This is a genomic window from Cellulomonas sp. Leaf395, assembly GCF_001424125.1.
GTDB lineage: Bacteria > Actinomycetota > Actinomycetes > Actinomycetales > Cellulomonadaceae > Cellulomonas.
Genome location: NZ_LMQI01000003.1, coordinates 113,115 through 226,433 on the forward strand (window position 1 = coordinate 113,115; position 113,319 = coordinate 226,433).

At 72.7% G+C, this 113,319-nt stretch carries 109 protein-coding genes (2 of these 109 running past the window's edge); 78 read left to right on the forward strand and 31 right to left on the reverse strand.

Annotated features, from left to right (window positions below; genetic code table 11):
- The 5 genes in view from hutI to hutH are tightly spaced (each overlapping or abutting the next) and all read right to left on the reverse strand, a layout consistent with a single transcriptional unit that may run on beyond the window.
- A protein-coding gene (hutI, locus tag ASG23_RS08300; RefSeq protein ID WP_056023040.1) for an imidazolonepropionase crosses the window boundary here: on the reverse strand, positions 1–695 show its 5' portion. Its footprint begins 448 nt before the window's first position; 695 of the gene's 1,143 nt are visible here — the first part of the coding sequence; it begins with the start codon at positions 693–695; the stop codon falls past the left edge of the window.
- Entirely contained in the window at positions 692–2,008 is a 1,317-nt protein-coding gene (locus tag ASG23_RS08305; RefSeq protein ID WP_056023043.1) for a formimidoylglutamate deiminase, read from the reverse strand. The genes hutI and ASG23_RS08305 overlap by 4 nt, the downstream gene beginning before the upstream one ends.
- Positions 2,005–3,210, reverse strand: coding sequence for an allantoate amidohydrolase (locus ASG23_RS08310; RefSeq protein ID WP_056023046.1), 1,206 nt, complete (start codon positions 3,208–3,210; stop codon positions 2,005–2,007). Before ASG23_RS08310 ends, ASG23_RS08305 begins: the two co-directional genes overlap by 4 nt.
- A complete protein-coding gene (gene hutU, locus ASG23_RS08315) occupies positions 3,207–4,871 on the reverse strand; it encodes a urocanate hydratase (protein ID WP_056023048.1) in 1,665 nt (554 codons plus the stop codon). Before hutU ends, ASG23_RS08310 begins: the two co-directional genes overlap by 4 nt.
- Positions 4,868–6,379: a histidine ammonia-lyase gene (gene hutH, locus ASG23_RS08320; RefSeq protein WP_056023051.1), complete on the reverse strand. Its 1,512-nt coding sequence runs from the start codon at positions 6,377–6,379 to the stop codon at positions 4,868–4,870. The genes hutU and hutH overlap by 4 nt, the downstream gene beginning before the upstream one ends.
- 72 nt (positions 6,380–6,451) lie before the next feature.
- Here hutH and ASG23_RS08325 point away from each other — a divergent pair, with 72 nt between their 5' ends.
- Complete coding sequence (locus ASG23_RS08325) at positions 6,452–7,186, forward strand: IclR family transcriptional regulator (protein ID WP_056023054.1); 735 nt, start codon at positions 6,452–6,454, stop codon at positions 7,184–7,186.
- Here the strand turns inward: ASG23_RS08325 and ASG23_RS08330 are convergent.
- Entirely contained in the window at positions 7,183–8,577 is a 1,395-nt protein-coding gene (locus tag ASG23_RS08330; protein ID WP_056023057.1) for an NAD-dependent malic enzyme, read from the reverse strand. The genes ASG23_RS08325 and ASG23_RS08330 overlap by 4 nt on opposite strands.
- 34 nt (positions 8,578–8,611) lie before the next feature.
- Here ASG23_RS08330 and ASG23_RS08335 point away from each other — a divergent pair, with 34 nt between their 5' ends.
- Positions 8,612–9,439: a Fic family protein gene (locus tag ASG23_RS08335; RefSeq protein WP_056023060.1), complete on the forward strand. Its 828-nt coding sequence runs from the start codon at positions 8,612–8,614 to the stop codon at positions 9,437–9,439.
- A gap of 281 nt (positions 9,440–9,720) precedes the next feature.
- Here the strand turns inward: ASG23_RS08335 and ASG23_RS08340 are convergent, their stop codons facing one another.
- Positions 9,721–10,527, reverse strand: coding sequence for an HAD family hydrolase (locus ASG23_RS08340; RefSeq protein WP_056023063.1), 807 nt, complete (start codon positions 10,525–10,527; stop codon positions 9,721–9,723).
- Between the two features lie 279 nt (positions 10,528–10,806).
- Between ASG23_RS08340 and ssd the strand changes: the two genes are divergently transcribed.
- The 7 genes from ssd (at position 10,807) to ASG23_RS08375 (ending at position 15,417) form a co-directional block, all read left to right on the forward strand.
- The gene (gene ssd / locus ASG23_RS08345; RefSeq protein ID WP_082515998.1) at positions 10,807–11,571 is read left to right on the forward strand and encodes a septum site-determining protein Ssd; all 765 of its coding nucleotides are present in this window, start codon (positions 10,807–10,809) and stop codon (positions 11,569–11,571) included.
- A complete protein-coding gene (locus tag ASG23_RS08350) occupies positions 11,568–12,767 on the forward strand; it encodes a TadA family conjugal transfer-associated ATPase (protein WP_056023066.1) in 1,200 nt (399 codons plus the stop codon). The genes ssd and ASG23_RS08350 overlap by 4 nt, the downstream gene beginning before the upstream one ends.
- A complete protein-coding gene (locus tag ASG23_RS08355) occupies positions 12,764–13,471 on the forward strand; it encodes a type II secretion system F family protein (protein ID WP_082515999.1) in 708 nt (235 codons plus the stop codon). The genes ASG23_RS08350 and ASG23_RS08355 overlap by 4 nt, the downstream gene beginning before the upstream one ends.
- 131 nt (positions 13,472–13,602) lie before the next feature.
- A complete protein-coding gene (locus ASG23_RS08360; protein ID WP_056023069.1) occupies positions 13,603–14,019 on the forward strand; it encodes a type II secretion system F family protein in 417 nt (138 codons plus the stop codon).
- Between the two features lie 278 nt (positions 14,020–14,297).
- A complete protein-coding gene (locus ASG23_RS20265; RefSeq protein WP_056023073.1) occupies positions 14,298–14,639 on the forward strand; it encodes a DUF4244 domain-containing protein in 342 nt (113 codons plus the stop codon).
- Positions 14,636–14,986 carry a TadE family type IV pilus minor pilin gene (locus ASG23_RS08370; protein ID WP_056023076.1) on the forward strand — a complete coding sequence of 117 codons (351 nt, stop codon included), beginning with the start codon at positions 14,636–14,638 and terminating at the stop codon, positions 14,984–14,986. The genes ASG23_RS20265 and ASG23_RS08370 overlap by 4 nt, the downstream gene beginning before the upstream one ends.
- 65 nt (positions 14,987–15,051) lie before the next feature.
- Positions 15,052–15,417: an Rv3654c family TadE-like protein gene (locus ASG23_RS08375; RefSeq protein WP_056023079.1), complete on the forward strand. Its 366-nt coding sequence runs from the start codon at positions 15,052–15,054 to the stop codon at positions 15,415–15,417.
- A gap of 20 nt (positions 15,418–15,437) precedes the next feature.
- Here ASG23_RS08375 and ASG23_RS08380 read toward each other — a convergent pair whose 3' ends face one another.
- Positions 15,438–18,050 (reverse strand): DEAD/DEAH box helicase, encoded by a 2,613-nt coding sequence (locus ASG23_RS08380; protein ID WP_082516092.1) that lies wholly within the window; start codon positions 18,048–18,050, stop codon positions 15,438–15,440.
- 103 nt (positions 18,051–18,153) lie between these two features.
- Between ASG23_RS08380 and ASG23_RS08385 the strand changes: the two genes are divergently transcribed.
- From ASG23_RS08385 to ASG23_RS08400, 4 genes are all read left to right on the forward strand, one after another.
- Positions 18,154–18,924 (forward strand): LamB/YcsF family protein, encoded by a 771-nt coding sequence (locus ASG23_RS08385; protein WP_200941550.1) that lies wholly within the window; start codon positions 18,154–18,156, stop codon positions 18,922–18,924.
- Between the two features lie 79 nt (positions 18,925–19,003).
- Positions 19,004–19,645 (forward strand): 5-oxoprolinase subunit B family protein, encoded by a 642-nt coding sequence (locus ASG23_RS08390; protein WP_056023085.1) that lies wholly within the window; start codon positions 19,004–19,006, stop codon positions 19,643–19,645.
- A complete protein-coding gene (locus tag ASG23_RS08395; protein ID WP_056023088.1) occupies positions 19,642–20,505 on the forward strand; it encodes a biotin-dependent carboxyltransferase family protein in 864 nt (287 codons plus the stop codon). Before ASG23_RS08390 ends, ASG23_RS08395 begins: the two co-directional genes overlap by 4 nt.
- Before the next feature lie 66 nt (positions 20,506–20,571).
- The gene (locus ASG23_RS08400) at positions 20,572–20,895 is read left to right on the forward strand and encodes an STAS domain-containing protein (protein ID WP_442856813.1); all 324 of its coding nucleotides are present in this window, start codon (positions 20,572–20,574) and stop codon (positions 20,893–20,895) included.
- Between the two features lie 112 nt (positions 20,896–21,007).
- On the opposite strand, the gene ASG23_RS08405 is transcribed toward ASG23_RS08400, so the two are convergent.
- From ASG23_RS08405 to ASG23_RS08425, 4 genes are all read right to left on the reverse strand, one after another.
- Entirely contained in the window at positions 21,008–21,469 is a 462-nt protein-coding gene (locus tag ASG23_RS08405) for a hypothetical protein (protein ID WP_056023094.1), read from the reverse strand.
- Positions 21,470–21,727: 258 nt separating this feature from the next.
- A complete protein-coding gene (locus ASG23_RS08415; protein ID WP_082516002.1) occupies positions 21,728–21,994 on the reverse strand; it encodes a sigma factor in 267 nt (88 codons plus the stop codon).
- Between the two features lie 57 nt (positions 21,995–22,051).
- Positions 22,052–23,476 carry a hypothetical protein gene (locus tag ASG23_RS20270; RefSeq protein ID WP_056023100.1) on the reverse strand — a complete coding sequence of 475 codons (1,425 nt, stop codon included), beginning with the start codon at positions 23,474–23,476 and terminating at the stop codon, positions 22,052–22,054.
- Entirely contained in the window at positions 23,473–24,006 is a 534-nt protein-coding gene (locus ASG23_RS08425) for a sigma-70 family RNA polymerase sigma factor (protein WP_056023103.1), read from the reverse strand. The genes ASG23_RS20270 and ASG23_RS08425 overlap by 4 nt, the downstream gene beginning before the upstream one ends.
- Before the next feature lie 224 nt (positions 24,007–24,230).
- On the opposite strand from ASG23_RS08425, the gene ASG23_RS08430 reads away from it, so the two are divergent.
- A complete protein-coding gene (locus ASG23_RS08430; RefSeq protein ID WP_056023106.1) occupies positions 24,231–26,525 on the forward strand; it encodes a sodium-translocating pyrophosphatase in 2,295 nt (764 codons plus the stop codon).
- 98 nt (positions 26,526–26,623) lie between these two features.
- Positions 26,624–27,286 (forward strand): ThuA domain-containing protein, encoded by a 663-nt coding sequence (locus tag ASG23_RS08435; RefSeq protein WP_056023109.1) that lies wholly within the window; start codon positions 26,624–26,626, stop codon positions 27,284–27,286.
- Here ASG23_RS08435 and ASG23_RS08440 read toward each other — a convergent pair.
- Positions 27,223–27,768 (reverse strand): DUF3995 domain-containing protein, encoded by a 546-nt coding sequence (locus ASG23_RS08440; RefSeq protein WP_056023112.1) that lies wholly within the window; start codon positions 27,766–27,768, stop codon positions 27,223–27,225. The two genes, ASG23_RS08435 and ASG23_RS08440, sit on opposite strands and share 64 nt — an antisense overlap.
- A 53-nt stretch (positions 27,769–27,821) precedes the next feature.
- Between ASG23_RS08440 and ASG23_RS08445 the strand changes: the two genes are divergently transcribed.
- Together ASG23_RS08445 and ASG23_RS08450 are read left to right on the forward strand one after the other, a co-directional pair.
- Entirely contained in the window at positions 27,822–28,490 is a 669-nt protein-coding gene (locus ASG23_RS08445) for an endonuclease/exonuclease/phosphatase family protein (RefSeq protein WP_056023115.1), read from the forward strand.
- A gap of 172 nt (positions 28,491–28,662) precedes the next feature.
- Positions 28,663–30,210, forward strand: coding sequence for a DUF7059 domain-containing protein (locus ASG23_RS08450; protein ID WP_056023118.1), 1,548 nt, complete (start codon positions 28,663–28,665; stop codon positions 30,208–30,210).
- 73 nt (positions 30,211–30,283) lie between these two features.
- Here the strand turns inward: ASG23_RS08450 and ASG23_RS08455 are convergent, their stop codons facing one another.
- Entirely contained in the window at positions 30,284–33,229 is a 2,946-nt protein-coding gene (locus tag ASG23_RS08455; protein ID WP_056023121.1) for a glycosyl hydrolase, read from the reverse strand.
- Between the two features lie 328 nt (positions 33,230–33,557).
- Here ASG23_RS08455 and proC point away from each other — a divergent pair, with 328 nt between their 5' ends.
- From proC to yjfF, 18 genes are all read left to right on the forward strand, one after another.
- On the forward strand, positions 33,558–34,388 hold the full coding sequence (gene proC, locus ASG23_RS08460; protein WP_056023124.1) for a pyrroline-5-carboxylate reductase: 831 nt from the start codon (positions 33,558–33,560) through the stop codon (positions 34,386–34,388).
- A 37-nt stretch (positions 34,389–34,425) separates the two neighbouring features.
- Positions 34,426–35,406 (forward strand): LacI family DNA-binding transcriptional regulator, encoded by a 981-nt coding sequence (locus tag ASG23_RS08465; RefSeq protein WP_056023127.1) that lies wholly within the window; start codon positions 34,426–34,428, stop codon positions 35,404–35,406.
- Between the two features lie 59 nt (positions 35,407–35,465).
- A complete protein-coding gene (locus ASG23_RS08470) occupies positions 35,466–35,804 on the forward strand; it encodes a hypothetical protein (protein WP_056023129.1) in 339 nt (112 codons plus the stop codon).
- Positions 35,805–35,979: 175 nt separating this feature from the next.
- Positions 35,980–37,560, forward strand: a complete 1,581-nt coding sequence (locus ASG23_RS08475; RefSeq protein WP_056023132.1) for a xylulokinase — start codon at positions 35,980–35,982, stop codon at positions 37,558–37,560.
- Positions 37,557–38,300, forward strand: a complete 744-nt coding sequence (locus ASG23_RS08480) for an L-ribulose-5-phosphate 4-epimerase (RefSeq protein WP_056023135.1) — start codon at positions 37,557–37,559, stop codon at positions 38,298–38,300. The genes ASG23_RS08475 and ASG23_RS08480 overlap by 4 nt, the downstream gene beginning before the upstream one ends.
- Positions 38,297–39,799 carry an L-arabinose isomerase gene (gene araA, locus ASG23_RS08485; RefSeq protein WP_056023138.1) on the forward strand — a complete coding sequence of 501 codons (1,503 nt, stop codon included), beginning with the start codon at positions 38,297–38,299 and terminating at the stop codon, positions 39,797–39,799. The genes ASG23_RS08480 and araA overlap by 4 nt, the downstream gene beginning before the upstream one ends.
- A 95-nt stretch (positions 39,800–39,894) precedes the next feature.
- On the forward strand, positions 39,895–40,953 hold the full coding sequence (locus ASG23_RS08490) for a hypothetical protein (protein WP_157465592.1): 1,059 nt from the start codon (positions 39,895–39,897) through the stop codon (positions 40,951–40,953).
- Positions 40,954–41,026: 73 nt separating this feature from the next.
- Complete coding sequence (locus tag ASG23_RS08495) at positions 41,027–41,251, forward strand: hypothetical protein (RefSeq protein WP_056023143.1); 225 nt, start codon at positions 41,027–41,029, stop codon at positions 41,249–41,251.
- 22 nt (positions 41,252–41,273) lie between these two features.
- Positions 41,274–41,915, forward strand: coding sequence for a TetR/AcrR family transcriptional regulator (locus ASG23_RS08500; RefSeq protein WP_056023146.1), 642 nt, complete (start codon positions 41,274–41,276; stop codon positions 41,913–41,915).
- An 83-nt stretch (positions 41,916–41,998) separates the two neighbouring features.
- The gene (locus tag ASG23_RS08505) at positions 41,999–42,793 is read left to right on the forward strand and encodes a maleylpyruvate isomerase N-terminal domain-containing protein (protein ID WP_056023149.1); all 795 of its coding nucleotides are present in this window, start codon (positions 41,999–42,001) and stop codon (positions 42,791–42,793) included.
- Positions 42,794–42,871: 78 nt separating this feature from the next.
- Complete coding sequence (locus tag ASG23_RS08510) at positions 42,872–43,651, forward strand: ABC transporter ATP-binding protein (protein ID WP_056023152.1); 780 nt, start codon at positions 42,872–42,874, stop codon at positions 43,649–43,651.
- Positions 43,652–43,710: 59 nt separating this feature from the next.
- Positions 43,711–44,442, forward strand: coding sequence for an ABC transporter permease (locus tag ASG23_RS08515; RefSeq protein ID WP_056024442.1), 732 nt, complete (start codon positions 43,711–43,713; stop codon positions 44,440–44,442).
- Positions 44,443–44,549: 107 nt separating this feature from the next.
- On the forward strand, positions 44,550–45,587 hold the full coding sequence (locus ASG23_RS08520) for a LacI family DNA-binding transcriptional regulator (RefSeq protein WP_235520970.1): 1,038 nt from the start codon (positions 44,550–44,552) through the stop codon (positions 45,585–45,587).
- Between the two features lie 62 nt (positions 45,588–45,649).
- Positions 45,650–47,779: a beta-galactosidase gene (locus tag ASG23_RS08525; protein WP_056023155.1), complete on the forward strand. Its 2,130-nt coding sequence runs from the start codon at positions 45,650–45,652 to the stop codon at positions 47,777–47,779.
- 210 nt (positions 47,780–47,989) lie between these two features.
- Positions 47,990–48,994 carry an ABC transporter substrate-binding protein gene (locus ASG23_RS08530; RefSeq protein ID WP_082516095.1) on the forward strand — a complete coding sequence of 335 codons (1,005 nt, stop codon included), beginning with the start codon at positions 47,990–47,992 and terminating at the stop codon, positions 48,992–48,994.
- Positions 48,995–49,147: 153 nt separating this feature from the next.
- Positions 49,148–50,695, forward strand: coding sequence for a sugar ABC transporter ATP-binding protein (locus ASG23_RS08535; RefSeq protein ID WP_056023157.1), 1,548 nt, complete (start codon positions 49,148–49,150; stop codon positions 50,693–50,695).
- On the forward strand, positions 50,692–51,741 hold the full coding sequence (locus ASG23_RS08540) for an ABC transporter permease (RefSeq protein WP_056023160.1): 1,050 nt from the start codon (positions 50,692–50,694) through the stop codon (positions 51,739–51,741). The genes ASG23_RS08535 and ASG23_RS08540 overlap by 4 nt, the downstream gene beginning before the upstream one ends.
- Entirely contained in the window at positions 51,741–52,769 is a 1,029-nt protein-coding gene (gene yjfF, locus ASG23_RS08545; protein WP_056023163.1) for a galactofuranose ABC transporter, permease protein YjfF, read from the forward strand. Before ASG23_RS08540 ends, yjfF begins: the two co-directional genes overlap by 1 nt.
- A gap of 119 nt (positions 52,770–52,888) precedes the next feature.
- Here yjfF and ASG23_RS08550 read toward each other — a convergent pair whose 3' ends face one another.
- Positions 52,889–53,524 (reverse strand): potassium channel family protein, encoded by a 636-nt coding sequence (locus ASG23_RS08550; RefSeq protein ID WP_235520972.1) that lies wholly within the window; start codon positions 53,522–53,524, stop codon positions 52,889–52,891.
- Between the two features lie 64 nt (positions 53,525–53,588).
- Positions 53,589–54,965, reverse strand: a complete 1,377-nt coding sequence (locus ASG23_RS08555; protein ID WP_056023169.1) for a TrkH family potassium uptake protein — start codon at positions 54,963–54,965, stop codon at positions 53,589–53,591.
- A gap of 140 nt (positions 54,966–55,105) precedes the next feature.
- Between ASG23_RS08555 and ASG23_RS08560 the strand changes: the two genes are divergently transcribed.
- The 4 genes from ASG23_RS08560 to ASG23_RS08575 all read left to right on the forward strand — a co-directional run bounded on the left by ASG23_RS08560 (position 55,106) and on the right by ASG23_RS08575 (position 58,204).
- Entirely contained in the window at positions 55,106–56,293 is a 1,188-nt protein-coding gene (locus tag ASG23_RS08560; RefSeq protein ID WP_056023173.1) for an acetoin utilization protein AcuC, read from the forward strand.
- A gap of 140 nt (positions 56,294–56,433) precedes the next feature.
- The gene (locus ASG23_RS08565; RefSeq protein ID WP_056023176.1) at positions 56,434–56,694 is read left to right on the forward strand and encodes a helix-turn-helix domain-containing protein; all 261 of its coding nucleotides are present in this window, start codon (positions 56,434–56,436) and stop codon (positions 56,692–56,694) included.
- A 160-nt stretch (positions 56,695–56,854) separates the two neighbouring features.
- Positions 56,855–56,953 carry a 30S ribosomal protein bS22 gene (locus ASG23_RS19505; protein ID WP_003792170.1) on the forward strand — a complete coding sequence of 33 codons (99 nt, stop codon included), beginning with the start codon at positions 56,855–56,857 and terminating at the stop codon, positions 56,951–56,953.
- A gap of 168 nt (positions 56,954–57,121) precedes the next feature.
- Entirely contained in the window at positions 57,122–58,204 is a 1,083-nt protein-coding gene (locus ASG23_RS08575; RefSeq protein WP_056023182.1) for a LacI family DNA-binding transcriptional regulator, read from the forward strand.
- 46 nt (positions 58,205–58,250) lie between these two features.
- On the opposite strand, the gene ASG23_RS08580 is transcribed toward ASG23_RS08575, so the two are convergent.
- The 5 genes from ASG23_RS08580 to ASG23_RS08600 form a co-directional block, all read right to left on the reverse strand.
- Complete coding sequence (locus ASG23_RS08580; protein WP_056023184.1) at positions 58,251–58,898, reverse strand: YesL family protein; 648 nt, start codon at positions 58,896–58,898, stop codon at positions 58,251–58,253.
- Positions 58,895–60,160: an arabinan endo-1,5-alpha-L-arabinosidase gene (locus ASG23_RS08585; protein WP_235520974.1), complete on the reverse strand. Its 1,266-nt coding sequence runs from the start codon at positions 60,158–60,160 to the stop codon at positions 58,895–58,897. The genes ASG23_RS08580 and ASG23_RS08585 overlap by 4 nt, the downstream gene beginning before the upstream one ends.
- A 2-nt stretch (positions 60,161–60,162) precedes the next feature.
- A complete protein-coding gene (locus tag ASG23_RS08590) occupies positions 60,163–61,068 on the reverse strand; it encodes a carbohydrate ABC transporter permease (RefSeq protein ID WP_200941551.1) in 906 nt (301 codons plus the stop codon).
- Between the two features lie 15 nt (positions 61,069–61,083).
- Entirely contained in the window at positions 61,084–62,040 is a 957-nt protein-coding gene (locus ASG23_RS08595; protein ID WP_082516006.1) for a carbohydrate ABC transporter permease, read from the reverse strand.
- A gap of 72 nt (positions 62,041–62,112) precedes the next feature.
- Positions 62,113–63,468, reverse strand: a complete 1,356-nt coding sequence (locus ASG23_RS08600) for an ABC transporter substrate-binding protein (RefSeq protein WP_056023190.1) — start codon at positions 63,466–63,468, stop codon at positions 62,113–62,115.
- A gap of 418 nt (positions 63,469–63,886) precedes the next feature.
- On the opposite strand from ASG23_RS08600, the gene arfA reads away from it, so the two are divergent.
- On the forward strand, positions 63,887–65,395 hold the full coding sequence (gene arfA / locus ASG23_RS08605) for an arabinosylfuranosidase ArfA (RefSeq protein WP_056023193.1): 1,509 nt from the start codon (positions 63,887–63,889) through the stop codon (positions 65,393–65,395).
- 5 nt (positions 65,396–65,400) lie between these two features.
- A complete protein-coding gene (locus tag ASG23_RS08610; protein ID WP_235520977.1) occupies positions 65,401–66,456 on the forward strand; it encodes an arabinan endo-1,5-alpha-L-arabinosidase in 1,056 nt (351 codons plus the stop codon).
- On the opposite strand, the gene ASG23_RS08615 is transcribed toward ASG23_RS08610, so the two are convergent.
- Complete coding sequence (locus ASG23_RS08615) at positions 66,453–66,974, reverse strand: GNAT family N-acetyltransferase (RefSeq protein ID WP_056023196.1); 522 nt, start codon at positions 66,972–66,974, stop codon at positions 66,453–66,455. The genes ASG23_RS08610 and ASG23_RS08615 overlap by 4 nt on opposite strands.
- Complete coding sequence (locus ASG23_RS08620; protein WP_056024458.1) at positions 66,971–67,792, reverse strand: HAD family hydrolase; 822 nt, start codon at positions 67,790–67,792, stop codon at positions 66,971–66,973. The genes ASG23_RS08615 and ASG23_RS08620 overlap by 4 nt, the downstream gene beginning before the upstream one ends.
- A 117-nt stretch (positions 67,793–67,909) precedes the next feature.
- On the opposite strand from ASG23_RS08620, the gene ASG23_RS08625 reads away from it, so the two are divergent.
- A complete protein-coding gene (locus ASG23_RS08625) occupies positions 67,910–68,179 on the forward strand; it encodes a glutaredoxin family protein (protein WP_056023201.1) in 270 nt (89 codons plus the stop codon).
- Positions 68,180–68,229: 50 nt separating this feature from the next.
- Positions 68,230–68,937, forward strand: coding sequence for a redox-sensing transcriptional repressor Rex (locus ASG23_RS08630; protein WP_056023204.1), 708 nt, complete (start codon positions 68,230–68,232; stop codon positions 68,935–68,937).
- Positions 68,938–68,992: 55 nt separating this feature from the next.
- Here ASG23_RS08630 and ASG23_RS08635 read toward each other — a convergent pair whose 3' ends face one another.
- On the reverse strand, positions 68,993–69,550 hold the full coding sequence (locus tag ASG23_RS08635) for a YceI family protein (RefSeq protein ID WP_056023207.1): 558 nt from the start codon (positions 69,548–69,550) through the stop codon (positions 68,993–68,995).
- A gap of 104 nt (positions 69,551–69,654) precedes the next feature.
- Here ASG23_RS08635 and ASG23_RS08640 point away from each other — a divergent pair, with 104 nt between their 5' ends.
- The 6 genes from ASG23_RS08640 to ccsB are packed head-to-tail and all read left to right on the forward strand — an operon-like array spanning position 69,655 to position 75,007.
- A complete protein-coding gene (locus ASG23_RS08640; protein ID WP_056023210.1) occupies positions 69,655–70,143 on the forward strand; it encodes a MarR family winged helix-turn-helix transcriptional regulator in 489 nt (162 codons plus the stop codon).
- A 48-nt stretch (positions 70,144–70,191) separates the two neighbouring features.
- Entirely contained in the window at positions 70,192–70,848 is a 657-nt protein-coding gene (locus tag ASG23_RS08645) for a histidine phosphatase family protein (protein WP_056023213.1), read from the forward strand.
- 1 nt (position 70,849) lies between these two features.
- Positions 70,850–71,446 (forward strand): TlpA family protein disulfide reductase, encoded by a 597-nt coding sequence (locus tag ASG23_RS08650; RefSeq protein ID WP_056023216.1) that lies wholly within the window; start codon positions 70,850–70,852, stop codon positions 71,444–71,446.
- Entirely contained in the window at positions 71,443–72,255 is an 813-nt protein-coding gene (locus tag ASG23_RS08655; protein ID WP_056023218.1) for a cytochrome c biogenesis CcdA family protein, read from the forward strand. The genes ASG23_RS08650 and ASG23_RS08655 overlap by 4 nt, the downstream gene beginning before the upstream one ends.
- Positions 72,252–73,973, forward strand: coding sequence for a cytochrome c biogenesis protein ResB (gene resB, locus ASG23_RS08660; protein ID WP_056023221.1), 1,722 nt, complete (start codon positions 72,252–72,254; stop codon positions 73,971–73,973). Before ASG23_RS08655 ends, resB begins: the two co-directional genes overlap by 4 nt.
- Positions 73,970–75,007, forward strand: coding sequence for a c-type cytochrome biogenesis protein CcsB (gene ccsB / locus ASG23_RS08665; RefSeq protein WP_056023224.1), 1,038 nt, complete (start codon positions 73,970–73,972; stop codon positions 75,005–75,007). Before resB ends, ccsB begins: the two co-directional genes overlap by 4 nt.
- 39 nt (positions 75,008–75,046) lie before the next feature.
- Here ccsB and ASG23_RS08670 read toward each other — a convergent pair whose 3' ends face one another.
- A complete protein-coding gene (locus ASG23_RS08670) occupies positions 75,047–75,364 on the reverse strand; it encodes a PLD nuclease N-terminal domain-containing protein (RefSeq protein WP_056023227.1) in 318 nt (105 codons plus the stop codon).
- A gap of 57 nt (positions 75,365–75,421) precedes the next feature.
- Between ASG23_RS08670 and ASG23_RS08675 the strand changes: the two genes are divergently transcribed.
- Positions 75,422–75,709 carry a DUF4229 domain-containing protein gene (locus ASG23_RS08675; protein ID WP_056023230.1) on the forward strand — a complete coding sequence of 96 codons (288 nt, stop codon included), beginning with the start codon at positions 75,422–75,424 and terminating at the stop codon, positions 75,707–75,709.
- Here ASG23_RS08675 and ASG23_RS08680 read toward each other — a convergent pair.
- Both ASG23_RS08680 and menE read right to left on the reverse strand, forming a co-directional pair.
- Complete coding sequence (locus tag ASG23_RS08680) at positions 75,706–76,578, reverse strand: 1,4-dihydroxy-2-naphthoate polyprenyltransferase (RefSeq protein ID WP_056023233.1); 873 nt, start codon at positions 76,576–76,578, stop codon at positions 75,706–75,708. The genes ASG23_RS08675 and ASG23_RS08680 overlap by 4 nt on opposite strands.
- Positions 76,575–77,717, reverse strand: a complete 1,143-nt coding sequence (gene menE, locus ASG23_RS08685; RefSeq protein WP_157465593.1) for an o-succinylbenzoate--CoA ligase — start codon at positions 77,715–77,717, stop codon at positions 76,575–76,577. Before menE ends, ASG23_RS08680 begins: the two co-directional genes overlap by 4 nt.
- A gap of 93 nt (positions 77,718–77,810) precedes the next feature.
- On the opposite strand from menE, the gene ASG23_RS08690 reads away from it, so the two are divergent.
- From ASG23_RS08690 to ASG23_RS20275, 3 genes are all read left to right on the forward strand, one after another.
- Positions 77,811–78,905 carry a DUF3048 domain-containing protein gene (locus ASG23_RS08690; protein WP_082516009.1) on the forward strand — a complete coding sequence of 365 codons (1,095 nt, stop codon included), beginning with the start codon at positions 77,811–77,813 and terminating at the stop codon, positions 78,903–78,905.
- Between the two features lie 76 nt (positions 78,906–78,981).
- On the forward strand, positions 78,982–80,061 hold the full coding sequence (locus ASG23_RS08695) for a DUF3048 domain-containing protein (protein WP_056023236.1): 1,080 nt from the start codon (positions 78,982–78,984) through the stop codon (positions 80,059–80,061).
- 119 nt (positions 80,062–80,180) lie between these two features.
- On the forward strand, positions 80,181–80,339 hold the full coding sequence (locus ASG23_RS20275) for a hypothetical protein (RefSeq protein WP_200941553.1): 159 nt from the start codon (positions 80,181–80,183) through the stop codon (positions 80,337–80,339).
- Here ASG23_RS20275 and ASG23_RS08700 read toward each other — a convergent pair.
- Complete coding sequence (locus tag ASG23_RS08700) at positions 80,336–81,310, reverse strand: 1,4-dihydroxy-2-naphthoyl-CoA synthase (protein ID WP_056024467.1); 975 nt, start codon at positions 81,308–81,310, stop codon at positions 80,336–80,338. The two genes, ASG23_RS20275 and ASG23_RS08700, sit on opposite strands and share 4 nt — an antisense overlap.
- 117 nt (positions 81,311–81,427) lie before the next feature.
- Here ASG23_RS08700 and ASG23_RS08705 point away from each other — a divergent pair, with 117 nt between their 5' ends.
- The 5 genes from ASG23_RS08705 (at position 81,428) to ASG23_RS08725 (ending at position 86,968) form a co-directional block, all read left to right on the forward strand.
- Positions 81,428–81,751, forward strand: a complete 324-nt coding sequence (locus tag ASG23_RS08705; RefSeq protein WP_056023239.1) for a DMT family transporter — start codon at positions 81,428–81,430, stop codon at positions 81,749–81,751.
- Entirely contained in the window at positions 81,748–82,362 is a 615-nt protein-coding gene (locus ASG23_RS08710; protein WP_056023242.1) for a TetR/AcrR family transcriptional regulator, read from the forward strand. Before ASG23_RS08705 ends, ASG23_RS08710 begins: the two co-directional genes overlap by 4 nt.
- A gap of 4 nt (positions 82,363–82,366) precedes the next feature.
- Positions 82,367–83,326: an o-succinylbenzoate synthase gene (locus tag ASG23_RS08715; protein ID WP_056023245.1), complete on the forward strand. Its 960-nt coding sequence runs from the start codon at positions 82,367–82,369 to the stop codon at positions 83,324–83,326.
- A complete protein-coding gene (menD, locus tag ASG23_RS08720; RefSeq protein ID WP_056024470.1) occupies positions 83,323–85,164 on the forward strand; it encodes a 2-succinyl-5-enolpyruvyl-6-hydroxy-3-cyclohexene-1-carboxylic-acid synthase in 1,842 nt (613 codons plus the stop codon). The genes ASG23_RS08715 and menD overlap by 4 nt, the downstream gene beginning before the upstream one ends.
- 130 nt (positions 85,165–85,294) lie before the next feature.
- The gene (locus tag ASG23_RS08725; protein ID WP_056023248.1) at positions 85,295–86,968 is read left to right on the forward strand and encodes a S1C family serine protease; all 1,674 of its coding nucleotides are present in this window, start codon (positions 85,295–85,297) and stop codon (positions 86,966–86,968) included.
- Positions 86,969–87,129: 161 nt separating this feature from the next.
- Here ASG23_RS08725 and ASG23_RS08730 read toward each other — a convergent pair whose 3' ends face one another.
- Positions 87,130–88,500, reverse strand: a complete 1,371-nt coding sequence (locus ASG23_RS08730) for an isochorismate synthase (protein WP_056024472.1) — start codon at positions 88,498–88,500, stop codon at positions 87,130–87,132.
- A gap of 72 nt (positions 88,501–88,572) precedes the next feature.
- Between ASG23_RS08730 and ASG23_RS08735 the strand changes: the two genes are divergently transcribed.
- The 19 genes from ASG23_RS08735 (at position 88,573) to ASG23_RS08825 (ending at position 110,710) form a co-directional block, all read left to right on the forward strand.
- The gene (locus tag ASG23_RS08735; protein ID WP_056023251.1) at positions 88,573–89,271 is read left to right on the forward strand and encodes a demethylmenaquinone methyltransferase; all 699 of its coding nucleotides are present in this window, start codon (positions 88,573–88,575) and stop codon (positions 89,269–89,271) included.
- A 268-nt stretch (positions 89,272–89,539) separates the two neighbouring features.
- Positions 89,540–90,805, forward strand: a complete 1,266-nt coding sequence (locus tag ASG23_RS08740) for a geranylgeranyl reductase family protein (RefSeq protein ID WP_056024475.1) — start codon at positions 89,540–89,542, stop codon at positions 90,803–90,805.
- A 32-nt stretch (positions 90,806–90,837) separates the two neighbouring features.
- Positions 90,838–91,200, forward strand: coding sequence for an NADH-quinone oxidoreductase subunit A (locus ASG23_RS08745; protein WP_056023254.1), 363 nt, complete (start codon positions 90,838–90,840; stop codon positions 91,198–91,200).
- 36 nt (positions 91,201–91,236) lie between these two features.
- Complete coding sequence (locus ASG23_RS08750) at positions 91,237–91,788, forward strand: NuoB/complex I 20 kDa subunit family protein (RefSeq protein WP_056023257.1); 552 nt, start codon at positions 91,237–91,239, stop codon at positions 91,786–91,788.
- On the forward strand, positions 91,785–92,573 hold the full coding sequence (locus ASG23_RS08755; protein WP_056023259.1) for an NADH-quinone oxidoreductase subunit C: 789 nt from the start codon (positions 91,785–91,787) through the stop codon (positions 92,571–92,573). The genes ASG23_RS08750 and ASG23_RS08755 overlap by 4 nt, the downstream gene beginning before the upstream one ends.
- Entirely contained in the window at positions 92,570–93,919 is a 1,350-nt protein-coding gene (locus ASG23_RS08760) for an NADH-quinone oxidoreductase subunit D (RefSeq protein WP_056023262.1), read from the forward strand. Before ASG23_RS08755 ends, ASG23_RS08760 begins: the two co-directional genes overlap by 4 nt.
- Positions 93,919–94,758 carry an NADH-quinone oxidoreductase subunit NuoE gene (gene nuoE, locus ASG23_RS08765; protein ID WP_056023264.1) on the forward strand — a complete coding sequence of 280 codons (840 nt, stop codon included), beginning with the start codon at positions 93,919–93,921 and terminating at the stop codon, positions 94,756–94,758. Before ASG23_RS08760 ends, nuoE begins: the two co-directional genes overlap by 1 nt.
- Positions 94,758–96,089: an NADH-quinone oxidoreductase subunit NuoF gene (nuoF, locus tag ASG23_RS08770; protein ID WP_056023266.1), complete on the forward strand. Its 1,332-nt coding sequence runs from the start codon at positions 94,758–94,760 to the stop codon at positions 96,087–96,089. Before nuoE ends, nuoF begins: the two co-directional genes overlap by 1 nt.
- A complete protein-coding gene (locus ASG23_RS08775; RefSeq protein WP_056023269.1) occupies positions 96,086–98,686 on the forward strand; it encodes an NADH-quinone oxidoreductase subunit G in 2,601 nt (866 codons plus the stop codon). Before nuoF ends, ASG23_RS08775 begins: the two co-directional genes overlap by 4 nt.
- Positions 98,683–100,041, forward strand: coding sequence for an NADH-quinone oxidoreductase subunit NuoH (nuoH, locus tag ASG23_RS08780; RefSeq protein WP_056023272.1), 1,359 nt, complete (start codon positions 98,683–98,685; stop codon positions 100,039–100,041). Before ASG23_RS08775 ends, nuoH begins: the two co-directional genes overlap by 4 nt.
- Entirely contained in the window at positions 100,034–100,852 is an 819-nt protein-coding gene (gene nuoI / locus ASG23_RS08785) for an NADH-quinone oxidoreductase subunit NuoI (protein WP_082516011.1), read from the forward strand. The genes nuoH and nuoI overlap by 8 nt, the downstream gene beginning before the upstream one ends.
- Positions 100,849–101,790 carry an NADH-quinone oxidoreductase subunit J gene (locus tag ASG23_RS08790; RefSeq protein WP_056023275.1) on the forward strand — a complete coding sequence of 314 codons (942 nt, stop codon included), beginning with the start codon at positions 100,849–100,851 and terminating at the stop codon, positions 101,788–101,790. Before nuoI ends, ASG23_RS08790 begins: the two co-directional genes overlap by 4 nt.
- Positions 101,787–102,086 carry an NADH-quinone oxidoreductase subunit NuoK gene (nuoK, locus tag ASG23_RS08795; protein WP_055912062.1) on the forward strand — a complete coding sequence of 100 codons (300 nt, stop codon included), beginning with the start codon at positions 101,787–101,789 and terminating at the stop codon, positions 102,084–102,086. The genes ASG23_RS08790 and nuoK overlap by 4 nt, the downstream gene beginning before the upstream one ends.
- Before the next feature lie 10 nt (positions 102,087–102,096).
- Complete coding sequence (gene nuoL / locus ASG23_RS08800) at positions 102,097–104,082, forward strand: NADH-quinone oxidoreductase subunit L (RefSeq protein ID WP_082516013.1); 1,986 nt, start codon at positions 102,097–102,099, stop codon at positions 104,080–104,082.
- Between the two features lie 14 nt (positions 104,083–104,096).
- Entirely contained in the window at positions 104,097–105,632 is a 1,536-nt protein-coding gene (locus ASG23_RS08805) for an NADH-quinone oxidoreductase subunit M (protein WP_056023278.1), read from the forward strand.
- The gene (gene nuoN, locus ASG23_RS08810) at positions 105,629–107,356 is read left to right on the forward strand and encodes an NADH-quinone oxidoreductase subunit NuoN (RefSeq protein ID WP_056023281.1); all 1,728 of its coding nucleotides are present in this window, start codon (positions 105,629–105,631) and stop codon (positions 107,354–107,356) included. Before ASG23_RS08805 ends, nuoN begins: the two co-directional genes overlap by 4 nt.
- Before the next feature lie 43 nt (positions 107,357–107,399).
- Entirely contained in the window at positions 107,400–108,407 is a 1,008-nt protein-coding gene (locus ASG23_RS08815) for a polyprenyl synthetase family protein (protein WP_056023285.1), read from the forward strand.
- 90 nt (positions 108,408–108,497) lie between these two features.
- Entirely contained in the window at positions 108,498–109,853 is a 1,356-nt protein-coding gene (locus ASG23_RS20685; RefSeq protein ID WP_056023288.1) for an RDD family protein, read from the forward strand.
- A gap of 122 nt (positions 109,854–109,975) precedes the next feature.
- Positions 109,976–110,710, forward strand: coding sequence for a PP2C family protein-serine/threonine phosphatase (locus ASG23_RS08825; RefSeq protein WP_056023291.1), 735 nt, complete (start codon positions 109,976–109,978; stop codon positions 110,708–110,710).
- On the opposite strand, the gene rarD is transcribed toward ASG23_RS08825, so the two are convergent.
- Positions 110,697–111,653 carry an EamA family transporter RarD gene (gene rarD / locus ASG23_RS08830; RefSeq protein ID WP_056023293.1) on the reverse strand — a complete coding sequence of 319 codons (957 nt, stop codon included), beginning with the start codon at positions 111,651–111,653 and terminating at the stop codon, positions 110,697–110,699. The two genes, ASG23_RS08825 and rarD, sit on opposite strands and share 14 nt — an antisense overlap.
- Positions 111,654–111,870: 217 nt before the next feature.
- On the opposite strand from rarD, the gene ASG23_RS08835 reads away from it, so the two are divergent.
- Positions 111,871–113,244, forward strand: a complete 1,374-nt coding sequence (locus ASG23_RS08835; protein ID WP_056023298.1) for an FAD-dependent oxidoreductase — start codon at positions 111,871–111,873, stop codon at positions 113,242–113,244.
- Positions 113,245–113,301: 57 nt separating this feature from the next.
- Here ASG23_RS08835 and ASG23_RS08840 read toward each other — a convergent pair whose 3' ends face one another.
- Positions 113,302–113,319 carry the 3' portion of an amino acid ABC transporter ATP-binding protein gene (locus ASG23_RS08840; protein ID WP_056023301.1) on the reverse strand. Its footprint extends 750 nt past the window's final position, so only the last 18 of its 768 coding nucleotides appear in the window; its start codon lies beyond the right edge, outside the window — the gene reads right to left on this strand; its stop codon occupies positions 113,302–113,304.

Here is a 113,319-nt window from a genome sequence, read left to right on the forward strand (position 1 = left end):
GGTCCGGGGCCGAGCTGGTTGCCGTGCACGCGCAGGCCCAGGCCTGCCGCCTGTGCCGCGACGAGCACCTCGCGTGCCTCGTCGCCGTCGAACGCGACCGGGCTGGCGGGCTCGCAGAAGACGTCGGCCCAGCGGGCGTGGGGCGCGCAGGCTGCGAGCATCGGACCGGTCACCAGCGCGAGGTAGGCGGCGCGGTCGATCCCGGGTGGGACGACGTGCGCGCCGAGGAACGTGGTCTCCGTCGTGACCTCGCGGGCCAGGCGGAGCAGGCGTTCCTCGGTGTCGACGTCGAGGCCGTAGCCGCTCTTGATCTCGATCGTCGTCGTGCCCTGGGCGCGCGCCTCGGCCACCAGGGCAGCGAGGCGTCGTCGGAGGTCGTCGTCGGAGGCCGCCCGCGTCGCCGCGACCGTCGTCGCGATGCCACCGCCCGTGTAGAGGGTGCCGGCCATCCGAGCCTCGAACTCGGCGGACCGGTCACCGGCGAAGACCAGGTGCGTGTGGGAGTCCACGAAGCCGGGGACCACCGCGGCGCCGGCGAGGTCGGTGCGGGTGTCGGCGGCGGGCTGCTCCGACGACGGCCCCACCCAGACGACGACGCCGTCCTGCGCGACCAGTGCCGCATCGAGGAGCGGCCCGTCGAACCGCGGGTCGTGGGTGACCAGCTCGCCGATGCCGGTGACCAGGCGCGACGTCATCGGCCCTCCTCCCAGGCGGCGCGGATCGCGGTCTCCAGCATCGCGCCCACGTCGCCCAGCACGTGCCGGCCGCCCTCGACCCGCACGACTCCGCCGACCACGACGGTGTCGACGTCGCCGCTGCCCGCGACCAGCACCAGCTGCGCGGGGTCGGCGCCGGCGGTTCGCGGGGTGTCGGCACGGACGGCGACCAGGTCGGCGCGGGCGCCCACCGCGAGACGGCCACCCGTCGGGTCGCCCAGGCTGGCGTGACCGCCGGAGGTGAGGAGATCGACCAGCTGGGCCGGGGTGAACGCGCCCCGGGACTCGCCCGCCAGCCGCTCGTGCATCTCGACCGAGCAGGCCTCCGCGAGCAGGTCGGTGCGGACGTGCTGGTCGCTGCCGACGCTCAGGCGGGCACCCGCCGCGTGCAGGAGGCCGCCGGGTGCGATCCCGTCGCCGAGGTCCTGCTCGGTGGACGGGCACAGGCACACGCCGGTCCGCGTCGAGCCGAGGATCGCCACGTCCTCCGGGGTGAGGTGGACCGCGTGCACGGCCGTGGTGTCGGGACCGAGCGCGCCCGCGTCCTCCAGGACCCGCGTCGGGGTGACACCGAACGTGGCCAGCGACTGCTCGTTCTCCACGCGCTGCTCGGACAGGTGGACGTGCAGCGGTCGGCCGGTGGCGTGCGCGGTGACGACCGGGATCGCGTCGAGCGGCACCGCGCGGACCGAGTGGATAGCGGCGCCGACCGTCAAGGTCTCGTCGGGGCGGATCGCGGCGACCCGGGAGGCCCAGGCGTCGACGTCGTGGTCGCCGAACCGGCGCTGGGCACCCTCGAGCGGGGCGTCGATGCCACCCGTGAGGTACGCGGTGTCCAGCAACGTCAGACGCAGGCCCGCGTCGTGCGCGGCGGTGCGCAGGGCCTCGGCCATGACGTTCGGGTCGTCGTAGGGGCTGCCGCCCGGGGCGTGGTGCAGGTAGTGGAACTCGCCGACCACCGTGACGCCCGCCAGCACCATCTCGGCGTAGGTGGCACGCGCCAGGTCCAGATAGGTGTCCGGGGTCAGGGTCTCGGCCAGCGCGTACATGCGCTCCCGCCACGTCCAGAACGTCCCGCCGCCGTCGTGCGTGCGTCCGCGCAGCGCCCGGTGGAAGGCGTGGGAGTGCGTGTTGGCGAAGCCGGGCAGGACGACGCCGGGCAGGCGGTGGTCTGTTCCGGCGGCGGGCACCGCCGTCGTGATGCTCGCGATGCGGCCGTCGGCGGTGGCGATGCGGACGTCCTGCACCAGCCCGTCCGGCAGCCAGGCGTGCGCGGCCCAGTACGTCGTCATGCCAGCAGCCGTTCCAGCACCGCGGCCAGCGCGTCGATGCCCGCCAGGCAGTCCGCCTCGTCGGCGTCCTCCGCGGGAGCGTGCGAGATGCCGGACGGGTTGCGGACGAACAGCATCGCCGTCGGGATGCCCGCGGCGGCGAGGATCCCGGCGTCGTGCCCGGCGCCCGTGCCGAGGCGGGGCGGGTCGTGCAGGGCACCGGCGACGACGTCCGCCAGGTCGGCGTCGAGGACGGTGACCGGGGTCCAGGACTCCTCGGTCGGGGCGTACTCCTGGAGAGCAGCGAGCACCGCGCGGACCGCCGACTCGTCCTCCGCGCGGACGTCCAGCCAGGCCGTGACCTGCGACGGGATCGCGTTGACGCCGTTCGGGTGCACGTGCAGCTTGCCGACCGTTGCCAGTGCCCCGGCCTCGTCGGCCGCTCGCCGGACGTGCGCGATGAACGCCGCGAGGTCGAGCATCGGGTCGCGGCGGTCGGCCAACGGGGTGGTGCCCGCGTGGTTGGCCTGGCCGCGCAGCTCGACGCGCCAGCGGCCGTGCGGCCAGATCATCCGGCCGACGCCCACCCGGTCGCCCGTGTGCACCAGGCCGCGGCCCTGCTCGACGTGCATCTCGACGAAGGACGCGATGCGGCGGAGGGTTTCGGGGTCCTTGCCCAAAGACCGGGGGTCGCGGCCCGCTGTGCTCAGGGCGTCAGCCATGGTGATCCCGTCGGCGTCGCGGAGGCGCCGTGCCTTGTCGGCGTCGAGTGCGCCGGTGATCAGGCGGGAACCGGCGCACGCCACCCCGAACCGGGCGCCCTCCTCGTCGACGAAGTTCGCGATGCCGAGCGGCCTTCTCGGAGAGACGCCCTTCGCGCGGAGCGCGTCCAGCGCCGCGAACCCGCTGACCACGCCGAGCGGCCCGTCGAACGCGCCGCCGCCCGGCACCGAGTCCAGGTGGCTCCCCGTGACGACGCCGGGGGTGTCGTCCGGGTCGCCCCACCAGGCCCACTGGTTGCCCGCGCGGTCCGTCGTCAGAGCGAGCCCGCGCGCCGTTGCCTCACCGGCGAACCACTCGCGCAGCACGTGGTCCTCGCGCGTCCACGCGAACCGGCGGTAGCCGCCGTCGGTGGCACGGCCGACGGGTGCGAGGTCGTCCCACGCTCGTCGGAACGTGCCCGCGGTCCGGGCCGCGACGTCGGTGCGCTCGGAGGAGGTCACGCGCGGTCCTCGCGCATCGGAACCCGGAGCCCGTGGGCCGCCGCGACCTCGTCGGCCCGCGAGTAGCCGGCGTCCACGTGCCGCAGCACGCCCATGCCCGGGTCGTTGGACAGCACGCGCGCGAGCTTGCGGGCCGCGAGCTCGGTGCCGTCGGCGACGGACACCTGCCCGGCGTGGATCGAGCGGCCCATGCCGACACCCCCGCCATGGTGGATCGACACCCACGTGGCCCCCGACGACGCCGCGACCAGCGCGTTCAGCAGTGGCCAGTCGGCGATCGCGTCGGACCCGTCGGCCATGCCCTCCGTCTCCCGGTACGGCGACGCGACCGAGCCGGCGTCGAGGTGGTCGCGCCCGATGACGAGCGGGGCGGTCACCTCGCCGGACCCGACGAGCTCGTTGAACCGCAGCCCCGCGCGGTCGCGGTCGCCGTGCCCGAGCCAGCAGATGCGCGCGGGCAGCCCCTGGAACGCGACCCGGTCCTGGGCCGCGCGGATCCAGCGGTGCAGGTGGTCGTCGTCGGGGAACAGGTCGAGGACGGCCTGGTCGGTGACGGCGATGTCGCGCGGGTCTCCCGACAGGGCGGCCCACCGGAACGGGCCCTTGCCCTCGGCGAACAGCGGGCGGATGTAGGCGGGGACGAAGCCGGGGAAGTCGAACGCCCGCTCGTAGCCGCCCTGACGGGCCTCGTCGCGGATCGAGTTGCCGTAGTCGAACACCTCGGCGCCCGCGTCGAGGAACCCGACCATCGCCTCGACGTGCCGGGCCATGGACTCGCGCGCGCGGTCGGTGAACTCCTCGGGCTTCGCGGCGGCGTACGACGCCCAGTCGGCCACGTCGACGCCGACCGGCAGGTAGGACAGCGGGTCGTGCGCGGAGGTCTGGTCGGTGACGACGTCGACCTCGACGCCCCGGCGCAGGAGTTCGGGCAGCACGGTCGCGCAGTTGCCGACCACGCCGACGGAGAGCGCGCGCTGGTCCCCGCGGGCCTCGGTGACCAGGGCGATCGCCTCGTCCAGGCTCGTCGCCACCCGGTCGAGGTAGCGCTCGCGGACGCGGCGGTGCAGGCGGTCGCCGTCGACGTCGACGATCAGGCACGCGCCCCCGTTGAGCGTGACCGCGAGCGGCTGAGCCCCACCCATGCCGCCGCAGCCGCCAGTCACGGTCAGGGTGCCCGCGAGCGTCCCGCCGAACCGCTTCGCGGCCACCGCGGCCAGCGTCTCGTACGTGCCCTGCAGGATCCCCTGGGTGCCGATGTAGATCCACGAGCCGGCCGTCATCTGCCCGTACATGGTCAGCCCGAGCTGCTCGAGGCGACGGAACTCGGGCCAGGTCGCCCAGTCACCGACGAGGTTCGAGTTCGCGATGAGCACGCGCGGCGCCCACTCGTGCGTCGTGAGCACCCCCACCGGCTTGCCAGACTGGACCAGCAGCGTCTCGTCGTCGCCGAGCGTGGTCAGCGTGCGGACGATCGCGTCGTACGCGTCCCACGACCGCGCCGCCTTGCCGGTGCCGCCGTAGACGACCAGGTCGTCGGGGCGCTCGGCGACCTCGGGGTCGAGGTTGTTCATGAGCATGCGCAGGGGCGCCTCGGTCTGCCAGCTGCGGGCCGTGAGCGTGGTGCCGCGCGCGGCGCGGACGGGGCGGGGACCGGCGGTCATGGGCGGGCTCCTAGGTGTGCGGCGACGTCTCCGTCACGGACGGCCTCGGCGGCGGTCTCGAGGTGGGGCGAGAGGTAGGTGTCCGGACCTGGGCCGGGGATGCCGCGCGCACGCAGCAGGTCACGCACGGCGCCGGTGACCGGGGACGGCTGCAGGGGTGCGCGCAGGTCCATCGCGCGGGCGGCGGTCAGCACCTCGATGCCGAGCACCCGGGTCAGGCCGTCGATGGCGCGACGCAGCTTGCGGGCCGCGTGCCAGCCCATCGACACGTGGTCCTCCTGCATGGCCGACGACGGGATCGAGTCGACGCTCGCCGGGACCGCCAGCCGCTTGAGCTCCGAGACCAGCCCGGCGGCCGTGTACTGCGCAATCATCAGGCCGGAGTCGACGCCGGGGTCGTGCGCGAGGAACGGGGGCAGCCCGTTGCTGCGCGCGACGTCGAGGAACCGGTCGGTGCGGCGCTCGGACATGCTCGCGACGTCCGCGACGGCGATGGCCAGGAAGTCGAGCACGTAGCCGACGGGCGCGCCGTGGAAGTTGCCGTTGGACTCCACGCGACCGTCGTCGGTGATCACGGGGTTGTCGATCGCGGAGGCCAGCTCGCGCTCGGCGACGTCCCTCGCGTGCGCCACGGTGTCGCGCGCCGCGCCGTGCACCTGTGGGGCGCACCGCAGGGAGTACGCGTCCTGCACGCGGGTGCACTCCGGCGTCTGGTGGCTCGCCATGATCCCCGAGCCGTGCAGGACGGCGCGGATGTTCGCCGCGGACACCGCCTGGCCCGGGTGCGGGCGCAGCCCCTGGAGGTCCGCGGCGAACACGGCGTCGGTGCCGAGCAGCGACTCGACGCTCATCGCGGCGGCGACGTCGGCCGTGTCCAGGAGGTTCGCCAGGTCGTGCAGCGCCAGCGCGAGCATGCCGAGCATGCCGTCGGTGCCGTTGATGAGGGCGAGGCCCTCCTTCTCGGTCAGTGTGTATACCCCCCGGGGCTGCGTCACCAGCGCACCCGTGGCGTCGCGGACCTCACCCTCGCCCATGAGCACCAGCGCGCAGTGGGCCAGCGGCGCCAGGTCGCCCGAGCAGCCGAGCGAGCCGTACTCGCGGACCACCGGCGTCAGGCCGGCGTCGAGCATCGCGGCGTACGCGCTCGCGGTCTCCGGGCGCACGCCGGTGTGGCCGGTGGCGAGCGTCGACAGGCGCAGGAGCATCAGGGCGCGGACCACCTCGCGCTCGACCTCGGGGCCGGTGCTCGCGGCGTGCGAGCGGACCAGGCTGCGCTGCAGGTCGCGGCGCCTCTCTGCCGGGATCGACAACGTGGCGAGCGCCCCGAAGCCGGTGGAGATGCCATAGTGCGGCGCCGTGTCGGCGGCGAGCTCGTCGACGACCGCGCGGCCCTTCGAGATCGCCGCGAGAGCGTCCGCCGACAGCCGGACGCCCGCTCCGTGGCGGGCCACGGCCACGACGTCCGCGATCGAGACGGGACCGGTGCCGACGACGACGGTGGCGCTCATGGTTCATGACACCGCGCGGGAACCTGCCGCGGGAGTGCCGTCGGGAGACTTCCGTCTGGTATCCCAGACACCATGAGTGCCGTCCCCGCCGCCGACGCGACCCTCCGGCTGCTGCAGCACCTCTCCCGGACCGGCCCGCTGCCCGCCGCCGCACTCGCCCTCGCGCTCGATCTGCCCCGGTCGACCACCTACCACCTGCTCACCGTGCTGACCGAGCACGGCTTCGTGGTCCACCTGCCCGAGGAGCACCGCTACGGGCTCGGCCTCAGCGCGTTCGAGCTGGGCTCCGCCTACTCCCGGCAGGCACCGCTGGCCCGGGCCGCGCGCCCGGTGCTGGCCCGGCTCGTCGACCACGTCGGGGAGAGCGCGCACCTGGCCGTCCTGCACGGGCGGGACGTCCTCTACGTCGTCGAGGAACGCGCCGCCGGTCGCCCGTCGCTGGTGACCGACGTCGGCGTCCGGCTGCCCGCGCACCTCACGGCGAGCGGGCGCGCGATCCTCGCGCACCTGCCGCCGGCGCAGGTGCGGGCGCTGTTCCCCGGCCGGGAGGCGTTCGTCGACCGCACCGGCGTGGGCCCACGACGGCTGTCCGAGCTGCGCGCGATCCTCACCGATGTCCGCCGCGTGGGCTGGGCGTCCGAGCACGGAGACGTCACCCCCGGGTTCGCGTCGGTCGCGTCGGTGGTGCGCGACCACACCGGGCACCCGATCGCCGGGCTCGCCGTCACCTTCGCCGACGGGGACGTGCCCGACGGGTTGGTCCGCGCGACCCAGCGGGCCGCGGCCGAGCTGTCCCGGCGGGTCTAGACCTCGATCGGGGTCTGCGCGGCCTTGGTCACGGCCGCCGCGACGACCGTCGTGACCTCGGGGTTGAACACGCTGGGCACGATGTAGGTCGGGTTGAGCTCGTCGTCCGTGACCACCGACGCCAGCGCGTACGCCGCCGCCAGCAGCATCGCGCTGGTGATCCGGTGCGACTGCGCGTCGAGCAGCCCGCGGAAGACGCCCGGGAACGCCAGCACGTTGTTGATCTGGTTGGCGAAGTCCGAGCGGCCCGTGCCGACGACGGCCGCGTACTGCGCCGCGTCGTCCGGGTCGACCTCGGGACGGGGGTTGGCGAGCGCGAACACGATCGCGTCCTTCGCCATCGTCGAGACGTCGTGCCCCGTGATCACGTCCGGCGCCGAGACCCCGATGAACACGTCGGCGCCCCGGATCGCGTCCGGGATGCTGCCCGAGATGCCGCGCGGGTTCGTCATCGACGCGGTCCAGAACAGGGACTCGTCGAGCCCCGGCCGGTCCGCGCGCACGACGCCCTCGATGTCCGCGACGACGACGTCCTTCGCGCCCGCCGCGAGCAGCAGCTTGAGCACCGCGGTGCCCGCCGCGCCCGCGCCCGAGAGCAGGATCCGCACCGTGGCCAGGTCCTTGCCGACGACCTTCAGCGCGTTGGTCAGCGCCGCCACCACCACGATCGCGGTGCCGTGCTGGTCGTCGTGGAACACGGGGATGTCGAGCCGTTCGCGCAGCCGACGCTCGATCTCGAAGCAGCGCGGCGCGGAGATGTCCTCCAGGTTGATCCCCGCGAACACCGGCGCGATCGCGCAGATCGTCTCCACGATCTGGTCCACGTCGGTAGTGTCCAGCGCGATGGGGAACGCGTCGATCCCCGCGAACCTCTTGAACAGCACCGCCTTGCCCTCCATGACCGGCAGGCTGGCCAGCGGACCGATGTTGCCGAGCCCGAGGACCGCGGTGCCGTCCGTGACCACCGCGATCGTGTTGCGCTTGATCGTGAGGCGACGGGCGTCCTCCGGGTGGGCCGCGATGGCCTCGCAGACCCGCGCGACGCCCGGGGTGTACGCCATCGACAGGTCGTCGCGGTTGCGCAGCGGCACCTTCGACTCGATCGACAGCTTGCCGCCGATGTGCATGAGGAACGTGCGGTCGCTGACGCGCTCGACGACCACGCCGTGCAGGCCCTTGAGGGCCTCGACGATGTCCGCGGCGTGCTGCTCGCCCCGCGTCGCGCACGTGACGTCGACCGTCATCTGCTCGTGCCCCGACGCCGTGACGTCCAGGGCGGTCACGATGCCCCCGGCCTTCTCGATCGCCGTGGTGAGCTCGCTGACGGCGGTCGGGCGGGCCTGCACCTCCAGCCGAGCCGTGATGGACGAGGAGACGCTCGGGGACACCATCCGGTCATTGTGCCGCGCTCACTAGGGTGACGGCGTGACCGACCCCCTGGCCCCGCTGCTCGATCTGCCCGGCGTCGCCGCCGCCGTCGACCGCGCCCGCGTCGCGTGCGAGGAGCTGCGCTGGCACGAGGCCTACCGACGTCGGTGGCGCGAGGTCCGGGCCGAGGCAGGTCTGCGGGCCACCAGGGCGTCGTGCGAGATCGAGGGGGCGCGCGTGCCGCTGTCGCTGGTGCGGTCTCTGGCCACGCAAGGGGGCGCCGAGCCTGTCGTCGGCGGGGCGCTGCGGGCGACCGCGCTGGTCGAGCGCTGGATGCCGGCGCTCGGCGACCGGGGTTCCGTGGCGCTCCCGCCGCTGGGACAGCTGCTCGCGCAGGTGCATGCGGCCGCGACCGGGGGCTGGCTGCCCGACGCGTCCGTCGGACGGTTGCGGTCGACCGAGCAGCCCGGTGACCTGCGGGGTCTCGGTCCGGCGGTGGTGGGCGACGAGCTGGCCGCCCGGGTCGACATGCTGGGCCGGACCGTGCGCGAGTCCGGCGCGCCGGCGCTCGTGGTCGCGGCCGTCGTGCACGGCGAGCTGCTGACCCTGCGACCCTTCGCCGCCGCGAACGGGGTGGTCGCCCGTGCGGTGGCACGGTTGCTGCTGACCGCGCGCGGGCTCGACCCGACCGGGTCGGTGGTCGCCGAGGCCGCCTGGGCCGTGGCGCTCAACCCGTACCTCGGCGCGGCTGCCGGGTTCGCGACGGGTTCGCCCGAGGGGGTCGCCGCATGGGTGCGCGCGTGCGGGCAGGCGGTCGCGGCGGGCGCGTCCGAGGCCCGCGCGATCGCGGACGGGGTGCTGGCGGGCTCGCTGGGCTCGACGTGACGCCGGCCCCTGACGAACGACGGCGCCCCAGGGGGCGCCGTCGCCAACGGCTGACCGGAAGGTGATCAGGCGTGCACCGGTGTCGGTCGCGACGGGACCAGCCCGGTCGACCTGCCCATAGGTGGGCTCTCCTGCGCGTGGGTACCTTCACGGTCATGCAGTTGTGACCCTGTCGTACCGCACATCGCGGAGCAGCGAAAGCCAGGAGCACGACGACGCAGGCCAAGTCCGGTGGGCGCCACGACGCATGCTGGGACAGCTGTCCGTGATGCGGGACGTGCTCAGCGGCTCTGACGGCGCCGGCGCACTGCGATCCACGTGATCACCACGGCCACGACGGCGACCGTGACGACGCCCGCCGTGGCGATACGGGCTCGGCGCGGGAACAACGGCACGGGACGGACGAACGACAGCGTCCCCCAGCCACGCTCGACCGCGAGCCTGCGCAGCGCACGGTCCGGGTTCACGGCGAACGCGTGGCCGACCGCGCCCAGCATCGGCGCGTCGGTGATCGAGTCCGAGTACGCGTAGCTGGCCGCCAGGTCGTAGCCCTCGACCTGCGCGACGTCCCGGATGGCGGATGCCTTGTTCTCCCCGTACGCGTAGAAGTCGATCTCGCCCGTGTACCGGCCGTCGACCACGGTCATGCGGGTCGCGATGACGTGGTCCGCGCCGAGGATCGCGGCGATCGGCTCGACCACCTCGGCCCCTGACGCGGACACCACCACGACGTCCCGGCCTGCGGCGTGGTGCTCCGCGATCAGCGCGACGGCCTCCGCGTACACGGTCGGGTCGATGGACTCGTGCAGCGTCTCGGCGACGATCGAGGACACCAGCGAGACGTCCCAGCCGGCGACCATGCGGGACAGCTCCGCGCGCAGGCGCTCCGTCTGGTCCTCGTCCCCGCCGCCGACCAGGTAGAGCAGCTGCGCGTACGCCGTGCGGATGACCGAGCGCCGCGTGAGCAGGCCCTGGGCCAGGAACGGGCGGGAGAAGGCCGTGGCCGACGACGTCGCGATGATCGTCTTGTCGAGGTCGAAGAAGGCGGCCTCACGCAGCGTGTCGGGCTGCGTCGGGTCCTCGTCCATGCTGCTCCGGGTCGTCGTCGATGGAGGCGGGCCGGCGTCTGCGTGCCTGGCGGTCCGCGGCGAGCCTAGTGGGAGGGGCCGACAGGGCGGGCGCGCTTCGGGCACGGCGCTGAACGGGCGGTGCCGGGCCTCGCGGGGCGGGTGCTGAGCCGCCCACAGCCCGCCGAGCCCGGTTGATGTCCACACAAGGATCCGGTGGCCGACGTCGGAGCGGCGGCGCGCGGCAGGGTTGGTCGTGCGCCGGCGGTCAGGCCGGGCCGACGACCAGAGACGGAACTGATGACCCCCCTCGCCGGTGCCCGTCCCGTCCACCCGACCTGGCCGTCGGTCGCCTCAGCCCCGCATCGCGCGCTCGTCGTCGGCGTCGTGGGCGGGCGCGGCGGTGCGGGCGCCTCGACCCTGGCCGCAGCCGTCGCGCGGCACCTCGCCCGTCGGACGGCGACCGTCCTGGTCGACCTCGACCGGGCGTCCGCGGGGATCGACGTGCTGATCGGTCTCGAGGCCGCCGACGGCGTGCGGTGGCCGGACCTGGCGGACGCGCGGGGCGAGGTGTCCGGTGCGGACGTGCTCGCGCTGCTGCCGCGGTGGGGTGCGTGCGCCGTGCTGAGCGCCGACCGCTCCCGACCGGGGGCGCCTGAGCCGGCAGTCGTCGCCGACGTCCTGCACGCCCTGACCACCGAGGCGGGGGCTCTCGTGCTCGACCTGGACCGTGCCGCGGTCGTGGCGGGTGAGTCGCTGGTGGGCGCGTGCGACGCGGTGCTCGTGGTCGCGCCGCGTGACCTGCGGACGGTCGCCGGCGTCCTCGCGATGCGTCCCCACCTCGGCCCCCCGAACGTCGCGACGTGGCTGGTCGTGCGTGGCCCCGCACCCGGAGGGCTCGGAGCGACCGAGCTCTCCGCGGCGGTCGACCTGCCGGTCCTGGTCACGCTCACGACGGACCGCGGGGTTGTCGCGGCCCTCGAGCGCGGTGGTGTGCCCGACTCCGGGCGGATGGCCCGCTCTGCGGCGCGCGTCGTCGCCGCACTGCAGCGGACCCTGCCGTGAGCGCCTTGGCGCGGAGCGTCGGACCGGACTTCCTCGACGCCGTCCGGGCCCGGCTCGGCGTGAACCCCGCACCCGACGGCTCCCTCGGTGTCGCCGTCGAGGCGGCCGTGCGGGACACCGGTGCGGTGCTCGGCTCCAGCGCGCTGCGCTCCATCACCCGGACGGTCCGCGACGAGCTCTTCGGAGCCGGTCGGCTGCAGGTCCTCCTCGACGACCCCGACGTCACCGACGTGCTGGTCAACGGCCCGCGCGACGTCTGGGTGGAGCGGTCGGGACGCCTGAGGCGCGCGGACGTGGACCTCGGCGGTGCCGACGACGTCCGGGCGCTCGCGGTCCGGCTCGCGGCCGCGGGCGGGCAGCGCCTCGACGATGCCTCTCCCGCGGTCGACGCCCGGCTGCCGGACGGCACCAGGCTGCACGCCGTGCTGCCGCCGGTGGCGGGCGCCTGCGCGCTGATCAGCCTGCGGGTGGTCCGGTCCCGCGCGTTCACCGTGGAACAGCTCGTCGCCTCGGGGACGCTCGCGCCCACGCTGGTGCCCGTGGTCCGCTCGCTCGTGGCGACGCGGGCGAACCTGCTGATCTCCGGGGCCACCGGGTCCGGGAAGACGACCCTGCTCGCAGCGCTGCTGTCGCTGGTCCCGCACGACGAACGGCTCGTGGTCGTCGAGGAGGCCGGCGAGCTGGCCCCGGCGCACCCGCACGTCGTCCGCCTGGTCGCGCGGCACGCGAACATCGACGGCGCCGGGCGGGTGGACCTGACCGACCTGGTCCGGCACGCGCTGCGCATGCGGCCCGACCGGATCGTCCTCGGGGAGTGTCGAGGCGCCGAGGTCCGGGAGGTGCTCGCCGCCCTGAACACCGGTCACGACGGCGGGTGCGCCACCGTGCACGCCAATGCCGCCGCCGACGTGCCCGCGCGGCTCGAGGCGCTCGCGGCACTGGCCGGGATGTCCCGCGAGGCCGTCGCCGCGCAGGCTGCGAGTGCGTTCGACGCGGTGCTGCACCTGCGGCGCTCGGACCGTCGGTACGTCGCCGAGGTCGGGGTCGTGCGACGAGGCGAGGCGGGCGAGCTCGAGGTGGCGTGCGCGCTCCGTGTCGACCCGTCCGGTTCCACCATGCCCGGACCCGCGTGGTCCGCGCTCGCGGACCGGCTCGGCCTGCCGGTGGCGCGCGCGGAGCTCGGGTTGTCCCGGTGAGCGGCCTCGTCGGAGTGCTCGTGGCGCTCGCCGTCATCGCGGCGGCGGGGACCGGATGGCGCGCTGTCGGCGCGGGCGCGCGGGTGCGGTCGGTCGACCGGCCCGCGCGTGCGGGAGCGGCACCGGACCTGTCGGGGGTCCTGCTGGGTGTCTGTGCGCAGCTCCGCGCCGGGGCGGCACCGGTCGAGGCGTGGTCCCGGGCGATGGGGACCGCAGCGGTCGGACCGGTGCCGACCGTCAGCACGCTGCTCACGGCGACGTCCCGGCCGGCTCGGTTGCGGTTCCGCGGGCGCACCGACGACGGCGCCGCGCAGCGCGTCCGGGCGGTGCTGGCCGCGGCCCGGCTCTCCGACGAGCTCGGCGCACCCCTGGCCGGGGTGCTCGAACGGATCGCGTCTGCCGTCGCGGCCGACGAGGAGGCCGACGGCGAACGCCGAGCGGCCCTGGCCGGCCCGCGGTCCACCGCGCAGGTGCTCGCGTGGCTCCCGCTCCTCGGGGTGGCGCTCGGCGCGCTGCTGGGTGCCGACCCCGTCGCGGTGGTGCTCTCCGGCGGCCTCGGGACGGCGTCCGCGGTGCTGGGCGCGGCGATGCTGCTGCTGGGGCGAGGGTGGACGGCCGCGCTCCTCGCACGGGTGGGTCGAGCCGGCGACGATGCGTCTCGACCGGGTGTCGTTCGCTCGGCTGCCGCCCGCGCACGACTGTGACGCCCGCCGTGCTCGGGCTGCTCGTCGCCCTCTCATGCTGCGCGGCGACCAGCCCGTGGTGGTGGGGAGGCGGGCCCCCGGCGGCCCGGAACCGAGCTCGGCCGAGGGCGTCCACGGTCGCACCCGGCGCGATGGACACGGTGCTGCTGCTCGATCTGCTCGACGTCGCGATCGGCACAGGGGCGTCACTCCCGCGGGCTCTGGCAGCGGTGGGTGCCGCCGTCGGGGGTGAGCAGAGCGACGAGCTGGCGCGGGGTGGAGCCGCGCTGCTGCTCGGTGCGTCGTGGCAGGCGGCGTGGGCGGGCACCGGGCTCACGGACGTCGTCGGCGCTCTCGAGGCCAGCTGGAGCACCGGAACCGCCCCCGGGCCGGCGCTGCGCGGGGGAGCGGACCAGCTGCGTCGGGACCGCCGGGCCCGTACCCGCACCGCTGCGGGTGCGCTGGGGGTGCAGCTGGTCCTGCCGCTCGGGTTGTGCTTCCTGCCCGCGTTCGTGCTGCTCGGGCTCGTGCCGATGCTCCTCAGCCTCGCCGGCGACCTGTTCGGGTGAGGACGTCGGCCGATCTCGGCGTCCGCCGAGCATCCCGGCGCGCCCAGGGCGACCTGTTCGGGTGAGAAAGGTCGGCCGCCCTGGGCGTCCGCCGAGCGTCCCGGCGCGCCAAGCGGCCGCTGCCTCGCCGTCGGGTGGTTCCTCGAGCCGAGCCGTCCACAGCCCTGTGGATCGACATCCGGCCCCACCGACCCGCCCGAGCCCCGCCTGTGCACGGACGCTGCGGCCGACGCTGGCGGGGCGCCGGACAGTCCAGGCGCCACACGAGAGGAGAGGTCATGACGAATCACGCCGCGGTCCCCGAGGAGGACCAGCCCACGCAGACGCAGGGCGACCACCCGACGCCGGCCATCGGTACCGCGTTGCGGTCGGTCCCGCCGGGCACCGAGGGCGACGCTGGGCGCGCATCGGCTGGTCGGCTCCCGCCGGCCGTCGTGGCGTGGCACGGCCGCGCCCGGCGGGCTCGGACCGAGCTGGCGGACGCAGGGATGGCGACGGCCGAGTACGCGATCGCCACGCTCGCGGCAGTCGGCTTCGCCGGGTTGCTCGTGGTGATCCTCAAGGGGAACGAGGTCAAGGGTCTGCTCCTCGGCATCATCCGCCAGGCGTTGTCGCTGTGACGGCCGCGAGCCGGCGGGACCGTGGCAGCGTCACCGCCGAGCTCGCGGTCGGTCTGCCCGCCGTCGTCCTGCTGCTGGCCGCGCTGCTCACGGTCGCGTCCACGGCGATCGCGCAGACCCGCTGCACCGACGCCGCACGGGCAGGTGCTCGCGCCGCTGCTCTCGGGGAGCCGGACGGGGCGGTGGCGACGACCGCTCGGCGGCTGGCCGGGCCGGAGGCGTCGGTCGCGGTGTCGCGCTCTGACGAGTGGGTGACCGTCGAGGTCTCGTCGCCGGTCGGGTCCGGGTCGTGGGGCGGTTCGCCGCTGCGCGCCCGGGCGACGGCCGTGGCTCGGGTGGAGCCATGATGGTGGGCCGTCCGGCGTCGACGGGGCGTTCAGCCCGCGACCGTTGGCCCTCCTGCCGGGCGTCGTTGTGCACCCGGATCGTCGGGCAGCGGGGTGAGGAGGGCTCCGGGACGGTCCTGCTGCTCGCACTCATCGCGGTCGCGCTGGTCGTCGCGGGCCTGCTCGGGCTGCTGGCCTCTGCGCAGCTCGCGCGCGGTCGGGCGCAGACGGCGGCGGACCTCGGCGCGCTCGCGGGCGCGTCGGGGCTCCTCGCGGGACAGCCGGGCGATCCGTGCGCGACCGTCGCCGAGGTCGTCCGTCTCAACCGCGGGAGGCTCTCCTCGTGCACGGACGCGGGCGGTGGTGTCGTCACGGTGCGGGTCGTGGTGGCGGCCGCCACCGGCTCCGCGACGGCGTCCGCCCGCGCCGGCCCGGCATCGGCCCGCCGGTGACCAGCGGCGCGGCGCGGTGCTCAGGCCGCCGGGGCGTGGGTGAGGACTGCGGTGAGCAGGCGGATCGCCGCGGCCTTGTCCAGGGGGTTGTTGGCGTTGCCGCACTTGGGCGACTGCACGCACGCGGGGCACCCGGCGAAGCAGCGGCAGGCAGCGATGGCGTCGCGGGTCGCCCGCAACCAGGTCGCACCGAGCGCGAAGCCGCGTTCCGCGAAGCCCGCGCCGCCGGGGTAGGCGTCGTGCACGAACACGGTGGCCCGCTCCGTATCGACGTGGAGGGCGGTCGACAGGCCGCCGAGGTCCCACCGGTCGCACGTCGCGAGCAAGGGCAGGAGGCCGATGGACGCGTGCTCGGCAGCGTGCAGGGCGCCCGGGGTGGCTTCGACGGTCACCCCGGCCGCGAGGAGCACCTCCGCGGGTGCGGTCCACCAAACGGCGGTCGTGCGCAAGGTGCGGGCGGGCAGGTCGAGCTCCTCGGTGCCGAGCAGCTGCAGGTCAGGAATGCGTTTGCGCTGGTAGCCGAGGACCTGCGTGGTCACGTCGACCGATCCGAAGCCCCACGTGACCGGACCCCAGGGCACCTCGGCATCGACGGACTGGATCTCGGTCGTCGTGACCCAGCGGGCCCAGGTGCCGTAGTCGACGTCATGTCGGGTGACCAGGGCGACGCCGTCCTCGAGCCGGAGCTCGTCGACGACGAACGAGGCCCCCTGGTGCACGTAGACGGCTCCGTCGTGGACGGTCGAGTCCGCGGAGGCGGCGTCTACGGTGCCGAGCAGACGACCGGTGACGGACTCGACCACGCGGACCGGGTCACCGCCGGAGCCGCGCAGGTCGGTCAGGCGGGTGGCCTGCTCGTTGTGGGTCCAGTACCAGCCGGAGGGGCGGCGTCGCAGGGTCCCCCGCTCGACCAGCTCGGCGAGCAGGTCGGCGGTGCGCGGCCCGAAGAGGTCCAGCTCCTCGGTCCGCAGCGGAAGCTCGGCGGCGGCAGCGCACAGGTGGGGCGCGAGCACGTAGGGGTTGGTGGTGTCGAACACGGTCGCCTCGACGGGGGCGTCGAAGATCGCCTCGGCGTGGTGCACCAGGAACGTGTCGAGCGGGTCCTCGCGGGCCACCAGGACGACGAGCCCGTCGGTTCCGGCGCGTCCGGCTCGGCCGGCCTGCTGCCAGAGGGAGACGCGGGTGCCGGGCCAGCCGGCGATGAGCACCGCGTCGAGCCCGGAGATGTCGACGCCCAGCTCGAGCGCGTTCGTCGTCGCGAGGGCCCGCAGGGCGCCGGACCGGATCGCGGCCTCCAGCGCACGACGTTCCTCCGGCAGGTAGCCGCCGCGGTACGCCTGCACGGACGTCGCGAACGTCGGGTCGATCTCCAGCAGGTGCGCCCGGGTGGTCGCCGCGACGGACTCCGCGCCGCGGCGCGACCGCGTGAAGGCGAGCGAGCGGGCGCCCGCGGCGGTGAGGTCGGCCAGGAGGTCGGCGATCTCGGCGGTCGCGGTGCGGCGCGGCCGGTCGGAGGGTCCCGCGACCACCCGCTCGCCCGTGCCGAGCGGGCCGGAACCCTCCCGCGTGCCGACCAGCCCGGGACCCAAGTCCGTCCCGAACGGGGCGTCGCCGGTGCCGGGGAGCACCCCGGCGAGCAGCTCCGCGAGGGCGACGGGGTCGTCGGAGCCGGGCAGCTGACTCGACGGAGCCGGCGCCGTCGCGATCGTCCCCCAGACGTCGTCCGGGCCGGGTGGGCTCAGGTCGTCGGCGCTGCGGGTCACGTGGCGGGGCAGCGCGAGCGGCGCGGCCCACGGGTCGTCCTCGGGCAGTAGCGCGGACCAGGGGGCGTCGGAGCCGGGCAGCTCGGGCGGCTGCCACAGGACGAACGTCTTGCGGCCGGCGGGGGAGGCATCGGAGGTGATGGCGGTGACCTCGGACGGGTCGACGCCGATCAGCCGGGCGGCGCTCGCGGCGGGGTCGGAGGTGGTGGCGGACGCGAGGAGGAACGTCGGCGTCGCACCGTAGGACGCGGCGAGCCGGCGCAGGCGCCGGAGCACCAGGCCGACGTGCGCACCGAACACCCCGCGGAACGCGTGGCACTCGTCGACCACCACGTACCGCAGCGAGCCGAGCAGGCGCGCCCACCGGCGGTGCTGCGGCAGCAGCGCGAAGTGCAGGAAGTCGGGGTTGGTCAGGACGACGTCCGCATGCTCCTGCACCCAGCGGCGTTCCTCGAGGGACGTGTCGCCGTCGCAGGTGGACACCCGGACGTCGCGGGTGCGACCGGCCACCAGGAGGCGGTCGAGGGCGGCCAGCTGGTCGGCGGCCAGCGCCTTGGTCGGGCACAGGTAGAGGGTCGTCGCGCGACGGGTCACCGACTCGATGCGGCCGGGGTCGAGCAGCGAGCCGGCGCTCGCGGCACGGGCGGTGGAGAGTGCCGGCAGCCAGAACGCGAGCGACTTGCCGGACCCGGTCGAGGTGGCCAGGACGGTGTGCCGGCCGGACCAGGCTGCGTCGGCAGCCTCCACCTGGTGCAGCCAGGGGCGGTCGACCCCCAACGCCCGGTACCCCTGCACCAGGTCGGCGTCCGCCCACGACGGCCAGTCCGCCTGCGTGCCGGCCCGCGCGGGCAGGTGCCGGACGTGGGTCATGCGGTCCGATCGACCTCCGGCGGCGAGCAGCACGTCGAGCAGCGCGCCGGGTTCCACCACCTGCCCATCCTCGCACCGGGTCAGCGTCGGGCAGGATCGGGGGATGACGCGAGGGGTGGCGCTGCGGATCGACCTCAACTGCGACCTCGGCGAGGAGTACGACGCCTGGGAGCCGGGGGTCGAGGGCCTTGACACGCTGCTGCTCGACATCGTGACCAGCGCCAACGTCGCGTGCGGCGCTCACGCGGGCGACGAGCGGATCATGGCCGCGGTCTGCCGGGCCGCTGCCGCCCGCGGGGTGTCCGTCGGCGCGCACGTCTCCTACCTGGACCGCGAGCACTTCGGCCGGCTCTTCGTCGATGCGCCGGCGGACGAGCTGCGGGTGCAGGTGGCCCAGCAGATCGCCACGCTGCAGGCGATCGCGCTCCGTGCGGGGACCCGCGTGGCCTACGTGAAGCCGCACGGGGCGCTCTACAACGCGGTCGTCCACCACGAGGCGCACGCGCAGGCGGTCGTCGACGCCATCCCGGACCTCCCCGTGCTCGGGCTGCCCGGGTCGGCCGTGCTAGCTGCGGCGAGGGCGCGGGGGCTGCGTGCGGTCACGGAGGCGTTCGCCGACCGCGGCTACCGGGCCGACGGGACGCTGGTGCCGCGCTCGGAGCCGGGGGCGCTCGTCACCGATGCGGACGAGGTGGCGGCCCGGGTGGTGCGGATTGCGGCGGACGGCCTGGTCCGCGCGGTCGACGGTTCCGACGTCCCGGTCGACGCCGAGTCGGTGTGCGTGCACTCGGACACGCCCGGGGCGGTCGGTCTGGCCGCGGCCGTCCGTGCGGCTCTGCAGGCGTCGGGCGTGCGGGTCCAGCCGATCGTCTGACGTCCTGCCGCGGCGCGCAGACCCGTCCGGGCGGGTCCATCACCCCTCGAAGCTGCCGTGCGTCCGGCAGGATCGCCTCATGGTGGGTCGCGACGACGTGCGGGTGGTGCCGTACGGGGACGACGCGGTCCTCGTCGAGCTGCCCGGGCTCGCGGAGGTCCGAGCGCTCGACGACGCGGTCCGGGCCGCGCGGGCGTCGGACCCGGACGCGGCGAGCATCGTCGACCAGGTCCCGGCGGCTCGGACGCTCCTGCTGCGGGTGCGCGACGAGGCAGACCCCGGGGCGCTGCCGGTGGAGCGCTGGTGGGCCTCCCGCTCCGCCCGGGTCGCCGACGCAGCACCTCGCGAGGTCGTCCTCGCCGTCGACTACGACGGCCCCGACCTGACCGACGTCGCCCGGCTGACCGGGCTCACGGTCGACGAGGTCGTCGCGCGGCACACCGGTGCGCAGTACACCGTGGCGTTCGGCGGCTTCATGGCCGGGTTCGCGTACCTGGTCGGCCTCGACCCGGCGCTGCGGGTCCCGCGGCTGGACAGCCCACGCGAGCGTGTCCCCGCGGGCTCGGTGGCGATCGCCGACGAGTTCAGCGCCGTCTATCCGGCCGCGACCCCGGGCGGCTGGCGGCTGCTGGGGCGGTGCGACGTCACTCTCTTCGACGTCGACCGTGACCCGCCCGCCCTCCTCCAGCCCGGCACGCGCGTGCGGTTCACGGCCTCGTGACGGGCGCGCTGGAGGTGCTCGACCCCGGTCTGCTCACGCTCGTCGAGGACCTGGGCCGGCCGGGCTGGGCGCACATCGGTGTCGGTCGGTCGGGCGCCGCGGACGCGGGAGCGCTGCGGCTGGCCAACCGGCTGGTCGCCAACGACGAGGGCGCGGCCGGCCTCGAGGTGCTCCTCGGCGGGCTGCGGCTGAGGGCCGTCGGGGACGTGACCGTCGCGCTGACGGGCGCGCGCGGGCCCGCGTGGCTCGACGGCCGGGCGGTCGGGCACGAAGCCGTGCTGGAGCTGCGGTCGGGCGCCGAGCTGCGGCTCGGCACGGTCGACGACGGTCTGCGGACGTACGTCGCTGTGCGCGGCGGGATCGACGTGCCGACGGTGCTGGGGTCCCGGTCGACGGACCAGCTCGCGGCGCTCGGACCGCCACCCCTGCGCGCCGGGGACGCCCTGGCGGTCGGCCCCGCGCCGGCGGGTTGGCCGGTCGTGGACCTCGCGCCCGTGCCGGCCGCACCGGACCGGGTCGAGCTGCCCGTGGTGCCGGGGCCGCACGTGGACTGGTTCGCCGACGTGCTGGCGCGGTTGCAGGCGGGCGAGTGGCACGTGACGCCGGCGACGAACCGGGTGGCGGTCCGGCTGACGGGACCGGCCCTCGCCCGCGCCCCCGGGCACACAGGCCGCGAGCTGCCCTCCGCCGGGCTGGTCCTCGGCGCCGTCCAGGTGCCGCCCGACGGACAACCGGTCGTGTTCGGCGTCGACCACCCCGTGACGGGCGGCTACCCGGTGGTCGCGGTGGTCCGGCGGAGCGCACATGGGCTGCTCGCGCAGGTCAGGCCCGGGGATCGGGTGTGGTTCGTCCACGGCTGAGCCCCTCGTCGTCGGCCCGTGCGTCTGTTTGAATGCACGCAGGGAGGGGACCCCATGGATGTGCGCGTGAGCAGCCGGGATGTCGGTCCCCGGACCGTCGTGGAGGTGGACGGCGAGATCGACGTGTCGTCCGCCGACGCGCTGCGCGACCGGCTCTCGGAGCTGCTCGAGCGGGACCGTACCGATCTGGTCATCGACCTGCGGGCGGTCCGGTTCATGGACTCGACTGGCCTCGGTGTCCTCGTCGGCACCCTGAAGAAGGTCCGGCTGGCGGGGGGTCAGCTCCAGCTCGTGATCGACTCCGAGCGGCTGCTCAAGGTCTTCCGGATCACGGCGCTGCTCCAGGTGTTCACCGTGCACGACACGGTCCAGGCGGCTCTGGACGCCTGATCGGCGTCCTGGGCCGGCACCGTCCGCCTGCAGACTTACCTGAGCTCGTCGGCGACCAGCCTGTCGGTGGCCCGCTGGGACGACCTGGCGGTCGCACCGATCGGCTGACGGGCTAGCTCGGGCGGATCGTGTAGACGACGGACGGCTCACCGTCCGCCGACACCGAAGGAGCGATGCGGACCTCCCACGCACCCGCGGGGTAGTACCCGTCGGGCGACGTGCTCAGGCTCGGCGCCTTGGGGAGGTCGCCGCCGAGCAGCCGGATGGCCTCCGTGGCGGCATCGTCGCCGTCGACGGCGAGCTCGAGCGTCCACCCGTCCCCGCCCGACGTGCTCAACGGCTGCGCCGACACCAGCCGACCACGTATGACAGGAACCTCGTCGACCGGGAATCCCGCCGGCAGGTCGGTCGGGGCGGGCGGAGCCGTCAGCAGCGTGAGCGGCCACTGCCCTGCGACGGCCCGGTCGCCCGTGACCTGGTCGTACTTCAGGTACACCGAGTACTCCCCGCCCGGGAGCGGGACGCCCCCGGGGTCGCCGGGCGACGCACACGTGCTCAGGTCGACGTTCAGCATCGTTGTGGCCACGGTGGGGTCGACCGGGGACGTCCACCAGCTGGTCTCGGGCGACCCGGCGTGAGGGGGCGTCGGTCGCCACCACGATGCCGCCGTGCGTGACGAGGACCTCGGTGTGCAGGTCGTCCTCGAGCCCGACGACAGGCAAGCCCGCGTGCGCCTGCTCGACCGCCTGCTGCGCCAGGCGCACCGCGCCGTCCAGCTCCCGGATCCGGCTCTCGTCGACCATTCCCAACCCGGGGTCGGGCCGGGGTCGTCCTACCGCGCGAGCAGGTGGCGGACCGCGGTCCACCGTGCCCGCCGGCGGTAGGCGTCCAGGAAGATCGTGAGGATCGCCTGCCGCACGTACGACTCCGCGGCGCCCGGCTCGCGGATCGGGCGGCCCTGGCTGAAGCAGCGCACCAGCGCGTCCTGGACCAGGTCCTCGCCCTCGCGCTCGTCGCCCGTCAGCAGCGTCGCGTACCGCACGAGCGCCCGCCCCCGAGCCCGCACGAGCTCGTCCAGAACCTGTTCCCAGGCGGTCATGCCACCTCCCTGTGGTGCCGTCATCTTCCTGGACGACCGGGAGGAGCGGAACGTTGGTCAGGTGAGGGTGACGGCGAACGGGGTGCCGAGCGTGACCGAGTATCCGGAGGCGGCGCGCTGCAGGTCGACGACCTCGGACGTCATCCGGACGACGGGGGACGTGTAGATCCACGCCGGGTAGACCGTGTACTGGCCGGCGGGCAGCGGGTCCCCGGTGCTCAGCGGCACACCTCCATCCGTGCGGCACGAGGTCAGCACCCGTGCGGCGTCACTGAACCCGAGGGCCGCACCGGCGCCCAGGTCCACCGCGGAGAACGCGTCGTTCGCCTGCACCGTCGTCCCGACGACCACGCCGTCGCGCACGATCCAGTACTCGACGGCGTAGTAGCCGTAGGCGCGGAAGCGACCCGGCCCCGTGTACTGCACGGTTGCCGACGCGTGCAGGGGGGACCCTGCCGCGAGAGTCGTCGCGGCCGGGGCCACCTGGAGGTCGAGCATGGCCGAGCGCACGGGTGCCGCGGGCGCAGGCCCGTCGCACGCGGGGGGTGCCGCGGACGTCGTGCGGTCGAGAGCCACGTCCTCACCGGGCAGCGGGGACTGCACCTCGGCGTCGCCGGCCACGGTGACGACGGTGGACTCGCCGACAGCGGTCGCCCGCGTGCCGCCCAGCGCCGTCGACTGGTCGAGTGTCAGGGGCTCCTGGAACAGCTCCGTCGGAACCTCCTGACGACCGTCGTAAGTGACGATGCTCGCCCACGGGAGCAGCTCGTACGTCCCGGCGGGCAGGGGGCGGCCGGCGGTCACCGGGCCACCGTCGCCCGGGTCGCAGACGGTCAGCTCGAGCGGGCCCCGGAACGACGCGATCTCGCCGTCGTACCCGTTGCGTCCGGCCATCACGTCGTAGGTCGGCGGGTAGAAGCCCGTGGTGCCCACGACGACGCCGTCCTTCAGCACGGCGACACGCGGTCCACCGTCGGGCACGGCGTACGCGAGGAAGGTGTCGTCGGGTGCCCGGTCGATGACGCCGCCGGCTGCCAGGAACCCGCCCGAGGCCAGCGTGCCGGGGTCCGGTGTCACGCGGGCGACCACCCGGTCGTCGGCCGGGTACGCGGGTGCCGCGTCCACCAGGGCACCGCAGGCGCCGAACGGCAGCGCAGGGTTGCCGACCGGCAGGACGACCGGGACCACCGTGGGGGTCGGAGTCGGAGTGGGCGTGGGCGTCGGCGAGGGTGACGTGACGGTCGGCGTCGGGGTGTGGGCCGGGGGAGCCGGCGTCCGGTCCGGGAGGACGGCGAACGCCGTGCCCGCGACGATGACGCCGGTGGCCGCAGCGCCCGCGACCACCAGCACGGCGCGGGTTCGGCGGTGCCGGCGGGCGTCGGCGGTGATCCGGTCGACCGGCAGCGGCGCGCGGCCGGAGCGGTGGTGCATCTCCGCACGGTCAGCCAGCTCGCCGAGAGCGGACTCGAGGTCTCGGTTCATCGCGAGGCTCCCTTCGTGATCGTCGCGACGTCCTCGCTGGCCAGCCCCGGCTGTGGGCCGAGCAGCGGTTCCAGCTTGTGGCGGGCGTCGGACAGGTAGCGCTTCACGGCTCCCGGGGAGACGCCGAGCCGCAGACCGATCTCGGGCAGCGTGAGGTCGTCGTAGAACCGGAGCACGACGCAGGCCCTCTCCCGCGGGGACAACGCGGTGAGAGCTCGTGCGACGTCGGTGCGGTCGCCCGCCGCGGCGTCCTCGTGATCCACCACGTCAGGCGTGGCGATGAGCGGGGTGACGGCCGCGAGACGGCTGCGGGCACGGTAGCCGTCGAGGTAGGTGTGCAGGATGACCCGCCGGACGTAGGCCTCGACCCAGATGATCTCCTCGGGCCGGCGCCGCGAGTAGGTCCTGACGAGCGCGTCCTGCACGACGTCCTCGGCCGACGCCATGTCCCCGACCAGCAGGTACGCGTACGCGACCAGCGCCGACCCTCGCTCGCTGACGAGCCGGTCGAGATCGGCCTCCCAGCTCATGGTCGCCCCCTGCGTCGGTGCGGAACTGCCCTCACCTGCCTAGACGTCCCCCGCCCACGAACGGTTGGGGTCCCACGATCGTCCCGCGAACTGCGCGTCAGATCACCGTCGCGTCGTGGTGCGATCTACGTCACATCTGCTGGCTAGACTCACCGGGTCGCGCAGCAACGGGGCTGTGGGACGGGCGCGGTCAGGGGGGCCTCGCTGATGTCCGAGGAGGATGCATGGTCGAGCTCGGGTCCACGAGCATCACGATCGTCAGTGTCATCGCGGCCGTTGCGGTCGCGTCCCTTCTCATCGCCGTAGTGCTGCGCCGTCAGGTGCTCGCGGCCGGTGAGGGGACCGAGTCCATGCGCGAGATCGCGCGCGCGGTCCAGGAAGGGGCGGCGGCGTACCTGAGCCGGCAGTTCCGCACCCTGGCCCTCTTCGCGGTCGTCGTCTGTGCCCTGCTGTTCCTGCTGCCGGGTGACGGTGGCGTCAAGGTGGGCAGGTCTGTCTTCTTCCTGATCGGCGCCGGGTTCTCGGCGGCCATCGGGTACCTGGGCATGTGGCTCGCCACGCGGGCGAACGTCCGGGTCGCGGCAGCCGCGTCGGAGGTGGGTGGGCGTGCAGAAGGCGCGCGCATCGCGTTCCGGACCGGCGGGTTCGTCGGCATGAGCGTCGTGGGCCTCGGTCTGCTCGGCGCCGCGTCGGTCGTCCTCATCTACCGGGCGGAAGCGCCGGCGGTGCTCGAGGGCTTCGGCTTCGGTGCCGCTCTGCTCGCCATGTTCATGCGCGTCGGCGGCGGCATCTTCACCAAGGCGGCCGACGTCGGCGCCGACCTCGTCGGGAAGGTCGAGAAGCACATCCCGGAGGACGACCCGCGCAACGCGGCCACCATCGCGGACAACGTCGGCGACAACGTCGGCGACTGCGCGGGCATGGCGGCGGACCTGTTCGAGTCCTACGCCGTCACGCTCGTGGCGGCCCTGATCCTGGGCAAGGCGGCATTCGGTGAGCAGGGGCTCGTGTTCCCGCTCATCGTCACGGCCATGGGGGCCATCGTCGCCGTCCTCGGCGTGTTCATCACGCGGGTGCGCGGCGCGGAGAGCGGCCTGGCGGCGATCAACCGGGGCTTCTACATCTCCGCGCTCGTCGGCGTCGGGCTCTCCGCGATCGCGGCGTTCACCTACCTGCCGTCGTCCTTCGCGGACCTCACGGGCGGCACCGCCGGCCTCGAGACGCACGTCGGCGACCCGCGGCTGATCGCCTCGGTCGCGGTGGCCATCGGCGTCGTGCTGGCGGGCATCATCCTGTGGGTGACCGGGTACTTCACGGGCACGACGAGCAAGCCGACGCTGCACGTGGCCCGCACCACCCTGACCGGCGCGGCCACGGTGGTCCTGTCGGGCATCGGGGTCGGCCTCGAGTCCGCCGTCTACACCGCCGGCATCATCGCCGCGGCCATCTGCGGTGTGTTCCTGCTGGCCGGTGGCTCCGTCGCGCTGTCGCTGTTCCTCATCGCGCTCGCGGGCTGCGGCCTGCTGACCACGGTCGGCGTCATCGTCGCCATGGACACGTTCGGGCCGGTGAGCGACAACGCGCAGGGCATCGCGGAGATGTCGGGCGACGTCACGCCCGAGGGCGCGCAGATCCTCACGGACCTGGACGCCGTCGGCAACACCACGAAGGCCGTTACCAAGGGCATCGCGATCGCGACGGCCGTGCTGGCCGCGACCGCGCTGTTCGGCTCCTACGCGGATGCGGTGTTCAACGCGCTGCAGACCGCGGGCGAGGCGGGCGACGAGCTCACCGAGGCGATGCTGAGCTACAGCATCATCAGCCCGGTCACCCTGGTCGGCGTGATCCTCGGTGGCGCGACGGTCTTCCTGTTCTCGGGTCTGGCCATCGACGCCGTGACCCGGGCAGCCGGGGCCATCGTCTTCGAGGTCCGTCGCCAGTTCCGCGACAACCCCGGGATCATGACCTACGAGGTGCGGCCGGAGTACGGCAAGGTCGTCGACATCTGCACGCGTGACTCCCTGCGCGAGCTGGCCACCCCCGGTCTCCTCGCGGCGTTCGCACCGATCGCCGTCGGGTTCGGACTGGGCGTCGGCCCGCTGGCCGGGTTCCTCGGCGGTGCCATCGCGACCGGCGTGCTCATGGCGGTCTTCCTGGCCAACTCCGGTGGCGCCTGGGACAACGCGAAGAAGATCGTCGAGGACGGCAACTTCGGCGGCAAGGGGTCCGACGCCCACTCGGCGGCGGTCATCGGCGACACCGTCGGCGACCCGTTCAAGGACACCGCAGGCCCGGCGATCAACCCGCTGATCAAGGTCATGAACCTCGTGGCCCTGCTCATCGCACCGGCCGTGGTCGCCGTCTCGGTGGGTGACGACGCCAACCGCACGGTGCGCCTGACCATCGCCGTCTCGGCCGCGCTCATCGCGGGCGGCGCGGTCGTGGCGTCCCGCATCCGCGCGGCGCGTGCGGACCGGAACGACCTGACGCGCGAGGCCGAGAACGCGCTCGCGGGGTGAGTGATCGACCGCTCCCTCGACCTCAGGTCGGGGGAGCGGTCGACCCCCGGATCTGGTGTGGGATGGGAAGACAAGCCCACGCCCCCGCTGGAGGACCGATGACACACGCGCTCGCGCTCGCCGGACACGGCCGCTACGAGGACCCGTGGCACGACGGCGCGGCGATCGCGCACCGGGTCGCGCTCCTGCTGGCCGAGGACGGGATCGAGACGACGATCCGCGGCACCCTCCCCGCCGCGCTGGACGACATCGCGCCCGACCTGGTGATCGTCGCCTCCGGCCGCGGCCGGCCCGACGCCGACTTCGACGGGACCGACGACGACTGGGTGCCGTTCCACGACCGCCTGGCGTCGCTGGTGCGCTCCGGCGTCCCTGTGCTCGCGCTGCACCAGGCGACGAACACCTTCCTCGACTCGTCGACCTGGGGCTCGATCCTCGGTGGGCGATGGGTGGAGGGCGCCTCGTGGCACCCGCCGCTCGGACCCGCGACGTTCCGGGTCGTCGACCCGTCGCACGCGGTGACCACCGGACTGGGCACCGTCGAGGCCCAGGACGAGCGATATCTCTCGCTCGACGTCTCGCCGGACGTGCACGTGCTCGTCGTGGCCGAGCACGACGGCGCGCAGCACCCGGTGGTCTGGGTCGGCCCCGGGCCGGGTCGGGTGGTCTACGACGCCCTCGGGCACGACGTCCGGTCCTACGACTCCCCGTCCAGAGTGGAGCTGTTACGCCGCGAGGTCCGCTGGCTGCTCAGCCGTTGACTGCGCAGGGTCGCGCCGGCCAGCAGCAACCCCCAGACGAGGAACCACGGCTCCCACAGGAACAGGCGCCAGGTGAGGGCCCGGTCGGACAAGGGCTCGGCCGGGACGATCGCGCCTCCCGCGACGAGCGCGACCGACGTCGTCTGGAGCAGGCCGTAGAGCACGAGGACCGACGCACCGGACCAGCCGAGGGCCAGGAGCAGGCGTCGGGGCAGTCGTCGCCCCCACGGCTGCACGAGCGCGAGGGCGAGCACGCCGCCGAGCACCTTGAGCACGAGGGCGACCATGTTGGCGGCCAGCAGCACCGGGTCGCCCGCCCGGGCCCTGCGCTCGATGGTCCCGCCCAGCGTGTCGAGGCCGACCGTGCTCCCCAGCGCCCACACGAGGCTGACCGCCGCGAACGCGAACGCGACGATGACCGCCCCCCACGCCACCCACACCGGCGGCACCCACGACTGCCCGGTCCGCTCCACGGCCACCACGCTAGCCAACCGCCACCTTCTGCCGGGGCTGCGATCCCCGCCAGGATGGTCCTGTGACCACGACCCCCACCCACCCCCGGCTGCGGGTGATGACGTACAACATCAAGGGCCTGCAGGTGTCACGCGCCGACGCGATCGCCGTGGTGCGTGCGGCCGCGCCCGACGTCCTCGGCGTGCAGGAGCCGACGCGAGGGCTGCTCGGCTGGTGGCGGATGTGGCGGTTCGCGCTGGCGGTCGGGATGCGGGCCGTCGTGAGCGGCCGTGGCGCCCGCACGACCGCTCTGCTCGTCGCGCCGGGCCGGTCGGTGACCGGTCGCTCCGCGGTCGGGCTGCCTAACCTGTCCGGCCGCACCCGCCGCGGCGTCGCCATCGCGACCGTCGACGGCATCCGGTTCGTCGTCGTGCACCTGTCGTTGGTTCGCGACGAGCGCGCCGCGCACCTGTCGGACCTCCTGACCCACCACGTCCCGACGACGCGGGCAGTCGTGCTCGGTGACCTCAACGAACCCCCCGGCGGGCCGACGTGGACCACCCTCGCGCGGGTGCTCGTCGACGTGGACCCCACCGGCGACCCGACCTTTCCCGCGGTCGAGCCGAGGCAGCGCATCGACGCGGTCCTGCTCACCCCCGACCTGACCGCCGGTTCCCCGCGCGTCCTGTCCGACCCGGCGGTCCTCCGCGGCAGCGACCACCGCCCGCTCGTGGTGGACGTCTGGCCCTAGCAGCACACCCCGGACGTCCGCAGCTTCGAGCGCCCAGAGGACCGAAAGTGCTGACGTTGCGGTCCGTGCTCAGCGGACGTCCGCAGATCAGAGCGCCCCGAGGACCGGATGTGCGGACGTCGTGGTGCGGGTCAGCGATCGGGGATGCGGGCGTGGCGGGGATGATGGCGGGGTGGCTCTCGATACCGCGCCCGGTGCGCCCCTGACCGATCCGCGGCTCGTCGCCGCGCTGCGCGACGACCTCACGGCTGCGGGGTACGGCGTGGCCGGGGTCGAGGAGGTGCTGGGCGCGGTCGCGGCCGACGCCCTGCACCGCGAGGAGCCGGTGCCGGCGCTGCGCGCGACGCAGGCGGCAGCAGACGACGTCGTCGCGGCGCTGATCCGGACCTTCCTGCTGGGCACAACCACCCCGCGTCGGATGCTCGAGCGGGCGCTGCCGACACTGACCGTGGAGGGGGCGTCACGGCTGGGGCTCGTCGAGGTCGACGGCGACCAGGTGAGAGCCCGGGTCGACCTGCGCCCCTACGCCGCGGTCGACGGCGGCGGTGAGGTCGACTGGTGGATCGCGTCCGACCTCGGCGAGCTGGCGACCGGGGCGGCGCTGCGGACCGACCACGTGCTCGGCGTCGGCGGGGCGTCCACCACGCTGGCGCAGGTCACCGTCCGCGACGAGCGCGACCACGTGCTCGACCTGGGCACGGGCTGCGGGATCCAGGCCCTGCACGCGTCGCGGCACTCCCGGCGGGTGGTCGGAACCGACATCTCGCGGCGGGCCCTCGGGTTCGCGCGGTTCAACGCGGCGATGGCCGGGCTGGACGAGAGCCGGTTCGAGCTGCGCGAGGGGTCGATGCTTGAGCCCGTCGCCCCCGAGCGGTTCGACCTCGTCGTCAGCAACCCGCCGTTCGTCATCACGCCCCGGACCCCGGGGATGCCGTCGTACGAGTACCGCGACGGCGGACGGTCGGGTGACGCGATCGTGCGCGAGCTGATCGAGGGGGTCGGAGCCGTGCTGGCACCGGGAGGCGTGGCGCAGCTGCTGGGCAACTGGGAGGTGCGCGGCGGCGAGGAGTGGCACGACCGCGTGGGCTCGTGGCTCGACGCGAGCGGCCTGGATGGATGGGTGGTGCAGCGCGAGCTCCAGGACCCCGCGCAGTATGCGGAGACGTGGATCCGCGACGGCGGGACGACCCCCGACCGGGACCGCTCCGCGTGGGCGGTCCGCTACGGGCAGTGGCTGGACGACTTCGCGTCGCGGGACGTCGAGGGGATCGGGTTCGGCATCGTGACGCTGCGCAAGCCGCTGGGGGAGCGGTCGCTGCGTCGGCTCGAAGAGGTCACGGGGACGGTCCGGCAGCCGCTCGGCCCGTCGATCGCGGCCTCGCTCGCCGCCCACGACTGGCTCGCGTCGATGACCGACGACGACCTCGCCGCCCAGCGCCTCGTCGTCGCACCCGACGTGACCGAGGAGCGGTACCTCACCCCGGGGGACCCGGACCCGCAGGTGGTGCTCCTGCGTCAGGGCGGCGGGTTCGGCCGGGCCGTGCAGGCCGGGACCGCGCTCGCGGGGTTCGTCGGCGTCTGCGACGGCGAGCTCACGGTCGGTCAGATCGTCAACGCCCTGGGCGCCCTGCTGGAGGTCGGTGCCGACGCGGTCGCCGCGGACGTCCTCCCGTCGGCCCGCGGCCTGGTCCGCGACGGCCTGCTGCTCCCGGCGGACTGACCCACCACGACGCAACGTCCGCACTCCAGCGGGGTGGAACCCGTCGGAGTGCGGACGCTGCGGGTGAGACGTGTCAGCGGATCTCGACGTCGTCGATCACGTGGGTGCCTGCGTTGAAGTACAGGTTCACCTTCTTCACGTCGGCCAGCTGCACACCGCACTCGGCGCTCAGCGTGGCCAGGTCCACCAGCACGTCGGACGTGGGCGCGGAGATCCATCCCACCTGCGACGTCTCGCACCAGGTCCAGGACGACCCCAGCTGCAGGGCCGCCTTGGTGTCGAAGCCGGTGGTGGACAGGACGTCGAACCGCAGCTCCGTGCGCCCGGTCCAGTCACCGGTCGACGGACCGAACCCGAACCAGCCGCCGTCCGGGGCTGCGGCGGCGATCGTCAGCGCCCCACCGTCGGCAGTGGCCGTCCCGCCGGCCGCGTCGAGCGGACCCCAGCCCTGGGCGCCGTCGGCGAAGTCGGTGAGCACGACGGGCGCGAGCAGGCTCGGCCGGTGGTCGTACCGGTCGAGGTACCCGGCGAAGTCGCCGCGCGTGACCACCGTGAGCACGCCGTACGCGGTGGCCGAGGTCGGCACGATGATGCCGGTCTCGGTCGCCCACGCGATGGCCTTGCCGAACGGGTGCCACGACGGGACGTCGGTGAACGCCTCCGGTGCGGCAGGCTCGGGCGACCCGGCCAGCCGCCAGAGCAGCTCAGCCGCTGACGAGCGGTCGAGCGGCGCCTTGGGCGCGAAGCGCAGGATCATCGGGTCGACGAGCTTCTCGTGCGCCAACCACTCGATCTCCTTGTAGAAGGAGTGCTTCGGGGGCACGTCCTTGAACGTGGGCTTCGTCGCCGTGGGGACGAAGGTCGACTCGGAGTAGCGGTAGAGCAGCGACGCCGCGGCCTCGCGGGTCTCCGGCTTGGTCGGCCGGAACGTGCCGTCCTTGTAGCCGTCGTCGAGACCCTGCTCGTGCAGCCAGATGATGCTGTCGACGTTGGCGGAACCCGGGGGCACGTCTGAGAAGAGGGGCGGCGGCTCGACACCCGGCAGGGCGGCGATGTCGTCGACGACGATGCTGCCCGACGAGTCGCCGGAGCCGTCGTCGGCGGCGTTCACGTAGATGTTGAACTGCGAGATCGCCTTCAGGTCCGCGTCGCTGATGCGGCGGTCGGCGTTGGCGGTGTCCCACGGAGCCGGGCGCCAGTCGACGAACGGGAACGTGACCACGCCGGCCTCGGTGCCTGCCAGGGACGGGTACGCCTCGTAGGAGACGCCGCCGGCCACGAGCTGGAGCACCATCTTGTTGCCGGAGCCGTCGGGCTCGACCCAGAGCGCGAGCTCGTTGAAGTCCGACCAGTCGCCGCTGATCTGCTTGCCCGTGCCGGTGTAGGTCTGGGTGGCGAAGTCGTAGTCCATCCGCAGCGCCTTGGACTCCCCGGACGTGTCGAGCGAGAGCGTGTTGGCGCCGTAGGAGACGTACTCGGCCCGCAGCGCGGTGTCGTCGCCGTACCCCTCGTAGTCGTCGACGACGCCGGGCCCGAAGGTCGGTCGCGGGCCGAGGACGACGGACACGCTGTCGGTGAGCGCCTCGACGCCGTCGACGATCACGTGGACCTCGAGCGTCTGGGTGCTGTTGTCCAGCTGCGCCGCGGGGATGTCCCACGGGGCCGACCACCAGAGACCGTCACCGGGTGCGAGCTCGATCTCGGTGTCCCCGACCGTGGCGTAGACGCGGTCGGCGTCGACGTTCTGGACCGTGGCGCGGATGGTCGTCGGCGACGTCGCCACGCGGGCGCTGTCCGCGGGAGATGCGATGTGCAGGACCGGCCCGGCGGGCGTCGTGTCCACGGCACGGTCGAACGCGCCGGTGACCTCGCTCGCGAACAGGGTGAACGGGTCCGCTGCGTATGCCTGGAAGTCGGGCAGCAGGGCGTCCCCCGTCACGGGCACGAAGTGCTGGCCGGCGTCGAAGTTGGCCCACGTCTCCATGTACGCGCTGCGGCTGGCCTTCGGGTCGGCCTTGATGGCGTTCAGCACCTTGGTGAACCACTGCTCGGGGCTGGAGCCGCTGGTGCCGACGCCGCCCGAGACGCCGAACTCGGTGAACGCCGAGACCTTGCCCTTGGCGTCGGCCAGGTCGGCGATCATGCCGAGGTCCGTCACCAGGCCGTCGAGGAACGCGTCGGAGCCTGTGTTGTCGTACGCGTCGAGGCCGAGGACGTCGATGAACTCGTCGCCGGGGTACGTGCGCAGGTACTGCTCGACGTTGCCACCGAACCCGCTGCCGGGGCTGAACGCGTAGAGGAAGTTGGAGACGCCCTTGAGGTCGCGCAGGTACTCGACCGTGTAGCGGTAGAGCTCCTTGTACTCCCCGGGGGAGCCGAACGCGGCACCCCACCAGAACCAGGAGCCCGCGTTCTCGTGCCACGGCCGGAAGACGATCGGGATGAGGTTGCCCTCGGCGTCGCGGGCGCCGTCCGCCGCGGCCGCGATGTTGTCCAGGTACGCGTTGAGCTCCGCGTTCTTGGCGCCGCCGGGCAGGACCGCGCGCAGGGTGTCGCCCGTGGTGTCGTAGAAGCTGCCGCCGGTGACGAAGTTCTCGATGTGCGCGGACAGGGTGTTGATGCCGCCGAGGTCGTGCGCCTTGGCGATGTAGTCGTCGAGCGCGGCGATGTTCTGCGCGGTGGTGTTGCTCGCCGAGCCCGGGGCCTCGTCGCCCTGCAGGATCAGCGTGTCCCAGCCAAAGACCGCGGGGTAGTCGCCGGTCATGTTCTTGACGTCGGACCTCACGCCGTCGGCGCCGGTGAACGTCAGGCCGTACGACGTCGTGTGCTGGTGGCCGAACAGGATGCCGACGCCGCGGACGTCGTCGAGGTAGGAGAACAGCGAACGGGTCTGCGGGCTGGCGTCCGGGTCGACGATGGTCACGGTCTCGGCCGCCTGGGCGGGCAGTGTCACGAGCCCGCAGAGCGCCGCTGCGGTGATCCCCGCGGTCAGGGCGCGCGCGAGATGACGGTTCTTCATTGAACCTCCTGGTGGGTCTCGATCCGCGAACAACCGACGGTGCCGACGGTCGCGGACGAGGCGGAGCAGAGTTAGTCAAGTTACCAAAGAAAGAGCCGAACCGGACAGACTCGAAACGTTTGAGCCCGCCGTCGCCGCCGACGCTCGGCGGCCGAACAAGCCATGAGTGCGGCCGAGGGAGCGCTCGGCAGCACTCATGGCTTGCTGGACGCAGCGGAGGCTGACGGATCGGCGGCAGAGGCATCAATGTGAGCGCTCACCCCGATGGCCGCCTCTCGTCTGTAGGCTCGCGGCGTCGCCCTCCGGCGGCACGAACGGGAGGACGACGATGACCGACGAGCCCACCAGTAGCAGGCCGCAGGTCGCGGTGCTGGGTGGCGGTGTCATGGGGGAGACCCTGCTCAGCGCGCTGCTGACTGCGGGATGGGCGCCGGAGCAGGTCGAGGTGACCGAGCGGCACGTCCCCCGGGCCGACGAGCTCGCCGGTCGCTACAGCGTCCGCACCGGGGCGCCGAACGCCGAGGCGGCCGCGCGGGCCGACGTCGTGCTCCTGGCCGTCAAGCCGAACGTCGTCGCGTCGGTCCTCGACGAGATCAAGCAGGCGCTGCGCGGCGGCGAGCTCGTCGTCAGCGTCGCGGCCGGGCTGCCGATCGCCAGCTACGAGAAGCGGCTCAACCCCGGGCAGCCCGTCGTCCGCGTCATGCCGAACACGCCGGCGGTCGTCGGCAAGGGCGCCAGCGCCATCGCGCCCGGCACGCACGCGAGCGAGGGGCACCTGGTCCTCGTCGAGACGATGCTCGCCGCCACCGGCCTCGTGGTCCGGGTGGAGGAGAAGGACCTCGACGCCGTCACCGCGATCTCCGGGTCCGGTCCGGCGTACGCGTTCTACCTGATCGACGCGATGGCGGAGGCGGGGGTGCTGCTCGGGCTCAGCCGTGACCTCGCGACCAGGCTCGCCGTGGCCACCGTCGAAGGGTCCGCCGCGCTCGCAGCCCAGTCGGGAGACCACCCCGCCGTCCTGCGCGAACGGGTGTCCTCCCCGGGCGGCACCACCGTCGCTGCGGTCCAGGTGCTCGATGCCCACGGCGTGCGGGCCGGCGTCGTCGCCGCCGCGGAGGCGGCCCGCAACCGCTCGCGCGAGCTCGGCCAGCAGTACTGATGAGCCTGCGATGAACTCAGCCGCTCGGCCCCCTGCCATGAGTGACGTCGCCGCGCTCGCGGGCGTCTCTCACCAGACGGTCTCCCGGGTGCTCAACGGCCACCCGAGCGTCCGCCCCGAGACCCGCGAGCGCGTCGCCGAGGCCATCGCCCAGCTGGGCTACCGCCGCAACAGTGCCGCCCGCACCCTGGTCACTCGTCGGTCCGGCACGCTGGGCGTCGTCACCCCGGCCACCGCGCTGTACGGCCCGACGAGCACCCTGGTGGGGCTCGAGGAGGCCGCGCGCGTGGTCGGCTGGTTCGTCTCCGTGGCGACCATCCGGCAGTTCGACGGCGACAGCATGCACAACGCGCTGGAGCACTTCCTCGGCCAGGGTGTCGACGGCATCGCGATCATCGCGCCGACGACGGAGGTCGCCCAGGCCATCGCCGCGATCGCGTCCCCGGTTCCCGTGGTGCTGATCTCGTCTGCGTCCGACGTCCCGCCCGTGCCGCACCTGCACGCCGTCGGCGTCGACCAGCGCCACGGCGCCCGGCTGGCCACCCAGCACCTGCTCGACCAGGGGTTCTCCGAGGTGGTCCACGTGGCCGGCCCGCAGGACTGGTTCGACGCCCAGGACCGGCTGGCCGGGTGGCGCGAGGTCTGCGGCCCCGGTGCCCCCGAGCACATCGAGGCCGGGTGGGACGCCGCCGACGGCTACGAGCTGGGGCTGCGCATAGCGCGCGAGGGCGTGCCGTCCGCGATCTTCGCGGCCAACGACCAGCTGGCGCTCGGTCTCCTGCACGCGTTCTGGGAGAAGGGCGTGCGGGTGCCCGACGACGTCGCGATCGTGGGGTTCGACGACGAGGTCGGCGCCGCCCACTACACGCCGCCGCTGACCACCGTCCGGCAGGACTTCGGGGCGCTCGGGCGGCTCGCGGTCGACTCCCTGCAAGCCGCGTTCGCCGGCAAGGACGTCGCGCGTCAGCAGATCCCGGCCGAGCTGGTGGTCCGCGCCAGCTCGGTGCGCCGCGCCTGAGGCTGGCGACGACCCACGGCCCTAGGCTCGGGGCACGCCCGTTGCACCCTGGAGGTCCGATGATCGACATCGCCCAGCTCGCTGATCAGCACCTGGACGCCGCCCGGTCGGACGCGCACGGCCGGTCGGCCGGGGTCGTGGCCCACGACGGCGAGCTGCGTCAGACGGTGATCGCCCTGACCGCGGGGTCGAGCCTCGGGGAGCACAACTCGCCCAACGCGGCGACGCTGCAGGTCTTCCGGGGGCGCGTGCGCGTCGAGTCGCCGGCCGGTGACGTGGAGGCCAGCTCCGGGCACCTGTGGGTGCTCACGCACGAGCGGCACTCGGTGCACGCGGTCGAGGACTCCGTCTTCCTGCTCACGACGCTCACCGGGCTGGGTCGGGCGTCGCATGGCTGAGCAGCGGGCTCGAGGGGCGGCGACGATTCCGGTCGTGCTAGCGACCGCGCAGGTGGGCGCAACCCGTCGACACCGTCGGTGAGATGGTGCACCGAAGACCGGATGTTAGCGCTAACATAGGAGTCGGCCGCTGGTGTCCGCCGCGGTCCGTGACGTACGGAGCGGAGCCCGCGTGATGACGGTCGATCCCCACGGTGCCGACCCCCGGGAGGCCATCGCCGCCGGTCGGACGGCCATCGGCATCGAGCTGGGCTCCACCCGGATCAAGGCCGTCCTGATCGGCCCGGGCCACGTGCCGCTGGCGAGCGGCAGCCACGACTGGGAGAACCAGTTCGTCGACCGCGTCTGGACGTACTCGCTGGACGCCGTCTGGTCCGGCCTGCAGCAGGCGGTCGCCGCGCTGCTGGCCGACGCCGAGGCGCAGCACGGGGTGCGGCCGACCACGGTCGGTGCCATCGGGATCTCCGCGATGATGCACGGCTACCTCGCGTTCGACGACGCCGACGAGCTCCTCGTGCCGTTCCGCACCTGGCGCAACACCACCACCGGGGCGGCCGCGGCGGAGCTCACCGCCCTGTTCGGGCACAACATCCCGCTGCGCTGGTCGATCGCCCACCTGCGCCAGGCGGAGCTCGACGCGGAGCCGCACGTCCCGCACATCGCGTTCGTCACGACGCTCGCCGGGTACGTGCACTGGAAGCTGACCGGCCGCAAGGTGCTGGGCATCGGCGACGCGTCGGGCATGTTCCCGATCGACCCGGCGACCAGGGCGTACGACGCGCAGATGCTCGCGGCGTACCCGGGCGCGCGCCTCGACGGCCTGCTGCCTGAGGTCCTGCTCGCCGGACAGGACGCGGGGAGCCTGACCGAGTCCGGCGCGGCCCTGCTCGACCCCACGGGCACCTTGGCGCCGGGCATCCCGGTCTGCCCGCCCGAGGGCGACGCCGGCACCGGGATGGTCGCTACCAACGCCGTGGCACCACGCACGGGCAACGTCAGCGTCGGCACCAGCATCTTCGCGATGGTGGTGCTGGAGAGGGCGCTGAGCAGCGTCCATCACGAGCTCGACCTGGTCACCACACCGTCCGGCGACCTCGTCGCGATGGTGCACTGCAACAACGGTGCCAGCGAGCTCGGGGCGTGGGCGGAGGTGTTCGGCCAGTTCGCTGCGGCCCTCGGGACCACGGCGAGCGCCGACGAGGTCTTCGGCGTGCTGCTGCGCGAGGCGCTGCGCGGGGATGCCGACGGGGGCGGACTGCTGGCCTACAACTACCTGTCCGGCGAGCCGATCACGGGGCTCGACGAGGGCCGCCCGCTGGTCGTGCGCACCCCGGACAGCCGCCTGACGCTCGCCAACTTCATGCGCACGCAGGTCTACAGCGCGTTCGGCACCCTCAGCCTCGGCATGCGGGTCCTGCGCGGTGAGGGCGTCGAGCTCGACGCGATGTTCGCGCACGGTGGCCTGTTCCGGACGGAGGGTGTCGCGCAGCGGTTGCTGGCGGCGGCCGTCGGTGCGCCGGTGACCGTCGGGAGCACGGCGGGCGAAGGCGGTGCCTGGGGGATCGCGGTGCTGGCGGCGTACCTGGGCGCAGCGCCCGAGCAGGACCTGGCCGGCTATCTGGAGGACCGTGTGTTCGGAGGCGCCGTCGCGACGACGGTGGAGCCGGACCACGACGACGTCCGCGGCTTCGACGCCTACCTCGAGCGCTACAGCGCCGGGCTGGCGATCGAGAAGGCCGCGGTGGAGGCACTGTGACCACCTTCCCGCAGGGATACCCGCAGACCGTGCTCGACGAGATCGCGCGCACGCGCGCCGTCGTCGCGACCCTGCACGCCGAGCTCCCGCGCTGGGGCCTCGTGGTGTGGACCGCCGGCAACGTGTCGCAGCGTGTCGTGGTCGACCCGCCGTCGGGTCCTGGTCCCGACGACCTGCTCGTCATCAAGCCCTCCGGCGTCACGTACGACGAGCTCACGCCGGAGGCGATGGTCGTCTGCGACCTCGACGGGAACCTGGTCGACGGCACTCGCGCCCCGTCGAGCGACACCGCCGCGCACGCCTACGTCTACCAGCACATGCCGCACATCGGCGGCGTCGTGCACACCCACTCGACGTACGCGACGGCCTGGGCCGCGCGCGCCGAGCCGGTGCCGTGCGTGCTGACGATGATGGCCGACGAGTTCGGCGGCGACGTGCCGATCGGCCCGTTCGCGCTCATCGGCGACGACTCCATCGGCCGCGGCATCGTCGAGACCCTGCGGGACTCCCGCAGCCCGGCGGTCCTCATGCGCAACCACGGCCCGTTCACCATCGGCAAGGACGCCAAGGCCGCCGTGAAGGCGGCCGTCATGGTCGAGGAGGTCGCCCGCACGGTGCACATCGCCCGTCAGCTGGGCGACACCGTGCCGATCGCCCAGTCCGACATCGACTCCCTGTACGCCCGCTATCAGCACGTCTACGGCCAGCAGCCCACGAACACCACGGAGAGCGACTCATGACCAAGCCCTACGCCGACCGCGAGATCTGGTTCCTCACCGGGAGCCAGGGTCTGTACGGCGAGGAGACCCTGCGGCAGGTCGCGACGCAGTCGCAGGAGATCGCCGCCGTGCTGGAGGGTGTCCTCCCGGCGAAGGTCGTCTGGAAGCCCGTGCTGACCGACTCCGACGCGATCCGTCGTGCGGCGCTGGAGGCCAACGCGGACGACTCCGTCATCGGCGTGATCGCGTGGATGCACACGTTCTCCCCGGCCAAGATGTGGATCGCGGGCCTCGACGCGCTGCGCACCCCGCTGCTGCACCTGCACACGCAGGCCAACGTCGAGCTGCCGTGGGACACCATCGACTTCGACTTCATGAACCTCAACCAGGCCGCGCACGGCGACCGCGAGTTCGGGTACATCGCGACGCGCCTCGGCGCCGCGCGCAAGACGGTCGCGGGGCACGTGTCGAACCCGGCCGTGACCGCGTCGATCGACGTCTGGGTGCGGGCGTGCGCCGGCTGGGCCGCGACGCACGAGCTCAAGCTGGCGCGGTTCGGCGACAACATGCGCAACGTCGCGGTGACCGAGGGTGACAAGACGGAGGCCGAGCTGCGCTTCGGCGTCTCGGTGAACACGTGGGGCGTGAACGACCTGGTCGCCGCCGTCGACGCGGTGGCCGACGCGGACATCGACGCGCTCGTCGCCGAGTACGAGGAGCTGTACGACGTCGTCCCCGAGCTGCGCACGAGCGGCGACCGGCACGACTCCCTGCGCTACGGCGCCCGCCAGGAGATCGCGCTGCGCACCCTGCTCGAGTCGCTCGGCGCCAAGGCGTTCACCACGAACTTCGAGGACCTCGGCGACCTGCGCCAGCTGCCCGGGCTCGCCGTCCAGCGGCTCATGGCCGACGGCTACGGGTTCGGCGCCGAGGGCGACTGGAAGACCGCGATCCTCGTCCGCGCCGCGAAGGTCATGGGCGAGGGCCTGCCCGGTGGCGCGTCGCTCATGGAGGACTACACCTACGACCTGACGCCCGGCTCGGAGCGGATCCTCGGCGCGCACATGCTCGAGATCTGCCCGACGCTGACCACGTCGAAGCCGACCCTCGAGGTCCACCCGCTGGGCATCGGCGGCAAGGAGGACCCGGTCCGCCTGGTGTTCAGCGCCGACCCCGGAGTCGGCGTCGTCGTCTCGATGGCCGACATGCGCGACCGCTTCCGGCTCACGGCCAACGTGGTCGACGTCGTCCCGCCCACGGCCGACCTGCCGCACCTGCCCGTCGCGCGCGCCGTGTGGGAGCCCCGTCCGGACTTCCGCACGTCCGCCGAGGCGTGGCTGACCGCCGGGGGAGCGCACCACACGGTGCTCACGACCGCCGTCGGCGTCGAGGCGTTCGAGGACTTCGCCGAGATCGCCCGCACCGAGCTGCTCGTGATCGACGAGGCGACCACCCGCCGCGGCTTCCGTGACCAGGTCCGCTGGAACCAGGTCTACTTCCGGCTCGCCCAGGGCTTCTGACGGCTCTGCCCGAGCGGGTGGAGACGCCCCACGCATTGCCCCGCTCGGGCATCCGTGCATACCGTCGTCATCACGGCAACGCAGGGAGCGGATCGATGACCGTGCAGGGAGTGGCCCGGAACAGGTGGCTGCTCCGGGTGCTGCTCGGTGTCGCCACCTGCATCCTGCTCACCGTGCTCTGGTCCTCGACCGCGGCGCACGCGTCCCCAGACGGCTCGGCGCAGGACGAGGTGTCGCAGGGCAACGTGCCGCAGGGCAACGGTCCGCACGGCAACGGTCCGCACGGCAACGGGCTGCAGGACAACGTGCCGCAGGGCAACGGGCCGCCGGACGGCCTGCCGCGGGACGACCTGGCGACGACGCCGGGGGTGACTCCAGGAGGTCCGCCTGCCGACCCCGTCGCACCCGTCGACGACGCCGTCCCCCCGGTTGCCGAGGCTGTCGAGCCGGCACCCGCACCGGCCACGGACGCCCCTGTGTCGGTCCCGGTCGAGGAGGTGCTCGAACCGGCGCTCCCGCCCGCGGTGGAGGAACCGCCTGCCCCGCAGGACTCGGTCCCGCCGCTCCCGCCGGCCGAGGCCCTCGCGCCTGAGACGTCGACGCTCCCGCCCGTCGCGGAGGAGGGCGCTGCGGAGGTCGCGGACGATCTGGCGTCCCGCCTGACTCCCGCGCTCGTCGCGCCGCCGTCGTCGACCCGGCCGCCGCTGACCACACCTCGACGCCGCGCTCCCGAGTACCGCCCGGCCGCGCCCGCCGTCCCGGCCGCCGTCCCTGCCACTGCGCAGGACCCGTGCCCGCCCGTCGCACAACCCGTCGTGGCGACCGCTCGCCCGGTCATCTCGTGGAGCCGCGGGCTCGACGGCCGTGGCGGGTCCCTGCCCGACGACCCGCCGCCGGTCGCCGTCTCGCCCCCGAGCCTCGAGCACCTCCGCAGCGGGTCGAGCCGGGGCGACGACCCGAGGCCCCCGGGCGGACCGGCGGCCGGTCTGCCGACCTCGCAGAGCGCACCGTCGTCCAGCGCGCGCGCCCGTGCCGACGCTGAGCTGCGCGCCGACGTCGAGCCGCCGCAGCTGCGCGTGCTGAGCTGCCGCGCGGGGCCCTGTCCGAGTCCCGTGCCCACACCTCACGTCGAGATCCTCAGCTCCCCTGCGTGACCAGGCGCCTCGCGCGCCTGCGCGACACGCCCCGCGCCCCCGAGGCGCCCCACACTCGTCCAGGGAGTACGCCGTGCACCTGTTCCTTCGTCGATCCGTGCATGCAGTCCTCATCACGGGTGGCCTGGCAGCCATCGCCCTCGAGCTGGCCGGAGCCGCCGCCACCGTCGCGGTGACGGTCGTCGCCGTCGCGGCGCCGCCCGTCCCGCCGCGGCGTCCGCGACGCTGGCCCACCGACCGAGGTCCGTCCGCCCTCCGGGAGGTGCCGACGCAGCGCACCGCCTCGCTCCAGTCCTGAGCCCGCTCCGTACGCTGTGCCCATGTCCATCGACACCGGCACGGACGACGAGGCCGGTTCTGCTGCCACGGTCCGCCGACGAGGTCGCCGGCCCGCCGGGGAGGACACCCGTGGCGCCATCCTGGCGGCCGCCCGCGACGAGTTCGCGGAGCGGGGCTTCGACGGTGCGAGCATCCGGTCGGTGGCCCGGCGTGCCGACGTGGACCCCGGTCTGGTCCGGCACTACTTCCGGAACAAGTCCGACCTGTTCGCCGCCGGGATCGTGCCCAGCGGTGTCGATCCGGCGGACGTGGTCGCGCGGCTCGCCGCCGGTGGTGTCGACGGGCTCGGGTCGCGGCTCCTGACCGCGGTCCTCGGGGTCTGGGGTCAGGACGGGGGCGTCGCCCTGCGGGTGGCGTTCGCGGGGATGACGTCCGGGGAGGTGCAGGCCGGGGCGCTGTCGGGGTACCTGGGTCGGCAGGTCTTCGCCCGCGTCGGGCAGCTGCTGCCACCGCCGGACCAGCAGCTGCGGGTGTCGCTCGTGGCCTCGCAGGTCGCCGGCGTCCTGCTGGCCAGGCACGTCCTGCGGCTCGAGCCGCTGGCGTCGATGCCCGTCGAGGAGGTCGTCGCCCTCGTCGGTCCCACGCTCGACCGCTACCTGACCGGGCCGCTCGGGCCTGCGTAGCCGCAGCCGTCACCGGTGATACCCGATCCGGCGCAGGCCGCGTCGGGAGGTCGGTGCCGGTCTCGGTCGGTAGCGTGCGACGCATGGACTATGCAGGGGTGATCGCGCAGGAGTCGGAACGGATGGCCGATGCCCTCGCGACGGCTCCGCTCACGGCGCAGGTGCCGTCCTGCCCCGACTGGAGCGCCGCCGACCTGGCCTACCACCTGGGTGAGGTGCAGGACTTCTGGTCGCAGATCGTCGGCCACGCCCCAGCCGGTCCCGACGACGTGGACGACACGGAGCGTCGGCCCGACGACGAGCTGGTCCCGTTCCTGCGCACCCGCACGCAGGCGCTGCTGGCCGAGCTCGCCGCACACGACCCGGCCGACCCGTGCTGGTCGTGGTCGTCCGCGGGCGGGACCGTCGGATGGGTGCTGCGCCGGCAGGCGCACGAGGCGCTGGTGCACCGGGTCGACGCGGAGCAGACCGCGGGTCTGCCGGTCGGCGACCCCGGGATCGCGCTCGCGGTCGACGGGGTCGACGAGATGCTCGGGGTCATGGTGAGCGGGCTGCCGCCGTGGGCCACCTTCGCGCCCGACGGCCAGCGGGTCCGGCTGCTCGCCACGGACGCCGGTCGGGAGTGGGTCATGGCGTTCGGCCGGTTCCACGGCACGTCCCCGAGCACGGGCAGGGAGTACGACGAGGAGTGCGCGGAGCTCGTCGGCGGGGCGCCCTGGGAGGGGGAGGACCAGGACGTCACCGCGGCGGTCGCCGGCGCCGCGTGGGACCTGGAGCTGTGGCTGTGGGGGCGCGGCAGCCTGGACGGGCTCGCACGCGACGGGGACCAGGCGGCCATCGACAGGTTGCGCGCCGTGGTCGCGGAGTCCACGCAGTAGGCGGCGGTCGACGACGTGCTCCGGGCCGGGGCAGCGAGGCCCTTGCAGGGAGGCGCGTCGAAGAGCAGCATTCCTCGCATGGGGAATAGTGCGATCGAGATCGCGGGGCTGCGTGTCGTGCGCGGCGGCGTCCCCGTCATCCCGTCGCTCGACCTGACCGTGCCGGTCGGGCAGGTGGTCGGTCTCCTCGGGCCGAGCGGCAGCGGCAAGACCACGCTCATACGCGCCATCGTAGGAGCGCAGATCGTCGAGGGCGGCACGGTCACCGTGCTCGGCCTCCCCGCCGGATCCGCGGCGCTGCGGCGCCGGATCGGCTACGTGACCCAGTCGCCCAGCGTGTACGGCGACCTGACGGTCACGGAGAACCTGCGGTACGCGGCGGCGATCCTCGGCATGGACGCCGCGGCGATCCGCCATGCGCTCACCGACGTCGACCTGCTCGGGCACGCCGGCCAGTCCATCGGGACCCTGTCGGGCGGCGAGCGGGCACGGGTGTCGCTCGCGATCGCGCTGCTGGGCCGGCCGGACGTGCTCGTGCTCGACGAGCCGACCGTCGGCCTCGACCCGGTGCTGCGCCGTGACCTGTGGGAGCTGTTCCACCGCCTGAGCCGGTCCGGGGTCAGTCTTCTCGTGTCCAGCCACGTGATGGACGAGGCCGCGCGGTGCGACCGCCTCGTGCTGCTGCGCGGGGGAGCGGTGCTGGCCGACGGTCCCCTGGCCGACCTGCTCGCCCGCACCGGCACGACCGACCCCGAGGAAGCGTTCCTGGCCCTCGTCGACCAGGCCGCCGCGCGCGACGCGTCCGGCCCCGCCGGCGTCGCCGCCCGCGACGGTGCCGGGACCGGGGCGGGGACATGAGCGGCGAGGCGAGCGCCGCGCTGAGCGCGCCGGCCGTGCGGGACGTCCCGTCGCGCGTGATGACCGTCGGCCTCACGGCGGCGACCGCGCGCCGCGTCCTCACGCAGCTGCGGCACGACAAGCGCACCATCGCCCTCGTCGTCCTGCTGCCGTGCGTGCTGATCGGCCTCATCGCCTGGATGTTCAACGGCACACCGGTGCTCGACCAGTTCGGTCCGCTGCTGGTCGGGCTGTTCCCGATGATCGTGATGTTCCTGGTCACCAGCGTCGCCACGCTGCGGGAGCGCACGTCGGGAACGCTCGAGCGGCTGATGACCCTGCCGATCGGACGGGGCGACGTCGTCGTCGGCTACGCCCTCGCGTTTGCCGTCCTCGCCTCCGTCCAGGCGCTCGTCATCGTCGGCTTCGCCGTGGGGGTGTGCGGCATGGACGTCGCCGGGCCGATCGGGCTCGTGGTCCTCGTCGCGGTGCTGGACGCCGTGCTCGGGTGCGCGCTGGGTCTGGGCGCGTCGGCGCTCGCGAAGACCGAGTTCCAGGCCGTGCAGCTCATGCCCCTGGTCCTGTTCCCGCAGCTGATCACCTGCGGTCTGCTCATGCCGCGCGACGAGATGCCCACCCTCCTCGAGTGGATCTCCCGCGTGCTGCCGCTGACCTACGCCCTGGACGCCATGCAGCAGCTGGCCGCGGGCGGCACCTGGACCGACGTGCGCGGTGACGTGGCGGTGATCGCCGGCTTCATCGTCGGCGCCCTGGTGGTCGGCGCGGCCACCCTCCGCCGCCGCACCCCATGACCGACCCCCGGGACGCTGCAGCCCGTGCCCCGGAGCACTTGACGACGTCGTCCGGCGCGCGTTGACTACGTAGTCATTCGACATCGTCGTCGTCAGGGGGAAGACGCGTGACCGATCGCACCGTCACGAGCAAGCCCCGCCCCGTCGTCGCCATGGACGTGGCGCGGGCCGCCGGGGTGTCACAGAAGACGGTGTCCCGGGTGATCAACGGTGACGCCCACGTGAGGACCGAGGTCCGCGACCGCGTGCACCAGGCCATCGCGACTCTGGGCTACCGGCCCAACAGGGCGGCTCGCAACCTCGTGCTCGGACGCAGCCGGACAATCGGCGTGCTGTCGGTCGGGTCGACGGACTTCGGCCCCAGCAGCCTCATGGTCGCCGCCGAGCACGCCATCCGCAGCGCCCGCTACACGATGTCGGTCGTCAACACGCTCGAGGACGAGCCGGAGTCCATCACCAGCTCGCTGCACGACCTCGTGGACCAGGGCGTCGACGGCATCGTGGTCAACGAACCGGTCGGCGCCTTCACGCTCGAGCCGGGCGCGATCGGGGACCTACCCGTGCTCAGTCTGTCCGGTCGGTACGGCATCTCGACCAACGAGATCGCGGCCGACGCGGACCAGGCCTCCGGCGGACGGCAGGCGACCGAGCACCTGCTCGGGCTGGGCCACCGCACGGTGCACCACGTGTCCGGCCCCACCGGCTGGCGGTCGAGCGGGCTGCGCACGGACGGCTGGCGGTCGGCGCTCGAGGCCGCGGGCGCTCCGGCACCACCCGTCCTGACGGGCGACTGGAGCGTGCGGTCGGGCTACGAGGCGGGCGCGCACCTGGCGGCCGACCCTGCGGTCACCGCGGTGTTCGCCGGCAACGACCAGATGGCCATCGGCGTGCTCCGCGCGTTCGTGGAGGCGGGCCGCGACGTGCCGGGAGACGTGAGCGTCGTCGGCTTCGACGACGTGCCGGAGGCCGCATACCTGGCCCGGGCGCTCACCACCGTCCGGCAGGACCTCGGCCACCTGGCCACCTTCGGCGTCGGGATGCTGATCGACGCGATCGAGAACCCGCGACGGCAGGACCGCCGCGAGCACGTCCCGGTCGAGCTCGTGGTCCGGGAGACGACGGGCGCTCCGCCCACGGGACGCTGACAAACCACATGCAGCGGTACTGAAAGTCAAGGGCTGACCTCGAACAACGGAGACACATCACCATGGCTGTGCACCACGCAGGAGTGCGCTTCGGCGCCGCGTACTACTACGAGTACGCAGGGCCGGGCGACGACCCCAGGCCGGAGACCCTGGAGCGCGACCTCGACCTCATGCAGGCGGCCGGCTTCTCGGTGATCCGCGTCGGGGAGTCGGTGTGGTCCACGTGGGAGCCCGACGAGGGCAGGTTCGAGCTCGACTGGCTCGAGCCGGTCCTCGACGGGGCACAGGCCCGTGGCATCGACGTCGTGCTGGGCACGCCGACGTACGCGCTGCCGATGTGGCTGGTGCGCCGGTACCCGGAGGTCGCGGGGGAGAGCCGGACGGGCCGGCCCATGGGTTGGGGCGCGCGTCAGGAGGCCGACTTCACGCACCCGGCCTTCCGGTTCCACGCCGAGCGCATACTCGTCAAGATCGTGGAGCGCTACCGGGACCACCCGGCGGTCGTCGGGTTCCAGGTGGACAACGAGCCGGGCCTGCACCTGCTGCACAACCGTGGGGTGTTCGAGCGGTTCGTCGACCACCTGCGGCACACGTACGGCGACGTCGAGACGCTGAACCGGGAGTGGGGCCTCGTCTACTGGTCGCACCGGCTGTCCACCTGGGCAGACCTGTGGACGCCGGACGGCAACGCGCAGCCGCAGTACGACCTGGCGTGGCGCCGGTTCCAGGCGTCCCTGACCACGGAGATGATCGACTGGCAGGCACGGGCGGTCCGCGAGATCGCACGGCCCGACCAGTTCATCACCACCTGCATCTCCTACGAGCGCCCGGCCCTCGAGGACGCCGACCTCGCTTCCGTCCTGGACGTCACCAGCGGGAACCCCTACTACCGCATGCAGGACGGGCTCGCTCACCCGAGCACCTCGGTCGTTCCGCAGTACTGGACGACCGAGGGGACCTGGGCGCTGTTCCAGTCGGGCGACGCGATGTTCTCCAGCCGCGGGGAGCCGTTCCTGGTGACCGAGACCAACGCGCAGGCCATCGGAGGCTCCAGCACCAACAACCCGGCGTACCCGGGCCAGTGGCGTCAGTCCGCGTGGGCACTGGTGGCGCGCGGCGCCCGGATGGTCGAGTACTGGCACTGGCACACGCTGCACTACGGCACCGAGACGTACTGGGGCGGGGTCCTCCCACACAGCGGGGTTCCGGGCCGGCCGTACCGGGAGATGGCGGTGCTGGGCGCAGAGCTCGCGCGCGTGGGCGGTTCGATCGCGGACGCGGTCCCCGACTCCGACATCGCGATCCTGTCCTCCACCGAGTCGCGCTTCGCGCTCGCTGGCCAGCCGCCGCTGCAGCGGGCGGACGGCACCGGCGACCCGAACAGCTATCCGCGGATCGTCAGCGCGTTCTACCGGGGAGCGTTCGACGCGGGCCTGCAGGTGCGTGTGGTCCGTCCTCGGTACCTGTTCGCCGAGGACCCGGCCGCCGTCGTCGGCACCCACCCGGTGCTCGTCGCGGCCGGCTACTACCCGGCGTCCGACGCCGACCTCGCGTGGCTCCTGCGGTACGCGGACGAGGGCGGGCACCTGGTCGTCGGCCCGCGCACCGGGTACGCGGACCACGAGGGCCGCGCCCGCACGGAGGTTCAGCCGGCCCGGCTGTCCGCCGCGGCGGGCGCCTGGTACGAGGAGTTCAGCAACCTCGCGGACCCGGTCCCGGTGACCGGAGCGCTGGCCGGCGACGCCACCGCGTGGGCGGAAGGCCTGGTCGCCGACGGCGCCGACGTGCTCGCCACCTACGAGCACCCCCATCTGGGGGCGTGGGCGGCGGTCACGACGAGGTCGCACGGAGCCGGCCGGATCACCGTCGTCGGCACGGTCCCCGGTCTGGACCTCGCCCGGTCGCTCGCGAGCTGGCTCGTCCCGGACCCCCTGGCGGGCTGGGGCGACCTGCCGCCCAGCGTCACCGTCCACACCTCGACCCGGCCGGACGGCAGCCGCGTCCACATCGTGCACAACTGGTCCTGGGAGACCGCCACGGTGACAGCCCCGACCGATCTCGACGTCCTCGTCGGCCCGCGGGGCGACGCCCCGGCCGACCCGCCCCCGGCGGACGCGCCCGGCCCGGCGGTCACCCAGGGTGACGACCTGACGCTCGGCTCCTGGGACGTCCTCGTGGCGGTGACCCGATGAGCCGCTGGTCGGGCCGGTGTGAAGCGTGACCGGAATGCAACCTGAGAACGCTGCCACGGGGCTGAATGTGAGCGCTAACATTCAGGCGAACCACCTGCTGGACCTCGGTCCAGCGGGACGCGTGCCCCCGGTGCCCCGGGGCGCACGACGCGGCCCGACCGGCGTGGGTCGGGCCCGCGAGCGATGTCGTTTCTCGAGGAGGAGAAGCAGATGGCCAGCAAGATGTTCAGGACACGGTCGATCGCCGCCGGAATCGCGGTGCTCGCACTCGGGCTCGCGGCGTGCAGCAGCGGTGACTCCGGTGACGGGGAGACCAGCGGCAGTGGCGGCGGGGAAGGCGACGCGATCACCGTCGGCTTCAGCCAGGTCGGCTCCGAGAGCGGTTGGCGTGCCGCCAACACGAAGTCGATCCAGGACGCGCTGACGCCGGAGGCCGGGTTCGACCTCAGCTTCTCCGACGCTCAGCAGAAGCAGGAGAACCAGATCCAGGCGATCCGCTCGTACATCGCGCAGGGCGTGCAGTACATCGCGTTCTCCCCGGTCGTCGAGTCCGGCTGGGACAGCGTGCTCGAGGAGGCCAAGGACGCCGGCATCCCGGTGATCCTGACCGACCGCGCCGTCGACTCCGAGGACACGTCGCTCTACGTGACGTTCATCGGGTCCGACTTCGTCGAGGAGGGCAAGCGCATCGGCGACTGGGTCTCCGAGAACCTCGGCACCGAGCCCATCAACGTCGTCGAGCTGCAGGGCACCACGGGCTCCGCACCCGCGATCGACCGCAAGACCGGGTTCGAGGACGCCATCGCCGGGAACGACAACATCTCGGTGATCGCCTCCGAGACCGGCAACTTCACGCGCGCCGAGGGCAAGACGGTCATGGAGGGCTTCCTCCAGGCGTACCCCGACATCGACCTCGTGTACGCGCACAACGACGACATGGGCCTGGGCGCCATCGAGGCGATCAAGGCGGCCGGCAAGGTGCCCGGCAAGGACATCAAGGTCGTCACGATCGACGGCGTCAAGGACGGCATGACCGCTCTCGCTGCCGGCGAGATCAACTACATCGTCGAGTGCAACCCGCTGCTCGGCCCGGACCTCGCGGAGATCATCAAGACCCTCGAGGACGGCGGCACCGTCGAGCCCCGCATCGTCACCCAGGACGAGGCGTTCGACCAGGCGGGTGCCCAGGCAGTTCTGGCCGACCGTCAGTACTGACGGGCACGCACGGGCCTGCGTGAACCGCACAGGCCTGCGCGGGCGCTGACCCGCACCGACTGGCCCGTCACGCTGCCCGGGGGGACCTCCGCGTCCCCCCGGGCAGCGCCGCCCTGCCGGTACCGTGAGACCGGCTCGGACGAAAGGTCGACGATGACCGACACAGCTGTGACCACGCAGAACCCCACCCCGATCGTCGCGATGACGGGGATCTCCATCACCTTCCCCGGGGTCAAGGCGCTGGACGGCGTCGACTTCCGGCTGTTCCCCGGCGAGGTGCACGCCCTGATGGGCGAGAACGGCGCCGGGAAGTCCACCCTCATCAAGGCCCTCACCGGCGTGTACACGATCGACTCCGGGTCGATCATCGTCGACGGCGAGGAGCGCACGTTCGCCGGTCCCGCGCAGGCGCAGGCCGCGGGGATCAGCACCGTCTACCAAGAGATCAACCTCTGCGACAACCTGTCGGTGGCGGAGAACATCATGCTCGGCCACGAGGTGCGCACGGCCGGCGTGGTCAACTGGCCCCGCACCCGCAACGCGGCCCGTGAGCACCTGCGGACCATGAACCTCGACATCGACCCGAAGTCGTCGCTGTCCTCCCACTCGCTGGCCGTGCAGCAGCTGGTGGCGATCTCGCGCGCCATGGTCGTCGACGCCCAGGTGCTCATCCTCGACGAGCCGACGTCGAGCCTCGACGCCGACGAGGTCGCCCGGCTGTTCGACGTCGTGCGCGCCCTGCGCGACCGCGGCGTCGCCATCCTGTTCGTGTCCCACTTCCTCGACCAGGTGTACGAGATCAGCGACCGCATGACGGTGCTGCGCAACGGCACGCTCGTCGGCGAGTACCTCACCGCGGAGCTGGACCGGGTCGAGCTGGTGCAGAAGATGATCGGCCGCGCGCTCGCGGTGCTCGAGGAGCTCGAGGAGGCCCCGAAGCGGTCCGTCGCCCAGCGTGGGGACACCCAGCCCTACGTGCAGGCCATCGGCCTGGGGCGCAAGGGCACGATCGAGCCGTTCGACCTCGACGTGTACGCCGGCGAGGTCGTCGGGCTCGCGGGGCTGCTCGGCTCCGGCCGCACGGAGCTCGCGCGCCTGCTCTACGGCGCCGACCACGCCGACTCGGGCGAGATCCGGGTCGAGGGAGTCCCGACGAAGATGCGGACCCCACGCGCGGCACTCGCCCGCGGCATCGTCTACTCCTCGGAGAGCCGCAAGACCGAGGGCATCGTCGGGGACCTGACGGTGCGCGAGAACATCGTGCTCGGCCTGCAGGCCGACCGCGGCTGGCTGCGCCGGATCTCGAAGCGCAAGTCCGACGAGGTCGTGAACCGCTACATCGAGGCGCTCGGCATCCGCCCGGCCAACCCCGAGGCGATCGCCGGCAACCTGTCGGGCGGCAACCAGCAGAAGGTGCTGCTGGCACGGTGGCTCGCCACCGCCCCGAAGCTCCTGCTGCTCGACGAGCCGACCCGCGGGATCGACGTCGGCGCCAAGGCCGAGATCCAGAAGCTCGTCGCCGACCTGGCCGCGCAGGGCATGGCGGTCGTGTTCATCTCGGCCGAGCTGGAGGAGGTCCTGCGCCTGTCCCACCGCATCGCGGTGCTGCGCGACCGCCGCAAGGTCGCCGAGATCACCAACTCCGACGACGTCACCACCGACGACGTCGTCCACCTCATCGCGAGCGGAGGGCAGTCATGAGCTCCGTCATGAGCTCGGCCGGCGCCATCACCCGGCACCGGTTGTTCTGGCCGATAGTGGCCCTGGCCGTCCTGCTGCTGGCCTGCGTGCTCAAGTCGAACACCTTCCTCAACATCACCGTCCTGGACGGGCACCTGTACGGCGGGCCGATCGACATCGTGCGGCGCTCCAGCGTGCTGCTGCTGGTGGCCCTGGGCATGACGCTCGTCATCGCGACGCGCGGCATCGACCTGTCCGTCGGCGCCGTCATGGCGATCGCCGGGGCGGTCGCCCTGTCCCAGATCGCGGCGTCGGACAACCCGGAGTCGCTCGCCGTCGTGCTGTCCGCGATCGGGAGCGCCGTGCTCGTCTGCCTCATGATCGGGGTGTTCAACGGGTTCCTCGTCGCGGTCGTCGGGATCCAACCCATCATCGCGACGCTCGTGATCATGACCGCCGGCCGGGGCATCGCGATGCTCATCACCGGTGGGCAGATCACGACCGTGACCAGCGGCCCGTACCACACGATCGCCACCGGCTACTGGCTGGGGCTGCCCGTCGCCGCGCTCATCGCGGGGTTCTTCTTCCTGGTCATGGCGCTCGTCACGCGGCGCACGGCGCTCGGCGTGCTCATCGAGTCGGTCGGCATCAACCCGGTCGCCTCGCGGCTGGCCGGTGTGCGGGCCCGGACGATCATCTGGACCGTCTACGTCCTGTGCGCGTTCTTCGCGTGCGTCGCCGGGTTCATCCGCAGCTCCGACATCATGGCGGCCGACGCCAACAACGCGGGGCTGTTCATCGAGCTCGACGCCATCCTCGCGGTGGTCATCGGCGGCACGTCGCTGGCCGGCGGCAAGTTCTCGCTGGTCGGCACGCTCGTCGGGGTGCTCGTGATCACCACCCTGACGTTCTCGGTGACCATCCTGGGCATCCCGGCCAACGCGGTCTCCCTGTTCAAGGCGCTCGTCGTCATCCTCGTGTGCCTGCTCCAGTCGCCCGTGGTCCGGCACAAGCTGCGAGCCCGCAGACGAGCTGTCGCCCCTGCTCCCGTGGAGGTGCCGGCCTGATGGCGACCGACCAGCTCACCTCTCCGAAGGCACCCGCCGACGCGCGGCCGTCCTTCGGCTCCCGCGTCCGCAAGCTCCGCATCGACGAGCGCTACCTGCCCGTCCTCGGCACGGTGGTCGTCCTGATCGCCATGCTGGCCATCGGCGGCTCCCGGTACGAGAACTTCCTCACCGGCCGCGTCATCGCCAACGTGCTCATCAACAACTCGTTCCTCGTCGTGATCGCCGTCGGCATGACGTTCGTCATCCTCACCGGGGGCATCGACCTGTCGGTCGGCGCCGTCGTCGCGCTGTCCGGCTGCGTCGCGGCCTGGATGTTCACGCACGGCTACAGCGCCGCGGTCGCGATCCCGCTGGTGATCCTCGTCGGCACCGTCATCGGCCTCGTGGTCGGGGTGATGGTGCACGTGTTCGAGATACAACCCTTCATCGCCACCTTGGCCGCGATGTTCCTGGCGCGCGGCCTGTGCTACATCGTGGCGCCGGAGTCCATCCCGATCACCGACCCGACCATCGTCTCGCTCGCCCGCACCCGCTGGGGTACCGACGACGGCCTGGTCATCACGCCGAGCGGCGCGATCGCGCTGGCTGTCGTGGCCATCGCGTTCGTGACCCTGCACTACACGCGGTTCGGCCGCACGGTCTACGCGATCGGCGGCGGCGAGCAGTCCGCCAAGCTCATGGGCCTGCCCGTGGCGCGCACCAAGGTGCTCGTCTACGTCATCAGCGGCACCTGCGCCGGGCTCGGCGGCCTGCTGTTCGCGATCTTCTCGCGGTCCGGCTACGCCCTGACGGGTGTCGGCATGGAGCTCGACGCCATCGCCGCGGTCGTCATCGGCGGCACCCTGCTCACGGGCGGCAGCGGCTTCGTCCTGGGTTCGGTGCTCGGCGTGCTGGTGCTGGGCCTGATCCAGACGATCATCACGTTCGAGGGCACCCTGAGCTCGTGGTGGACCAAGATCTTCATCGGCGCCCTGCTGCTGATCTTCGTGGTCCTGCAGCGCCTCCTGGTGCTCCGCAGACGCTGACGGAGCCGGGTCCACTCCGAGTGGACCCGGCCCACGCGCGCCGAGCTCGTCAGGGACGGCCGAACTCGTCAGCTGCCACTGACGAGCTCGGCCGCGACCGACGAGCTCGGCCGCGTGCGTCAGGGGCGGGCGGCGAAGCGTTCCAGCAGGTCCGCGTGGCCCGAGACGATGATCAGGTCGTTCTGCGACAGACGGGTCTCCGGGGTGGCGTAGACGAAGTCGATGCCCGGGCTCTTCACGCCGATCACCGTCACGCCGTAGCGCTCGCGCACCTTCGACTGGGCGAGCGTGAACCCCTGCGTCTCCTTGGGCGGGCGCATCTTGACGATGGTGAACCCGTCCTCCACCTCGATGTAGTCGAGGAGCTTGCCGGAGACCAGGTGGGCGACGCGCGCGCCGGCGTCGGCCTCGGGGAGCACCACGTGGTGCGCTCCGATGCGCTGCAGGATTCGCGCGTGCTCGTTGCTGATGGCCTTCGCCCAGATCTGCGGGACACCGATGTCCACCAGGTTGCCGGTGATCAGCACGGATGCCTCGAGGTAGGACCCGACACCGACGACGGCGACAGGGAACTCGCGGGCGCCCAGCTGTTCGAGGGCCTCCGGGTTGGCGGCGTCGGCCTCGACGAGCGCGATGCGACCGGCCCACTGCGCGACGAGCTCGGGGTTGCGCTCGACGGCGAGCACGTCCTGCCCGAGACGGTCCAGGGTCGCCGCGATGGAGGACCCGAACCGGCCGAGCCCGATGACGAGCACGCCCGAGTCCTTCTTGGGCGTGCGAGGTGCGTTCTGCGTCCCTTTGAGGGAGTCGCCAAACCTGTCAGCCAATGATCGGCCTCTCTTCTGGTAGCCGGATCACCCGACGACGGTTGCGCAGCGCGAGCGCGGCCGCAAGCGTCATCGTGCCGGTCCGGCCGATGAACATGAGCACGGTGAGCACGTACTTGGCGCCGTCGGGCAGGTCCGCGGTGATGCCGGTGGACAGACCGCAGGTGGCGAACGCCGAGATGACCTCGAACAGCACCCTGTCCAGGGTGAGCCCGGTCATGGCCAGGAGCAGCAGCGACGAGACGAGCACGAGCGTCGCCGAGACGAGCGAGACGGCGATCGCGACCTGGAGCGCCTCGCGCGGGATCCGGCGCCCGTAGGCCTCGACGTCCTTGTCGCCGCGGCCCTCGGCGATGATGGCGAGCAGCATGACGGCGAGCGTCGTGACCTTGATGCCGCCCGCGGTCGACGCCGAGCCGCCACCGACGAACATGAGCGCGTCCATGAGCAGCCAGGTGCCCTCGTGCATCTCGCCGACGTCCACGGTGGAGAAGCCGCCGGAGCGCGGCATGACCCCGGCGAACAGGGAGGCCAGCGCGGTGGCGCTGGGTCCGAGCGGCTTGAACGTGTCCGGGTTGGTCCACTCGAACGCTGCCACGAGGACCGAGCCCGCCACGACGAGCGCGAGGCTGGTGGTCACCGTGAGCTTGGAGTGCAGGCTCCAGCGCCGCGGTTCGCGCAGGCGCCGGGCCACGTTGAGGATCACGGGGAAGCCGAGCGAGCCGATGAAGACGCCGATGATGATGGGCATCAGCACCCACCAGTCGGACACGAACGGCTCGAGCCCGTACGGCGTGGGCACGAAGCCGGCGTTGTTGAACGAGGAGATCGCGTAGAAGACCGAGTGCCATGCCGCTTCCCCGAGGTCCTCGTCGAACATGAGGAACCGGGGGAAGAGCACGAGCGCGATGGTCAGCTCGAGCGCGACGGACGTGATGATGACCGTCCGGATCAGCGACCCGACCTCGCCGAGCCGCGTCTCCTTGGTCTCGGACGAGACGAGCAGCCGCTGCGTCAACCCGATCCGGCGCGACACGGCCATGCCGAGCAGCGACGCGAGCGTCATCACCCCGAGGCCGCCGATCTGGATGGCGATGAGGATGACGACCAGGCCCCATGGTGACCAGTACTCCCCGGTGGGGACGGTGACCAGACCCGTCACCGTGCTGGCGGAGGTGGCCGTGAACAGGGCGTCGACGAACGGTGCACGCTGCCCGCTCGCGGTGGCCCACGGCGCCGACAGCCCGGCGGTGACCGCGCCGATCACGAGGCCGAACACGCCGAGCGCGAGCCGGGCGGGCGACTGCCGTGCGGACTGGTCGACGAACTCGCGCCAGCGCCACGCCACGCCCGGGCCACCCCGCGCCATCACACCTCCCGCAACCGGCCCGGCGCTCGCCGGTCGGAGCAACTCTGGCACGCCCGCGCACGTGGTTCGACCCGACAGGCAGGCGACAGGCTCAGGCCCGCGGGATCGACAGCGGCGGCCTCGGGTGCGACGGTGAGCGCATGACGTCGTCGGCACCCGTGCGCGTGGTCTGGTCGCGCGAGATGCTCGCGTACGACTTCGGCCACGGGCACCCCATGACGTCCGAGCGGCTGGACCTGACGATCCGGCTGGCCGAGACGCTCGGCCTCCTGGCCGGGCAGGACGTGGAGCTCGTCGGCGCCGAGGTGGCCTCCGACGCGCTCCTGCAGACCGTCCACGACCCCGCGTACGTGACCGCCGTGCATGCCGCGTCCACGGACGGCACTCCGGACGCGGCGCACGGCCTGGGCACGTCCGACGACCCGGTGTTCCCGGACATGCACGAGGCGTCGGCCCGGGTGGTGCAGGGGTCCGTCGACTCGGCGCTCGCGGTGTGGGAGGGGCGGGCGCTGCACGCCGTCAACGTCACGGGGGGACTGCACCACGCGATGCCGGGGAGGGCGTCGGGGTTCTGCGTCTACAACGACGCAGCCGTCGCCATCCGTGTCCTGCTCGACGCGGGTGCGCGGCGCGTGGCGTACGTCGACATCGACGCGCACCACGGCGACGGTGTCCAGGCCGTGTTCTGGGACGATCCGCGCGTGCTGACGGTCTCGCTGCACGAGACCGGCCAGGCCCTGTTCCCGGGCACGGGGCACGCCCGGGAGACCGGGGGACCCGGCGCCGAAGGCACGGCCGTCAACGTCGCGCTCCCGTCGGGTACCGGGGACGCCGGCTGGTTGCGAGCGCTGGACGCCGTCGTGCCCGCCGTGCTGCGCGAGTTCGACCCGGAGGTGCTCGTCACGCAGCACGGCTGCGACACGCACCTGCTGGACCCCCTGACGCACCTGCGGGTGAGCATCGACGGGCAGGTGCGCGCGGCCACCCTGCTGCACGAGCTCGCGCACGAGGTGGCGGACGGTCGGTGGGTGGCCCTCGGCGGCGGCGGGTATGCCGTGGTCGACGTCGTGCCGCGGTCGTGGACGCACCTGATCGGCATCGCGACGCACCACCCGGTGGAACCGGGCACCCAGATCCCGGAGTCGTGGCGTTCGCTGGTGCGCGAGCGGTACGGGCGGCTGGGCCCGGACCTGATGACCGACGGTCGCGACGCGCGGTTCAGCCCGTGGTCAGCGGGCTACGACCCCGGCGACGACGTCGACAGGTCGATCCGCGCAACCCGCGCGGCCGTCTTCCCCACCCTCGGCCTGGACCCGGACCACGACTGAGCGGGCCGACGCGCTGGGCCGGAGGAGCGACGTCCCACCGGTCCCCTCTATCCCACGCGTCCCACGCGCCACTACGCTGGGCCAGCACCCGCAGGGTGGGTGCGCGGGCCCGCCGCGCGCCGGGCGGAACGGAAGCTGAGATGAGCGACCAGCGCGACCAGCGCGACCAGCCGGGCCGCACGCGTTACCTGACGGTGCTCGAGGTCGCCGACATCATGCGCGTCTCCAAGATGACCGTCTACCGCCTGCTGCACTCCGGCGAGCTGCCCGGGGTCCGCGTCGGGCGCTCGTTCCGCGTCCCGCAGGACGCGCTGGACCACTACCTGGCCACCTCGCCGGCCGTGGAGGCGCGCGAGCAGGCCAAGGACGACGTCCACGGCCAGGAGCGCAGAACGTCCTGAGCGTCAGCGCGTCGCTCGGAGCCCTCGTGATCGCGTAAGGTAGAGCCTCGGACTTTGTTCGTGCGTGGTCGACTCGGTAGCACTCGATCTCTTCTACGCGTCGATCGACCACCAGAACGGCCCGTCGCCGGGCCTCCATCGGAAGCGAAGTGAGGACCCCATGGGCTCCGTCATCAAGAAGCGCCGCAAGCGGATGGCCAAGAAGAAGCACCGCAAGCTGCTGCGCAAGACGCGTCACCAGCGTCGCAACAAGAAGTGAGCGTCGGCGGCCGACAGGTCGCCAGCTCGAACGCACGGGCCCGGCAGCTGCTGCCGGGCCCGTCGTGTTTTCGCCCCGTTCTCGCGGAAACAGTTCTACAACGATGTAGAGTGGCTCTGGTCTGGGACTCTGTCCCCAGCAAGGGGCGCGCGCACCAGGGAGACAGCGATGAGCACGGCCAAGCGGGGTTCCGCGGTGACGATGCACGAGGTCGCCGCGCGAGCAGGAGTGTCGATCAAGACGGTCTCCAACGTGGTCAACGGGTACCAGTACATCCGGCCGGCCACGAAGGAGCGCGTCGAGGCGGCCATCGCCGACCTCGGCTACCAGGTGAACATCTCCGCGCGAAACCTGCGCCGGGGCAGGACCGGCATCATCGGGCTCGCCGTGCCGGAGCTGTCGCTCCCGTACTTCGCTGAGCTCGCCGACTCGGTGATCCGTGCAGCCGAGGCGCGAGGGCTCACGGTGCTCATCGAGCAGACCGGGTCCGTGCGCGAGCGGGAGCTCGAGGTGCTCTCGGGGCAGCGACGGCACCTCACCGACGGGCTGATCTTCTCGCCGCTCGAGCTCGGACCGCAGGACGCCGACGCCCTGCGCGTGGACTACCCCATGGTGCTGCTCGGCGAGCGCATCTTCGGCGGTCCCGCCGACCACGTGACCATGAACAACATCGAGGCGGCCCGCGCGGCCACCCAGCACCTGCTGGACCTCGGGCGGCGGCGCATCGCCGTGATCGGCGCCCACGAGGGCGAGACCGTGGGCTCCGCGGCGCTGCGTGTGCAGGGGTACCGGCAGGCGCTCGAGGAGGCCGGTCTCGACGTGGACCCGGCGCTCGTGGGTGAGGCGGGGCTGTGGCACCGCGCGACGGGCGCCGAGACGATGGAGCGGCTGCTGGACTCAGGCGTCGAGATCGACGCCGTCTTCGGCCTGAACGACGCCCTCGCGCTGGGTGCCCTGCACGTCCTGCACGCGCGCAGGATCGACGTGCCGGGGCAGATCGCGGTGATCGGCTTCGACGACATCGAGGAGACCGCCTACTCCTCACCGACGCTGACCACGGTGGCGCCCGGGCGGGAGCAGATCGCGACGACGGCGGTCGACCTGCTGCTCGCGCGCATCGAGGAGGTGGAGCCTGGCAAGCCCTTCGTCCAGGTGATCACCGACTTCGCGATCGTCGGCCGCGAGTCGACCCTGGGCGAGCAGGCGCCGGTCCCGGTGTCGCGCGCGCCGGAGCACGCCACCGCCACCTGAGAGTGCGCCGAGGCGACCTTCAGGCGGCGGGGAAGTTCGAGTCCGATCAGGCCGTGCGGGCGTCGAGCGTGGTCAGTCGCTGGTCGACCAGCCAGCCGCTGGCCAGCAGCGGCAGGCTGAGCCCGACCAGGGGGATGAGCACGGGGACGTAGCTGAACGTCACGGCCAGGACCACGAGCACCACCAGGACAGCCAGGCTGGTGACGGGGGAGAGCAGGGGCGAGACGGCGACGAACCGCCACGTGCGCGCAGCGGAGACGTCGTCGTACCGCCGGGCGACCGGCACCAGGATGGCGAGCGCGAGGACCAGATAGACGGTCAGGGCCACGACGCCGACCGTCAGCGCGGCCTTCGTCGGACCCGGGGACGCGGCGGCGAGCACCGACGCGTCGAGAGCCAGGAGCACGATCCCGACGGTGAGCGGTGCACCGAGGACGTTGAGCCGGCGGAACCCCGTCCGGTACGCCGACCAGAACTCCCGCCAGAGGTGCTCGGACGGAGCACCGGCCGCGAGCCGCGCCAGCAGGCTCCCGCCGGCAGCGAGCGCCGGATAGGCCCCGAGCACGACGGCGCCGGCGAGAGTGCCCAGCAGCACGAGCACGTTCACGGCGACGATCTGGGTGCCCACGCGCAGGAACACCATGACGCGACCGGCCCAGCCGCCGACCTCGAGGTCGTGCGTGCCGGCGCTCACGGCGCGACCACCCGGGTGCCGAGGGTCGCGTTGCCGTCGGCGTCGAGGCCGGCGAACGACCAGGTGCTCCGGCCGCGGACCGCGTCGACGGACGGGAAGGCCACGAGCTCGAGCCCGGGCCAGGAGAAGCAGCCGCCGCCGCGCGACCGGGTGGCGGCGACGAGCTCGTCGCCGACCTCGATCGTCTGGGACGAGGTCATCCCACCCGCGGTGGACTGGTCGAACGACACCACCTCCCACGTCCCGACCAGTGCGGCCGGGTCGGTGGGCGGGGCGTCGTCGGGCTCGGCGTCGCCCGCCCACGGCTGCGGCGACACGACGGGCCAGCCGTCGGCGGTCCACACGAGCCGGCGGACCTGCACCTCGTGCTGCGTGGGGTCGGTGGCGTCGCGGACGTGGTGGACCAGCAATTGGCGGTCCCCGTCGGTGAGGACGGACGCGTGCCCCGGGGCCAGCCAGGCGCGCCCGCCGTCGAGCGCGTGGCCGCCCAGCATGACGGTGCCGACCAGCGCCGGGTCGCCCTCGAGGTCGGTGAGGTCGCGTCCGGCGCGGTCCGCGTACGGTCCGGTCAGCTGCGCCGAGACGCCCACCCGCAGGTGGTACGTCGAGAAGAGAGAGTCGTACGAGAGCACCAGCGCGTAGCCGCCGTCGGGGCGCGGCAGGACGAACGCGCCCTCGACCGCACCCTCGACGCTGCGCGGTCGTCGCGCGAGCAGGATCCCCGGCGCCTCGCCGACGGCAAGGCCCGTGGCGGGGTCCAGCTCGAGCGCGTGGATGCCGCCGAAGAACGAGCCGTAGACCATCCAGTGGCGGCCGTCGGCGTCGACCACGGCGTTGGCGTCGATCGCGTTGGGGCCCTCGACGTCGTGCTCGCTGGTCACCACGAGCCCGCGGTCCTCCCACGGTCCGGTGGGGTGCGGTGCGACGGCAAGGCCGATCGCCGAGGTGCGGGAGCCGAACGTCGACGCCGACCAGTACATGCGCCACTCGTCGCCCACCCGCACGACGTCCGGTGCCCACAGGCCGACGGCACCCGACCAGGCGGCTCCGTCGCTGGGCACCCCGTCGAGCGCCCAGCCGTGGAACTCCCAGCTGACCAGGTCCTTCGAGCGTCGGACCTGCACGCCGGCCCGCACGGGACCGTCCGACCACGCATCGGTGGAGAACAGCCAGTACGTGCCGTCGTCGTCGCGGACCGCCGTGGGGTCGTGCGCGTGCCGTCCGCCCCAGAGGGCGGTGTCGGGGAGCATCTCCGGGAGCACGGTCAGCCCTTCGAGCCGGTGAGCGCGACGGACTCGATGATCTGCCGCTGGAAGATCAGGAACACGATCAGGATGGGCAGCAGGGCGACGAACGAGGCGGCCATGATCAGCGGGTAGTCCCGCTGGGTCGCGAACTCCACGTTGAGGTTGGCGATGACCACCTGGAGCGTCTGCTTCTCCGGGGTGTTCAGGTAGAGGATCGGCGACAGGTAGTCGTTCCAGATCGCCATGAACCAGAGGATGAACTGGGCGGCGATCGCCGGCCGGATCATCGGCATGATCATCTTGCGGAAGATCTGCAGGTAGGACGCGCCGTCGATCTTCGCGGCCTCGATCATGGAGTCGGGCACGCTCGACAGGTACTGCCGCAGGAAGAAGATCATGATGATGTTGCCGAACAGCAGGGGGACGATCAGCGGCAGCAGGGTGTCCACCCAGTGCAGCCGGGAGAACATCACGAACTGCGGGATCATGATCGTCGGGTACGGCACCATCAGGCCCGTGAGCAGCCCGAGGAAGATCGCGTTCTTGTAGGGCAGCCGCATCTTGGCCAGCGCGAACGCCGCCAGGGCCGACGTGACCGAGCCGACCACGGTCACGGTGAGCGCGACGATGAGGCTGTTCATGATGCCGGACGCGATCGGCGCCTCGGACCACATGCGGACGAACGTGTTCCACTGCGGCGGGTCCGGGATCCAGACCGGCGGCAGCGCGAAGACCTCGACCTTGGTCTTGAGGGCCGTGGTGAACATCCACAGCAGCGGCGCGAGCATCGCGAGCGAGCCGACCGCGAGGATGAGGAAGACGATGACGTTGCCGAGGCGGTTCTGCGCCGCGGCGCCCATCCGGCGCTTTTCGGGAGTCGTCGCCAGCTCCGGCGTCGCGGGCTTCATGAGGGTGCTTGCCATGGTGTCTCTCCTTCCTCAGTCGATGCTGAAGTCGTTGCGCCGGTTGATCCGGAACTGGATGAGGGTGATGGCGAAGACAAGGAGCCCGAGGACGACCGCCATCGTCGTCGCGTAGCCCATCTGCTGGTACTTGAACGCCTTGCGGAAGATGTACCAGACCACCGAGGCGGAGCTGAACTCCGGGCCGCCGGCCGGGGTCATGATGTTGATCTCGGTGAAGATCTGGGATCCCGCGATGATGCTGGTGACGACGAGGAAGAACGTCACGGGCCGGACCATCGGCAGCGTGATGGAGCGGAACCGCTGCCAGGCGTTCGCGCCGTCGAGGGCCGCGGCCTCGTAGAGCGAGGCGGGCACGCCCTGGATGGCCGCCAGGTACAGGAGCATCGAGTAACCGAGGCCCTTCCAGATGGCCATGATGATGATCGCCGGCTTGACGGTGGCGGTGTTCTGCAGCCAGTCGGGGCCGTCGATGCCGAACCACGCGAGCACCTGGTTGATGAGGCCGAAGTCGCCGTTGTAGGCGAACTGCCAGACGATCGCGATGGCGGCGAGCGAGGAGATGACGGGCACGTAGTAGATCGCGCGGAACGCGGTGCGCCCCGGGATCCGACGGTTCAGCGCGAGCGCGAGGACCAGCGACAGCGCGAGCCCGATCGGGATGCCGAGCATGTAGAAGAACGTGTTGTACAGGGCGATCCGGAAGTACTCGTCCTGGAACAGCGTCACGTAGTTCTCGAGCCCGACGAACGTCATCGGTCCGAGCCCGTTCCAGCTGGTCAGGGACGCGTAGACCGCGAACCCGATGGGGTAGAGCGTGAAGAGCAGGAAGCCGATGATCGGGGCCGCGACGAACGCCAGGGCCCACCGGTGCTCGGACCGGTGCAGGCGGTGGGTGCCGCCTCCGGGCCGTGCTGCTGCCTTGCTCCTCCGCCCGGTCGTCGGGGGCGCGACGTCCGCGGTCTGCGTCATGAGGGTTCCTTTCCAGGGGCTCCCGCCGCCCGGGGGCGTGCCCGGGCGGCGGGAGCGGGGAGGAGGGATCGGCTACTTGCCGGCCGCAGCCTGCTCGGCGGTGGCGTTCGACTCGTCGAGCAGGGCCTGCATCTTCGGCTGCTCCTCGGCGAGGTAGTCGGCGGCCGTCTGCTCGCCGTCGAGCACGGGCTGGATGTTGGTCCAGAGCTCGTCGTACCACTCGGCGCCGTAGGTGAACGCGGCCGGCATCGCGCGGCCGTAGTCCTGAGCGATGTCCAGGAACTCCTGACGGTTGGCGGGCTCGGCGCCCTCCTCCGCAGCCCAGGTCTCCGCCATGTCGACGAGGTTCGGGATCTGGATGTTCGCGTCGACGAGCGTCTGCTGCGCGTCGGCGTCGGTGCTCAGGTACGTGACGAGCTTGACCGCGTCCTCGGGGTGCTTCGTCGTCGCGGAGACGCCGATACCGAGCGAGCCGATCCACGTGGCGGTGCCGGCGTCACCGACGGCGGGCCAGGGGATCAGGTCGTAGTCGAAGTCGAGCTCGTTGTAGACCGAGACGTCCCACGGGCCGACCGGGAAGAAGCCGATCTCGCCGGCCATCCACCGCTGGTACGTGTCGAGCGTGGCGGCGTCGGAGGCCGACGGCGTCACCTTCTCGACGTTGGTGAGATCCGCGAACTTCTGCAGCGCCTCGGCGAACTCGGGGGTGTCCACGGTGACCTCGGTGCGGTCCTCGTTGGTCCAGTCGCCGCCGTTGCTCCACACCATCGACTGCAGGTTCCACTGGACGTTGAGCCCGGTGCCCCACTGGTCGATCGCGCCGTCACCGTCGGTGTCGACGGTCAGCTGCTTGCTGATGTCGACGAACTGGTCCCACGTGAGGGGCTCGTCCTTGTCGGGCAGCGGGATGCCCGCGGCCTCGAGCATCGTCTTGTTGTAGCCGAACGAGAACGGGCCGATGTCCTTCGGCAGGGCGTAGAGCGCGCCCTCGGGCGTGCCCTGGAGCGTCCCGTCGAAGCGGTAGGAGTCGACGCCGTAGGACCAGATGTTGTCCAGGTCGACGCCGCTGGCCTCGACCTGCTCGGTGATGTCCATGAGGACGCCCGAGCTCACGTACGACTGGAGGGTGGCCTGCTCGACGTAGAACACGTCGGGCACGTTGTTGCCGGCCACGGAGGCCTGCAGCTTCGTGGCGTACTGGTCGGCGTCGGTCACGATGACCTTCACCTTCACGCCGGTGTCCTCGGTGTACTTCTTGATGGCGGCCTCGTACGCCGCCTTCTCGTCCGGTCCACCCCGGAACATGAACGTGATTTCCTTCTCGCCACTGTCGCTCGCGCCGTCGCCGCCGTCGCTGCACGCCGTCAGCGTCAGCGTCCCGGCGACCGCGGCGCACAGGGCACCTGCGATGAGCCTGTTCTTCTTCATGATCCTGCCTCCCATATCCCAAGGATGTGTGAGGTCACGGTCGCGTCAGGACCCGGTGGGGGCCGGTCCGTCAGGGTCGTCGTTGACCTCGTTCGCCTGATCGACGCTGCGTTCTACAACGTTGATCTACAACGATGTAGAACATGACACGAGAACCGCCGGTCGGTCAAGCCACGAACGTGTAACGGTCGGTTGACGGCGTCGGAGCGGCCGTGCATGATGCATCTACAACGATGTAGAAACTACCCGAACAGCAAGGGCGCTGACGACGTCGACGCCCGCTCGGACGCCTCCCACGGGACAGCTCGCCAGCGGCAGCCACAGGGCCATCGCGGCAGATCACGACGTCCGAGCCGCCCGCCCACACACATCCGTGCGCATCACAGCAGGCACGCGCCCGACCGAACCAGGAGACCTCATGATCCCCGTCCGACTCACCCTCGACCCGGCCTTCCGGGTCGGACCGGTCCGCCGGCGCACGTTCGGTTCGTTCGTCGAGCACCTGGGCCGTTGCGTCTACACCGGCATCCACGACCCCGCGCACCCGACGGCCGACGCCGACGGGTTCCGCAAGGACGTGCTCGAGCTGACGCGCGAGCTGGGCGTCAGCACCGTGCGCTACCCCGGCGGCAACTTCGTCTCCGGCTACCGCTGGGAGGACGGCGTCGGCCCGCGTGACCAGCGCCCGGCCCGGCTAGACCTCGCGTGGCACTCGACCGACCCCAACACGGTCGGCGTCGAGGAGTTCATGCGCTGGGCGAAGCTGGCCGAGGTCGAGCCGATGATGGCGGTCAACCTGGGCACGCGCGGCGTCCAGGAGGCCGTCGACCTGCTCGAGTACTGCAACGTCCGCGGCGGCACGCGGCTGTCCGACCAGCGCCGCGCCAACGGTGCGAACGACCCGTACGACATCCGCATGTGGTGCCTGGGCAACGAGATGGACGGCCCGTGGCAGATCGGTCACAAGACGGCCTACGAGTACGGCCGGCTCGCCGCCGAGACCGGCCGTGCGATGCGGATGGTCGACCCGGACCTCGAGCTCGTCGCCTGCGGCTCGTCGGGCGTCGCCATCCCGACGTTCGGCGAGTGGGAGCGGATCGTGCTCTCCGAGGCCTACGAGCAGGTGGACCTCATCTCCGCCCACGCGTACTACTGGGAGGAGGACGGCGACCTCGGCTCGTTCCTGGCCTCCGCCGTGGACATGGACCACTTCGTCGAGTCCGTGAGCGCGACGGCGGACGCGGTGCGCGCGCACAAGAAGGTGGACAAGCGGATCCACATCTCGTTCGACGAGTGGAACGTCTGGTACCAGCACCGTGCCGAGTCCAAGCCGCCGACCGGGCACGACTGGCCCGTCGCGCCCGTGCTTCTCGAGGACAAGTACAACGTCGCGGACGCCGTCGTCGTCGGCAACCTGCTGATCTCCCTGCTGCGTCACACGGACCGCGTGCACTCCGCGTCGCTCGCCCAGCTGGTCAACGTGATCGCGCCGATCATGACCGAGCCGGGCGGCCGGTCCTGGAAGCAGACGATCTTCCACCCGTTCGCGCAGGCGTCCCGGTACGCCAAGGGCGACGTGCTCCAGGTCGCCGTCGAGGCGCCGACGTACGAGACGGCGAAGTACGGCGACGCCGCACTGGTCGACGCCGTGGCCACCCGCGACGCCGAGACGGGCGACGTCGCCCTGTTCGCGGTCAACCGCTCCCTGACCGAGACGGTCACGCTCGAGGTCGACGCCCGCTCGCTGCCGGGGCTGCGCGTCGTCGAGGCGACCACGCTGGCCAACCCGGACCACACCTGGTCCGCCACGGCCGCCGACGACACCTCCGTCGTCCCGCGGACCAACGCGACCGCGACCGTCCGGGACGGCCGCGTGTCGGTGCAGGTGCCGCCGGTGTCCTGGAACGTCGTCCGGCTGGGGGTCTGACCGCCGTGCGCCGCGTCGTCGTGGCGGGTGTGGTCGCGCTCGCCCTGGTGGTCAGCGCCGCTGCCTGTGCGGCGGGGCCGGAGGACGGGCCCGCCGCGACGGCGCTGTCCCTCACCGGGGACATCCACACCCACGACCCCGCCCTCGTGGTGGGTGACGAGGGTGAGCCCTGGTACGTGTTCTCGACCGGCGACGGCCGGGTGGGTCTCGGCTCCCCGCAGATCCGACGGTCCGTCGACGACGGCCTCACGTGGGAGCTCGTCGGCACCGTCTGGGACGCCAAGACCCGCCCGGACTGGGCGTACGAGGCCGTCCCCGGGGTGTCGAACTTCTGGGCGCCCGAGGTGATCGAGCACGACGGGACGTTCTACCTGTACTACTCGGCGTCCACCTTCGGCAAGAACGCGTCCGCCATCGGGGTGACGACGAACACCACGCTCGACCCGGACGACCCCGACTACGCCTGGGTGGACCAGGGCGAGGTCCTCCGGTCGGTGCCGGGAGAGACCGACTACAACGCGATCGACCCCGGCGTGATCACGGACGCGGACGGCACGCCGTGGATGGCGTTCGGCTCGTTCTGGGGCGGCATCCAGCTGGTCGAGCTCGAGTGGCCGTCCGGCAAGCCCGCGGACGGAGCCGAGCCGACGACGATCGCGAGCCGCATATCGCCGCCGAACGCGATCGAGGCGCCCTACCTCGTGCTGCGCGACGACTGGTACTACCTGTTCGTGTCCCGCGACTTCTGCTGCAAGGGCACCGACTCCACGTACAACATGGCCGTCGGGCGCTCCCGGGACGTCACGGGTCCGTACGTCGACCGGTCCGGCACGGACATGACCATGGACGGTGGCGAGCAGCTGCTGACCTCCATGGGCGACATGGTCGGGCCCGGCGGGCAGTCCGTGTCGCAGGGGCATCTCGCGTTCCACTACTACGACGCGGCCGCCGGGGGCGACTTCCGGCTCGAGATCCGTGAGCTGGCGTGGGACGACGAGGGCTGGCCGGTGGCGACGACGCGGGAGGAGCAGGACGCCGCGCGGGAGGCCGAGGAGGGCTAGAGCGGACGCTCCAGCACGTAGTCGTCCTCGAGACGGGCGCCGACGGTGAAGTGCTTGGTGCCGACGATGGCGAACCCGGACCGTACGTAGAAGGTCTGCGCCCGCGCGTTGTGCTGGTTCACGCCCAGCCACATCCCGTGGGCACCGCGTCCGCGCGCGGTGTCCAGGGACGCGGTCATCAGCGCGTTCGCGATCCCGGCACCGTGGTGGTCGGGGTGCACGTAGCACTTGGACAGCTCGATGGTCGGGCGCAGGTGCAGCGCGGCCCGGACGTCCTCGTCGGACGGCTCGCCGGAGACGAGCATCGTGTACCCGACGAGCGCTCCGTCGCCGGCGACCAGGACGTCCCGGAGGGGATCGTCGAGGTACTCGGCGAACCGCTGAGGCGAGAGCACGGCGTCGATGAACTCCTGCTGGTCCTGCGCGGTCGAGCCCGGTGGGCAGGCCAGCGGGAACGTCAGGGCCGCCAGGGCGGCGAGCGCGTCGAGATCCGCGTGCTCGGCAGGCCGGACCGTCACAGGACGTCCTCGCCGCCGCCGGGGCCGCGCCACTGGCGAAGGACGGCCCGCGCGACGAGCCCGCCGGCCCAGGCGAGGCCGGCCAGGCTGGCCACCGTGGTGCCGCGGCGGGCGTTGCGTCGGCGGTTGCGGAACTCGCGCACCGGCCAGCCGACCGTGGCGGCGTACCGACGCAGGCGGCGGTCGGGGTTGATCGCGCACGGGAAGCCGACCTCGGACAGGATCGCGACGTCGTTGGTGGAGTCGCCGTACGCGTACGACGCCGCCAGGTCGATGCCTTCCTGCTCGGCGATCGCGCGCACGGCGTCGGCCTTGGCCTGACCGTGGAGCATGTCGCCCACCAGCCGGCCCGTGTAGAAGCCGTCCTCGTGCTCGGCGATGGTGCCCAGGGAACCCGTGGCGCCGAGGCGTCGGGCGATCAGCGACCCGATCTCCACGGGGGTCGCCGTGACCAGCCAGACGGAGTGTCCGGCGGCGATGTGCTGGTCGAGGAGCCGCTGCGTCCCCGGATAGATCCGCAGACAGAGCACCTCGTCGTAGACGTCCTCCGCGATCGCGGTGACCTCGGCGACCGAGTGACCCTTCATGATCGACAGGGCCCTGCTGCGGACCTCGTCGATCTGGTCCTTGTTCTCGCCGAACGTCAGGTACCGGAACTGGTGGAGCCCGAACTGGACCAGGTCGCGCTTGCGGAAGAACCCGCGCCGGTAGAGGCCGACGGCGAGGTGGAACGAGCTGGCGCCACGGATGATCGTGTTGTCGACGTCGAAGAACGCGCCGACGCCGGGACCGTCCGGGCCTGACCCCGGGTCCCGCAGCGCGGGAGCGGGGGCGTGGGTGTTCCCGGACGCCTGACGCACCCGGTCACTGTAACGACGGTCGCGCGGGACAGGGTGCCCGTCCGTCGGCAGAGGCCGTCGTGAGACGGTGGGGGCATGACGCGTGTGGTGCTCTACGGCCGGGCCGGCTGCCATCTGTGCGACGAGGCGCGTGAGGTGGTGCGGACCGTGTGCGACGAGACCGGGGCGGACTGGTCCGAGGTCGACATCGACACCGCACAGCATCCCGGCCGGGACCTCGTCGGCGAGCTGGGCGAGCTGGTGCCGGTGGTCGAGGTGGACGGCGTGCAGCAGGGCTACTGGCGGATCGACGCGAACCGGCTGCGCCGAACCCTTACCCCGGCTGGTCCCCGACCCCTAGCCTGACCAGCAGGGCTCGGGCGACCGGGTCCGACGGGGCGTTCGCGGGAGTCGATGTGGACACGCAGCGAAGGGGACCCCGGCCGCACACCAGGGCAGCCGAGCCCGGTGCGACCGGGCGCGCCGGCGCGCGCGACGTGCCCGCCGCCACCGTCGCCCGGCTGCCGGGCTACCTTCGGGTCCTGCACGGGCTTTCGGCCGACGGCGTGGTCACCACGTCGTCGGAGGAGCTGGCCACCGGCGCGGGCGTCACGTCGGCGCAGCTCCGCAAGGACCTGTCGTTCCTGGGCTCCTACGGCCGGCGCGGGGTGGGGTACGACGTCCTGCACCTCTCGGAGCAGGTGTCGGTGGCGCTGGGCCTGACGACGCAGCGGCGGGTCGTCATCGTCGGCATCGGCAACCTCGGGCACGCGCTGGCCAGCTATTCGGTGTTCGCCGAGCGGGGCTTCGCGGTCGTCGGCCTGGTCGACGCCGACCCCGCGGTGGTGGGGACGACGGTGGCGGGACTCGTCGTGCAGCCGCCGTCCTCGTTGCACGACGCGGTCAGCGGGTCCGCCGCCACCATGGGCATCATCGCCACGCCGGCGTCCGTCGCGCAGGACGTGTGCGACGAGCTCGTCGCGGCCGGTGTCGTCGGCATCCTCACCTTCGCGCCGCGCGCGCTGCGGGTGCCTGCGCACGTGGACCTGCGGGCGGTGGACGTCGCCTCCGAGCTGCAGATCCTCGCGTTCCACGACCGCCGGCGCACCGGCACCGGCGCCTGAGCGTGCGAACGGCCGGGCCCGTGTGACGACGACACAGACCCGGCCGACGACGAGATCAGCCCTTGATGATCGAGACGTCGAGCGCGATGACGACCTTGTCGGACACCAGGACGCCGCCGGCCTCGAGGGCCGCGTTCCAGGTGAGACCGAAGTCCTTGCGGGAGATCGTCACGGTGGCCTCGAAGCCCGCACGCGTGTTGCCGAACGGGTCGACCGCGGTGCCGTTGAACTCGGTGTCGAGCTCGACGCGCTGCGTGACGCCGTGGATGGTGAGGTCACCGGCGACGACGTAGTTCTTGCCGGCCTCGCGGACCTCGGTGGAGACGAACGTCCACTGACCGAACTTCTCCACGTCGAAGAAGTCGCCGCTCTTGAGGTGGCCGTCGCGGTTGGCGTCGCCCGTGCTGACCGTGGAGGGGTCGAGCGTGACGGAGACCGAGGTGCTCGCCAGGTCGTCGCCGACCGTGACCGTGCCGTCGGTGACGGCGACGGAGCCGCGGACCTTGGAGATGCCGGCGTGCCGGACGGTGAACGCCGCCTCGGTGTGCGTGGCGTCGACGGCCCAGGTGCCCGTGGTCAGGCCGGCGGGAAGGGTGGTGGTGGCGGTGCTCATGGGATCCTCCGTGGTTGTTGAACTGTCAACCAAACTGTTAGTTCAAAGTTGTACTACACTCGCCCCAGGGCCGCAACCCCACGACCGAGGACGGAGGCGCGCTTGTGACCAGTGACACATCCACCGAGGTGCAGTGGCTGACCGCCGAGCAGCAGACCCAGTGGCGCTCGTTCCGCGGCGGCGCCGCACGCCTGTTCGCTGCGCTCGAGCACGAGCTGGAGCGCGACACCGGCCTGTCCACGCACGAGTACGAGGTCCTCGTCCGGCTCTCCGAGACGCCCGACCGCACGCTGCGGATGGCCCAGCTCGCCGACAACCTCGCGCACTCCCGCAGCCGGCTCACGCACACCATCCGGCGCATGGAGGAGCAGGGGCTGGTCTCCCGGGTGCCCTGCGTCGAGGACGCCCGCGGCGTGAACTGCACCATGACCGAGAAGGGCTGGCAGGTGCTGGTCGCCGCCGCCCCGAGCCACGTGCAGTCCGTGCGGGACCACCTGGTCGACGTGCTCACGCCCGAGCAGTTCGCCGCGCTCGGCGACGCGATGGAGACGGTCCGCCTGCACCTGACGGGTGGCGCGTGTCACGTCGAGTGACCCCGCAGCGTGTCCGTCGCGCACAGGACTGTTTGCGAGACTGAGCACATGGTCGCGACCACGATCCACCTGATGCGGCACGGCGAGGTGCACAACCCCGACGGCGTGCTGTACGGACGGCTGCCCGGCTACCGGCTCTCGGAGCGTGGCCTGGCCATGGCTGACATGGTCGCCGAGCACCTGGCCGGGACCGGTGCCGGGGGGCGAAGGGACGTCGTCGCCGTCATCGCCTCCCCGCTGCAGCGCGCGCAGGAGACGGCCCGGCCCATCGCGGCGGCGTTCGGTCTCGACATCCGTACCGACGAGCGGATCATCGAGGCGGGCAACCACTTCGAGGGCAAGACGTTCGGCGTCGGCGACGGCTCGCTGCGCCATCCCGAGCACTGGCCCTACCTGCGCAACCCGTTCCGGCCGTCCTGGGGTGAGGCGTACAAAGAGCAGGTGGACCGCATGCTGGCCGCCGTCGAGTCCGCGCGCGGGCTCGCCCGCGGTCACGAGGCCGTGCTGGTCAGCCACCAGCTGCCGGTCTGGGTCACGCGGCTCGCGCTCGAGAACCGGCACCTGTGGCACGACCCCCGCAAGCGGCAGTGCTCCGTCGCGTCGCTGACCAGCCTGCGCTACKACGGCGACACCCTGGTCGGCGTCGGCTACAGCGAGCCCGCCGCGGTGCTGCTGCCCGGTGCGTCGACGGTGGCGGGGGCCTGACGTGCGGCGACGCGCTCTCCTCGTCGGTGCCGTGGTGGCGCTCCTGGCGGTCGCGGGCTGCACGCCCGAGGCGACGACGACGCCCGACGACGTCGCGGGTCAGGGTTACCAGTCCGGCGACGGCAGCACGACGACCTGGGCAGCGGGCGACCGCTCCGGTCCGCTCGAGCTGTCCGGCACCGACTTCGCGGGCAGCGCGCAGGACGTGGCCGACTGGCGCGGCGAGGTCGTGGTGCTGAACACCTGGTACGCGAACTGCCCGCCGTGCCGCGCCGAGGCCCCGGACCTCGCGGCCCTGTCCACCGACTACGCCGCCGACGGCGTGCAGGTGCTGGGCATCAACCGGACCGACGACGCCGGCACCGCCCAGGCGTTCGAGCGCCAGTTCGAGGTCCCGTACCCGAGCCTCGCCGACACCGACGGCGCCGCGATCGCCGCGCTGCAAGGCACCGTCCCGGTGAACGCCGTGCCGACGACCGTCGTGCTCGACCGGTCCGGGATGGTCGCCGGACGCATCCTCGGCCTCGCCGACCCGTCGACCCTGCGCTCGATGGTGGACGAGCTGCTTCTCGAACAAGCCCCTGTGCGCGCGCCATGATCCTCTTCGCCGACGCGGGGGACGCCTTCGGTCAGACCGTCGTCTCCGGGTCGCTGCTCCTGGCGATCCCGGTGGCGCTGATCGCCGGGCTCGTCTCGTTCGCGTCGCCGTGCGTGCTCCCGCTCGTTCCCGCGTACGTCGGGTACCTCGGCGGGATGACAGGGTCGTCCGACCGTCTGGGCGTGCAACCGGCCGGGACGACCCTGGTCCGCACCGCCCCCGCGCGTTCCCGCGTGCTGCTCGGTGTCGCGCTGTTCGTCGCCGGGTTCACCGCCGTGTTCGTCGCGCTGGCCGTCCTCGCCGGGTCGCTCGGCGGCCTGCTGGTCGAGTACCAGGACCCGATCACGCGCGTGCTCGGCGTCGTCGTCATCGTGCTCGGCCTCGGTTTCCTCGGTGTGATCCCGTTCCTGCAGAACGAGAAGCGCGTCCACCTCGCGCCGCGGGCGGGCCTGTGGGGCGCACCGCTGCTGGGCGTCACCTTCGGGCTCGGCTGGGTGCCGTGCATCGGCCCGACGCTCGCCGCGATCCTCACGCTCTCGCTCGACGGCGGGTCGGCCGGTCGCGGTGCGCTGCTGGCCGTCGCGTTCTGCCTCGGGCTCGGGCTGCCGTTCCTGCTGGTGGCGCTCTTCGTCGATCGCAGCGCCGGGGCGCTCGGGTTCCTGCGCCGGCACCGCCTCGCGATCATGCGGTTCGGCGGTGCCATGCTCGTGATCCTCGGGATCGCCCTGGTCACGGGTGTGTGGGGTACCTGGTCGTCGTGGCTCCAGGGCGTCCTCGTCGGCGGCGACCCGTTCGTGCCGGTCGTATGAGCGTGCATCGGCCCGAGGGCCTCTCCGACGTCTTCATGGAGCCGACCGAGGCTCCTCCTGCGCCGCCCACCCTGCCCACCCTGGGGTTCGTCGGCTGGCTGCGCTGGGCCTGGCGGCAGCTCACCAGCATGCGGGTCGCGCTGCTGCTGCTCATGCTGCTGGCCGTCGCCGCCGTGCCCGGGACCGTCTGGCCGCAGCGCGCGCAGGACACCGCGAAGGTCGCGACGTACATCTCCGACCACCCCACCACCGGCCCGTGGCTCGACCGGCTCGGGTTCTTCGACGTGTATTCCTCCGTCTGGTTCTCGGCGATCTACCTTCTGCTGTTCGTCTCACTCGTCGGCTGCATCCTGCCGCGCACCAAGGTGCACCTGGCCGGCGTCCGCGGGCGGCCGCCGCGCGCTCCCCGCCGGTTCACGCGCTTCCCCGCGCAGGGCTCCGGTCTCGTGGACGCCCCGCCGTCGAAGGTCGCCGACGACGCCGCGGCCGTTCTGCGCGGTGGGTGGCGCTGGCTCCCGTTCGTCCCGACCTACCGCGTGGACACCCGCGACGAGGGCCACGGCACGATCTCGGTGTCCGCGGAGCGCGGTTACCTGCGGGAGACCGGCAACCTCGTCTTCCACCTCGCGCTCGTCGGGCTGCTCATCTCCGTGGCCACCGGGCAGGTGCTGCACTACCGCGGGCAGGCGATCGTCGTGCAGGGCCGCGGGTTCGCGAACGCGCAGGTCGACTACGACACCTTCGAGCAGGGGACCGCGTTCACCCCGTCGAGCCTCGTCCCGTTCACGCTGCGGCTCGACGAGTTCGAGTCCCGGTTCGACCCGGTCACGCTGCAGTCCCGCGACTTCACCGCGCACGTCACCCTGACCAATCCCGGCGAGGAGCCGGTCGAGGAGACCATCAAGGTCAACCACCCCCTCGACGCCGGCGGTGCCAAGGTCTACCTCCAGGGCAACGGCTACGCGCCCGACATCACCGTGCGCGACGCCTCCGGACAGGTGGCGTTCTCGGGTCCCACGCCGTTCCTTCCGCAGGACGAGGTCTACACGTCGCGCGGCGTCGTCAAGGTGCCCGACGTGTCCGGCGACCAGGAGCAGATCGGCCTCGTCGGGTACCTCCTGCCCACCCTCGAGGAGCGTGAGACGTCCTTCGGGCCTGCCTACGCCTCGGTGAACCCGCAGCCCGACGACCCCGCGCTCGTCCTCGCCGTCTGGCAGGGCAACCTCGGGCTCGACACCGGCGTCCCGCAGAACGTGTACGAGCTCGACGAGGCGCGGATGACGCAGCTGATGGACGACGACGACAATCCCGTGACCCTCGTCGTGAAGCCTGGTGAGACCGTCGACCTGCCCGACGGGATGGGCACGGTGACCTTCAACGAGCTGCCGCGGTACGTCGCGCTCGACCTGCGCCACGACCCCGCCCTGCCCTTCGTGCTCGTGTTCGCGCTGCTCGCCTTCGCCGGGCTCGCCACCTCGCTGTTCGCTCCGCGGCGACGGCTCTGGCTCCGGCTCACCCCGGGGGCCGCAGACGGTGCCGCCGAGGGTGACGGTCGTACAGTGGTCACCGCGGCCGGGCTGGCGCGCGGCGACGACGTCGGCCTCCAGCCCGAGCTCGACAGGGTGCTCGCCCAGGTGCTCACCCAGGTGCCCGCCCGCACGGCTGACAGACCCCCGGTCGCCCCCCGCGGCCCGACCTCAGGAGAAGGCACGCCATGACCATCGGTGACCTGAGCACCCTGCTCGTCTGGGGTGCCGCGACCGCGTTCACCGTCGCGCTGATCGCCTACAGCGTGGACCTCGCGCGCATCGCCGACCGGGCGCAGAAGCGCGTCCCCGAGGCGGCCCTCGTCGGGTCGGAGAACACGCGACCCGCCACGGCCGTCGCCGGGTCCGAGGCGCAGAGCGCGCCGGGGCGGTCGGTCCGCGCCGAGGGGATCGCGCGCTCCACCACGCTCCTCGGGCTCGTGATGCTCTTTGCCGGCATCGTGCTGCGCGGCATCGCCGCCGGTCGGTGGCCGACCGCCAACATGTACGAGTTCACGATCGTCGGCGTGTTCGTCGCCGTCCTCGTCCTCACGATCGTGCAGCGCAGGCGCGTCATCGCGTTCGTCGGCGTGGTCGTCATGGGCATCTCCGTGCTGGCCCTCGTCCTCGCGCTCAACGTGTTCTACATCCAGGCCGACCAGGTGCAGCCCGCCCTGCAGAGCTACTGGCTGATCCTGCACGTCGGCGTCGCGATCACTGCCACCGGCATCTTCACCGTCGCGTTCGCCGCCTCCATCCTGCAGGTCCTGCGCAGCTTCCGGGACGAGGCCCTCGCACCCGTCGACGCGCCTGCCGTCGCGGTCGGAACCCGCGCCGCCACGAGCTCGTCCCGCTCCGAGCGGTTCCGGCACTGGGTCGGCGGACCGCGGTTCGGCTGGCTGGAGCAGGTGCCCGGCTCGCGGGAGCTCGAGGCCTTGGCGTTCCGGCTCAACGCGGTCGCTTTCGTGCTGTGGACGTTCACCCTCATCGGCGGCGCCATCTGGGCCGAGCACGCGTGGGGGCGGTACTGGGGCTGGGACCCGAAGGAGGTCGGCACGTTCGTCGCGTGGGTCGTCTACGCGGCCTACCTGCACGCCCGCACCACGCGCGGCTGGAGCGGTCGGCGGGCGTCGTACTTCGTCTTCGTCGGCTACGCCGTCGTGCTCGCGAACTTCACGGTCGTCAACCTGGTCGTCACGGGGAAGCACTCCTACTCGGGCGTGTGACGGTCGCGGCCGTCCACCGCCACGGCGGGCCGAGCTCGCTCAGGCCGTCGGCGGTGCGTCGTCGGACGTGCCCGGATCGGTGCGCTTTCGGTCGTCGTCCAGCCTCGACAGGAAGTCAGGGTCGTCGTCGGGTCCGGTGGTGCGGCGGTACCGCGTCGACTGGTCCGGCCCGCCGGCGGTCCGGCGGGACCAGCGCACGGCGAGCCAGGCGAGCGAACCGATGAGCGGCACGACGAGGATCAGCGCGATCCAGAACACCGGGTGCACCCCGAGGCGCTCGGCGGTGGTGCTGCGGATGACGTCGAACACGCAGTAGACGCTCAGTCCGATGATCAGCAGGACGGCCAGGTTCCTCACCTCGTCAGAGTAGACGCCTCGGACCGACAGCGAGGCCCCAGCGCCTACCCTGGGACCGTGCCTTTCGTCGTCTACTCGGTCCTGCGCCTCGCGCTCTTCGGTGCCTGCCTCGGCCTGCTGTGGTGGGCCGGGATGCGGACCTGGCTCGTGGCCGTCGTCGCCGCGTTCCTCGCGTGGGGGCTGTCCTACGTGCTGCTCGCCGGCCCACGGGACGCGGCCGCCCGGCAGCTGGCCGAGCGCGCGGAGCGTCGTCGTGCGGCGGGCGACCGGACGGTGCTGGGGAAGCGTGCGCAGGAGGACGCGGACGTCGAGGATGCGGCCGACGAGGCCGCGCGCGAGAGCTAGAGCGCCAGCCCGAGGCCGAGCAGCACGCCGAACGCGAGCTCGAGCAGTCCGGTGCCCGCCAGGACCGGGACCAGGGCCTTCCCGCGCGCGCCGAGCAGCACCGTGACGGCCAGGACGACCGACGGCGCCAGGAGCAGCAGGACGATCAGCGTCCACGGTGTCGCGAACGCGCACCCGATCCCGCCGAGCAGCACCGGGCCGACCACGAGCACCGCATAGGCGCGTCGCGACCAGGTCTCGCCCATCCGCACGGCGAGGGTCCGTTTGCCGACGAGGGCGTCCGTGGGCACGTCCCGCAGGTTGTTCGCCATGAGCAGCGCGCACGCGAGCATGCCGACGCACACGGCACCGACCCACGCGGGCCAGGAGAGCTCGTCGGCCTGCGTGTAGGTGGTGCCGAGCACGGCGACGAGGCCGAAGAACACGAACACCCCGACCTCGCCGAGCCCGCGATAGCCGTACGGCCGCCGGCCGCCCGTGTACCCCCATGCCGCGGCGATGGCGAAGGCGCCGACGGCGAGCAGCCACCACTGGCCGGTGATCGTGACCAGGGTGAGGCCGAGCAGGGCGGCGAGGCCGAATGCCGCGAACGCCGCGGCCTTGACCGTCCCCGGGCTGGCGGTGCCGGACGCGGTCAGCCGCAGCGGCCCGACCCGGTCCACGTCGGTGCCGCGGATGCCGTCGGAGTAGTCGTTCGCGTAGTTGACGCCCACCTGCAGGGCGAGGGCGACGCCGAGCGCGAGAGCAGCGCGTCCGAGGTCGGCCTCGCCGAGCTGGGCGGCGGCCCCGGTGCCGACGAGCACGGGGGCGGCGGCGGCCGGCAGCGTCCGCGGTCGTGCACCCTGGACCCAGTCGCTGGCAGTCGTCACGTGGAGTTCCTCTCGAGCTGGCGGACGGCGAGCAACGTGGCGGCCCGACGGTCGATCTTGCCCGGGCCGCGCACGGGGAGCGAGTCCGTGACCACGAGGTGGCGCGGGGCGTGCGTGGCGCCGAGGTGCTCGGCGACGGCGGTGCGGACCTGGCGGAGCGTGGGCGGTCGGGTGCCGGAGCGGGCGACGACGACCGCGACGACGGCCTGTCCCCACTCGGCATCGGGCACGCCGACGACGCACACCTCGGCCACCCCGGGCAGGCTCGCGAGGACCGACTCGACCGGTGCGGGCGGCACCTTGACGCCCCCGCTGACCAGCACGTCGTCCGCGCGGCCGAGGACCTCGAGCGAGCCGTCGGACCAGGTGCCGAGGTCCGACGTCCGCAGGTGCCGTACCCCGTCCACCTGCACGAACGCCTCGGCGTCCAGGTCCGGGCGACCCAAGTAGCCGTCGGCGAGGACCGGACCGGCGAGCAGGATGCGACCGTCGCCGTCGAGCCGGGCGGACACCCCGTCGAGCGGGCGACCGTCGTAGACGCACCCCCCGCACGTCTCGGTCATGCCGTACGTCGTCACGACAGCGACACCGGCCGCGCGGGCGCGGGGCAGCAGGTCCGGTGCTGCCGCGGCACCACCCAGCAGCACGCCGTCGAAGGAGCGGAGCGCGTCCGTCGCGCCGGCGTCGTCGAGGAGCCGCGCCAGCTGGGTGGGGACGAGCGAGGTGTACCGCGGCCCGTCGGTGGGCATCGCGCCGACCGTCGCGCCGAACGCCGCTGCCCGGAACGGGCCGGGAGCCAGGACGATCGGGACCGTGCCGGCCAGGATCGAGCGGACGAGCACCTGGAGGCCCGCGACGTGGTCCGGGGGGAGGGCAAGGAGCCAGTGCCCGGCCCCGCCGAGCCGGTCGTGCGTCGCACGCGCCGACGCGCGCAGGGCGGTGGCCGAGAGCAGGACGGACCGGGGCTCACCGGTGGAGCCCGAGGTCTGCACGACGACGGCGACGTCCTCGCCCACGTCGCCGGACGTGGTCCTGGCCCGCCCCGGTGCGACCGCGGGTCCGGTGCCCGACAGCGCGGCCGCGAGCGCCGGGAGCAGCAGGTCCGGCCGCGCGGGAACGTCACGCAGGGGTCGGATCACCCGCTCAGCGTAGGTCCGTCACGGCGCGTGCCCGCCCGGAGCGCACATGGTCACGCCGTAGAGTGTCGCGCGGTTCACACCCGAAGGAGCACCGTGTCGCCCGTCCTCACCGTCCCGTGCGCCCGTCGGCGATCCGCTGCGATCGTCGCGCTGGCGACCGGCGCCGTCCTCGTCCTCGGCGCCTGCAGCGGGTCCCCGACCGACCGCTCGCCCGTCGCGCCGGTGACCCAGGCGCCCGTCATCGAGGCGGCGAAGGCCGCTCCGCCCGCACCGGTGGTGCCGCCCCGCTGGCCGCTCACCGGCGTCGTCGCCGCGGAGGTCGCCGTGCGCCCCGCGCTCGCGATCAAGGTCGAGAACTCGGGGGAGGCGCGCCCGCAGACCGGCCTGGACCAGGCCGACGTCGTGTGGGAGCAGGTGGTCGAGGGCGGCATCAGCCGGTTCGTCGCGGTCTATCAGTCGCAGGTGCCCGCCGAGGTCGGTCCGATCCGCTCGGTCCGCCCGATGGACCCCGCGATCGCCGCACCCCTGCACGGTCTGATCGCCTTCTCGGGTGGCCAGGCGCAGTTCGTCCAGGACCTGAAGAACGCGGGCCTGCAGACGATCAGCATGGATGCCGGCGCCGCCGGCTTCTACCGCAAGTCCGGGGTCGGGCCGGCGCCGCACAACGTCTACGGGACGCCGCAGACCTTCTGGGACCAGGCCGACGGCAACCACGCCGCTGCGCCGCCCACCCAGTTCGTGATCGCGAAGACCCCGGAGAAGGCCACCGCGGTCGTCGCCGGTGGCCCGTCGTCGACCGTGGCCGTGCACCTCTCCGGCTACTCGCGGCCGACGTGGACGTGGGACGCGGGGACCGGGACGTGGCTCCGTGCGGAAGGGTCCGCACCGGCGATGCTGCGCTCCGGCGCCCGGATCGCCGCGACGAACGTGGTGACGCTGAAGGTGCGCGTCGTGGACTCGGGCACCACGGACCCTGCGGGCAACCCGGTCCCGGAGACGGTGCTGGAGGGCTCGGGCGACGCCACCGTGAGCACCGGCGGGAAGTCGGTCACGGGCACGTGGGCGAAGGCAGGGACCGACGCGGTGCTGACGCTCGCGGCGGCCGACGGGTCGGTGCTGACCCTCGCTCCCGGGGTCACCTGGGTCGAGCTGGTCCCGGTGGACTCGGGTTCGGTCACGATCAGCTGAGAACGGCCAGGCTTCCCGGTGAGGGAGCGGTGGCATGGCAGCCTGGTCCGGTCCAGGCGAACGACGGGGGAGCACGATGACGACGACGACACGACGAGGGACGCGCAGCGCGGTGGCTGCCGTGCTCGCCGGCCTGGCCCTGGCCGTCGCCGGCTGCAGCTCGCCGCAGGAGTCCCCGCAGGAGTCGCCCGCCCCGGTGACGCAGGGGCCGACGATCGCCCCGAACAAGGCGCCCGCGCCCGTGCCCGTCGTCCCACCGACCTGGCCGCTGACGGGTGTCGCGGGTGAGCCGGCCGTGCGGCCCTCGCTCGCCGTGAAGATCGAGAACACGGCCGTGGCCCGCCCGCAGACGGGCCTGGACCAGGCGGACGTCGTCTGGGAGACCATCGTCGAGTTCGACGTGTCCCGGTTCATCGCGGTGTACCACTCGCAGGTCCCGGCGGAGGTCGGGCCGATCCGGTCGGTCCGGCCGATGGACCCGGTGATCCTGGCGCCGATGCACGGGCTGCTCGCCTTCTCGGGCGGTCAGCCGGGCATCCTGGACCTCGTCGCCGCCAGCGGGGTGCAGATGATCAGCCACGACGCGGGGGCTCCCGGGATGTACCGGGTCAAGGACCGCGCCGCGCCGCACAACGTGTACGGCACACCGACCACCTTCTGGGGCCAGGCCGACGCCGACCACCAGGCGTCGCCGGGGGAGCAGTTCACGTTCGCGCGCAGCGCCGACCGCGCGGCCGCCGTCGCGGCGGGTACCCCGGCGGGCACGCTGGCGTTCCAGCTGTCGCCCGCCTCGAGCCCGACCTGGACGTGGGACGGCGGCAGCGGCACCTGGCTCCGGTCGGAAGGTGCGTCGCCCGCGACAGCGCGCAGCGGTGCTCGGCTCTCGGCGGTCAACGTCGTGTCCATCACGGCCGACCACCCGAACACAGCCTTCGCAGCGCAGGGCGGTGCCCCCGTCCCCACCTACACGCTCGTCGGCTCGGGGGACGGCGTCATCGCGACGGGGGGCAAGACCCTGCCGGTGCGCTGGCAGAAGGACTCCGACGCCGCGCCGATGCGACTGTTCACCATGGACGGCAAGCCCGCTGACCTGGCGCCGGGGAACACGTGGGTCGAGCTCGTGCCCGCCGGCAAGGGGTCTCTCACCGTCAGCTGACCCGAACGGTTGTCCGCCCAGGGGATGATCTGTGCGGTCGGGTTGGCCACCCCAGGTCGGGACGACGACGAGCCTGCGGGCCGATGCCGGGGTGAGCGTCCTCGGCGCAGGCTCGACGCATGGCCACACTCACGCACCAGCCTCCTGCTGAGCACGACGTCCGGTCACTCGGCGCCGTCATCGCCTCCGCCGTCGTCCTCGTCGCGCTGCTGGTCGGCGCCGCCGGGGTCCTCGGTTCGGTGATCGACCTCGCCGGCTGGGCGGTGTCCGGCAGCTAGTACGCGTACGGGAAGCCCGACCAGTCGGGCTCGCGACGCTCCAGGAACGCGTCCCGCCCCTCGACAGCCTCGTCGGTCATGTACGCGAGGCGGGTCGCCTCCCCGGCGAACACCTGCTGCCCGGCCAGGCCGTCGTCCGCCAGGTTGAACGCGAACTTGAGCATGCGGACGGCTTGCGGCGACTTGGTCGCCATGATCCGGGCGTACTCCAGCCCGGCCTCCTCGATGCGTGCGTGGTCGACCACGTCGTTGACCGCGCCCCACGCGAGGGCCTGCTCCGCCGAGTACTCGCGGGCGAGGAAGAAGATCTCGCGGGCCCGCTTCTGCCCGACCTGCCGCGCGAGCAGCGCCGAGCCGTACCCGCCGTCGAACGAGCCCACGTTGGCGTCGGTCTGCATGAAGCGGGCGTGCTCGCGGCTGGCGATGCTGAGGTCGGCGACGACGTGCAGGGAGTGCCCACCGCCGGCCGCCCAGCCGTTCACCAGCGCGACGACGACCTTCGGCATGGTCCGGATCAGCCGCTGCACCTCGAGGATGTGCAGGCGCCCGGCGCGCGCCGGGTCGACGTCCTGCGCGGTGTCGCCCGATGCGTACTGGTAGCCCGAGCGGCCGCGGATGCGCTGGTCGCCGCCGGAGCAGAACGCCCAGACGCCGTCCTTGGGGCTGGGGCCGTTGCCCGTGAGCAGCACCGTGCCGACGTCGGAGGTGGTGCGGGCGTGGTCGAGCACGCGGTACAGCTCGTCGACGGTGTGCGGGCGGAACGCGTTGCGCACCTCCGGGCGGTCGAACGCGACGCGGACCACGGGCAGGTCCCTGGCGACTGCGTGGGTACCGTCGGCGGCTGTGTCATCGGGCCCCGGCCGGGCGAACCCTCGGTGGTAGGTCAGGTCGGTGAGGTCCTCGAAGCCGTCGACCGTGCGCCAGCGCGTCGGGTCGAACGTGTCGGAGACGGAGGCCGGAAGCGGGGGCAGGGTCACGGCGGCAGCCTAACCGCGTCGAACCGTTCTGGTACGCTTGTACCAGAACCGTGCGCGGGACGGCGGGGACTGCCACCCGGCGCGCACGGTGCGGAAGAGCGGTGCATCACCATGGCCTGGATCGTCCTCATCGTGTCCGGCATGCTCGAGGCCGGCTGGGCGCTCAGCCTCAAGGCGTCGGACGGCTTCACCAAGCTCTGGCCCAGCATCCTGTTCGTCGTCCTGCTCGTCGCGTCCATGGGCGGCCTGGCCTGGGCGCTGAAGACGCTGCCCGTCGGCGTCGCGTACGGCGTCTGGGTCGGCATCGGGGCGGCCGTCACCGCCGTCCTCGCGATCGTCGTCTTCGACGAGGCGGTCTCGGTGCTGAAGATCGTCTCGCTCGCGCTGATCGTCGCGGGCGTCGTCGGACTGAACCTCTCGTCGAGCGCGCATTGACGGACAGCGGTGGTGACCGGGACCGGGATGACCGTGGCGTTCGCGGCAAGGGTGCGCGGCGGCGCGACGACCTCGCTCGCGCCGCCGCGGCGCTGACTCTGCGCGACGGGCCCGGCGCGCTCACGCACCGTCGCGTCGCGGCCGAGGCGGGGGCGTCGCTCTCGGCGACCACCTACTACTTCGCGTCCCTGGACGATCTCGCCGCGGCCGCCGGGCGCGCGCTCGCCGACGAGTGGGCCGCGCACGCGCGGACGGTCCTCGCCGCGGCGCCGGCGGTGACCGTGCAGCAGGACCCGGCGACGGCGGTGCGCGTGCTGGTCGACGCCGTCCTGCCGGCCGGGGACGACACGCAGGTGCGCAGCTACTACGAGCACCTGCTCGGCGCCGGCCGGCACGCGGCGCTCGCCACCGCGTTCGCCGCCGGGCGCGGCGTGGTCGACACCGTGCTGGGCGAGCTGGTCGCGCGCGTCGGGGCGCCCACGTCGACGGCGGTGACCACCGCGGTCGTCGACGGTGCGGTGGTGACGGCCCTGACCGAGCACCGACCGGTGCGCGCCACCGCGCGTGCGTTGCTCCTCGACGCGTGGGGAACCGAGTCCGACGTACCCTGACGACGTGCCGCGCAACCCCGCTGACCTGCACGTCTGGTCCCTGCCGCTCCGGACGCGGTTCCGGGGGCTCACCGTCCGCGACGGGCTGCTGGTGCACGGCGCGGCGGGGTGGGGGGAGTTCAGCCCGTTCTGGGACTACGACGTCGCCGAGTCCGTGGCGTGGTGGCGAGCCGCTCGAGAAGCGGCCGACGAGGGCTGGCCGGAGCCGGTGCGGACACGGATCCCCGTCAACGTCACCGTCCCCGCCGTCGACGCCGAGACCGCCCACCGGATCGTGCGCGAGTCCGGTGGCTGTCGGACGGCCAAGGTCAAGGTGGCCGAGCCGGGGCAGTCCCTCGCCGACGAGATCGCCCGCCTGGAGGCGGTCCGCGACGCGCTCGGCCCGGACGGAGCGATCCGGGTCGACGCCAACGCCGCGTGGGACGTCGACACGGCGCTCGCCCGGCTCGTCGCGCTCGACCGGGCCGCCGGTGGGCTCGAGTACGCGGAGCAGCCGGTCCCGGGCGTCGACGACCTCGCGGCGCTGCGCCGACGGACGCACGTGCCGATCGCGGCCGACGAGTCGATCCGCCGGTCCGACGACCCCCTCGCGGTCGCGCGCGCGCACGCCGCCGACATCGTCGTGCTCAAGGTCCAGCCGCTCGGTGGCGTGCGCGCGTGCCTGGAGCTCGCGGAGCGCATCGGGCTGCCGGTCGTGGTCTCGTCGGCCCTTGAGTCGTCCGTGGGCCTCGCGGCCGGGGTTGCCCTCGCGGCAGCGCTCCCGGAGCTGCCCTACGCGTGCGGTCTGGCCACCGCGCAGCTGTTCCAGGGCGACCTGGTGAGCGACCCGTTCCGGCCGGTCGACGGTGCGCTCGACGTCCGACGCCCGGATCCCGACCCGGACCTGCTCGACGCCGCGCACGCGTCCGACGAGCTCACCGCCCGGTGGGTCGCCCGGCTCGCCGCCGTCGAGGCTCGGGCATGATGGCGGGCGTGACGCCGCCGCCCCTCGATCCCGACCCGGCGACGACGGCAGCCCGGGTGCTCGTCCAGACCCTCGCGACCCTCGGCGTCGAGGACGTGGTGCTCGCCCCCGGCTCCCGCAGCGCCCCGCTCGCGTACGCGCTGGCGGACGCCGCCCGTCCCGACGACGAGCGTCCGACCGGCGCCCCGCGCCTGCGCCTGCACGTGCGGGTGGACGAGCGGTCGGCAGCGTTCCTCGCCGTCGGTCTCACGCGTGCCTCCGCCCACGGCACCGACGACCAGCAGCACGCCCCGCGACCGGTCGCCGTCGTCACCACCTCAGGGACAGCCGTCGCCAACCTGCACCCCGCGGTGCTCGAGGCGCACCACAGCGGGCTGCCCCTGATCCTGCTCACCGCGGACCGCCCTCACGAGCTGCGCGGCACGGGTGCCAACCAGACCACGGACCAGGTCGGCATCTTCGCCGGCGCGGTGCGGCTCACGGTCGACCTCCCCGCCCCCGTCGGGCTGCCCGACGAGGCTCGCAGCCTGCGCCGGACCGTCTCGCGCGCGGTCGCTGCCGCGACGGGTGCGCGCACCGGGGACCCCGGCCCGGTGCATCTCGACCTCGCGTTCCGGGAGCCGCTCGTGCCGAGCGGCGCACCGTGGCCGGAACCGTCCACCGCCGGCCTCACGCTCGTGCAGGCGCGGCACGTCGCACCGACGGCCACCACGGGCGCCGTGCCGACCGTCGATTCCGCGGCACCGGCGCGTCGCGGGGGAGTGGCGACGGTGCTCGTCGCCGGCGACGGTGCGGGCCCCGCCGCGCGCCGGCTGGCGGAGGTCAACGGGTGGCCGCTGCTGGCTGAGCCCTCGTCCGGCGCCCGGGCCGGCACGCACGCGATCGCGGCCTACCGCCTCCTGCTGGCGCACCCGCGGCTGGGAGGTGCGATCCGGCGGGTCGTCGTCCTCGGTCGCCCCACCCTGTCCCGGCCCGTGCAGCGCCTGCTCGCCCGGCAGGACGTCGAGGTCGTCGTGATCGCCCCGCGCGGCCAGGACTGGCCCGACGCCGCCCGGAACGCGAGCGACGTGCTCCTCGAGCCGCCCGCGCGCATGCGGCAGGGCCGGATGCCCGCACCGACCGGGTGGCTCGACGCGTGGCGCACCGCCGACGCGGCCGCCGGCGCCGCGATCGACGAGGTGCTCGACGGGCTCGACGCGGGCCGACGGTCGCGCAGCGGGACCCGGGTGACCGGCCCGGCGCTCGCGCGGGTGGTCGCCCAGGTGACCGGTCCGGGCGACGCGCTGGTGGTCGGCTCCTCGAACCCGGTGCGGGACCTGGACCTGGTGGCGCGCTGGGACTCCCCGCCGGTGGTCATGGCCAACCGCGGGCTCGCGGGGATCGACGGCACCGTCTCCACGGCCGTCGGCGTGGCACTGGGGATGCCGGAGCGTCGCGTCCGCGCGCTGCTCGGGGACCTCACGTTCCTGCACGACGTCGGTGGACTGCTGCGCGGCCCGCTCGAGGCCCAGGTGCACCTCCAGCTGGTGGTGGCCAACGACGACGGCGGATCGATCTTCGCGACGCTCGAGCCGGGGGAGCCGGACCGGGCGGACGTGTTCGAGCGGGTGTTCGGTACACCGCACGGTGCGGACCTCGCGGCCCTCTGCGCGGGCTACGGCGTCCGTCACACACGGGTCAGCGACGTCGACGGTCTGCTCCCCGCCCTCGCGGCCCCGGGTCCGGGCCTGAGCGTCGTGGAGGTCCGCGTCGACCGTCTCGGGCGCCGGGCGCTCGGTGAGCGGCTCGCCGCCGAGGTGGCGAGCGCCGTCGAGGCTGCGCTGCCCGCCGCACCGTGACCGTCGAGTAGGTCGCCGAGGCCACCGCCGGAGCGGTTCCATCCGAAACTCGCAGCCAATTCTCAGGTTCTGCGAAGGCTCCCTCCAGCCCGGTTCGGTGTGATGTACCTCGACCAAGGAGGGCACCCCGATGACGACCACCCCTGAGAACGGCGCGAACGACCAGCCGAACGCTGCCGACCAGCACCCCCAGACGCACACGACCCAGCCGCTGCCGCGCGTCGACACGACGCAGCCGCTGCCGGTCCACCAGACCCAGCCGCTGCCGACCGCTCCGGCGCAGGCGCACCCGACCAACCCGTTCACGCCGCCCCACCCGGCCGCCCCCGCGGACCAGCGCGCGGCGTACGAGGCAGCGCAGCGCGCCGCGGCGCAGCAGGCCGCCCAGGCGCAGGTGCACGCCGACCCGTTCGAGGCCATCCGTCGCGCCCAGTGGGAGGCCGCCCAGCACGCCGCCGTCCACGACCCGGCGACGATCCAGCAGCCCGTCGGCGCGTTCGCCGGCCAGCCCGCGCCGCAGGGCAACGTCCCGACGCAGCGCAGGCGCAACCCCTGGCTCCCCGTCACCTCCGCAGCGGCCGCGGCGGCGATCGTCGCTGCTGTCGCCACCGCGGGCCTCACGCACGCGCTGTCGGACAGCGACGGCTCGATCGCCCGCCCGGCGTCGCTCGCCACCATCGGCCAGTCGAGCAACGACACGGTGCCCGTCTCTGACTCCACGTCGGAGGACCCGAACTGGGAGGCCGTCTCGAAGGCGGTCCAGCAGTCAGTCGTCGCCATCCAGGTCAGTGACGGCAACGGCGGCGGTGCCCAGGGCTCCGGCGTCATCATCGACGACGAGGGCCACATCGTCACCAACAACCACGTCGTCGCCGGCGCGGACGGCGAGGTGCAGGTCACCCTGACGGACGGGCGTCTGTTCGACGCGACGGTCGTCGGCACCGACCCCACGACGGACCTCGCGGTCATCAAGCTCAAGGACGCCCCGGACGACCTCAAGCCGTCGGCGCTGGGCGACTCGTCCGAGGTCATCGTGGGCCAGCCGGTCATGGCCGTCGGCAACCCGCTCGGCCTGGCCAACACGGTCACCACCGGCATCGTGTCCGCCGTCGACCGTCCCGTCTCGACCGCGGGCGACAGCAGCACCGAGGCCACGGTCACCAACGCGATCCAGATCGACGCGGCGGTCAACCCCGGCAACTCGGGTGGTCCGCTGTTCGACGCGCAGGGCAAGGTCATCGGCATCAACTCGTCGATCGCCACGCTGTCCAGCGAGTCGGGCTCCATCGGTCTCGGCTTCGCCATCCCGGTCGACCTGGTGAAGAACATCGCCGCGCAGCTGGTCGAGGACGGCACCGCGGAGCACGCGTTCCTCGGCGTGGGCCTGTCCGACGGCACGGCCACCGCGGACGGCGTCACGCGCCGCGCGGCGGTCGTGGAGTCCGTCAGCGACGACTCGCCCGCCGCGACGGCCGAGCTCCAGGCCGGAGACGCCATCGTCGCGATCGACGGCAAGGCCGTCGGCGGCGCCGAGTCGCTCACCGCGTACGTGCGGGCGCTCGCGTCCGGCGCGGACAGCACCCTGACGGTGGTCCGCGACGGCAAGACCCTCGAGGTCGACGTGACGCTCGCGGTGCGGCCGGAGAACGTCCAGCAGGAGCAGCCGCAGCAGGAGCAGCAGGCCCCCGATGAGCAGGCTCCCGACGAGCAGGCTCCCGACGAGCAGCAGGGCGGCTCCGGCATCCCGGACGGGCTGACCCCCGACCAGCTGTGGGAGTGGTTCCAGCAGCAGGGCCAGGGCTGACAAGCCCCTCAGCTGCCGGCGGCCGCCGGGTCGCGCCCCCACGACCCCGGCCGTCGGCACGCAGCGGCTCGTACCCCGAGCCGCGCCCCGCGGTCCGACTCGGACCGCACGCCGTCCCGCGCGCCTCCCCTGCGGGTCGGGCACGGCCCTCGGCCGGGATGTCAGCTTCGGCTGGTGTCCCGGCCGAGTGCGTACCGCATGGGGACGAGCTTGGCCTCGGACTCCGCCAGCTCGGCGGGCGGGTCGGACGCGGCGACGACGCCGCAGCCGGCGAACAGCCGGACCCGCCGTGGGTCGTCGGGGTCGATCGCCGCAGACCGCAGGGCGATGCCCCACTCGCCGTCGCCGTCGGCCCCGAACCAGCCCACCGGCCCGGCGTACCGGGCACGGTCCATGCCCTCGATGCTGCGGATGAGCTCACGGGCCGCCACGGTCGGCGTGCCGCACACCGCGGCCGTCGGGTGCAGCGCGGCGGCCAGCGCGAGCGACGACGGGTGCGCGGCGTCACCGCCGGGCGCGGTGAGCACGCCCGTGACGTCGGACGCCAGGTGCAGCACGTTCGGCAGGTGCAGCACGAACGGGACGTCGGGAACGTTGGTCGAGGAGCAGAACGGTTCCAGCGCGTGAGCTACGGACGTGACCGCGTACTCGTGCTCCTCGAGGTCCTTCGACGAGTGCGCCAGGATCGCCGCCCGGGCCAGGTCCGCCGCGTCGTCGCCGGTGCGCCGGATGGTCCCGGCGAGGACGCGCGAGGTGACCAGGCCCTTCTCCGACCGGACCAGCAGCTCCGGGGTCGCGCCCACCATGCCGTCGACGCTGAACGTCCAGCACGACGGGTACTCCACCGCGAGCCGTTCGAGGGCCCAGCGCGCGTCGACGGGGTGCTCGGCCTGGGCGTGCACGTCGCGCGCGAGCACGACCTTCTCCACGTCGCCGGCCTTGATGGCGGCGATGCCGTGGGCGACGACGTCGCGCCAGCCGTCCGCGCTGACGGCGCCGTCGGAGTAGACGACAGCGCCAGGGTCGACGGGTGGCACGCGGGGGCCGACGACGTCCGCCAGCCGAGGTGCGGCGTGCAGCCGGGCACCCGTGGTGATCGTCGTCAGCCACGTGCGTCCGCCACGGCGGCCGACCACGACCTTCGGGACGACGATCACGCCACCGGCGGCGGAGCCGTCGTCGAACGCGAACGACCCGAACGCCACCGGACCGGTGCCGGGCAGCTGGACCTCGTCGCGGACGATCGCCCGGGCGAGGACGTCCTGCCACGCCTTCTCCGCGTCGGCGAACCGATGGGCGCCACCGACCTCCACGCGCAACGTCTCGCCCCACGCCACCAGACCGTCGCCGCGCCGGACCCAGGCGAGCGGCGCCTGCGACGGCAGGAGGCCGAGCAGATCCAGGGGGTCGTGAGGGTCCAGAAGGTCCGCGGTCGTGGCTGCGCCCGGGTCGTCGAGCGCGTCCAGCGCGACCGTACGGACCACGAGCGGGTGCGGGACCGCGTCCGCGGGGGCGGAGGTCTGCGTGCTCATCGGCTCCAGCGTAGGCCTCGCCGCCGGGTCCGCCCTGTCGAAGACGCGCTGCGGACCTGCGACGATGGACACATGTCCCGTGCCTCCCTCGACAAGGACCCCCAGGACGTCGCCGCCATGTTCGACTCCCTGGCCCACCGCTACGACCGCACCAACGACGTCATCTCGCTCGGCCAGGACCGTTCGTGGCGCAAGGCGACGCTCAAGGCGCTCGACGCCCAGCCCGGGGAGACGGTGCTCGACCTCGCCGCCGGCACCGGCACGTCGGCCGAGCCGATGGCGGACGCGGGGGTGCAGGTGGTCGCGTGCGACCTGTCCGTCGGGATGCTCGACGTCGGCAAGCGCCGCCGGCCGGACCTCGCGTTCGTCGCGGGTGACGCCCTGCACCTGCCGTTCGCCGACGCGTCGTTCGACGCGGTGACGATGTCGTTCGGGCTGCGCAACGTCAACGACGTCGACGCCGCCCTCGACGAGCTGCTGCGGGTCACCAGGCCCGGGGGTCGGTTGGTGGTGTGCGAGTTCTCCCGGCCCACGTTCAAGCCGTTCCGGGCGGTCTACGAGAACTACCTGATGCGTGCGCTGCCGCCCGTCGCGCGCGCGGTCTCCAAGGAGCCGGACGCGTACGTGTACCTGGCCGAGTCGATCCGCGAGTGGCCGGACCAGCACGCGCTGGGCATGCTCATCAAGCACGCGGGCTGGGAGCACGTGGCCTACCGCAACCTCTCCGGTGGCGTCGTCGCCCTGCACCGGGGGACCAAGCCCGAAGCCTGAGGCGGATGCGTCGTCCGGCGCGCCCGTCGTCGGTGTCCCCTGCCCACTTCCCCTCACCTGCGCGGATGTGCCCGTCCTGGTGAACAATGGGCGTCGACGGCACTCGGCCGGGGCGCGCAGCCCAGCCCGATCGCGCGGTAGACCGGCAGATCACACGCCGTTCTTCACCTTCTTCCGCGAGGTTAGGAATGCCTTCGCAGACAGCCCATGAGGCGCTCGTTACACTCGCCAGGGAAGTACGTGAACAACGTCACAAGTGGGGTTGCTGGTGGTGGGAGCTACGCACGATGACGCAGACGTCATCGTCGTCGGCGCGGGCCCGGCTGGGTCTGCCGCCGCGTTCTACTGCGCCTCGGCGGGCCTGGACGTGCTGCTCCTGGAGAAGTCGGAGTTCCCCCGGGACAAGGTCTGCGGCGACGGTCTGACCCCGCGCGCGGTCGCCGAGCTGGTGCGGATGGGTCTGCCCATCCGTGAGCAGGACGGCTGGATCCGCAACGTCGGCCTGCGGGTGATCGGGGGCGGTCACCGCCTCGAGCTCGCGTGGCCGGAGCTGTCCAGCTACCCGTCGTACGGGCTCGCGAAGTCGCGGATGTCCCTCGACCACACGCTCGCGGACCATGCGCGGGCCGCCGGCGCCAAGCTGCAGGAGCGGACCACGGTGACGGGCCCGGTGCGCGACGAGCGCTCGGGACGCGTCGTCGGCGTGCACGCGAAGGTCGACGGCGACACTGTCACGTACCGCGCGCCTGTGGTCATCGCGGCCGACGGGGTCTCCGCCCGGCTCGCCACGGGGATGGGGCTGGAGAAGCGCATGGACCGCCCCATGGGCGTCGCCGTCCGCACCTACTTCCGCACCCCGCGGCACGACGACCCGTGGATGGAGAGCCACCTCGAGCTCCGCGACGGCGACAACAACCTGATGCCGGGGTACGGCTGGATCTTCTCCCTCGGCGACGGCACGGCGAACGTGGGCCTCGGGTCCGTGGCCTCGACGGCCGCAGCGACGAAGGTCGACTACAAGAAGCTGTTCGCCACCTGGATGGAGAACGCGCCCGCCGAGTGGGAGTTCACGCCTGACAACCAGACGGGGCCCGTCAAGGGTGCCGCGCTGCCGATGGGCTTCAACCGTGGGCCGCTGTACGGCAACGGCCTGCTGCTCGCGGGCGACTCCGCCGGGATGATCAGCCCGTTCAACGGCGAGGGCATCGCCTACGGCCTCCAGGCGGGACGCGTCGCCGCCGACGCGATCGCCCAGGGCCTCGCGCGCGGCACCGCCGCCGGGCGCGAGCGCGCGTTCGCCACGTACGAGCGCCGCATGAAGGATGACCTGGGCGGCTACTACACGCTCGGGCGGGTGTTCGTGCGGCTGATCGAGCACCCTGAGGTCATGCGGGTGTGCACGCGCTACGGGCTGCCTCGGCCGCTGGTCATGAAGTTCGTGCTCAAGCTCCTGTCCGACTGTTACGAGCCGAAGGGCGGTGACCTGGTGGACCGGGTGATCGCCGGGCTGGCCCGGATCGCGCCCGCAGCATGACCCCCGACCACGACGAAGTGGAGTGACGCGCGATGGACAACCCGTACGTCCCGCTGCTCTTCCTGATGGGCATCGCCGCTGTCCTCGCCCTCGGTGGCGTCGGCGCGAGCCTGGTCCTCGGCCCCCAGCGGTACAACCGCGCGAAGCTCGAGGCGTACGAGTGCGGCATCGAGCCCACCCCGCACGCCATCGGCGGCGGCCGCTTCCCGATCAAGTACTACCTCGTCGCGATGACCTTCATCATCTTCGACATCGAGGTGGTGTTCCTCTACCCGTGGGCAGTGAGCTTCGCCGACCTGGCCCTCTTCGGCCTCGTCGCGATGATCGGGTTCCTGGTCCTGATCACCGTCCCGTTCGTGTATGAGTGGAAGCGCGGCGGGTTCGAGTGGGACTGATGAGCGTCTGCGTCTACGCAAGGCTGGAGATCTGAGATGGGCATCGAAGAAGCACCGTCCGGGTTCCTCCTGACGACCGTCGAGGACCTGGTCGGGTACTTCCGCAAGGGATCGCTGTGGCCGGTCACGTTCGGCCTGGCCTGCTGCGCCATCGAGATGATGTCGGCGGGCGCCCCCCGCTACGACCTCTCGCGGTTCGGCATGGAGGTGTTCCGTGCGTCGCCGCGCCAGGCGGACCTCATGATCGTCGCCGGACGCGTCAGCCAGAAGATGGCCCCCGTGGTGCGGCAGGTCTACGACCAGATGTCCGACCCCAAGTGGGTCCTCTCGATGGGCGTCTGCGCCAGCTCCGGCGGCATGTTCAACAACTACGCCATCGTGCAGGGCGTGGACCACATCGTCCCGGTCGACATCTACCTGCCCGGCTGCCCGCCCCGGCCCGAGATGCTGATCAACGCGATCCTCGCGCTGCACGAGCAGATCCAGAACGAGCCGCTCGGCGCCAACCGCAAGGAGGCGGCGGCGGCGGCCGAGGCCGCGGCGATGGCCGCGACCCCGACGTCGCACATGACAGGACTCCTGCGATGAGCGACGAGAAGACCGACGCGGCCGCTGCCGTCAAGCCGGGCGAGGCCACGACGGAGGCGCAGGCGACCAGCGAGGCCGCGCTCGAGGCCGGCGCCCAGAACATCCCCGCCGACGGGCGTCCCCTGATCGACGTCGTCGACGTCCGGCGCGGCATGTTCGGCGCCTCCGGAACCGGCGACACGTCGGGCTACGGCGGACTGGTCACCGCGATCGCGCTCCCCGGCCCGGGCGAGCGCCCGTACGGCGGCTGGTTCGACGAGGTCGTGGACATCCTCATCGAGGTGCTCGACGAGTCGGGCACGACGTTCGCTGCCGCGGTGGAGTCCGTGGTCGTGGACCGCGAGGAGCTCACGCTGCACGTCGCGCGCGAGCACATCGTCGAGGTGTCGCAGGTGCTGCGGGACGACCAGGACCTGCGGTTCGAGCTGAGCCTGGGTGTCTCGGGGGTGCACTACCCGCACGACGCCGGCCGCGAGCTGCACGCCGTCTACCACCTGGTCTCGGTGACGCACTCGCGCCGGCTGCGGCTCGAGGTCGCGGTCCCCGACGCCGACCCCCACCTGCCGTCGACGGTCTCGGTGTACCCGACCAACGACTGGCACGAGCGCGAGACCTACGACTTCTTCGGGATGATCTTCGACGGTCACCCCGCCCTTGCTCGCATCGAGATGCCCGACGACTGGCCGGGCCACCCGCAGCGCAAGGACTACCCCCTCGGGGGGATCCCGGTCGAGTACAAGGGCGCCACCATCCCGCCCCCGGACCAGCGGAGGTCGTACCGATGACCACCCAGACACCCCACGCCACGCCGAGGGTCGTCGACGCCGACACCGAGGGTGTCCCGTCCTTCGAGGCGTCCGGCGGCGACTGGTCCGAGATCGCCGAGGAGGCCGCCCGCCTCGGCGAGGAGCGGATCGTCGTCAACATGGGCCCGCAGCACCCGTCGACCCACGGGGTGCTCCGGCTGATGCTCGAGATCGACGGCGAGACGGTGACCGAGGCCCGCGCGGGCATCGGCTACCTGCACACCGGCATCGAGAAGAACATGGAGTTCCGCACCTGGACCCAGGGCGTGACCTTCTGCACCCGCATGGACTACGTGGCGCCCCTGTTCCAGGAGGCCGCGTACTGCCTGGCCGTGGAGAAGCTGCTGGGCATCACGGACGGCGTGCCGGAGCGGGCCACGGTCATCCGGGTGCTCATGATGGAGCTCAACCGGATCTCGTCGCACCTCGTCTGCCTGGCCACCGGCGGCAACGAGCTGGGCGCCACGACGATCATGACCGTGGGCTTCACCGCCCGCGAGGAGATCCTCAGGATCTTCGAGCTGATCACCGGCCTGCGCATGAACCACGCGTACATCCGCCCGGGCGGCGTCGCGCAGGACATCCCGCCGGGTGCCATCGACAACGTGCGCGAGGCCCTGGTGTCGGTGCGGCACTACTTCAAGCAGCTCGAAGACCTCATGATGGCCAACCCGATCCTGCACCTGCGCCTCAAGGACGTCGGCTACCTCAGCCTGACCGGCTGCATGGCGCTCGGTGTCACGGGACCGGTGCTGCGGTCGGCGGGCCTCCCGTACGACGTGCGCAAGGCCAACCCGTACTGCGGGTACGAGACGTACGACTTCGAGGTTCCGGTCGCCGAGACGGCAGACTCCTGGGGGCGCCTCGTGCTCCGGGTCGAGGAGTGCTACCAGTCGATGAAGATCATCGAGCAGACCCTGGACCGCCTGCAGAAGATGGGTCCTGGCCCGGTCATGGTCGCGGACAAGAAGGTCGCCTGGCCTGCGCAGATGGCCATCGGCTCGGACGGCATGGGCAACTCGCTGGACCACATCCGGGAGATCATGGGCACCTCGATGGAAGCCCTGATCCACCACTTCAAGCTGGTCACCGAGGGCTTCCGCGTGCCGGCCGGCCAGGTGTTCCAGACGGTGGAGCACCCCCGCGGCGAGCTGGGCGTGCACCTGGTGTCCGACGGGGGGACGCGGCCGTACCGCGCGCACTTCCGGGACCCGTCGTTCAACAACCTGCAGGCGACGTCGATCATGTGCGAGGGCGGGCAGGTGGCTGACGTCGTCGTCGCCGTCGCGTCCCTCGACCCGGTGCTGGGAGGGGTGGACCGCTGATGTCGATCGAGACGCCTCGAACGCACAGGACGTCGTACGACGCGGAGACGCACGCGCGCCTCACCGCCGACTCGGACGTCATCGTCGCCCGCTACCCGCAGGCGCGCTCCGCCCTCCTGCCGATGCTGCACCTGGTGCAGTCCGAGGACGGCTACGTGAGCCCGCGCGGGATCGCGTTCTGTGCGGCGCACCTGGGCCTGACCACCGCCGAGGTGTCCGCGGTCGCCACGTTCTACACGCAGTACAAGCGGCACCCGAACGGCACCTACACGGTGGGTGTCTGCACCAACACGCTCTGCGCGATCATGGGCGGCGACGCCATCTGGGAGGACCTCTCCGACCACCTGGGCGTCGGCCACGACGAGACCACCGACGACGGGGTCATCACCCTCGAGCGCGTCGAGTGCAACGCGGCCTGCGACTACGCACCGGTCGTGATGGTCAACTGGGAGTTCTTCGACAACCAGACGCCGGACAGCGCCCGTCAGATCGCCGACGACCTCGCCGCCGGCAAGCCTGTCGTCCCGACGCGCGGGGCGGACAGCGTCTGCTCGTTCAAGGAGATGTCCCGCGTGCTGGCCGGCTTCGGGGACGGGCGCGCCGACGAGGGCGTCGGCGCCGGTGTGCCCACGCTGCGCGGTGTCGAGCTGGCGCGCGCCGAGGGCTGGACGGCACCGGACTTCCCGGGCGCGACGACGACGGCAGCGCCGGCCGGTGCCACCGAGCCGAAGGTCGGCGGCGAGCAGTCGAGCGCCCAGCGTCCCGCCACCACGCCGGCCGACGTCTCGCCGACCGCCGAGCAGAAGAAGCAGTCCACCGACGACGCGAAGGAGTCCTGATGGCGACGCCGCTCACCCCGGTCCTGACGGACACGTGGGACGCCGACCGTTCGTGGTCGCTCGCGTCGTACGAGCGCGCGGGCGGGTACCGCGGCCTGCGTCGTGCCCTGGGCATGCCCGCCGCCGACGTCGTCACCATGGTCAAGGACTCGGGCCTGCGCGGACGCGGGGGAGCAGGGTTCCCCACGGGAATGAAGTGGGGCTTCCTGCCCGCCCCCGACGGCGGACCCCGCTACCTGGTCATCAACGCGGACGAGTCCGAGCCGGGGACCTGCAAGGACATCCCGATCATGATGGCCAGCCCGCAGCACCTGATCGAGGGCATGATCATCACGAGCTACGCGATCGGCTGCCACCACGCGTTCCTCTACGTGCGCGGCGAGGTCCTGCACGTCTACCGCCGCCTCCTGAACGCCATCGAGGAGGCCCGCGCCGCCGGCTACCTGGGCACCGACATCCTGGGCTCGGGCTTCGACCTGGAGATCACGCTGCACGCCGGTGCCGGTGCGTACATCTGCGGCGAGGAGACGGCGCTGCTCGACTCGCTCGAGGGGCTGCGTGGCCAGCCGCGGCTCAAGCCCCCGTTCCCCGCCGTCGCCGGGCTGTACGCGCGGCCGACCGTGGTGAACAACGTCGAGTCGATCGCCTCGGTGCCGGGCATCGTCGTCGGCGGCGCGGACTGGTTCACGTCGATGGGCACCGAGCGGTCCACCGGGCACGGGCTGTTCTCCCTGTCCGGTCACGTGACGCGGCCGGGGCAGTACGAGGCGCCGCTGGGCATCACCCTGCGCGAGCTGCTCGAGATGGCCGGCGGCATCCGCGAGGGCCACGAGCTGAAGTTCTGGACGCCCGGGGGCTCGTCGACGCCGATCTTCACGGCGGAGCACCTCGACGTCCCGCTCGACTACGAGTCCGTCGGTGCGGCGGGCTCGATGCTCGGCACGCGCGCGCTGCAGATCTTCGACGAGACCACCTCGGTGGTGCGCGCGGTGACGCGGTGGACCGAGTTCTACAAGCACGAGTCCTGCGGCAAGTGCACCCCGTGCCGTGAGGGCACGTACTGGCTGGTGCAGGTGCTCCAGCGGATCGAGGCGGGGCAGGGCACGCTCGCAGACGTCGACCTGCTGCTGGACCTGTGCGACAACATCCTGGGCAAGGCGTTCTGCGCGCTCGGCGACGGTGCCACCAGCCCGATCACGTCGGCCGTGCAGTACTTCCGGTCCGAGTTCGAGGCCGGGACGCACACGCCGGCGGACGTGCTGTTCCCGCCGGAGCTCAGCTCGCTGTTCTCCTACACGCCGAAGCACGAGCTCGCTGGGGTGCACGCATGACGATCCTGTCCTCCGGGCCGACGACCTCCCTGGTCCCGGCCGCGCCGGTCCCTGCCGTGGAGCCCGAGGGCGAGACGGTCACCTTCACCGTCGACGGCATCGAGACCGCCGTGCCCAAGGGCACGCTCGTCATCCGCGCCGCCGAGCAGCTGGGCATCCAGATCCCGCGGTTCTGCGACCACCCGCTGCTCGCCCCGGCCGGCGCCTGCCGTCAGTGCCTGGTCGAGGTCTGGGCACCCGGCCGCGACGGCAAGCTCGCCAAGATGCCGAAGCCGCAGGCCAGCTGCACCCTCGAGGCGACGCCGGGCATGCAGGTCAAGACGCAGCACACGTCGCCGGAGGCCGACAAGGCCCAGCACGGCGTCATGGAGCTGCTGCTCATCAACCACCCGCTCGACTGCCCGGTGTGCGACAAGGGCGGCGAGTGCCCCCTGCAGAACCAGGCGATGAGCAACGGCCGCGCCAGCACCCGCTTCGTCGACGTCAAGCGCACGTTCCCGAAGCCGATCGCGATCTCGACACAGATCCTGCTGGACCGCGAGCGCTGCATCCTGTGCCAGCGCTGCACCCGGTTCTCCGAGGAGATCGCCGGTGACGTCTTCATCGACCTGCAGAAGCGCGGGGCGAACCAGCAGATCGGCACGTTCGAGCCGTCGGTGCTGGGGTTCGTGGGTGACGCCCCGGTGGGCGCCGCTGCCGAGGACACGTCGGGTCGGCCGTTCGCGTCGTACTTCTCCGGCAACACCGTGCAGATCTGCCCGGTCGGCGCCCTGACCAGTGCGGCGTACCGCTTCCGGTCGCGGCCCTTCGACCTGGTCTCCACCCCCGGCATCGCCGAGCACGACTCGCAGGGGTCGGCGATCCGCATCGACCACCGCCGTGGCGTCGTGCTGCGCCGGCTGGCGGGGGAGGACCCGACGGTCAACCAGGAGTGGATCACCGACAAGGACCGGTTCGCGTTCACGTGGCAGTCCGCGCCGGACCGCATCACGACCCCGCTGGTCCGGAACGCGGACGGTGAGCTCGAGCCGGCCAGCTGGGTGGAGGCGCTCGACGTCGCAGCCGCCGGCCTGCGGGCGGCGCAGCAGCCGGACGACCCGCGCGACACCGCGACCGGCGTCGCCGTCCTCCCGGGCGGACGCCTCACGCTGGAGGACGCGTACGCGTACGGCAAGTTCGCCCGCGTCGCGCTGGGCACCAACGACGTCGACGGCCGTGCGCGGCCGCACTCGGCGGAGGAGGAGACGTTCCTCGCCCACCACGTCGCCGGCCGCACCCTGGACGTCACGTTCGCGGACCTCGACCGCGCACCCGCCGTGCTGCTCGTCGGCCTGGAGGCCGAGGAGGAGGCGGGCATCGCGTTCCTGCGGCTCCGGGACGCCGTCGTGTCGCGCAAGCTGCGGGTGCTGTCGGTCGCCGCGCTGGCGAGCCGCGGTCTCGAGCGGTTGTCCGGCACGCTGCTGCCCGCGGCGCCGGGCACCGAGGCGGAGATCCTCGACGGCATCGGGACCGACCCCTCCTTGGCCGACGCTGCTGAGCTGCTCGGTTCCGCGGGCGCCCTCGTGCTCGTCGGCGAGCGCCTTGCCGGGGTGACCGGCGGCTTCTCGGCCGCGGTGCGGCTCGCGCAGCGCACCGGCGCCCGCCTCGCGTGGGTCCCGCGCCGCGTCGGCGAGCGCTCCGCGGTCGAGGCGGGTCTGCTGCCGTCGCTGCTGCCGGGCGGTCGCCCGGTCGCCGACTCGGCGGCCCGCGTCGACCTGGCTGCCGCCTGGGGCGTCGAGCACCTGCCGGCCCAGCAGGGTCGCCCGACCGGTGAGATCCTCGCCGCCGCGCAGGCCGGGCTGCTCGGGGGCCTCGTCGTCGGCGGTCTCGAGCTGGCGGACCTGCCCGACCCGGCCCTGGCCCGCGAGGCGCTCGACCGGGTCTCGTTCCTGGTCTCGCTCGAGGTCCGGCAGTCCGAGGTGACCGATCGGGCGGACGTCGTCCTCCCCGTCGCCCCGCCCACCGAGAAGGCCGGCACCTTCGTCACGTGGGAGGGGCGCCCGCGCCCGTTCCCGCAGGCCCTGTCCTCGCACGCGATGGCGGACCATCGTGTGCTCGACCGGCTCGCCGACGCCCTCGGGGTGGAGCTGGGGCTGCAGACGCTCGACGCCGTGCACGCCGAGCTCGACCAGCTCGGCGGCTGGGACGGTGCCCGCGTCGGCGCCCCCGACGTGCCCGCCGCCGAACCACCGGCGGTGGCACCCGGGTCGGCCGTGCTGGCCACCTGGCACCAGCTGCTCGACGCCGGTCGCCTGCAGTCGGGTGAGCAGTTCCTCGCCGGTACGGCCAAGCGTCCGGTCGCGCGCATCTCCGCCGCCACGGCCGCGGCGGTCGGGGTGCAGGACGGTGGCAGCCTGAGCGTGTCGACGGATGCGGGCACGCTGACGCTGCCCGCGGTGCTCACGGACATGCCGGACCACGTGGTGTGGCTCCCGACGAACGCCGCGGGCGTCGGCGTCCGCGATGCTCTGCGCGCCGACGCGGGCGCCGTGGTGCACCTCGCAGCGAGCCTGTCGCGCTCCACGTCCCAACCGCGACACGTGGAGGTCCGCTCATGAGGATCCTGACCGAGGCGGTCGCGCCCGTCACCGCCGACTTCAGCGAGGACACGTGGTGGATCTGGCTGATCAAAGCCGTCGCCATCGTCGTGTTCCTGCTGACCAGCGTGCTGTTCGCGATCTGGTTCGAGCGCAAGGTCGTCGCACGCATGCAGGTGCGTCCCGGCCCCAACGTGCACGGTCCCTTCGGCCTGCTCCAGTCGCTCGCCGACGCCATGAAGCTCCTGTTCAAGGAGGACATGACGGTCAAGGCGGCGGACAAGCTGGTGTACATCGTCGCGCCGATGATCGCGGTGTTCTGCTCGCTCCTCACGTTCGCGGTCATCCCGTTCGGGCCGAACGTCAGCATGTTCGGGGTGAACACCCCGATCCAGCTGACCGACTTCCCGGTGGCGGTCCTCTACATCCTCGCCTGCGCGTCCGTGGGGGTGTACGGGATCGTGCTCGGCGGCTGGTCCTCCGGGTCGACGTACCCGCTGCTCGGCTCCGTGCGCTCCACCGCGCAGGTCATCTCCTACGAGCTGGCGATGGGCCTGTCGCTGGTCAGCGTCTTCATCCTGGCCGGCTCGATGTCGACCTCGCAGATCGTCACGTCGCAGACGGCGGTGTGGTGGTTCCTGCCGCTGCTGCCGGCGTTCGTCATCTACATCATCTCGATGGTCGGGGAGACCAACCGCCTGCCGTTCGACCTCCCGGAGGCCGAGGGCGAGCTGGTGTCCGGGTACATGACCGAGTACTCGTCGATGAAGTTCGCGTGGTTCTTCCTCGCCGAGTACATCAACATGCTCAACGTCTCGGCCGTCGCCACCACGCTGTTCCTCGGCGGCTGGCGCGCCCCCTGGCCCATCTCCTCGATCAACGACGGCATGTTCAACGAGGGCTGGTGGCCGGTCCTGTGGTTCCTGGCCAAGCTCTGGGCCATCATGTTCGTCTTCGTGTGGATCCGCGGGTCCGTCCTGCGGTTCCGGTACGACCAGTTCATGAAGATCGGCTGGAAGGTGCTCATCCCGGCGGCCCTGGTCTGGGTGGTCGCCGTGGGCGTGGTGCAGGGCGTGCGGCAGTTCTCCGGCCTGGACCTGCGCACGGTGCTGTTCGTGCTCGCCGGTCTCGTGCTGGCCGGGCTCGTGATCTCGTTCGTGATCCCCGAGAAGAAGCAGCCGCCCGCGCCGAAGCGACCACCCGGTCCCCAGGTGTACGACCCGTACGCGGGCGGTTACCCCGTGCCGCCGCTGCCGGGGCAGGTGCTCCCGCCCTCGCCGCGCAAGCGTCGTGCCGAGGACACCGCTGCGGCCGCGCAGGCGGACGCCGAGAACCAGACGACCCCCCAGGTCACCCAGGAGGTGCACGGTGGCTGACCAGCGCAAGCCCGTCCGCAAGCCGGCGGCAGCCACCGGCAGGCCCGCACAGCCCGCGAAGGGGAAGGCCGTCGCGCCGCGTCCCCGCAGCGGTGAGGTCGCCGCGCCCGAGCCTGAGGGCTACACGTCGCTCATCGAGCCGCGCGGCGCAGTCTCGGAGTTCCTCGCCCCGGTCGGCGGGTTCGGCGTCACGCTGTCGAACATGTTCCGGCCGACGGTCACCGAGCAGTACCCGTCGGAGAAGGTGCCGGCCAAGCCCCGATACCACGGCCGGCACCAGCTCAACCGCTACGCGGACGGCCTGGAGAAGTGCATCGGCTGCGAGCTGTGCGCCTGGGCGTGCCCCGCGGACGCGATCTACGTCGAGGGCGCGGACAACACCCCGGAGAACCAGCGCTCGCCGGGGGAGCGGTACGGCAGCGTCTACCAGATCAACTACCTGCGCTGCATCTTCTGCGGCCTGTGCATCGAGGCCTGCCCGACGCGCGCGCTGACCATGACCAACGAGTACGAGCTGGCCGGTCCGACCCGCGCCGGGATGATCTGGGAGAAGCAGGACCTGCTCGCCCCGCTGCGCAGCGGGATGCTCCAGGCGCCGCACCCGATGGTCGAGGGCTCGACGGACACCGACTACTACCGCGGCGAGGTCACCGGCTCCACGCCGGCGCAGGTCGCGTGGGTCGCCGAGCACCGGCCCGACGACCCGACGCTGCCCGGGGGCGCAGGCCTGGAGGCGGCGAACGTCCCGGCTCCGACGGCGGCCATGATGGCGGCGACCGTGGCCGCGGCGACGAAGCAGGGCAGCCGATGAGCCCGCTCGCGACCACCCTGCTGGAGTCGGGGGAGACTACGACCGCCGAGGCGGTGCTGTTCTGGACGCTCGGGCCGATCATGGTGCTCGCCGCGCTCGGGCTGCTGTTCGCCAAGAAGGCGGTCCACGCCGCGCTCGCGGTGGTCGTCGTGATGATCTCGCTGGCGTTCCTGTACGTCGCGCAGGATGCGGTGTTCCTCGGGGTCGTCCAGGTGGTCGTCTACACCGGCGCCGTGATGATGCTGTTCCTGTTCGTCCTCATGCTCGTGGGCGTCGACAGCTCGGACTCGCTGGTGGAGACCATCCGCGGGCAGCGCTGGATCGGGCTCGTGGCGGGCATCGGGCTCGGGGCGGTGCTCGTCGGCGTCGTCGGGCGTGCCACCTACGGCAAGCCGTTCGGGCTGAGCGGCGAGGCGGTGGACAACAACCCGACCGGGGTCGCGCACATCATCTTCGGCGAGTACGTGTTCGCGTTCGAGGTCGTCGGCGCCCTGCTCGTCACGGCGGCGCTCGGTGCACTCGTCCTGACGCACCGCCAGCGGCTCACCCCGCGCGTCGGTCAGAAGGAGCGGGCCGACGCCCGCGTCGCGGCCGGTGCGACCCTCACGCCGCTACCGGCACCGGGTGTGTACGCGCGGCACAACGCCATGGATGTCCCGGCCCTGGGGCCGGACGGTCAGCCGCTCGAGAGCTCCGTCCCGCGCGTGCTGCGCATCCGCGGGCAGGAGGCCGACGCGGAGGAGTTCGCCGCGCGGACCGAGCGCGTCCTGGCCGGCGCCTCGAGTGTCCGTGGAGTGCGCGGCAACCCGCCGCCGAAGGCCTCGCCGGAAGGTGCGCCCGTGAATGCCCCTGAGCTCGGCGCCGCCGTGACCGACACCGGCCAGGACGGCCCGTCGACCGGCGCCGGCGGCGTCGTCGGACAGGAGGACCGCACGTGAGCCTGACCCACTACCTCGTCCTCTCGACGATCCTCTTCTCGATCGGCGCGACGACGGTCCTCCTGCGCAGGAACGCGATCATCGTGTTCATGGGCGTCGAGCTCATGCTCAACGCCACGAACCTCATGCTCGTGACGTTCGCGCGGATCCACGGCGACCTGACGGGCCAGGTGCTCGCGTTCTTCGTGATGGTCGTGGCCGCCGCCGAGGTCGTCGTCGGGCTAGCGATCATCGTGGCCATCTTCCGCACCCGACGCTCGGCCTCGGTCGACGACATCAACCTGTTGAAGAGCTGAAGGGCGCGACGTGCACACCCTGACAACTCTGGCTGCGAGCCTGCCGTCCGACAGCTTCGCGCCCGCGAGCGAGACCGTGCGGGCCGGCGTCCTGCTCGTGGCACCGCTGCTCGTCGGGCTGCCGCTGCTCAGCGCCGCCGTGCTGCTGCTGGCCGGCCGGCGCTCGGACCGGTGGGGGCACTGGCTCGGCGTCCTCGCGTCGGCGGCCTCGTTCGTCGTCGCCGCGGTCGTGTTCGTGGCGATGCTCCAGCGCTCGGCTGACTCGCGCGTCATCGACGTGACCCTGGGCACCTGGATCGATGCCGGCGCGTTCCAGCTGGACGCGGGCATGCGGCTGGACCCGCTGTCGCTGACGTTCGTGCTGCTGGTGACCTTCGTCGGCACGCTCATCCACATCTACGCCGTGGCGTACATGGACCACGACGCCGACCGTCGCCGGTTCTTCGCGTACCTCAACCTGTTCGTCGCCGCGATGCTGATCCTGGTGCTGGCCGACAGCTACCTGCTGCTGTTCGTCGGCTGGGAGGGCGTCGGCCTGGCGTCCTACCTGCTCATCGGGTTCTGGAACTACAACACCGAGTACGCCGTCGCCGCGAAGAAGGCGTTCGTCGCCAACCGCATCGGCGACCTGGGCCTGATCATCGCGCTCGGGATCATGTTCGCGACCTTCGGTGCGGTGGACTTCGGGACCGTGCTGAGCGGCGAGGACGGCATCGCCAGCGAGGCGACGCTCACCGCGATCGGGCTGATGCTCCTGCTGGCCGCCTGCGGCAAGTCGGCGCAGTTCCCGCTGCAGTCCTGGCTCGGCGACGCGATGGCGGGTCCGACCCCGGTCTCGGCGCTCATCCACGCCGCGACCATGGTCACCGCCGGCGTCTACCTGATCGTCCGGTCGGCACCGCTGTTCGACGCCGCCCCGACGGCCCAGCTGGTCGTCGTCATCGTCGGCGCGATCACGCTCCTGTTCGGGGCGATCGTCGGCTGCGCGAAGGACGACATCAAGAAGGCGCTGGCCGCCTCGACGATGTCCCAGATCGGCTACATGATCCTGGCCGCCGGCCTGGGCCCCGTCGGGTACGCGTTCGCGATCTTCCACCTGCTCACGCACGGCTTCTTCAAGGCCGGCCTGTTCCTCGGCGCCGGCTCGGTCATGCACGGCATGGACGACCAGGTGAACATGCGCCGGTTCGGTGGCCTCGCGCGGTACATGACGATCACGTGGCTGACGTTCATGGCCGGGTGGCTCGCCATCATCGGGATCCCGCCGTTCTCCGGCTTCTTCAGCAAGGACAAGATCATCGAGGCTGCGTTCGTGCCCGTCGACGGAGCGCCGTGGCGTGCGTGGGTGTTCGGCAGCATCACGATGCTGGCGGCCGGGATCACGGCGTTCTACATGTCGCGACTCTTCTTCATGACCTTCGAGGGGGAGCGCCGCTGGTCCGCCAAGCGCGACGGCTCGGCGCAGCACCCGCACGAGTCCCCCAAGACCATGACGTGGCCCATGATCGTGCTGGCCGTCGGGTCGGTCGGTCTCGGCTTCTTCCTCAACTCGGGGGGCCGGTTCGTCGAGTGGCTCGAGCCGGTGCTCGGCGATACCGAGCACCACGAACCGGTGCTGCCCATCTGGGTGCTCACCGTCCTCACGCTCGCGCTCGTGCTGCTCGGCGTCGTGATCGCCTGGCGCCGGTACGCGGTCTCGCAGGTCCCGGTCGTGCCCCCGGTCGGCACCGCCCTGACCCGCGCGGCCCGCGTCGACCTCTACCAGGACGAGGTCAACGACATCGCCCTGGTGGAGCCCGGTCAGGCGCTCACACGCTCGCTCGTCTACGCCGACCGGACCGTGATCGACGGCACCGTCACCGGCGTCGGGTTGTCCACGGTCCTGCTGGGCGGCTGGGTGCGGCGCCTGCAGACCGGGTACGTCCGGTCCTACGCCGCCTCGATGCTGCTCGGTCTGGTCGTCCTCGTCGTCGTCGTCCTGCTCGTCCAGAGCTGAAGGAGCACTGAGTGATGTCGTCCTCCTTCCCCTCGCTGACCGCCCTCATCGTCGTGCCCCTGCTGGGCGCGGTGGCGCTGTGGGTGGTCCCTGCCGGACGCGCCCGGGCCGTCGCGCTCGGCGTCTCCCTGCTCGAGCTGCTGCTGGGCGTCGCCGCGCTCACCGCGTTCGACGTCGCCGACGCCGGTGCCGTCCAGCTGTCCGAGGTCCACGGCTGGATCCCTGCCTTCGGGGTGTCCTACGCGGTCGGCGTCGACGGCGTGGGCCTGATCCTCGTGCTCATGTCGGTGCTGATCGTGCCGCTGGTGGTCCTGGCCGCCTGGCGCGAGCAGGGCAGCCTCACGGTGGCCACTGACCAGCTGCGCCGCTACCTCGCGCTGATCCTCCTGCTCGAGGCGTTCATCGTGGCGGTGTTCTCCGCGCGGGACGTGTTCTTCTTCTACGTCCTGTTCGAGGCCATGCTCGTCCCGGTCTACTTCATGATCGGGATGTTCGGCGGGGCGCAGCGACGGTACGCGGCCGTGAAGTTCCTGCTCTACTCGCTGACCGGCGGACTGATCATGCTGGTCGCGGTCATCGCGCTCTACCTGCAGGGGCCGGGCGGACCGCAAGGCTTCCTCACCGAGAACCTCACCGGCATCACGCTGGACCCGACCGCTGAGAAGCTCATGTTCCTGGCGTTCTTCCTCGCGTTCGCCATCAAGGCGCCGATGTTCCCGGTGCACACGTGGCTGCCGGACGCCGCGCAGCAGGCGCCTGCGGGAACGTCGACGCTGCTGGTCGGCGTGCTGGACAAGGTCGGCACGTTCGGGATGCTCACGCTGTGCCTGCCGCTGTTCCCGAACGCGTCCCGCTGGGCGGCGCCCGTGATCATCGTGCTGGCGGTCGTCTCGATCCTCTACGGGGCGCTGCTCGCGATCGGGCAGAAGGACCTCATGCGGCTCATCGCATACACGTCGGTCTCGCACTTCGGGTTCATCGTGCTGGGGATCTTCGCGTTCACGTCGACGTCGGTGGCCGGTTCGTCGTTGTACATGGTCAACCACGGGCTCTCGACGGCCGCGCTGTTCCTCATCGCCGGGTTCCTGGTCGCCCGGCGCGGGTCGCAGCAGATCGCCGACTTCGGCGGGCTGCAGAAGATCGTCCCGGTTCTTGCGGGGACGTTCCTGGTCGCCGGCCTGTCGGCGCTGTCGTTGCCCGGTCTGTCGACGTTCATCAGCGAGTTCCTGGTGCTGGTGGGCACGTTCGCCCGGCACCCGGCCGCGGCGGTCGTCGCGAGCCTGGGAGTGGTCCTGGCCGCGGTCTACGTGCTGTGGACGTACCAGCGCATGTTCACCGGGCCCGACAAGAACGGGCTCGCGGGCATGCCCGACGCGGTGGCCCGCGAGAACTGGGTCGTCGCGCCGCTGATCGCCTTGATGGTCGTGTTCGGGTTCGTCCCCGGTCCGGCGCTCGACCTGGTCCGCCCGCCGGCGAGCGTCACGCTCGAGCAGGTCGGCGTGCAGGACGTGCCCACCACCGCAGCGTCTGAGGAAGGGAGCGACCAGTGACCGAGTTCATCGCACCGACCGTCGACTGGGCCGCGCTGAGCCCGGTCGTCATCGTGCTGCTCGCCGCCGTGGTCGGCGTGCTCGTCGAGGCGTTCGTCCCGGCCCGGGTCCGCCGCACGGTGCAGCTGGCCCTCGCGGTCGTCGCGCTGGCCGGCGCCATCATCGCTGTCGCGGCGCTGTGGAGCGGCGTCGAGGAGACCGGTGGCACGGTCGTGCTCGGCGGTTCGCTGCTCGTCGACGGGCCCACGCTGGTCCTGCAGGCCACCATCGCGCTGCTGGCGCTGATCTCGCTGCTGATCATCGCCGACCGGACGGAGACCGGGGAGGACGCCTTCGCCCCCAACGCCGCCGCCGTGCCGGGCTCCGACTACGAGGAGCTCGCGCGCCGCAAGGGGGTGCAGCAGACGGAGATCTACCCGCTGGTGCTCTTCGCCACCGGCGGCATGCTGATCTTCCCCGCCGCTGGGGACCTGCTGACGCTCTTCGTCGCGCTCGAGGTGCTCTCCCTGCCGCTGTACCTGCTGACGGGGATGGCCCGCCGCCGTCGCCTGCTCTCGCAGGAGGCGTCGATGAAGTACTTCCTGCTCGGTGCGTTCTCCTCGGCGCTGCTGCTCTTCGGCATCGCGCTGGTCTACGGCTACTCGGGTTCCCTGCGGTACTCGGAGATCGCGGAGGCCACGCAGGTCCCGGGCGGACTGGACAGCCTCCTGCTGGTCGGCTCGGTGCTGCTCCTGTCCGGCCTGCTGTTCAAGGTCGGCGCGGTGCCGTTCCACACCTGGACGCCCGACGTCTACCAAGGGGCCCCGACCCCGATCACCGGATTCATGGCGGCGTGCACCAAGGCCGCGGCGTTCGGCGCGCTGCTGCGCATCGTGTACACGATGCTGCCGGGTCTCGCGTGGGATCTCGGCGTCGTGCTGTGGACCGTGGCCATCCTCACGATGGTCGTCGGTACGGTCGCGGCGCTGGTCCAGACGGACATGAAGCGTGTCCTCGGCTACTCCTCGATCGCGCACGCCGGGTTCATCCTCACCGGCATCATCGCCCTGAACGAGGCCGGCATCGTCGCGGTGCTGTTCTACCTGTTCGTCTACGGCGCAGCGACCGTCGGCGCGTTCGGCATCGTCTGGCTGGTGCGCGAGCGCGCGGTCCGGCACGGGGGTCCCGAGGGGACCCACGGGCACAGCTCCATCCTCGGCGAGGCCACGCACCTGTCGCAGTGGGCCGGGCTCGGCCGGACGCACCCGCTCCTCGCCCTCACGTTCGCGCTGTTCCTGCTCTCGTTCGCGGGCATCCCGCTGACCGCCGGCTTCGCGGGGAAGTTCTCGGTGTTCTCCGCCGCGGTCGAGGGTGGCGCGTGGCCGCTGGCGCTCATCGGGGTGCTGGCATCGTCCGCCGCGGTGTTCTTCTACGTGCGGATCATCGTGCTGATGTTCTTCACGGAACCCGCGGGCGAGCCGGACGGCGAGCCTGCCGCGGCGCCCAGCGGGGTGACCGCCCTCGCGCCCTCGGCGGAGGGCTTCGCCCTGGCCGGCGACGCAGCGGTGTCCGTCCAGGCGGAGCCGGTGGTCCAGACGCGCTCGACCGTCACGACGACGGTGGTCGGGACCGAGGGGTTCGCCGTGGTCGCGATCACGGTCTGCGCGCTCCTGACCATCGTGCTCGGCGTGTTCCCGTCCCCCGTGCTCGACCTCATCGCGAGCGTGGCGACGTTCCTGCCGTGACGCGTTGTCCGACGGGGTCGCCGCGCCGGGATAGGTTCTGACGGTGACTTCGTCGACGGCCTTCCCGCAGGCCGATCCTGATCTGGCCGAGCGTCTGGCCGTGCGGCTCGCACTGGTCGAGGAGCGTCTCCGGGACGCCGTGACCAACGTGGACCCACTGGCCGACGACGCGTCTCGGCACCTGGTCAACGCGGGAGGCAAGCGGCTGCGCCCGCTGCTGACCCTGCTGGCCGCCGAGCTGGGCGACGGCTCCCGCCGCGAGGTGGTCGACGCCGCGGTCGTCGTGGAACTGACGCACCTGGCGACGCTGTACCACGACGACGTCATGGACTCCGCGCCGCTGCGTCGCGGGGCACCGGCGGCACACGAGGTCTGGGGGAACTCGGTCGCCATCCTGACCGGTGACCTCCTGTTCGCGCGGGCGTCGGCCACGGTGGCCGGTCTCGGGCCGGACGCGGTACGCATCCAGGCCGCCACGTTCGAGCGTCTGTGCCTGGGCCAGCTCCACGAGACCGTGGGGCCGAGACCGGAGGACGACCGGGTCGCCCACTACCTGCAGGTGCTCGCGGACAAGACGGCATCGCTCATCGCGACCTCCGCCCGGTTCGGGGCGATGTTCGCGGGCTGCCGCCCCGACGTCGTCGCCACCGTGACCGGCTTCGGGGAGAAGATCGGCGTCGCGTTCCAGCTGGCCGACGACGTCATCGACCTCACCTCGAACGGCGACGTGACCGGCAAGACCCCGGGGACGGACCTGCGTGAGCGGGTGCCGACGATGCCTGCGCTCCTCCTGCGCGCGCGCGCGGACCAGGACGACGCCTCGCCGGACGACCGCCGCCTGGTCGCGCTGCTCGACGGCGACCTGTCGAGCGACGAGGACCTGTCCGCCGCCGTCGCCGCCCTGCGGGTGCACCCCGTGGTGGCCGACACCCGTGCACGCGCCGTCGCACTCGCCCAGGCGGCGGTCCGCGAGCTCGACCCGCTTCCCCCGGGGCCGGTCAAGGACGCACTCGTCTCGTTCGCCGACGCCCTCGTGGACCGTGCCGCCTGACAGTCCCCGCACGGGTGAACGCCGGCGCGGCACCGCTCCGGCATCTGGCACGATGACGCGCGATCACGGTGGTCGGACACGGAGGAACCTGTGAGCAGTGCAGCGAACGAGGCGTCCCCGCCGGTCCCGGCCGCGCGGCGCGCGACCGTGGCGGCCGCGTCGTTCGCTGTCGCTCCCGGCTCCGTCGCCCCGGTGGGCCGGCGGGTCGCAGCGTTCGCGCTCGACCTGCTCCTCGCGCTGGTGGTCGTCGGCGTCGGGTACGCGGTGGTCGCCGCGGTCGGAGCGTCGCCCGGGGACCTCGTCCTGGCTCTGCCGCTGGTCCTCGGGATCGGCGTGGGCGTCGGGCAGTGGATCGCGGAGGCGCGCACGGGCGCGACGGTCGGCAACGCGCTCACCGGCATCCGGACGCTGTCGGCGTCGACCGGTCGCCCCGCAGGTCTCCTCGCCGTGCTCGTCCGTCAGCTCGTGGTCGGTGTCGGTGCGCTGGTCTGCGCGGTCGGCCAGTGGATCGTCGTCGCGTCGGGCGCGTGGGACCGCACACCCGCGCAGCAGGGCTGGCACGACAAGGCGGCACGCACGGTGGTCCTGCGCGCGGGCGCCGTCCGACGACAGGGCACCAGCGGCCCCGCCCGGTCGGTGCCGTGGGACTCGGCCGTCGCGCGCGCGGTGGGGCCCTCCCTAGTGTCTGCCGCACCGAGCCAGGGCGCGCGGCTGCCGGCCAGCGACCCCGTCGGCCTGATCCCGCTGGTCCCGGTCTTCGCGACCGCGCCGCTCGCACCAGCACCCGCACCCGCGCCCGACGCACCGGCGTCCGCGCCGACGTGGGCTGTCCCCGTGCTCCCGGAGGCTGCCGCCGCGCCGCCCGTGCCGGTGATCCGGGCCGTGCCCGACGATGACGGTACCGAGCAGGCGGACGCCGCCGACCCGCATCCGCCGCTCGTTGCGACGGTGATCGACATCCCGCCGGGGCCCGTGACGGCGGCGCCCCAGGCGCTCCACGACCCGGCCCCGGCACTCATCGAGAGTCCCGAGGCCGGTGTGCCGCACCAGTCGGCCGGCCCGGACCTGCACGAGCTGGAGCACACGCGTCTGCGCACGTCGGCTCCGCGCGGTGCGGTCGCCGGTCTGCGGCTGCTCTTCGACACCGGCGAGCAGGTGGACGTCACGGGTGAGGGGCTCATCGGACGCAACCCCGGCCCGGAGGCAGGCGCGCACCACGTGGTGGCGATCGACGACCCGGAGCGGTCGATCTCGAAGGTGCACCTGGCGTTCGGTCTCGAGCCGGACGGACGGCTCTGGGTCATGGACCGCGGCTCGACCAACGGCACGGTCGTCGTCGGCCCGGACGGCCGGTCGGCGGCGCTGGTGGCGGGGTCGCGGGCGACGGTCGCGTCCGGCTGGACCGTCCGGTTCGGCCGCCGCAGCGTGCAGGTCACGGGTCGCTGAACGACGGTCCCGGGTCGACGGGATCCGCCGGACCGGACTGGCTATGCTGACCGTCACCTCACGTCGAGCTGCCCACGCCGACGCACCCGAAGGACGCCGATGACCTCCCGGAGACCCGCGCGATGACCGACTCCCGCGTGAGCCTTCGTGTCGGCGTCGCCACGGAGAAGGCCCAGCGCGCGCGCAACGAGGACAGCGTCTCGGTGGCCGACGGCCTGTACCTCGTGGCGGACGGCATGGGTGGCCACGAGGCGGGCGAGCTGGCCAGCAGGACGGCCATCGACGCCCTGCGGGGCCTCGGTGCCGGGACTCCGACGCCCGCGGACGTCCGGTCGTCCGTCCGGGCAGCGCACGCGGCAGTCAGGAATCTCCCGTCGTCGACGGGTCGCCGGCCCGGCACCACGGTGACGGGCGTCATGGTGACGTCGCACGGGGAGACGCCGTGCTGGCTGGTGCTGAACGTGGGCGACTCCCGGACCTACCGGATGGCCGGGGGTGTGCTCGAGCAGGTGACCCGAGACCACTCGGAGGTGGCGGAGCTGGTCGAGCGTGGCCTCGTCGCGGCGGCGGACGCACCGCACCACCCGCGCCGGAACGTGGTGACCCGGGTGCTCGGCGGCGGCGCGTCCGAGGTGGAGCCGGACGTCTGGCTGCTGCCCGTGAGCCCCGGCGACCGCATGCTGGTGTGCTCGGACGGGCTGACCGACGAGCTGTCGGACGCCCGCATCCAGGCCGAGCTGCGGGCCGAGGACGAGGCGCAGGCTGCGGCGGACCGCCTGGTCGCGGCCGCGATCGCCGCGGGCGGCCACGACAACGTGACCGCGATCGTCCTCGACGCGACGCTCAGCCCGCGCTGACCGCCGACGCGCGCCGGGTGAGCCGCTGGGCGCGGCCGGCGCGGACGCCGTCGACGGTGAGGATGCCGAGCGCCGTCCACACCAGGGCGAAGCCCCACCAGCGCGCGGCGGGCATCTGCTCGTGCAGGACCAGGACGCCGATGAGGAGCTGGAGCGTCGGCGCGATGTACTGGAGCAGCCCGAGCATGGACAGGGGTAGGCGACGGGCGGCGGAGCCGAAGAGCAGCAGCGGGACGGCGGTCACGATGCCGGACGACGCGAGGATCACGGCGTGCGCGGCGCCCTCGGTCTCGAACGTCCCCTCGCCGGCCGCGCTCATCCAGACCAGGTAGCCGAGCGCGAGCGGGGCGAGGACGAGCGTCTCGACGGCGAGCCCGGGAACGGCTCCGACCGTGCGGCCGACACGGTTCTTGATGAGGCCGTAGAACCCGAAGCTGAGCGCAAGCACCAGCGCGATCCAGGGCAGCTGTCCGTAGCCCGCGGTGATGACCACGACCGCGGCAGCGCCGAACCCGAGAGCCACCCACTGCACGGGGCGTAGCCGCTCGCGCAGGACGACGACCGCGAGGGTGACGGTGACGAGCGGGTTGATGTAGTACCCGAGGGCGGCGTCGACGACGCGGTCGGTGAGGATGCCGAGGACGAAGACGAGCCAGTTGATCGCCAGGAGCACCGCGGCGACCGACAGGACCGCGAGCGTGCGACGGGTGCGCAGCACGGTGACGAACCCGCCCCAGGTCCGGGTCGCGGCCAGCAGGACGAGACAGAACAGCAGCGACCAGACGACGCGGTGCGCGATGATCTCGACCGCGCCGGCAGGCTGCAGCAGGGGGAAGTAGAGCGGGAGCAGGCCCCACAGGACATAGGCGCCGACGCCCGTCGTGAGGCCGAGCCGGTCGAGGGGTGCCGGGACCGGGCGGGCGGGGGTGGGGGAGTCGGGCACCGGACGAGCCTAGGTCCCGGTCGACGGCGCGTGACGCCTCCTACCCCCTCCCGCCGTCTCACGTGTGTCCAGATGCTGGCGCGCAACCAAGGCTCGCCTCACTGCCGGTCCTACACTGGCCCTGAGCACAGTCCTGCACGGTGCCGTCGGTCGTGCACGCACCCGGCGTGTTGCACCTCCCCGCAGGGCTCCCCTGATCGGAAGGCACCCGCGTCCCGTGAGCACCCCGACTCTGCGAGTGGCCGTCGTCGGCGCAGGCCCGGCCGGCATCTACGCCGCCGACATCCTGTCGAAGACCGACCTCGACGTCAGCATCGACCTCTTCGAGCGCCTGCCCGCGCCGTTCGGCCTCGTGCGGTACGGCGTCGCGCCGGACCACCCGCGCATCAAGCAGATCATCGTCGCCCTGCAGAAGGTGCTGGAGCGCGGTGACATCCGTCTGCTCGCCAACGTCGACTACGGCACCGACCTCAAGCTGGACGACCTGCGCCAGTTCTACGACGCCGTCATCTTCTCCACCGGCTCCATCCGCGACGCCGCGCTGCCGGTGCCGGGCATCGACCTCGACGGCTCCTACGGCGCCGCCGACTTCGTGTCCTGGTATGACGGCCACCCCGACGTGCCGCGCACGTGGCCGCTGGAGGCCCAGCACGTCGCCGTCCTCGGCGCCGGCAACGTGGCGCTCGACGTGGCCCGCATCCTGGCCAAGCACGCGGACGACCTGCTGCCAACCGAGCTCCCGGCCAACGTGTACGAGATCCTCAAGGCCTCACCGGTCACCGACGTGCACCTGTTCGCGCGTCGCGGCCCGGCGCAGGTCAAGTTCTCGCCGCTCGAGCTGCGCGAGCTGGGTCACGTCCCGGACGTCGACGTCATCGTCTACCCCGAGGACTTCGACTTCGACGAGGGCTCGATGGCGGCCATCCACTCGTCCAACCAGACCAAGCAGGTCGTCAAGACCCTCACGGACTGGACGCTCAAGGAGCCGGAGGAGAACACCGCGAGCCGACGCATCCACCTGCACTTCCTGCACAAGCCGGTCGAGATCCTCGGCGAGGACGGTCGCGTAGTCGGTGTCCGCACCGAGCGGACCGCCCTGAACGGCGACGGCAACGTCACCGGCACCGGACAGACGCACGACTGGCCCGTGCAGGCCGTCTACCGCGCCGTCGGCTACTTCGGTTCGCCGCTGGTGGACATCCCGTTCGACGACACCGCCGGCGTGATCCCCAACCGTGAGGGTCGCGTGGTCGACGTCGACGGCGAGCAGCTGCCGGGCGTCTACGCGACGGGCTGGATCAAGCGCGGCCCCGTCGGCCTCATCGGGCACACCAAGTCGGACGCGTCGGAGACCATCCGGCACCTGGGCGAGGACGTGGCCGACGGTGGCGAGGCGTTCTACACCGCCACCGACCGCGACCCGGAGGCCGTCACGGAGTTCCTGCACGGCCGGGGTGTCGACGTCATCACGTGGCAGGGCTGGGAGCTCCTGGACGCCTACGAGCGCTCGCTGGGCCAGCCGCACGGCCGCGAGCGCGTGAAGCTCGTCCCGCGCGACGAGATGGTGTCGGTCTCGCTCGGCCGCTCCTGACCGCACGGGACGCGCACGCGCGACCCCCTGAGCCCGTCCGGCACCAGCCGGGCGGGCTCAGCCCGTGATGCGGCG

Coding starts and splice junctions, on each gene's coding strand:
- ASG23_RS20275 (WP_200941553.1), top strand. CDS start 80,181: ATGGCCACACTCACGCACCAGCCTCCTGCTGAGCACGACGTCCGGTCA.
- ASG23_RS08380 (WP_082516092.1), bottom strand. CDS start 18,050: ATGACCCACGTCCGGCACCTGCCCGCGCGGGCCGGCACGCAGGCGGAC.
- ASG23_RS08655 (WP_056023218.1), top strand. CDS start 71,443: ATGATCCTCTTCGCCGACGCGGGGGACGCCTTCGGTCAGACCGTCGTC.
- ASG23_RS08425 (WP_056023103.1), bottom strand. CDS start 24,006: ATGAGCTGGGAGGCCGATCTCGACCGGCTCGTCAGCGAGCGAGGGTCG.
- resB (WP_056023221.1), top strand. CDS start 72,252: ATGAGCGTGCATCGGCCCGAGGGCCTCTCCGACGTCTTCATGGAGCCG.
- ASG23_RS08430 (WP_056023106.1), top strand. CDS start 24,231: ATGGTCGAGCTCGGGTCCACGAGCATCACGATCGTCAGTGTCATCGCG.
- ASG23_RS08505 (WP_056023149.1), top strand. CDS start 41,999: ATGGACTATGCAGGGGTGATCGCGCAGGAGTCGGAACGGATGGCCGAT.
- ASG23_RS08745 (WP_056023254.1), top strand. CDS start 90,838: ATGGACAACCCGTACGTCCCGCTGCTCTTCCTGATGGGCATCGCCGCT.
- nuoH (WP_056023272.1), top strand. CDS start 98,683: ATGAGGATCCTGACCGAGGCGGTCGCGCCCGTCACCGCCGACTTCAGC.
- ASG23_RS08435 (WP_056023109.1), top strand. CDS start 26,624: ATGACACACGCGCTCGCGCTCGCCGGACACGGCCGCTACGAGGACCCG.
- hutU (WP_056023048.1), bottom strand. CDS start 4,871: ATGACCGCCGGTCCCCGCCCCGTCCGCGCCGCGCGCGGCACCACGCTC.
- ASG23_RS08725 (WP_056023248.1), top strand. CDS start 85,295: ATGACGACCACCCCTGAGAACGGCGCGAACGACCAGCCGAACGCTGCC.
- ASG23_RS08760 (WP_056023262.1), top strand. CDS start 92,570: ATGACCACCCAGACACCCCACGCCACGCCGAGGGTCGTCGACGCCGAC.
- yjfF (WP_056023163.1), top strand. CDS start 51,741: ATGGCGACCGACCAGCTCACCTCTCCGAAGGCACCCGCCGACGCGCGG.
- ASG23_RS08825 (WP_056023291.1), top strand. CDS start 109,976: ATGACCGACTCCCGCGTGAGCCTTCGTGTCGGCGTCGCCACGGAGAAG.
- ASG23_RS08390 (WP_056023085.1), top strand. CDS start 19,004: ATGGTGGGTCGCGACGACGTGCGGGTGGTGCCGTACGGGGACGACGCG.
- ASG23_RS08695 (WP_056023236.1), top strand. CDS start 78,982: ATGACGACGACGACACGACGAGGGACGCGCAGCGCGGTGGCTGCCGTG.
- ASG23_RS08600 (WP_056023190.1), bottom strand. CDS start 63,468: ATGAAGAAGAACAGGCTCATCGCAGGTGCCCTGTGCGCCGCGGTCGCC.
- ASG23_RS08535 (WP_056023157.1), top strand. CDS start 49,148: ATGACCGACACAGCTGTGACCACGCAGAACCCCACCCCGATCGTCGCG.
- ASG23_RS08405 (WP_056023094.1), bottom strand. CDS start 21,469: ATGCTGAACGTCGACCTGAGCACGTGTGCGTCGCCCGGCGACCCCGGG.
- arfA (WP_056023193.1), top strand. CDS start 63,887: ATGATCCCCGTCCGACTCACCCTCGACCCGGCCTTCCGGGTCGGACCG.
- ASG23_RS08560 (WP_056023173.1), top strand. CDS start 55,106: ATGACGTCGTCGGCACCCGTGCGCGTGGTCTGGTCGCGCGAGATGCTC.
- ASG23_RS08790 (WP_056023275.1), top strand. CDS start 100,849: ATGAGCCCGCTCGCGACCACCCTGCTGGAGTCGGGGGAGACTACGACC.
- ASG23_RS08340 (WP_056023063.1), bottom strand. CDS start 10,527: ATGGACGAGGACCCGACGCAGCCCGACACGCTGCGTGAGGCCGCCTTC.
- ASG23_RS08565 (WP_056023176.1), top strand. CDS start 56,434: ATGAGCGACCAGCGCGACCAGCGCGACCAGCCGGGCCGCACGCGTTAC.
- ASG23_RS08775 (WP_056023269.1), top strand. CDS start 96,086: ATGACGATCCTGTCCTCCGGGCCGACGACCTCCCTGGTCCCGGCCGCG.
- ASG23_RS08590 (WP_200941551.1), bottom strand. CDS start 61,068: ATGGCAAGCACCCTCATGAAGCCCGCGACGCCGGAGCTGGCGACGACT.
- ASG23_RS08540 (WP_056023160.1), top strand. CDS start 50,692: ATGAGCTCCGTCATGAGCTCGGCCGGCGCCATCACCCGGCACCGGTTG.
- ssd (WP_082515998.1), top strand. CDS start 10,807: ATGACCCCCCTCGCCGGTGCCCGTCCCGTCCACCCGACCTGGCCGTCG.
- ASG23_RS08575 (WP_056023182.1), top strand. CDS start 57,122: ATGAGCACGGCCAAGCGGGGTTCCGCGGTGACGATGCACGAGGTCGCC.
- ASG23_RS08735 (WP_056023251.1), top strand. CDS start 88,573: ATGTCCCGTGCCTCCCTCGACAAGGACCCCCAGGACGTCGCCGCCATG.
- ccsB (WP_056023224.1), top strand. CDS start 73,970: ATGACCATCGGTGACCTGAGCACCCTGCTCGTCTGGGGTGCCGCGACC.
- araA (WP_056023138.1), top strand. CDS start 38,297: ATGACCAAGCCCTACGCCGACCGCGAGATCTGGTTCCTCACCGGGAGC.
- ASG23_RS08625 (WP_056023201.1), top strand. CDS start 67,910: ATGACGCGTGTGGTGCTCTACGGCCGGGCCGGCTGCCATCTGTGCGAC.
- ASG23_RS08475 (WP_056023132.1), top strand. CDS start 35,980: ATGACGGTCGATCCCCACGGTGCCGACCCCCGGGAGGCCATCGCCGCC.
- ASG23_RS19505 (WP_003792170.1), top strand. CDS start 56,855: ATGGGCTCCGTCATCAAGAAGCGCCGCAAGCGGATGGCCAAGAAGAAG.
- ASG23_RS08330 (WP_056023057.1), bottom strand. CDS start 8,577: ATGGTGTCCCCGAGCGTCTCCTCGTCCATCACGGCTCGGCTGGAGGTG.
- ASG23_RS08635 (WP_056023207.1), bottom strand. CDS start 69,550: ATGAGCACCGCCACCACCACCCTTCCCGCCGGCCTGACCACGGGCACC.
- ASG23_RS08730 (WP_056024472.1), bottom strand. CDS start 88,500: ATGAGCACGCAGACCTCCGCCCCCGCGGACGCGGTCCCGCACCCGCTC.
- ASG23_RS08470 (WP_056023129.1), top strand. CDS start 35,466: ATGATCGACATCGCCCAGCTCGCTGATCAGCACCTGGACGCCGCCCGG.
- ASG23_RS08500 (WP_056023146.1), top strand. CDS start 41,274: ATGTCCATCGACACCGGCACGGACGACGAGGCCGGTTCTGCTGCCACG.
- ASG23_RS08755 (WP_056023259.1), top strand. CDS start 91,785: ATGAGCGACGAGAAGACCGACGCGGCCGCTGCCGTCAAGCCGGGCGAG.
- ASG23_RS08805 (WP_056023278.1), top strand. CDS start 104,097: ATGTCGTCCTCCTTCCCCTCGCTGACCGCCCTCATCGTCGTGCCCCTG.
- nuoF (WP_056023266.1), top strand. CDS start 94,758: ATGGCGACGCCGCTCACCCCGGTCCTGACGGACACGTGGGACGCCGAC.
- ASG23_RS08325 (WP_056023054.1), top strand. CDS start 6,452: ATGAGTGCCGTCCCCGCCGCCGACGCGACCCTCCGGCTGCTGCAGCAC.
- ASG23_RS08360 (WP_056023069.1), top strand. CDS start 13,603: ATGGACACGGTGCTGCTGCTCGATCTGCTCGACGTCGCGATCGGCACA.
- ASG23_RS08515 (WP_056024442.1), top strand. CDS start 43,711: ATGACCGTCGGCCTCACGGCGGCGACCGCGCGCCGCGTCCTCACGCAG.
- hutH (WP_056023051.1), bottom strand. CDS start 6,379: ATGAGCGCCACCGTCGTCGTCGGCACCGGTCCCGTCTCGATCGCGGAC.
- nuoE (WP_056023264.1), top strand. CDS start 93,919: ATGTCGATCGAGACGCCTCGAACGCACAGGACGTCGTACGACGCGGAG.
- ASG23_RS08525 (WP_056023155.1), top strand. CDS start 45,650: ATGGCTGTGCACCACGCAGGAGTGCGCTTCGGCGCCGCGTACTACTAC.
- ASG23_RS08465 (WP_056023127.1), top strand. CDS start 34,426: ATGAGTGACGTCGCCGCGCTCGCGGGCGTCTCTCACCAGACGGTCTCC.
- ASG23_RS08385 (WP_200941550.1), top strand. CDS start 18,154: ATGACGCGAGGGGTGGCGCTGCGGATCGACCTCAACTGCGACCTCGGC.
- ASG23_RS08455 (WP_056023121.1), bottom strand. CDS start 33,229: ATGAAGAACCGTCATCTCGCGCGCGCCCTGACCGCGGGGATCACCGCA.
- ASG23_RS08705 (WP_056023239.1), top strand. CDS start 81,428: ATGGCCTGGATCGTCCTCATCGTGTCCGGCATGCTCGAGGCCGGCTGG.
- ASG23_RS08415 (WP_082516002.1), bottom strand. CDS start 21,994: ATGACCGCCTGGGAACAGGTTCTGGACGAGCTCGTGCGGGCTCGGGGG.
- ASG23_RS08510 (WP_056023152.1), top strand. CDS start 42,872: ATGGGGAATAGTGCGATCGAGATCGCGGGGCTGCGTGTCGTGCGCGGC.
- ASG23_RS08595 (WP_082516006.1), bottom strand. CDS start 62,040: ATGACGCAGACCGCGGACGTCGCGCCCCCGACGACCGGGCGGAGGAGC.
- ASG23_RS08305 (WP_056023043.1), bottom strand. CDS start 2,008: ATGACGACGTACTGGGCCGCGCACGCCTGGCTGCCGGACGGGCTGGTG.
- ASG23_RS20270 (WP_056023100.1), bottom strand. CDS start 23,476: ATGAACCGAGACCTCGAGTCCGCTCTCGGCGAGCTGGCTGACCGTGCG.
- ASG23_RS08555 (WP_056023169.1), bottom strand. CDS start 54,965: ATGGCGCGGGGTGGCCCGGGCGTGGCGTGGCGCTGGCGCGAGTTCGTC.
- proC (WP_056023124.1), top strand. CDS start 33,558: ATGACCGACGAGCCCACCAGTAGCAGGCCGCAGGTCGCGGTGCTGGGT.
- menD (WP_056024470.1), top strand. CDS start 83,323: ATGATGGCGGGCGTGACGCCGCCGCCCCTCGATCCCGACCCGGCGACG.
- ASG23_RS20265 (WP_056023073.1), top strand. CDS start 14,298: ATGACGAATCACGCCGCGGTCCCCGAGGAGGACCAGCCCACGCAGACG.
- ASG23_RS08530 (WP_082516095.1), top strand. CDS start 47,990: ATGGCCAGCAAGATGTTCAGGACACGGTCGATCGCCGCCGGAATCGCG.
- ASG23_RS08490 (WP_157465592.1), top strand. CDS start 39,895: ATGACCGTGCAGGGAGTGGCCCGGAACAGGTGGCTGCTCCGGGTGCTG.
- ASG23_RS08750 (WP_056023257.1), top strand. CDS start 91,237: ATGGGCATCGAAGAAGCACCGTCCGGGTTCCTCCTGACGACCGTCGAG.